Genomic DNA, 115,343 nt, shown 5'->3' on the forward strand with positions numbered 1-115,343 from the left:
GGTCAGATCGGTTTTCAAGCGCGCGGCCTGCTCAGGCGATACCGCCGCCTGCGCCAGGCTCATGCCGGCCAGGGCAAGGGCGAGGACGCAGGTGTTCAGGAATGCTGGGTTCTGCATGGCGAATCCACCTTGTTAGAATGAGGTTTTCACATAGAGCGAGACGAAGTCGCGGTCGGCCAACGACTGGCCGTAACTGAAATTGCCGTCCTCGCGCAGCCCGGCCTTGGGTGCGCCGAAGAAGTTCACGTAATTGAGGCCGACATCCCAGCGCTGCAGGTAGGTGGCTTTGAGGCCGACGCTCCAGTCGCCGGAATGGGTATTACCGAAGCCGGATTTGTTCACCGCCGATGAACGTCCATCGAGCACGATCCCCATGCCGACCGGCACGGTGAGGTCGATCCCGTCGACGATCTGGAAGTACGCCGGTTCCATCAATACTCGCAACGCCGTGGCATCCCGGGTGGTATTGGAATCCAGCGCCGCTGCGTTCTCGGTCACGCTGAGGGTGCGGTTCCAGGCCAGCTCGGCCAGGGCCGAGCCGCCATCCCAGAAAGCGGTGGGCGACAACAGGTAGATCGCCGACAGATTGACGTGCGCGGTCTTGCCTCGGGCGAACAGCGCATCGTCGCCGCCATCGGCCTGCATACCGGGGGTCACTACTTGCAGGTTGCTCACCAGCGGCGCGTTCCAGCGCACCGACGATTCACCGGCAAAGTTGAACGGACCGTAAGCGGTAGAAAAGCTGACGCCGGCGGTCTTGATGTCTTCGGCGTAGACCTGGCGATAGGAGCCGAGGATCGGCAGTCCGCTGGCCGCAGCCGCCGGACCGTCCAGGTAGGCATACAAGCCGATCGGCGCCTTGTCGTGATACTGGGCCGCGTAGAAACCCAGCTCCAGCTCTGTGCCGGCCGGCTTGAAGCGGATCTGCATACCGCCCTGCCCCGAATTGCGCGGTTTCAGGTCGCCGCCATTCACCGTGTCGTTGCCAAATACCTCACGCAGCGGACCGCTGCCGTAACCGATGGCGTCGGCGTCGCTCAGGTAGCTGCCGGCGCCGGGCAGGTTGGAACGTTCCCACTCGAACTGATAGTAGGCGCCCACCGACAGCTGCGGGTTGATCTGCAACTGCCCGGAAATCTGATTGACCGGCCGCAGGATCTCCTTGAACTGTGTGCCCGGCACGCTAAGCAACTTGACCACATCGGTCGGCCCCTGGGCATTGGCAATGCCGTTGCCGCCGTAGAACAGGCTTTCGCCGTAGATCAGGCTGTGGCGTCCAAGACGCGCCACGCCTTGGGAGTCATCCCCGAGGTCTCCGCGCAGGAACACGAAGGCATCGAGAATCTCAGCGTCGCGTCCATGCAGCTCGCGGGTTTCGCTGAGAAAATGTGGCTGCTCGCTGCTGTCGGTGTCCTGGTTGTAGATATCGTCGTACCAGGCCGCGCCGCTGACCCGCAGCCCGTAGTTTTGCCGGCTGAGGTCCATTTCGGAAAACAGGTCGAGACGGTTGGAGACCAGGCCGCGACTGAAGTTCTTGTCGCCCTGGCTCTGGATCGAGGGGTACAGGCCATTGGCGGTCGGCGCGTTGACCAGACGGCTGTCTTGTCCGTGCAGGCGCCAGGCCTGGCTGTACTTGATGGTGTTGTCCCAGCGCAGTTTCCAGTCGGAGTCACCCAGGTCCATTTGCATGGCCTCGGCCCTCTCGCCCATCACACCGCTGCTGCAAAGCGCCAGGAATAGCGCGCAATGCTTGAAACCAAAGCTGTCTTTGAGGTTATCCATGGGGTGCTCTCATTATTGTTATTGTTTGGCATGGCTTTGCCGCCACCCGCTCGGGTGGCGGCTTGGGTTCTCAGACGTAGGTGGAGGCCAATCCACCATCGACGGGCAGGTTGACGCCGTTGATCCAGCGCGACTCGTCGGCACACAGGAAGGCGATCACCGCCGCTACCTCATCGGCGTAGGCGGGACGTTTCATGCGATGGGCATCGGCCTGGGTCCGAGCCTCGCCGAGCATGCTCACGAAGTCGTCGAGGATGGGCGTGAAGACCGGCCCCGGCGCGACACAGTTCATGCGCACCGAATGTTCCAGGAACCAGGGTTGGGCCTGCAGGTAGGTCCAGACGATCAAGGCTTCCTTGAAATACTGGTAGCAGGTCTGGTCCGGCACCGGGTGATCGGCCAGCCAGGCTTGCCCGGCGGCAAACCCTTCGCTGCGCGCCAGCGCCTTGTGCTGCTCCACGCGTAGCGGCCATTCGGCGCCAAGGATCGAGGCGATATTGACGATGCTGCCGCCCGCATTGATGCGTGGCAGCAACGCCTGGCTGAAGTGGCGCAACCCGAGGTAGTTGACCCGCGCCAGCAGTTGCGGATTCGCGGTGCCCGGCACCCCGGCAATATTGCACAGGCTATCGAACCGTGCGGGTAGCTGCGGCAGCAGGCGGTCGATGTTCTCGGCGCTGCTCAGGTCACCCTGTACAAAACCGTCCAGGGTCTGGTGCGGCGCCTTGAGGTCCACGCCGATTACCTCGGCGCCGTGGGCACGCAGCAGGCTCGCCGTGGCGGCACCGATGCCCGACGAGACGCCGGTCACCAGTACAATCTTGTTGTCGAGTTTCATGTTGAGTCCTCTTGTTATTTTTATCTGCCCCGTTGAAACCGACCGGTCAGAACGGATAGGCAGGCGCCTTGTCCTTGACCGTGACCCACTGCCACTGGGTGTACTCGTCCCAGTCCGCCGGGCCGCCAACGCTGCCGCCATTGCCCGAAGCGCCGCGCCCACCGAACGGGTTGATGCACTCGTCGGCGACAGTCTGGTCGTTGATGTGCAGCATGCCGCACTGCAATCGCTCGCCAATGGCCATGGCCCGGCCCACCGAAGGTGAAATGACCGCCGCCGACAGGCCGTACTCGCTGCGATTGGCCAGCTCGATGGCTTCCTCGTCGCTGGCGAAACTGATCACGCTCGCCACCGGACCGAAGACTTCATCCTCGAAGGCACGCATGCCCGGCTTCACGCCGCTGAGCACGGTCGGTTGATAAAACAAACGGTCGTAGTTACCGCCGGTTTCCAGCCTCGCCCCGGCGCGCACGCTGTCATTGACGATGTCGTGCACGCGCTGCAACTGGCGTTGGTTGATCAACGGCCCCAGCGCGGCTTCCTCGCGGGCGGCGTTGCCGACGGTCAACGCCTGGGCTTTATCCACCAGTTTCCGGATGAGGGCCTGAGCAATCGACTCATGGGCGAGGATCAACCCGGTGGCCATGCAGATCTGCCCCTGATGCAACCAGGCGCCCCAGGCCGCGTTGCGGGCGGCGAGGTCCAGGTCGGCGTCTTCGAGGACAATCAAGGGGTTCTTGCCGCCCAGCTCCAGCGCGACTTTCTTGAGGTTGCGCCCGGCCACTTCGGCCACCTTGCGACCGGCGCCGGTGGAACCGGTGAAGGCGATCATCTTGACGTTGGGATCACGGCACAGCGCTTCCCCGGCGTCGGCCGCACCGGGCAATACCTGCAACAAGCCCTTGGGCAGGCCCGCGGCTTCGAAGAGACGGGCAATCAGAAAACCGCCACTGACCGGCGTTTGTGGATCCGGCTTGAGCACCACCGCATTGCCCGCCGCCAGGGCCGGCGCCACGGAGCGCATCGACAACACCAGCGGGAAGTTGAACGGCGAGATCACTCCGATCACACCATGGGGCAAGCGCCGCGCATAAGACAGGCGCCCTGCCTCGCTGGGCAGCACCACGCCATGGGCCTGAGACAGCATGCCGGCGGCCTGATGCAACAGCACGATCGCCTCGCGCACCTCGTGCTGGCCCTTGAACAAGGCCGCGCCGGTTTCCCGTGCGACGTACAGCGCCAGTTCTGCGAAGGAGCGTTCGGCGACGTCAGCCGCCTTGCGAAAGATCGCCGCCCGTTCCCGTGGACCGAGGGCGGCCCAGGCCGGTTGCGCCAGGGCCGCATCGCGACTGGCCTTGGCGATATCGGCAGCATCGGCCGAAGCACTGCGCATCAGCGCCTCACCGGTGGCCGGCTCGATGATAGTCAGCAACGGGCCCGAGGCAGGCACCCAATTCCCGTTGAAGACACATTCGGACGCGATCACCTGGGCTAGCAGGTGGTTTTCGGATGCAGACATTTAAAGCTCCCGGCTCTTTGTTGTTGTCATCGTTTGCCACGCCTTGCCGACGCTGGCGCAAACGCCGTAGGAGTGGCTGAGCAAGCCGTGTGCCGAATTCACCCGCGGTCCTGCACAAACTTGGCGCAAGGCTCTGGATCAAGGCTCCCCGGCTGGCAAAGGGCAACGTGGCTGGCGTCGAACCAGCCGCTGGCCGATCGCCACTTGTTCATTTGATAAAGTTATGCTTAATAACTATCTAGCCAGGTGTTCATTTCGACTACCACCATCAGGGGCAATAACAATGAATAATCCCCACTGTCCGCTGCCGGAGCGGATCGCTGCCGAGCCTTTTCGTCCACGCGGCGATAGCAAGGAACTGAGCGACAGCAGCTCGCCAACCCCGGCAGAACTGACCAACTGCCTGTTTTTCTCCCCCGACGACGGGCGTATCTGGCTCAACGACCAACGCATGTTGTTGCTGCACAGTTCGTCCTTCGGCGCGTTGCGTCGGGAAATCATCGAGCGCCAGGGGCTGGAGCAGGCCCGGGGCATGCTCACCCGCACCGGCTATTGCTCCGGCGCCCGCGACGCCCGGCTGATTCGTGAACGCTGGCCCCACGCCGACGCGGCCGCGGTGTTTCGCGCAGGCACGCACCTGCATACCCTCGAAGGCATGACCAAGGTCGAGCCGCTGCATTTCAAGTTCGATGCGGAATCGGGGTTTTACGAGGGGGAGTTTCTCTGGCATCACTCCTGCGAAGCCGACGAACATATCGCCGCCTATGGCACCGGGCAGGATCCGGTGTGCTGGACAGAGCTGGGGTACGCGATCGGCTTCGTCAGCGGGTTGTTCGGGCAACTGGTGGTCTTTCGCGAAGTGGAATGCCGGGGCATGGGGCATGAGCGCTGTCGTGTCGTCGGCAAGACCGCCGAGCAATGGGGCGATATCGAGCGCGACCTGAGCTACCTCAATGCCTCGCAACCGGCTGCGCCTTTACCGTCCGGCGCCAGGCCCGATCCCATGACTGCCAGCGACCCGCTGCCTGACAGCGAACAACCGCTGATTGGCGCCAGTGCGGCGTTCAACGCGGCGACGCTGGCTCTGCAGCGGGTCGCCCTGACACCGGCCACTGTGCTGGTCACCGGCGAGTCTGGCGTGGGCAAGGAAATGTTCGCCCGTCAGTTGCACCAACTGAGCCGGCGCCGCCAAGGGCCGTTCATCGCCCTCAACTGCGCGGCAATACCGGACAACCTGATCGAAGCCGAACTGTTCGGCGTAGAGCGTGGTGCCTATACCGGCGCCACCCATTCACGCCCCGGCCGTTTCGAGCGGGCCGATGGCGGTACGTTGTTCCTCGATGAAATCACCTGCCTGAGCCTGGCCGGCCAAGGCAAGCTTTTGCGCGCGTTGCAGGAACGGGAAATCGAGCGGGTCGGTGGCGGCCATGCCATCAAGGTCGACGTGCGAGTGGTCGCGGCGACCAACCTCGATCTGCGCAAAGCCGTGGCGCAAGGCGAGTTTCGCGAAGACCTGTTCTATCGGCTCAATGTCTACCCCATCGCCCTCCCGCCCCTGCGCGATCGCCGCGATGACATACCGTTGCTGATCAATGCCTTCCTCAAGCGCTTCTGCCGGGAATACGGCCGTACACCGGTGGGCCTGACCATGCGCGCCTTGAAGATGCTGCTGCGCTACGACTTCCCTGGCAACGTGCGGGAACTGCAGAACCTCATCGAACGCGGCTTGATTGCCAGCGAAGAAGGCCAGGCCATTGACCTGATGCATCTGTTTCGTGACGAGCGATTGCCGGCGGATGCGTATTCGGTGGACGGCAATGGCGGGCTCACGTCATTGCCGCCGGCCGCGAGCGAAGGCGCGGCGAAGGCGCCGTTGTTGCCGTCCCTCAGTCAATGGGACGCGGACTTCTCCATCGACGGCCTGGAGTCGCGCCTGATCAACGAAGCCCTGCAACTGAACAGCGGCAACCTGGCGGCGGCAGCCAGGTCGCTGGGCTTGAGCCGGGCGCAGTTCGCCTATCGGTTGAAGAAACACCAACGCAATATCGACGAGTAAACACAGAACCCGTGGGAGCGAGCCTGCTCGCGAAGACCTCGGCCACCATAAACCCCGTGGCGAGGGAGCTTGCTCCCGCTGGCCTGCGCAGCAGGCCCCTGCATTTCTTCAGGCAGACCGCAGTAGCCTATTTACGACTGCTGCGCAGCCGAGCGGGAGCAAGCTCCCTCGCCACGGGGGGCTGCGTCCGCTTAATCCGTCGTACTCGCCGTCAGCACACCCAGGGTCCGGCGCTCGGGATTCCAGATGCTCAGGCACCACACCCCCCACCACTCCAGGCCATCATCGAAATAGTCGCTCCAGGGATCCCGGGCGGGATCGGGCTCGTCGCTGGCTAATCCGTTGAAGTTGAAGTTTTCGACCCAGTCCAGCACCACCACGCCGCTATCCGGCACAAGCCCCAGCAAATCGAGCCACTCTTTGAACAACGCCTGGGGCGTGTCGTTGATGAAGCGGGTGCTGTAGGGCGGCTCGCAAAACGCGTCGTACAAGGCATAGGCTTGCGGGTTGCGTTCAGTCTTTCCCGTGCGCATGAGCCGAATGACCTGGTCCTGACCCAGCGCCTTGGGAACGGCCTTGCTCAGGTCCCAGCGCATGCTCGGTGGGGCGATATCGGCATAGCGCGGATCAAGGCGCAGTTGGCGATCACGCTCAAGCCATTGCGCCTCGATGTACTGGAACAGCCGGTCCACGACCTGGCGGTGCAGCGACTGATCGACGATTGCATCCGCCTCGGGAGCAAGTACCAGGAATTCGAAAGCACAACCGGCCGCCTCCATTCGCTGGCGCAACGCTTCACTGGCTGCCTGCTCGACAATACTCAAAATGCTGGCTCCGCTAACCTTTCACGCACACGACCTGACGCAGCGTATGCAGCACTTCGACAAGTTCACGTTGTGCATGCATTACCTTGTCTATGTCTTTGTATGCCATCGGAATTTCATCAATCACCGCAGCGTCTTTCCGGCATTCCACATGGGCGGTCGCGCGGACCTGATCCTCGACGCTGAAACGCCTTTTCGCCTCGGTCCGGCTCATGACCCGGCCGGCACCGTGGCTACACGAACAAAACGATTGCTCGTTGCCCAGGCCGCGCACGATAAAACTCCTGGCGCCCATTGAACCGGGGATGATACCCAACTCGCCTTTCCTGGCCGACACCGCGCCCTTGCGTGTTACCAGTACGTCGTGTTCGAAGTGTCGCTCTTTCTGCACATAGTTGTGATGACAATTCACCGCTTCCAGCGCCACTTCGAACGGTTTGCCGATGACCTGCCGGGCGGCGCGTATCACCGCGTCCATCATCAAAGCCCGATTCTGCCGGGCGAAATCCTGGGCCCAGCCCACCGCTTCGACATAATCGTCGAAATGCCGGCTGCCCTCCTCGAAGTAGGCCAGGTCACGGTCCGGCAGATTGGCGAGGTGCTGGCGCATGTCGGCCTGGGCCAACTGGATGAACAGATTGCCGATGGCATTGCCCACGCCCCGGGAGCCGCTGTGCAACATGAACCAGACCCGGTTGGCCTCATCCAGGCACACTTCGATGAAATGATTACCGCTGCCCAGCGTACCCAGATGCTGCCGGTTGTTGGTCCGGGCCAGCTTCGGGTATTTGTCGGTAATCGCCTTGAAGCGCGCGGCCAGCGCGACCCACGCCTGGTCAGCCTCGCGTGGGACATTGCTCCAGGCGCCCTTGTCGCGTCCGCCATGGCTGAGACTGCGCCCATGGGGCACGGCTTTTTCGATAGCGCTGCGCAGGGCCTGGAGGCTGTCCGGCAAATCGGCGGCATCGAGCGAAGTGCGCGCGGCGATCATGCCGCAACCAATATCCACCCCCACCGCCGCCGGAATGATCGCGCCTACGGTGGGGATGACACTGCCGATGGTCGAGCCCTTGCCCAGGTGCACATCAGGCATCACCGCCAGGTGTTTGAAAATGAATGGCATTTTTGCCGTGTTCAGCAATTGCTGGCGAGCTTCGGCCTCCACCGGCACGCCCTGGGTCCAGAGTTTGATGGGCTTGCCGTTGGCGACTTCCAGCAGTTCGTAGGTTTTCTCGTGCATGGTCGCGGTTCTGTTCAATGACGAGCCGCGCTTGATTGCCGGCTCACAATTTCGACACTGGGCATGAACGCAGATTCAGCGAGGATTTGTCGAATGCGGTTGCGTGTCTGGATGTGGCGAGCCGGAAATAAGACGATGAAAATGGACCTATTCGCCTGAAAATTGATCCCACTACGTGAGGAGCGTCCCGAACGGTACCAAACGGTGCCGTCCCTGGGATTTCAAAAGAGCGTGAATACCGTTGCCCCAGCGGGGCAAAAATTGCGCATCATAGGCGCCGTCCGCTCAAGGGAGATTTACATGCGTGCGATTTTTTCCGTCATGCGTCTTGCCGCGCTGTCGCTGGGGCTGACGTTCGCCGTCAGTGCGGTAGCCACCGAAGAGACGAAACTGGTCGAGTCCATCAACCTCTACCGCAGCCAGTCCCAGAGCTGCGCCGGCCAGGCGTCCCTGGAGCTGCCGCCGCTGGCGATGGATTCGCGGTTGATCCTGTCGGCCAATGGCATCGGCGATCTGCAACAGGCGTTGGCCCGGGCGGCCTATCCGATGGTCAACGTGCAAGCGATCAGCCTGTCCGGGCCGCGCGACGCGCAAGCGGCGATGAAGGCCGTGCAGGAAAGTTTCTGCCAGGTCGTGCTGGACCCGCAGTTCATTGACGTCGGTGTCAGCCGACTGGACCGCGAATGGCGCATCGTCCTGGCTCGCCCGCTGTTGTCGGCGCGACTGGGCGATTGGCAAGCCGAGGGCCAGAAACTGCTCAAACTCATCAACAGCGCCCGCGCGCAACCGCGCCGCTGCGGCACCGAGGCCTACACCGCGACCACTCCGCTGGCCTGGAACGCCACCCTGGCCCTGGCGGCGGTAAATCACACGCGCGCCATGGCCAACAACAACTTTTTCGACCACAAGGACCGCGATGGCCGCACGCCCGGCGACCGCGCCGAACTGGCCGGCTACCTGGGCCAGGCCATCGGCGAAAACATCGCCGCCGGGCAAGACACGGCTTTGAAAGTGGTGGACGGCTGGCTGGCCAGCCCCGGGCATTGCGCCAACCTGATGAACCCGCAATTTCGCGAACTGGGAGCCGGGTATGCGGTGGACCCGAAAAGTGATGCGGGGATCTACTGGACGGCGATGTTCGGTACTCAATGACCGGTGCTGACCGGGCTTGCGCCTTCGCGAGCAGGCTCGCTCCCACAAAGGGTCCGGGTGAACGAAGAACCCGCGTGCGCCGCAATCAATGTGGGAGCGAGCCTGCTCGCGAAGGCGGCAGACGGCCCCACATCAAGCGCCCGCCTCACCCCCCCGCAAAACCCGCCGCACATGTCCCATGAACTGGCTCAACGACGGCGATTGTGCCACCGGCTTGCGCTGCAACAGCCCGATCGAACGCTTGGCCGGCTGATCGATTGGGGTTACAGCGCACTGTTCGCCGATGTTGAACACCGCTGTGCAACTGGCCGGCAACAAAGAGAATCCCAGCCCTTCACGGACCAGCGCCGTGGCCGTGCTCATATGTGCCACCTCCCAGGCTGGGATTGCATCCACGTTCAAATAGCGCAGCGCCGCGTCAGCCAAAGGCCGGATGCTCGTGTCAGGCGTCAGGGCAATGTAGGGCTGGTGCGTCCACTCATCCTGGCCGTCACCCTGCGAGCGCTTGTGGCTCAGCAGTACCAGATTGTCATCCAACAGGCGCTCGAAGCTCAGTCCGGACAGGTCGTCAGGCAGCGAACTGATGCCGGCGTCTACCTCGCCGCGCTGTACCCAGCCGAGGATCTCTCCGGCGCGGCCATCCAGCAGGCTCACCGTCACACCGGGGTTTTCACGCTGGAAAGCAGCCATGGCGATCGGCAGAAACGACGCGGCAGCCGTGGGCAAGGCCGCGAGCCGAAGCGTGCCGCGACTCAGGCTCAAGGTGTCGCGAGCATCGCGCACGGCATCGTCCATGTCCCGCAGCATGCGCCTGGCCTGGGGCAGGAAATGCTCGCCGGCTGGCGTCAACTCGACGCTGCGGGTATTACGCGCAAGCAGCTGCAACCCCATGCTCTCTTCCAGTTTGCGGATGCTGTAGCTCAGCGCCGGTTGTGACAGATGCAGCTGTTCCGCGGTGCGGGTGAAGCTTGAAGTCTCGGCGATGAGGATGAAGGCTCGAAGCTGTCGGAAAGAAACGTTCATGACCGGCTCATAAAATTACTGGATCAATTGATTCTATCTTTAAAATTCACAGATTAATTCTGTCTCTCCACTATGGGGCCACCCTTCAGTGGAACACGAACATGACAAAAACAATTCTCGTCGGGTGTGGCGCAGGTTTTGCCAATGATCGGCCCGACGCCGCGCTACGCCTGGCCCAGGACCTGGCGCAACGCAGCGGCCAGCGCTACATCATGCTGGAGCTGCTGGCTGAACGGACCCTCGCCGAGGCGCAATTGCGCAAGCGCCTCGATCCACGGTCGGGCTACTCCGCGCGCCTCTTCGACTTCCTCGAACCCATGCTGGACATTTGCATCGAAGCCGGCATTGCGATCATCACCAACGGCGGCGCAGCCAACCCCAGGGCCGCCGCGCAACGGTTGCGCGACGAATTGGCCGGCCGTTTCCCGGCGCTGAAAATCGCCTGCGTACTGGGCGACGACCTGCTCGAAGAAACGCCTCCGCGCTATGAACAATGGCTGTCGTCGAGTACCGATGAACAGCCTGTTTCGGTGAACGTCTACACCGGGGCCGACGGCATCGCCTTGGCACTGGCCGAGGGCGCTGGCATCGTGCTGTGCGGCCGGGTTGCGGATCCGTCCCTGGCGGTAGGCGCGATCCGCCATGGGTTGGGTTGGAAGGCCGATGATTGGCAAAAAATGGCCGTCGCGACCGCCGCCGGACACCTGCTGGAATGCTGCGCCCAGGTCACTGGCGGCTATTTCGCCCATCCCGGAGTGAAGGACATCCCGGATCCGGCCAACCTCGGCTGCCCGATCGCCGAAATTCACCAGGACGGCCGCTTGATCATCGGCAAGACGCGCAACAGCGGCGGACGAGTCAGCGAGCAGACCGTCAAGGAGCAATTGCTTTACGAAGTCCATGACCCGCGACGTTATCTGACGCCGGACGTCGTGCTGGATCTGGGCGCGGCCCACGTACAGGACCTGGGAAACGACCGGGTGGAAGTCACTGGCGTGATCGGCCATCCGCGCCCAGACACCCTCAAGGGCCTGGCGGGGATGCGCGGACTCTGGTTCGGCGAGGCCGAGATTTCCTATGCAGGCCCCGGTGCCGTGGCGCGTGCCGCCCTGGCGCGCGACATCCTGCTGCAGCGTTTCGATCGTTTGGCGCCTGGTGTACAGCCCTGGATCGACCTGTCGGGAATCGCCAGCCTGTTCAACGACCAGGGTGGCCGTTATCTGCAAGAACAACTGGCCCAGGCGCCTTTGCTGGAGGACGTGCGGGTGCGTATCGGCCTGACCCACACCGACCGATCGCTGCTCGAAACCCTCTTGGCAGAAGTCGAGTCGCTCTACACCAACGGACCGGCTGGCGGCGGTGGCGTCCGGCGCCACCTCGCGGAAGCCGTTACCACCCGCAGCTTCCTGCTGCCGCGTGATGAAATCCATACAGCTCTGGAGTGGTACTGATGAGCCTGGTAACCCTCGCCGACTTCGCCCACGCCCGTGCCGGCGATAAAGGCAACATCCTCAGCATCGCGGTATTTCCCCACGACCCGGCCCATTATCCCTGGCTGCTCCGGGTGCTGACCTGCGAGCGCGTCGCCGAGCAGTTCGCGACGCGCCAGCCCTCCAAGGTGCATCGCTATGAACTGCCGAACCTGAAGGCGTTGAACTTTGTGCTCGAGGACGCCCTGGAAGGCGGGGTGAATCGAAGCTGCGGTCTCGACCGCCATGGGAAAAGCCTGAGCTACCTGCTCCTGGCCGTGCGCCTGCCGGGACCGGAAGACTGACCGACTCGCCGCCTGCAACACCATCCGACAACAATAAAAAGAGAGGCTGCAACATGATTACAACCCTGGGTTTCCTGATGATGCTTGCCATTATCGGGCTGATATTGCTGCGCCGGATCAGTCCGGTGGTGGCGTTCACCACCCTTCCCGTGGTCGTCTGCCTGCTCGCCGGCTTCAACCTCGCGCAGATCGGCGAGTTCATCAAGGCCGGCCTGGTCACCGTCGCGCCGACCGCCGCGCTGTTTCTGTTTGCCATCCTGTTCTTCGGCATCATGCGCGACCGTGGGCTGTTCGATCCTCTGGTCAACCTGTTGATCCGCAGCACGGGCGGCAAGCCCCTGGCGGTGGCGCTGGTTACCGTTCTGGTGACTTCAGTGGTGCATCTGGACGGCGTCGGCGCCGCGACGTTCCTGTTGACGATCCCGGCACTGCTGCCCTTGTACAAGCGCCTGAACATGAGCCCGACGATGCTGTTGTGCCTGGTGGGTACCACGGCCGGGGTCATCAACATGGTGCCCTGGGGCGGGACGACTGCGCGGGCCGCTGCCGTGTCGGGGCTCGATGCCACCGAGCTGTGGCTGGGGTTGCTGCCGGTGCAGATGGTGGGCCTGGTGTGCATGCTCGGGGTGGCGACGATACTGGGGTCGCGCGCCCAGCGGCGCCAACCGATGTCGCTGGGCGCGGCCGCGACGCGTGACATGGACGACCTGCAAATGCAAAGCCGCGAATTCAGTCTGTCTCCCCGGCAGCTGCGCTACTGGCTGAATGTGGCCCTGACCGGCGGCATTCTGCTGTGCCTGTTTACCGGTATCTTTCCGCTGTACGCCTGTTTCATGGTCGGATTGGGCATCGCCCTGCCCTTGAACTTCCCATCCCTCGACGCCCAGGCCGAACGCCTCAAGGCCCACGCGTCCGATGCGTTGCAGATGGTTCTGGTGATGATGGCCGCCGCCGTGCTGCTGGGCGTGCTCTCCGGAGCGAAGATGTCAGACGGCATGGCCTTGGCGCTGATCGACATCCTGCCCGCCGGTGCTGCCCAATACCTGCATGTGATTGTCGGGTTTTTCGGCGTCCCCCTTGGAATGATCTTCTCGCCGGACGCCTACTATTTCGCCCTGCTGCCAGTGATCAAGGACGTCGCCATCGCCGCTGGCGTTCCTCTCGAAGCGGTGGCCAGGGCCATGCTGATCGGTGAGAACACCGGCTTCTCCATCAGCCCGGTGGTACCCAGCGTGTATCTGGCCCTGGCACTGTCCGGCGTAGAGTTGCGCAAGCACATGGCCTACACGTTTTTCTGGGCCTGGGGCGTCAGCCTGGTAATGCTCGCCTTTGCCGTGGCAACCGGGGCTGTTCAAGTGTGAAACTCAAGGGTGGGCTTGGAAGATCAGCGACCGATGTACCCCGGAGCCCGCCCTCACCCCATCGCCAACGGCCAGCGCGACCGAGCCGAACGGCATGGCCGCATCGCCGCAGGCAAATATGCCCGGCACGCTGGTTTCCCGGGTCATCGCGTCGCTTTGGATGAACGCGCCAAGCGGACCCTCTTCAAACGCGCAGCCCAGGGCTGCCGCGAGTGGACTGGCAACCCGCGTACGCGGCAAGACGAACAGGCCGTCGATGGCGACCACCCGACCGTTGGCCAATACCACGTCGGCCCGCTCGCCTTCGATACGCGCCACTCGCTCGGTCACCACGGTGACGCCACGCTGATCGAGGCTCGCTTGTTGCTCCGGATCAAGCGCCAGCACGCCATTGGTGAAGAACGTCGTCGGCCCCCAGTCGGGCAGCATCTGGGCGTGGTGCAGTGACATCGGCGAGGTTGCGAGAACGCCGATCGGCCCTTGGTCCAACTCGTAGCCGTGGCAATACGGGCAATGGAAAACGCTTTTGCCCCAGCGCTCAGTCAGCCCGTGCACGTCGGGCAAGTCATCAATCACGCCTGTGGCCAGCAACAGCCGGCGAGAACGGTAACGCAGGCCGTTTGCGGTCTCGACAATAAAAGCTTCGGCATCCCTGCTGGCTTGGGTCGCGGTGTCGCGAACCCATTCAACCGTCGGGTACGCCATGAGCTGAACATGGGCGTCGCCGGCTATATCGCCTGGGGCACGACCGTCCTGCCCGAGAAAACCATGGGATGTCGCGGCGAAGCGGTTGCGACGCTCACCCGCGTCGATCACCAGCACCTTGCGCCTGGCGCGGGCCAGTTGCAGACCCGCGGACATACCGGCATAGCTGCCGCCTGTAATGATGACGTCGTATTCCATGGGCGATCTCCAAGAGTGGTTTCGATGGGTACGGCAAGTCTCGACACATCGTAAGTTTCTTGAAAAGCCACTGTCAACAGTCTCGTAACTTTTGCGATTACGGGTAATACTCACCCCCGTCCCAGTCATGGAATCTGTCAGCCCGATGAGAAACGACACACGCCTGTCCCGCATGCTCCATGTATTGATCCACATGGAGCGCCACCAGCAATCCGCCACCTCCGACACCCTCGCGCAGATGCTCGGCACCAACCCGGTGGTCGTGCGCCGGACCATGGCATTGCTCAAGGAACAGGGTTACGTCACGTCGGAAAAAGGCCATCGAGGTGGTTGGGCCCTGGCTAAGCCGCTCTCGGAGATGACGCTGCTGGATATTCATCAAGCGTTGGGCAGCACATCGATCTTTGCGCTTGGCCTGTCGACCGACCACCCGCAATGCCTGGTGGAACAAGCGGTGAATGCGGCGCTGACGGACGCCTTCGACGAGGCCCAGGCGTTGCTGCTCAAGCGTCTGGGCAGCATTACCCTGGCGCAGTTGGCCGAGGATTTTGATGCGCGGTTTCGGGGCGCCCACGAGGTCGAGCCTCACCACTGATCCCTGTGGGAGCGAGCCTGCTCGCGAAGACGGCAGCACATTCGGCATTTAAGCAAACTGACACAACGCTTTCGCGAGCAGGCGCTCCCACAGGGGGGGCGAGCCTGCAAATGAAAACGCCGCTCAATGAGCGGCGTTTTTGTACCTCACCAGACAGCGTCCGGTTTACAGCGCCATGTCGGCCGCTGGGTTGGCCTCGCGAGGAGCAGCCGGTTGGGCCGGTGCTACCGCGGTGCCTGGCTTGCCGATAGCCGGTGGCGGGTCCAGTTGCAGGACTTCGCTGGTGTAGGCCCATTCCTGTGCGACACGCTCAGGATTGTCGTTCAGCTTGGTGCCGTAGCTCGGTACGATCTGGCGCAGTTTTTCCTGCCAGGCCGGGGTGGCTACCTTGTCCTTGAAGACCTTCTCAAGCACGCTCAGCATGATCGGTGCAGCGGTCGAGGCGCCTGGCGAGGCACCCAGCAGACCGGCGATGCTGCCGTCCTGGGAAGCGACGACTTCGGTACCGAGTTTCAGCACGCCGCCCTTCTCTTCGTCACGCTTGATGATCTGCACGCGCTGGCCGGCTTGCCACAGGCGCCAGTCTTCCTGCTTGGCGTCCGGGAAGTATTCCTTCAGCGCGTTGAAGCGGTCCTCATCCGACAGCATCAGTTGGCCGGCAAGGTATTCAACCAGTGGGTACTGTTCGATACCGACCTTGGTCATCGGCCACACGTTGTGGGTCGTGGTGCTGGTCAGCAGGTCGAAGTACGAACCGTTCTTCAGGAACTTGGTGGAGAACGTGGCGAATGGGCCAAACAGGATCACGCGCTTGCCGTCGAGCACACGGGTGTCCAGGTGCGGAACCGACATCGGTGGCGCGCCAACCGAAGCCTTGCCGTATGCCTTGGCCAGGTGCATCTGGGCGACGGTCGGGTTTTCGGTTACCAGGAACGAACCGCCCACCGGGAAACCGGCGTATTCACGGGCTTCCGGAATGTCCGACATCTGCAGCAGGTGCAGCGCGCCGCCACCGGCACCGATGAACACGAACTTGGCGTCGGTCTCGGTTTCGGTACCGTCTTTCAGGTTCTTGTACGAAACGCGCCAGGAGCCATCCTCGTTGCGAGTGATGTTTTCCACTTCGCTGGACAGCTTGAGCGAGAAGTTCGGCTTGGTTTGCAGGTGGGCAGCGAACTGGCGGGTGATTTCGCCGAAGTTCACGTCAGTACCCAGCGGGCTCCAGGTGGCCGCGACTTTCTGGCTCGGGTCACGCCCTTGCATCATCAGCGGAACCCACTTGCTGATCTGCGCAGGGTCTTCGGAATACTGCATGCCGGCGAACAGCGGGCTGGCCTGGAGAGCGTCGTAGCGCTTCTTCAGGAATGCGATGTTCTCGTCACCCCACAGGAAACTCATGTGCGGTGTGGAGTTGATGAACGAGCGCGGGTTCTTCAGCACGCCGTTCTTGACCTGCCAGGACCAGAACTGACGGGAAATCTGGAAGGCTTCGTTGATTTCGATAGCCTTGGAGATGTCGACCTTGCCGTTCTTGTCTTCCGGCGTGTAGTTCAACTCGGCCAGGGCGGAGTGCCCGGTACCGGCGTTGTTCCAGCCATTGGAGCTCTCTTCGGCAACACCGTCCAGGCGCTCGACCATTTCCATGGTCCAGCCCGGCTCCAGCTCATTGAGCCAGACGCCGAGGGTCGAACTCATGATGCCGCCGCCAATGAGCAAGACATCCACTTTTTTCGGCTCGGCGGCGTGCGTGGTCGCAAGACCCATCGCCATCGCCAGGCCCAGCAGCGCCGTATGTGTTTTCTTCAACATGTGTGTATCCCTAGGGTGGAACGCCATTCCGTCCCCCAATCCTGTTCGAGCAGGGTCCGCACCCATGCCGGCATGGCCAGCGGGCGGGGATCGATGGACTGGAGGAAGGACCTACAGGGGCCGAGCAATATCGGCCTCACATTTATGTCTCTCCGGCGCTGACTTCTTGTAGGTCTTGGCTTCAGCTGGGTGAGGGACACTGCAAAACGGTCTGGATCGGGCCTGCCAAGGCCGTGCCCGATTGTCGCAGCGGGGGGAGTTTACAGAAGGAAATAAGCAGACCGAAGCGCATTTTTGCATTCAAGGTAAAAACGCCGACCAAATGACGGCGTTTTAATGGCTCGGTTGCGCGCCGTGGATACGCGCTCCGCCCCGAAATCAGAGGTACTTGAGGATCGCGATGTCGCGCCGACGTTGTTTCAACGCTGCGAACCAACGCGTTGGAAAAAACAGGACGACGCTCAACAACACGCTCCACAACCAGACCATCGGCAAGTGATCGAAGCCGAAATAAGCGCCCTGATTGGTGCCCCAGATAAACACTGCCACCAGATACATGGCCTTCAGCACGTACAGGTGCAGCAGGTAGAAGAACATCGGCGCGCCGCCATAGATGGCCAGAATCGCGATGCTGCCCTTCTCCTGGGCTTTTTCGAAAAGCGCCAGCAGGATCAGGCCCACCGCCAGCGTCGGCATCAGGAACATCAGCGACGGCGGGTACTTCGTCGCGCTCATGAAACTCATGAAGGTGCGCAGTGCATCTCCGGTCTGGACCCAGGGTTTGTCACCGTAGACGTTGAGATAACGGATAAACACGAACGCCACCAGCAAGCCGATGCCGACCTTGAGCAGGCGCCGCACTCGCGTGGCCGCTTCGATGTCCTTGCCGAACCATGGCCCGATCGCCCAACCCAGCAGGATCACGCCGATCCATGGCAACACCGGGTAGGTGGTGCGTGCCCGGGTGAACTCGGTGATCTCGATGAACGACCGCTGATGAAGAATCGACCACGGCACAAAAAACGGCGAGTCCGGCCCCAGCACCACACCATCCAACAGGTTATGCCCGGCAACGATGGCCACGCCCAGCACGATCAGCCAGCTGCGTTTGAAGTGCAGCAACGCCGCCAGGGCGATCATGCAGATGCCGATGCACCAGATGACCTGCAGCCACAGAGTCTTCGGCGGAAACTCGGCGTTCCAGGCGAAACAGACGAACGTGAGCTCCAGGAACACCAGGAACAAACCACGCTTGAGCAGGAACACCGAAGTCTCGCTGGCGGTGTGTTTCTGGCTGTAGAGCCAGGCCGACAAACCGGTAAGGAAGATGAACACCGGCGCACAGAGCGTGCTGAGCAAGCGAGTGAAAAACAGGTCCGGGGTCACGCTCAATGCATCGATCGGGTCAGTGACCTGGCGGTGCAGCAGGAACGTTTCGCGGACGTGGTCGACCAGCATCAGCAACATGACAAAACCCCGCAAGGCATCGATGGCGAGCAGGCGCGTCGCGGTTGTTGCGGTACTGGAAGCGAGGGTTGGAGCGATGACAGCGGACGGGCTTGTCGCGCTTGGGGATAGGCTCATGGCGATACTCAGGAGTCGGGGGCTTTGCAGGATCAGGAATGAGAATTCCTGCCAAAAGAAAGAGGATAACATAACACAAAGTGTTGTTATCCATTCCGATGCCTTTGTGGGAGCGAGCTTGCTCGCGATGGCGGTGGGTCAGCCGGAACATGTTTGCCTGACACTCCGCTATCGCGAGCAAGCTCGCTCCCACAGGTTTAATTGAAGACCGACTACCCCAACAACTGGCTCAACACCGCCCGCAACTTGCCCGGCTTTACCGGTTTGTTGAGCAGCGGCGCATTCAGCTTGCGCAAGGCACGGCGGCACTGGTCGCTGCGGTCGGCAGTGATGATCACAGCGGGGATCGCTTGCTGGAAATGTTCGCGCAGGTGCTTGACCACCTCGCAGCCGACCACCCCATGGTCGAGGTGAAAATCCGCCAGGATCAGCTCCGGTGCGCGGCCTTGAAGCACATCGAAGGCGCCCGCTTCGTCGGTGGCGGTCAGCACTTCGCACCCCCACTGCCCGAGCAGTGCCGCCATGCTCTGCAAAATGCTCAGCTCATTGTCGATGACCAGTAACCGGCGCCCAGGCAACGGGTTTCCGGCGACGGCCTGAGCAGGCGCGTGGGTCAGGGGCAGTGGCTTTTCGGCAGACAATGGCACCTCGATGCTGAACACCGAGCCGCGTCCCGGTCGCGAACGCACCCGCACCCGGTAGCCGAGGATATGAGCGATACGCTCGACGATCGCCAGCCCCAGGCCGACGCCCTTGCGGTCCGCCGCGCGGCCGACATCCAGTTGGTTGAACTCGAGGAAAATCGATTCCAGGCAATCGTCGGCAATGCCCCTGCCCGTGTCCCAGACCTCCAGGCTCAAGCGCCCTCCCCGTCGCCGCGCCGCCAGGAGGATGCCGCCCTGGTCGGTGTAGCGACAGGCGTTGCTCAGCAGATTGCGCAGGATGCGGGTCATCAACCGCAGGTCGGTCAGCACCGCTTCATCGGCGAATCGCACGCGCAATTCCAGGCCCGCGGCGCCGGCCACCGATTGGAATTCCGACACCAGCGGCGCGAGCAGCTCATCCAGCCGATACGGCGCCGGGTCGGGTTTTACGGCGGCCTGGTCGAGCCGGGAAATATCCAGCAGGTCGGTGAGCAGGTCCTCGGCGCCTTCGAGCGCCTGGTGCGTGCGTTCCACCAGCAAATGCTCGGCTGCAGGCATCTGGCGTTCACGCAATGTAGCAATCAGCAACCGAGCGGCGTTGAGCGGTTGCAGCAGATCGTGGCTGGCGGCGGCCAGGTATTTGTCCTTGCTGCGGTTCGCGGCCTGGGCGGCGTCCCGGGCATCGCGCAGCTGTTGCTCGACCAACTCGCGCTGGGCGATCTGCTGTTGCAGGTTGTGGTTGGCCTCCAGCAACGCATCGGTGCGCTCCGCTACCCGTTGCTCCAGTTGGTCGTTGAGTTGCTGCAGATGCCGGCGGGCCTGTTCCAGTTCGGCGAGACGCGCCGCCAGCTCCGGGTAATGGCTCTTGCGCGTCGAATGATTGCCCAATCCCAGCAGCCCGGCGAGAGCCTTTTGCTGTTCGTCAGAGGGCTTCGCCATAGACGACCTCGACATCCCGCTGGCTCGACTCCCGTGGATTGGTAAGGATGCACGGGTCATGCATGGCGTGTTGCGACAGGAATGGAATGTCCGAGGTACTCACCCCATGCAAGCCGAGGGTTTCGTGGAAACCGATGGTGTGCTTGAGGGCAATCAGGTGTTCCACCAGCCGCGTGCGGATCTGTCGATGGTTGAGCCCGCGACAATCGATGCCCAGGGTTTCGGCAATCACCTTGAAACGCTCCGGCGCCGAGTTGTAGTTGAACGCCACCACATGCTCCACCAGCACTGCGTTGCACAAGCCATGGGGCAGGTCGAGGAAGCCACCGAGGCTGTGGGACATGGCATGCACCGCGCCGAGGATCGCGTTGGAAAACGCCAGCCCGGCCTGCATGCTGCCGAGCATGATTTTCTCGCGCAGGGCGACGTCGGCCGGGTTGGCGATCATCTGTACCAAGTGGGTGTTGATCAGGCGCATCGCCTCCAGCGCGTGAGGATCGGTCAACGGCCCGTGGCCGGTGGAGACGAACGCCTCGATGGCATGCACCAGCGCGTCGATACCGGTACAGGCCGAGAGGAACGGGTCCATGCTCAGGGTCGTCTCCGGATCGATCAACGACACATCCGGCACCGCCGCCTTGCTGACGATGGAAAACTTCATGCGCTCCTGCTGGTTCGAGATGATCACGAACTGCGACACATCGGCCGAGGTGCCGGCCGTGGTCGGGATCAGGATCAGCGGCGGGCTGGGTATCTGCAGGGTGTCGACGCCTTCGAATTCGAGGATGCTGCGACCGTGGGCGACGACGATGCCGATCGCCTTGCCACAGTCCATCGGGCTGCCACCACCGACCGCGACGATCACGTCGCAGTGGTTTTCACGGTACGTCTCGGCGCCGAGCATGACTTCCTCGACCCGTGGGTTGGGCGAAACGTCGCTGTAGATGCAGTAATCGATGCCCAGGGCTTGCAGGCTGGCTTCGACATCACCGACCCAACCGGCGGCGATAACCCCGGGGTCAGTGACCACCAGCACCTTGCGGGCGCCAAAGGTCTTGGCGTAGTTGCCGACATTGTGCCGGCAGCCGGCACCGAACATGATTTCAGGAGAAACGAACTTGCGCAGCGGGCTGAGGCTCATTTTTTCAGGGGGGCTCATCGGTAAGCCTATTGTTATTGTCGGGGGTACCTTGAGCCTAAAGCATCGCGCCGTGAATGCAATCCGACCAATGGGTAGCCCGGCCCGAACGCGTCGGGCCGGGCCGGCACTCATCGGTTGGCGAAGTACATCGTCACTTCAAAGCCGATACGCAGGTCGGTATACGCGGGTTTAGTCCACATGGGTCTTTCCTCTTCTTGTACCGGGCGATTCCGGCAGGTTCATTAATGCACGGGGGCGGCCTGGGGCCGAATGCTACTTTCGAAGGAGTGCACGGGGTGCGTTGGTATTAGCAACAGCGATTACCGTGGCGAGGGAGCTTGCTCCCGCTGGGCTGCGCAGCAGCCCCAAAAATAGCCGCTACACAGTCAATGCTTTGCCTTGAAGAAGGGGGCCGCTTCCGCGGCCCAGCGGGAGCAAGCTCCCTCGCCACAGGGCTCAGTCAATGGATGCGGCGAGGATCAGAAGAACCCCAACGGATTGACGTCATAGCTCACCAGCAGGTTCTTGGTCTGCTGATAATGGTCGAGCATCATCTTGTGCGTCTCACGCCCGACGCCGGACTTCTTGTAGCCACCAAACGCCGCATGCGCCGGGTACAGGTGGTAGCAGTTGGTCCAGACGCGTCCAGCCTTGATTGCCCGGCCCATGCGGTAGGCGCGGTTGATGTCGCGAGTCCAGAGGCCGGCGCCGAGGCCGAACTCGGTGTCGTTGGCGATGGCCAGGGCTTCGGCTTCGTCCTTGAAGGTGGTCACGCCCACCACCGGCCCGAAGATTTCTTCCTGGAACACGCGCATCTTGTTGTGGCCCTTGAGCAGGGTCGGCTGGATGTAATAGCCGCTCGACAGGTCGCCTTCAAGGCGTTCCGCCGCGCCACCGGTGAGCAATTCGGCGCCCTCTTCCCGGGCGATGTCCAGGTACGAAAGGATCTTGTCGTACTGCTGCTCGGACGCCTGGGCGCCGACCATGGTCTCGGTGTCCAGCGGGTTGCCGCGCTTGATCTGCTGGATCTTCTTCAGCACCACTTGCATGAATTCGTCGTAGATCGACTCCTGGACCAGCGCCCGGGATGGGCAGGTGCAGACTTCACCCTGGTTGAAGAACGCCAGCACCAGGCCTTCGGCAGCTTTTTCGATGAACGCCGGTTCGGCCTGCATGATGTCTTCGAAGAAGATGTTCGGCGACTTGCCGCCCAGTTCCACGGTGGACGGGATGATGTTTTCGGCGGCGCATTTCATGATGTGCGAGCCGACCGGGGTGGAACCGGTGAAGGCGATCTTGGCGATGCGTTTGCTGGTAGCCAGGGCTTCACCGGCTTCGCGGCCGAAGCCGTGGACGATGTTCAGGACGCCGGCTGGCAGCAGGTCGGCGATCAGCTCGGCGAACACGGTGATCGACAGCGGCGTCTGCTCCGCCGGCTTGAGCACGATGCAGTTGCCGGCCGCCAGGGCCGGGGCGAGTTTCCAGGCGGCCATCAACAACGGGAAGTTCCACGGGATGATCTGCCCGACTACGCCCAGCGGTTCATGGAAATGGTAGGCCGTGGTCAGTTCGTTGATTTCGGCGGCCCCACCCTCCTGGGCGCGGATGCAGCCGGCGAAATAACGGAAATGGTCAGCCGCGAGCGGTACGTCGGCATTGAGGGTTTCGCGCACGGCCTTGCCGTTGTCCCAGGTCTCGCTCACGGCAAGGAGCTCCAGGTTCTGCTCGATACGGTCGGCGATTTTCAACAGCACCAGGGAGCGATCCTGGACCGAGGTTTTGCCCCAGGCGTCGGCAGCGGCATGGGCGGCGTCGAGGGCCTTGTCGATGTCGGCGGCGCTGGAGCGCGGAAACTCGCCGATGACTTCGCCGTTGACCGGCGACGTGTTGGTGAAGTACTCAGCGTGGACCGGCGGAACGAATTCGCCGCCGATGAAATTGCCATAGCGCGGCTTGAAGGAAACGACGGCGCCTGGGGTTCCGGGTTGTGCGTAAATCATGATGGGCCTCTGCCTGGTCGATGCCTGTCGCGGGACAGGCGATAGGCCGATGGTAGAGAGCCCCGCGCGATGGACGAATGCGTCATTGGCAGGGGGCGCTCTCGTTATTTGGTCGTAGGTAATGCCGCGACTTACCGATAGATGGTGTTTTGTGTGGGAGCGAGCTTGCTCGCGATGAGGCCGGCACATTCAGCATTGATGTTGACTGATCGGCCGCCATCGCGAGCAAGCTCGCTCCCACAGGTTTTGCATTTACAGGGGATACAAATTCAGCTCAGCGCTTGGCCACCAGCTCTTTCGGCAACTTGAACGTCCAGAGCATGCCGCCCTGGTTGAAGTCCTTCACGCGCTTGGCCACTTCGCCGCCCCACAGCGGTACCGCGCCGCCCCAGCCGGAGACCACCGAGACGTACTGCTCGCCGTCCATCTCCCAGGTAATCGGCGAGCCGAGCACGCCGGAACCGGTCTGGAACTCCCAGACTTTTTCCCCGGTCTTCGCGTTGAAGGCTTGCAGGAAACCTTCAGGCGTACCGGTGAATACCAGGTTGCCCTTGGTGGTCAGCACCCCGCCCCACAGCGGCGCGAAGTTCTTGTGGCGCCAGACTTCCTTGCCGGTCTTCGGGTCGATGGCCCGCAGCACGCCGATGTAATCCTCGTTCAGTGGCTTGATGGTGAACCCGGCCCCGAGGAACGCCGCGCCTTTCTTGTAGGCGATGCCCTCGTTCCAGATGTCCATGCCCCACTCGTTGGACGGCACGTAGAACAGACCGGTGTCCTGGTTATAGGCCATCGGCATCCAGTTCTTCGCGCCGAGGAACGCCGGGGCGACGAACACCGAACTGCCCTTGGCTTCGCTGCCCGGTGCGCCCGGGCGGCTGGTGTCTACGTAGATCGGGCGCCCGTCCTTGTCCAGGCCCGAGGCCCAGGTGATCTTGTCGACGAACGGGAAACCACGGATGAACTTGCCATTGGTGCGGTCGAGCACGTAGAAGAAACCGTTACGATCGGCCGTCGCTGCCGCCTTGATGTCCTTGCCACCGTCTTTGTAGTTGAACGAGATCAACTCATTGACGCCGTCGTAGTCCCAACCATCATGTGGCGTGCTCTGGAAGTGCCACTTGATGGTGCCGTCGTCCGGGTTCAGCGCCAGGCGCGACGAGGAATAGAGGTTGTCGCCAGGGCGCAGGTGGGAGTTCCACGGTGCCGGGTTGCCGGTACCGAACAATAGGAGGTTGGTTTCCGGATCGTAGTAACCGCCCAGCCAAGGCGCGGCACCGCCGGTTTTCCACAGATCGCCGGGCCAGGTCTTGCCGGCCTCGCCGCCGGAAATACCATTCTCCACGGCCTTGCCGTCCTTGTAGACGTAGCCCATGTGGCCTTCCACGGTCGGCCGCGTCCAGAGCAGTTCGCCGTTTTTCGGGTCGAAGGCGCTGATCTGCCCAACTACGCCAAACTCGCCGCCCGCCACGCCGGTGATGAGCTTGCCATTGACGACCATGGGCGCGGCGCTGATGGAATAACCTTCCTTGTGGTCAGCGACTTTTTTGCTCCACACCACCTTGCCGGTGTCCTTGTTCAAGGCCACCAGCTTGGCGTCCAGCGTGCCGAAGAACACCAGGTCGCCATACAGCGCCACGCCACGGTTAATCACGTCGCAGCAGGGACGGATGTCGTCGGGCAGGCGCGCATCGTATTGCCAGAGTTTCTTGCCGGTACGTGCGTCCACCGCGAACACCCGCGAATAGGAGCCGGTGAGGTACATCACCCCGTCCTTGATCATGGGCTGGGCCTGCTGGCCGCGCTGCTTTTCGCCGCCGAACGAAAACGCCCAGACCGGCCGAAGGTCCTTGACGTTATTCACATTGAGCGTGTCGAGCGGGCTATAGCGCTGGCCCTGCACACCGAGGCCGTTGGTCACGACTTGCTGCGGATTTTTCGGGTCCTGGAGAATTTCCTGGTCGGTCACGGCGGCCAAGGCCGAGCCGGACAGCAGCATGGCACTGAGCAGCAGGCTCACGGCGAAGGATTGGCGACGTGCGGGATGAGTCATGACGGCTACCTCTGCGGTTATTGTTATACCCGGGAAATTTTCCCGGTCTGCCACAGATTCTTGGGCTCGGCGCCGTCGCCAACAATTGCCCGCAATGTTGAGTTTTCTAGTTCCTTGGTACATGTCCCCCGTGGGAGGGAGCTTGCTCCCGCTGGGGCGCGCAGCGGCCCTAAGATAGCCGGTCAACATTGATAACCAGGGTGACAACAGAAGGGCTGCTGCGCAGCCCAGCGGGAGCAAGCTCCCTCGCCACGGGGATCAGTGATCAGTCAGGGTTTTGGGTATCCACCCGCCTCATCGCCGTCCGCTCATAACGCGGGTAAAGATGGCTGACGCTGCGAATCAACTCATACCGGCTCAGGCTGATCGCGGCGAAGCGCTCGGGGATGGGGCTGCGGATCATCTCGGCCATGTCGTCGCCCCGGGCCGCGCCGTCGCGCATCAGTTGGTCGAGCCAGCCGAGGTAGTCGCGCATCTGCGCGAATGGCCGGGCATCCGCCGCCAGCGGACCATGTCCGGGCACGATCTGCTTCCATGGCAGGCCCTGCAAGGTGTCCAGGTCCTTGAGCCATATCTCCAGGCCGGGGCTGTTCGGGGTGGTCAGCGCTCGCTCATAAAACACCAGGTCGCCGGCGAACAGCACGCCCGTGGTTTCATCAAGGATCGCCAGGTCCGCCCCGGTATGCCCGGCCAGCGCCAGCAAGCGCAACGAATGCTCACCCACCTGCAGCGTGCCGGGGCTCAACGCCTGCGTCGGCAGCACCACCTCGGTGCCGCGCATCCAGTCGCCCACCAGCCGGTACATGTTTTCCGCCATCGCGTCGCCCTGCTGTCGCAGCAGATCGGTGGTGCCGGGCAGCGCCCCGATGGGCACATCGCTGAAGGCCTGGTTGCCCAACACATGGTCAGGGTGATGATGAGTCAGCAGCACCTGAGCCACCGGCTTGTCAGTCGTTGCGGCGATGGCCTGGCGCAGCGCCTCGCCGTAGCGCTTCGACGGTCCGGTGTCGATGACCACCACGCCGGCCTCGGTGACGATGAACGCTGTATTGACGACATTGCCGCCGTTGACCTTGGCAAAATTATCCGTGCTGCCTTCCAGCAGCCATGTGCCCTCGGCGATCTGCCGTGGCTTGAGCGAATATTCGGTGGTGGACCAGGCCGGCAGGCACAGCCCAAGACAGATCAGCATCAACCAGCGCATGGCGTGCTCCTTGTGGTCAGGGAATGGCTGCGTCGAACTCGTTGCCGCTGGTGTCGCGCAGCAACAGGCGGGTCTGTCCCGGGCCCTGGATGTCGAAGCCCAGGGAGGGGTTTTCGCTGACCGCCGGAAACAGCTCCAGGCGCGCCAACAGCTTGCCGTCGGCATCCAGCAGCCGAGCCTGGTTGATGAAAAACTCCGGGATGCCGCTGACCAGGCCGTTGTCCATGGGGTGGGCAACCTGCAGACGCAGGCGACTCGAATCGCCCCGCGGGTAGCGACCGCCCAGCATTTCGCCCAAGTGCTCCTCCCAACCCGGTTGGGTGCGCACGACGCTGGGCGCGGTGCAGCCGCCACCCGCCGCGTCGATCAGCGTCGAACCGACGTGCCACAGCCCGTCGCGGGTCTGCACCGCCGCACGCAATGGAGTGGCTTGCTCGATGCGAATACGGATCGACAGCCAGGGCAGCACCCGTTCCGTGGGCTGGAAGTCGACAATCTTCGGCAGCGGGTTCAGTTCGGCCCAGGCCAATATACGCACGACGTCGCCGGTAAAGGCGCGGGCGTCGATTTCCAGCGGCACCTGGCGCGCGTCTTCGGCAAACGGTGGCGCCAGCAGCCGGACTCGCTCGTCGAACACGAACGGCGCGTCCGCCAGCAGTTGCTTGTGATAGAAAGCCCACATCACGGAAGGCACCGGGTCCTTTCCCGGCTCGATCGCGCTCGCCATCAACGGCAGGCAACACCACAGCAGGCCCCACGCTCGCCAGTTCATCGCTGCGCTCCTATTGATACATGTCCGGCACTTCGTAGCGCAGGCCATAGCGGGCATACACGGCCTTGAGGCTGCCGTCGCGGATCAACGCTTCCAAGGCTTCCTCCACCGCATAGGCCAGTTGCCGGTTGCTTTCGTGCACGGCCATGCCGATTTCCCAGCGCTGCTTGCCCATGTTCGGATAGGCGTTCTCTGCCAGGACCAATTGCGGATCAGCCGTCCGGTGCACTTGCCAGTCGATTTCCCCGCGCATCGCCATGACCGCATCGACCTCCCCGGCCTGCATGGCGCCGAAGGCCTTGGCAACGCTGGGATAATGGCGAGTCTTGGCACTGAGCATGCCGTTGAACACGGACGTCAGGTAGAACGACGGCACGCTGTCGACTTCAACGCCAATGGGGTGTTGCTGGAACACCGCAACGCTGCCCACCGAGTCCAGTCGACGCCGGTCGTACGCCAGTTGCCAGCATTCCTGCTGATACGGACCGAACATCACGACCTGGGCGTTCTCCAGCTCGCCAACGTCGTTGCGCCTTTGTACATAGTCATGGTCATAAGGCACTCGCATCATCAGATCGGCCAGTTGTCGATCGTGCAGCGGACTGCTGCGCCAGATGTAGTCGCGCAAGTCGTCGTCGAGCTTTTCGCCGGGCGGTGCCCAGAGCAATTTCAGCCGTACGCCCAGGGCCTTGGCCAGGGCCTGCGCCAGCTCCACGTCAACGCCCCGCGGCTGGCCCTGGTCTTCAAAGCTGTAGGGAGCGAAGTCCTTGTAGACCGCGACCTTCAATTCACCGGCGGCAATCATCTGGTCATAGCTGCGCACCTGCGCCTGCACCGCCTGGCCACACAACAGCAGGCTGCACATCACCCACGCGAACAGGCGCATGACAATCACTCCTCGACGTGCACGCTGTCCAGGTAGGTACGCACCGCCCACAGCGCTTCCTGGCTCAGGTAATCGGCCATTTTCGGCATATACACCCGGCCATCGCGCACCGCGCCATGGCGCACGCGTTCGACAAACCATTCATCGCCAGCCTCGGCGGCGTCGAGCATGCGCAAGTCCGGGGCGATACCGCCGGACTTGGCCTCAAGGCCATGGCAGGCCGCGCAGTTCTGGTTGTAGGCCGAGGCGCCGATCTCCACGGCTTTTTCGCGTTCGGGAGAATTGCGATACGGGTTCTGTGCCGCCCAGCCGTCGGCATCCAACGGCAGGTTGGTGTCCTTGATCGGCGTCAGCCCTTGGGTTTCCACTGCCTGGGGCACTACGTTGCCATGGGCCCATGCCGAGCCTGCGCCAGTCAGCCCTATCAGCAATGCGCTAGCGATGATGGCGTTGCGTTTTGTTGTCATTGTTATGCCCTCGAAATTGCACGCAAGACCTCTTCACAGAGGCCGTGCCGTCATCTTAGGAAGCGCCCGCCGCCGGCCGAATGCTGCTTTGGTGGCCGGGGTCTAGTTCCTTGGTAGCGGGCCATACGACGCAAGTCGCAAAGACAGGCGCTTTGGGAAGTCTTCCCGGCAAGGGCGGGACTTTTTCCGTATCGGACAAAGCTTGCGAGACCGACCCTAGTCAGGCCAAAACCTCACTGGGAAATCCCACCATGACAATAAAAACGCTACCTGCCCTCTCCTCCCTGAGCGTTGCCTTGCTGCTCGCCGGCGGCCTGTCCCTGGGTCCGCAGGCGCACGCCGCCGTGACCTGGGAAGACATTGCCAACGATCACCTGACGACGAAGGACGTGCTGCAATACGGCATGGGCACCAACGCCCAGCGCTGGAGTCCGCTGGCCCAGGTCAACGACAAGAACGTGTTCAAGCTCACCCCGGCCTGGTCCTACTCGTTCGGCGACGAAAAACAGCGCGGCCAGGAATCCCAGGCGATCGTCAGCGACGGCGTGGTGTATGTCACCGGATCCTATTCCCGGGTGTTCGCCCTCGACGCCCGGACCGGCAAACGCCTGTGGACCTACAACCACCGCCTGCCGGACAACATCCGGCCCTGCTGCGATGTGGTGAACCGTGGCGCGGCCATTTATGGCGACAAGATCTACTTCGGGACTCTGGACGCACGGGTGGTTGCCCTGGACAAGAACACCGGCAAGGTGGTCTGGAACAAGAAATTCGGCGACCACGCCGGCGGCTACACCATGACCGGCGCCCCAGTGCTGATCAAGGACAAGACCAGCGGCAAGGTCCTGCTGATCCACGGCAGCTCCGGCGACGAGTTCGGTGTCGTCGGGCAATTGTTCGCCCGCGACCCGGACACCGGTGAAGAGGTCTGGATGCGGCCGTTTGTCGAAGGCCACATGGGCCGCCTCAACGGCAAGGACAGCACGCCGACCGGCGACGTCAAGGCGCCCTCCTGGCCTGACGACAAAACCACCGAGACCGGTAAGGTCGAGGCCTGGAGCCACGGTGGCGGCGCGCCTTGGCAGAGCGCCAGTTTCGACCCCGAGACCAACACCATCATCGTCGGCGCGGGCAACCCCGGCCCGTGGAACACCTGGGCGCGCACCGCCAAGGACGGCAACCCGCATGACTACGACAGCCTCTACACCTCGGGCCAGGTGGGAGTCGATCCAAGCACTGGCGAAGTGAAGTGGTTCTACCAGCACACGCCCAACGATGCCTGGGACTTCTCCGGCAACAACGAGCTGGTGCTGTTCGACTACAAGGACAAGGACGGCAAACAGGTGAAGGCCACCGCCCACGCCGACCGCAACGGTTTTTTCTACGTGGTGGATCGCAACAACGGCAAGCTGCAGAACGCTTTCCCCTTCGTCGACAACATCACCTGGGCCAGCCACATCGACCTGAAGACCGGTCGGCCCGTGGAAAACCCCGGCCAGCGTCCGGCCAAGCCGTTGCCAGGCGAAACCAAGGGCAAACCTGTGGAGGTCTCGCCGCCGTTCCTCGGCGGCAAGAACTGGAACCCCATGGCGTACAGCCAGGACACCGGGCTGTTCTATGTGCCCGGCAACCAGTGGAAGGAGGAGTATTGGACCGAGGAGGTCAGCTACAAAAAAGGCTCGGCCTACCTGGGCATGGGTTTTCGCATCAAGCGCATGTACGACGATCACGTCGGCAGCCTGCGGGCGATGAACCCCACCACCGGCAAGGTGGTGTGGGAACACAAGGAGCCGCTGCCGTTGTGGGCCGGTGTGCTGGCAACCAAGGGCAACCTGGTGTTCACCGGCACCGGTGACGGCTTCTTCAAGGCCTTCGACGCGAAAACCGGCAAGGAGCTATGGAAGTTCCAGACCGGCAGCGGCATCGTCTCCCCGCCCATCACCTGGGAACAGGACGGCGAGCAGTACATCGGCGTGACCGTCGGTTATGGCGGCGCCGTGCCGTTGTGGGGCGGCGACATGGCCGAACTGACCAAACCGGTGGCTCAGGGCGGGTCGTTCTGGGTGTTCAAGATTCCGAGTTGGGATAAAGCGACGGCGCAGAAATAACCCTGACCCAACCTGAGCCCTGCCCCCACCACAACCCCTGTGGGAGCGAGCTTGCTCGCGATGGCGGTCGTTCAGTCGATATTTTCGTTGACTGACACTGCGCTATCGCGAGCAAGCTCGCTCCCACACTTGCCCGAGTGTAGGCCATGAAACCACTGCCCTTACTGCTTCTGCTCCTCGCCGCCGGTGCCAACGCCGACGACACCCCTCTGACCATCAACGGCTGCCTCATCGCCGAATCCAGCCAATGCCCCGGCGCCAACCTGCGGGGCGCCAACCTGGCGAGCCAGGACCTGCGCAAGATGAATCTCGCCGGCGCCGACTTGCGCGATGCCGACCTGCGTCATGCGCGGCTCGACCTGGCCAACCTTGAAAAGGCGCAGCTCCAGGGCGCCAACCTGAACCGTGCCAGCCTGCAACAGAGCAACCTGCGCCTGGCGAATTTCAGCGGCGCCACGCTCAAGGCAATCCAGGGCTGGGGGCTGTTCGCCCAGGGCGCACAGTTCCAGCGGGCCGACCTGAGCGGTGCCTACCTACAGTTCGCCCGTTTGTCCGGGGCTCGCTTGCACGAGGCCAACCTGCAAGCCGCCGACCTGGAGATGGCCTGGCTGAGCAAGGCCGACCTCAAGGGCGCCGACCTGCGCGATGCCAACCTGCAAGAGGTCAAGCTCGCTGAAAGCAACCTGGAACAGGCCAACCTGAGTGGCTCGCGCCAGCATTACGGGAATTTCCAGGATGCGAATATGCAGGACTGCATCGGTTGCCCCACAAGTTGGGATCACTGAGACCGTGGCGAGGGAGCTTGCTCCCGCTGGGGTGCGAAGCGCCCCCAAAACCAGACACCTCGGAATGTCAGGTTCATTGAATCGAGCTTGTTGGGGCTGCTTCGCAGCCCAGCGGGAGCAAGCTCCCTCGCCACGGACCAGCATTTCACCCAGCCACGCGCACCACGCCCATATCGATTCCCAGGTGGACCAGTTCGGCATGGGAGCTGACCTGCAGCTTGCTCTTGAGCAGCGTCAGATGGTTGGACACGGTCTTGGCGCTGATGCACAGCTGTTCGGCGATGGTCCGCGCCGGGGTGCCCCTGGCGAGCATGACGAAGATCTCCAGTTCGCGTTGGGTCATCGATTGCAGGCGCGGGTCCGCATCGGGCCGGCTGCTGGCGCAGGCCAGTTGGGTCGCCAGCGCCTGCTCGATATAGGCATGGCCGGCCAGCACCCGGCGCACCGCCTCCAGCAATATTTGCGGTGCCGAGTTTTTGGTCAGGTAACCCGCTGCGCCGGCGTCCAGCGCCTGGCGCACCAATGGCAGTTCGTCGTGCATGCTGAAAAACAGCACGCGCAGTTGCGGAAAGCGTTGACGCAGGCGGCGGGTGGTTTCCAGGCCGCTGATGCCCGGCAGGCCGAAGTCCATGATCACCAGGTTCGGCACCTGTTCCTGCACCTGGCTCAACGCTTCTTCGCCCGAGGCCGCTTCGCGCACCAGCAGTTCCGGCATCAACGCTCGCAACAGGCTGGCATAACCTTGCCGAACCACAGCGTGATCGTCCACCAACAAGATGTTCATGAAGCCTCCAGGGGAATGTTCAAGGCCAGCGCCCACCCGGCGCCGGGCTGGCTGATGATGCGCAGCTCACCACCAAGGCTGCGGGCCCGTTCGGCCATCGAATGCAGGCCGACACCCGCCCGGGCCGGTTGCTGCGCGCCACGTCCGTTATCGCGCACCAGCAGGCGCAGGCGGCCGCTGCGGTGCTGCAAGCGAATCCGTACCTGATTGGCGTTGGCGTGCCGGGCGATGTTGGTCAGTGCTTCCTGCAACAGGCGATAAAGGTGGGCCTTGTCAGGCCCGGTTATCGACGGCGATGCTCCATCGACTCGCAACTGACAGGCGATCCCGTGTCTGTCCTGCCACTGCCTCGCGAGCAGCCCGATTGCCTCGCACAATGGCAGGTGCTGCAGCACCACCGGATACAAGTCGTGGACCAACGCGCGAAAGCCTTTTTGCAGGTGATCGCAGTGTTCTTCCAGTTCGTGTGCCGTCTGCTCCAAGGCTGGCGGCTGATGGATGACCAGGCGCAGCAGACAGGCCCGTGCGCGAATACCGGCCACGTATTGGCCAAGGTCATCGTGCAGCGTCTGCGCCAGGCGCGTGCGCTCCTGCTCCTGCACTGCCAGCAGTGCCCGGGTCAGCCGGGCGTTGTCCGCGCGGGTCTGGGCCAGCGCGGCGGTCATCCGATTGAAATGCTCTGCCAACTGCTGGGCTTCCGAAACGCCTTCGGTGCGCAGGCTGACCTGCAAGTCCCCGGCGGACACCTGGCGCATCGCGTGGAGCAATTCATCCAGCAAACGCACGCCCCGGCGCACCGCCCAGCGAATCACCAACAAACTGACGAAGAGTGCCATCAGGCAGACGCCGAACAGTTGCGCCAGGGAATCGAGGATCTCGTCGATCTCATCCCGTGGGTCGACAGCGATCCAAGCCCGACGCCCATCCTGCAGGACCACCATCTGCGCAGCCGGGCCGTCGGCCAACAGTTGGCGACCCAGCCAGGCCTGCAACCCGGGATCGTTCGCCGGGGCGTTCTCCCCAGGCGCCAGCCAATGCACCCGCACGTGACGCAGGCTGCCGGTAAGGCGCGATTGAAGACTGGTCGGATCACGCTCGGCGGTTTCGCGCAGGTAATGCACCACCGACTCGGCCGATTGCAGTTCGCGCTGCACATCGGCGGTGGCCTGGTGCAGCAGCAGCGTTGCGCAGGCCACGGCGACCAGGGCAAAGAACACCGTGACCCAGAGGTTGATTCGCCAGAGGGCGGACATGGCTAGCGCCCCGCCCCCTGGTCTGAACCGGCCCCGTGTGGGACACCGGCCCTCTGTGGGACACCGACATCCTGTGGGAGCGAGCTTGCTCGCGATGACGGCGGCGCATCCAACATCAAGGTCGGCTGAACCACCGCTATCGCGAGCAAGCTCGCTCCCACAGGGATGGTCTTATGCCTGTCAACCCCGATCAGGCTCAGGATCAGCAACAACGGCAACAGCAGCGTCTTGAGTATCCGCACGATCCGTCCGCTCCCTGATGAATGACGATATCGCCATCCTAAAACCCCGACGCCCGCGCCGAGCTACTACCTTGGTACTGCCCCGGCGGTACTTTCTGCATATTTCCCCGCGCTCTTGGCCTTCCTATGCTGGCGCTACCTGCAATGGAGGATGTCATGCGTCGGCTTGCACGTTTTGCCCTGGTTTATCTGCTGGCTACGACCACCGCTCAGGCCGGCGATGCCGTGGCGTTGCAAGTGCGCATCGGCTACCTGGGTTATCGCCCCGATCCCGGCCCGCTGCTGTCCAATGTGATTGCCGAACCCACCGATGCCGGGCTGCGCGGCGCCGAGCTGGCGATTGTCGACAGCAACAGCACCGGACGTTTTCTCAAGCACGACTACCGCCTCGAAAGCGCCAGCGTAGACAGCCCCGAAGCGCTGCTTCAGGCCGCCCGCGCCCAGCACGATCGGGGCCTGCGGCTGTTCGTGGTGAATGCACCCGCTACCAGCCTGCGCCAGCTCAGCGCCGCCCTGCCCGACAGCCTGCTGTTCAACGCCGGCAGCCCCGACGACAGCCTACGCACGAGCGACTGCCTGGGCAACGTGCTGCACACCCTGCCTGATCGGGCGACACTCGCCGATGCGCTGATCCAGTTCAGCGTCGTCCGCAAATGGCAGCGCGCCTTGCTGATCGTCGGCCAGACACCCGCGGACCAGGCCTACGCCGCCGCACTGCGCCGGGCCATGAAGCGTTTCGGCATGAAGATCGTCGCCGAGAAACCCTGGCAGTTCGACAACGACCAGCGCCGCAGTGCCCAGGCCGACATGCCGCTGTTCACCCAGACCGCCGAATACGACGTGGTGCTGGTGGCCGACGAGCGCGGCGATTTTGGCGAGTACGTGCCCTACCAGACGTGGTACCCGCGCCCCGTGGCCGGGACCCAGGGACTGACCCCGACCGGCTGGCACAAGACCGTCGAGACCTACGGTGCGGCGCAGTTGCAAAAACGCTTCGAAGCCTTGGCCGGGCGCTGGATGAACGACCGCGACTTCGCCGCCTGGATCGCCGTGCGCAGCATCGCCGCCGCCGTCGGCAAACTGCGTCGGGATGACCCTTTCGCCATCCGCCAACTGGCCCTCGGCGACCAACTGCCGCTCGACGGTTTCAAGGGCCGCAAGCTCAGCTATCGCCCCTGGAACGGCCAATTGCGCCAACCCATTGCGCTGGTCCAGCCACGCGCCCTGGTCAGTACCTCGCCCCAGGACGGGTTCCTGCACCCCAGCAACGAAATGGACAGCTTGGGCTACGACCGGCCCGAAGTCAGCTGCCGCTACCCCTGATCAATAACAACAACAAGGAAAACGCCATGCGCCGCTCCCTGCTTTGCCAGATCCTCGCCTTCGGCGCTGCGTTGATCGCGGCGGGCCCTGCCGTCGCCGCCATCGCCTGGGTCTCCAACGAGAAAGACAACAGCCTGAGCCTGATCGATATGCACAGCCTGGAAGTCGTCGACACCCTGCCGGTGGGCCAGCGCCCTCGGGGTCTGCTGCTGTCCCATGACAATCGCCTGCTGTACATCTGCGCCAGCGATTCGGATCGCGTCCAGGTGATGGACGTTGCCACCCGCAAGATCATCAAGGAGTTGCCCTCCGGCAAGGACCCCGAACAGTTCGCCCTGCATCCCAACGATCGCTGGCTCTATGTCTCCAACGAAGACGATGCCCTGGTCACGGTGATCGACACCGAAACCTCCGAAGTACTCGGCCAGATCGCTGTGGGCGTCGAGCCCGAAGGCATGGCCGTCAGTCCCGATGGCAAGTGGGCCGTCAACACCAGCGAGACCACCAACATGCTGCACTGGATCGACACCAGCACCCAGACATTGGCCGACAACACCCTGGTGGACCAGCGGCCGCGCTTCGTCGAATTCAACCGCGACGGTACGCAGCTCTGGGCCTCGGCCGAGATCGGCGGCACCTTGAGCATTCTCGACGTCGCCACCCGCCAGGTACTCAAGACCCTGACCTTCCAGATCAAGGGCGTGCACCCGGACAAGGTCCAACCGGTGGGCATCAAGCTCAGCGCCGACGGCAAGCTGGCATTCGTCGCCCTGGGCCCGGCCAACCATGTCGCGGTGATCGACGCGCAAACCTTCGAAGTGCTGGATTACCTGCTGGTGGGTCGACGGGTCTGGCAGTTGGCATTTACCCCGGACCAGAAGCAACTGCTGGCAACCAATGGCGTCAGCGGCGATGTCTCGGTGATCGACGTGCAGAGCCGCAAGGCGCTCAAGTCGGTGAAAGTCGGACGTTATCCGTGGGGCGTGGTGGTGACGCCATGAACGTCTTGGAGGTCAGCGACCTGAGCTTCGCCTACGGCGCGCGCGAAGCCCTGCGCCAGATCAGTTTCAGCCTGCCCGCCGGACGCTTCGCCGCGCTGCTCGGGCCCAACGGTGCCGGCAAGTCGACGCTGATTGCCTTGCTGACGCGCCTGTACGACGTGCAACGCGGCGAGATCCGGGTCGGCGGCCACTCGTTGCAGGGCGCGGCGCGACAGGCCTTGCGCCAGTTGGGGGTGGTGTTCCAGCAAAGCACCCTGGACCTGGACCTGAGCGTCGAACAGAACCTGCGTTATCACCTCGCGCTGCACGGCTTTGCCCGGCGCCAGGCCGACGTCCGGATTGAGCTCGAACTGGCTCGCCAGCACCTGACCGAACGGCGTCACGAGCGGGTGCGCAACCTCAACGGCGGGCATCGGCGCCGGGTGGAAATTGCCCGCGCGCTGCTGCATGAGCCGCGCCTGTTATTGCTCGATGAGCCGAGTGTCGGCCTCGATCCGGCCAGCCGTCGGGCCCTTGGAGAGCATATCCGCCAACTGTGCCGCGAACAGGGCATCAGCGTGCTCTGGACCACGCACCTGCTGGACGAAGTGCAGCCTCGCGATGACTTGCTGATCGTGCATCAGGGGCGGCTGGTCGCCAGCGGTCGCGCCGAGGCGGTGAGCCTGGAACATGGCGGCAGCCTCGGCTCGGCCTTCGATCGATTGACCGACTCGGGAGTGGCCGCATGAATGCGTATTGGCAATGTTTCAGCGGCATCGTGATGCGCGAATGGCTGCGCTTCGTGTTGCAACGCACGCGGTTGCTCAGTGCCCTGGTACGGCCGTTGTTATGGTTGCTGGTGTTCGCCGCCGGCTTCCGGGCCGCCCTGGGCATTGCGATCATCGCGCCCTACGACACCTACATTCCTTATGAGGTGTACATCGTGCCGGGGCTGGCCTGCATGATCCTGTTGTTCAACGGCATGCAGGGCTCACTGTCGATGGTCTATGACCGGGAAATGGGCAGCATGCGCGTACTGCTCACCAGCCCCCTGCCCCGGGCCTTCCTGTTGGCGAGCAAGTTGCTCGCGACTTCGCTGATCTCGCTGTTGCAGGTCTATGCCTTTCTCGCCATCGCCTGGTTGTATGGCGTCCAGCCTCCGGCCACGGGCCTGCTGCTGGCGCTTCCGGCGTTGCTGCTGGTGGCCTTGATGCTCAGTGCCCTCGGCTTGTTGCTGTCCAATGCGATCCGCCAGTTGGAGAACTTCGCCGGGGTGATGAACTTCGTCATCTTCCCGATGTTTTTCCTGTCTTCAGCGCTGTACCCGCTGTGGAAAATGCTCGAGGCCAGTCCGTGGTTGTACTGGCTGTGCGCGGTGAACCCGTTCACCCACGGCGTGGAGCTGGTGCGCTTCGCCCTGTATGGGCAATTCAACCTGCTGGCAATGTCGGTGTGCGTGGGTCTGAGCCTGGTGTTTGCGTTGCTGGCGGTGTGGACGTTCAATCCGCAGCATGCGGCATTACGCAAGGCGAGTTGAGCAGCCGATACGCACGACCCCTTGTGGGAGCGAGCTTGCTCGCGATAGCGACGGTTCATTCAATAACGACATTGACTGATAAACCGCTATCGCGAGCAAGCTCGCTCCCACAGGGTCTGGGTGGGTACATCCGTTGGAAATTACTACTTTAGTACCGGTTTTCCTGTCTATGGTCGCATTCACAAGACCTCGACCGTGACATGTAATGGGCGCATAACAAGAAGGATAAAACCTATGCCCCGTTTGCTCGCGATCGTCTTGCTGGGCCTGTCGCTGAATGTCGCGCAGGCCGACACCTCGCTGTTTTCCCCGCAGGGCTTTCGCATCACTCAATACCGCAGCCCGACGCCCGCCTCCGCAGACAGCGCGCAAACCGTCGACACCGAAGCCTTGCAGCGCCTGCTAAAGCAAACGCCCGCGCCAGTGCTGATCGACGTCTACCGCCGGCCCTGGGTCCAGGGCCGGTTCATCGACACCGAACCCCATGCCAACCTGCCCGGCAGCTTGTGGCTGGCCAACACCGGCGACGGCGAACTGGACGCGACCTGGCAGGACTACTTCACGTTTTACCTGCGCAAAGCCACCGCCGGCCAGGCCGATCAACCGCTGGTCTTTTACTGCCGCTCCGATTGCTGGTTGAGCTGGAACGCGGTAAAACGCGCCGCCGCCTTGGGCTATAAACATCTGTATTGGTACCGCGACGGCCTGGATGCCTGGGAGGCGGCCAACCTGCCCCTGCAAGCGGCCCGCCCCGAACCCTTGCCCTGAATGGCCGAGAGCCGTGCAACTGCCCCAACACGACAATAACGAGGTGAATGGCCATGTATAAAATCCTGATAGCCGACGATCACCCACTGTTTCGCGAAGCCATCCACAACGTCATCAGCGACGGTTTCGCCGGGAGCGAGGTGATGGAAACCGCTGACCTGGACAGCGCCCTGGCGCTGACTCGCGAACACGATGACCTCGACCTGATCCTGCTCGACCTGAACATGCCCGGCATGCACGGCCTCAATGGCCTGATCAACTTGCGCAACGAGGCACCGACCATCCCGGTGGTGATCGTGTCCGCCGAGCAGGACAAGCAGATCGTCCTGCAGGCCATCACCTATGGCGCGGTGGGTTTCATCACCAAGTCGTCGCCGCGCGCGCAGATGACCGACGCCATCGAGCAGATCCTCAATGGCAACGTGTACCTGCCGCCAGACATCATCCGCACCCAGAAGAGCCCGACGGGCCGGCGCCTGAACGAGACCCCGGCGTTCCCGCCGGAACTGCTCCAGGCCCTGACCCGCAAGCAACTGCTGGTGCTCGAACGCATGACCAAAGGCGAGTCGAACAAGCAGATCGCCTACACGCTGGACATCGCCGAAACCACGGTCAAGGCCCACGTCTCGGCGATCCTGCGCAAGCTCAACGTGCATAACCGGGTGCAGGCGATTCTCAGTGCGGGGGATATCGATTTCGGGGCTTACCTGCGGCGTTGAACCGCGGCCTGGAGAAGATCGCCCGTGGCGAGGGAGCTTGCTCCCGCTGGGCAGCGCAGCGGCCCCAAACCCAGGGAACGCGGTGTGTCAGTCTGGTTGAGTTGAATGGATGGGGGCTGCTGCGCAGCCCAGCGGGAGCAAGCTCCCTCGCCACAAAAAGCGGTTCTTCTCAACGGCTGGTTGCCTGGCCCAACAAATGACTCATCGCAATCTTCAGCTTCATCGGCCGCACCGGCTTATGCATCAGCGTGTGCCCGCGCTCGCGGATCTGCTGCTTGAGTTCGTTGCTGTAGTTGGCCGTGATCATCATGGCCGGGATCGGTGAGGTGCGGCAGGCGTTGATCCGGGCCACCGCGTCCATGCCATTCTGATCGTGGTCCAGGTGATAGTCGGCAATCAGCAAATCCGCCTCGGCGCGGTAATTGTCCACCTGGCGTGCCAGGTCCTGTTCCGACAGTGCAGTCACCACGCGGCAGCCCCAACCTTCGAGCAAGGTGCGCATGCCGGCACAGATCGCCGCGTCGTTGTCCAGCACCCAGACCCGCGCGCCACGCAGGCGTTCGAGCATCGGCTCGCTCATATCCAGGCACGCCAGCGGCTTGGGTGCGGTAGCGCTGAGCGGCACCTCGATGGCGAACACCGAGCCCTGGCCCGGCCAGGAGCGGACCTTGATCGGATGCCCGAGAATCCCGGCGATCTTCTCGACGATCGCCAATCCCAGGCCGAGTCCGCGATCCTGGTCAGGGCGCTGGACGTCCCCACGCTTGAACTCCTGGAAGATTTCCTCCAGCCGATCCTGGGCAATGCCGATACCGGAATCCCAGACTTCGATCGAGACACGGTTACCGTGACGCCGGCAACCCAGGACCACCCGCCCGCTGGGAGTGTAGCGAATGGCGTTGCTCAACAGGTTGCGCAAGATCCGCGCCAGCAACTGAATGTCGCTGCGCACCAGCACCGAACAAGGCACGAAGCGCAACGCCAGGCCCTCGCTACGCGCAACCTGAAGGTATTCGGCGGCCAGGGTGTCGAGCAGCTCACTGAGGGCGAACGGCGCCACATCGGCCTTGATCACCCCGGCATCCAGCTTGGAAATATCGACCAGGGTGCCCAACAGGTTTTCCACGTCCTGCAGCGAATTGCTGACGTTGCGCACCAGTTGGGCGTTCGCCACCGGTTCGCGGCGTTCGAGCAAGGCGCTGGTGAACAGCCGCGCCGCGTTCAACGGTTGCAGCAGGTCATGGCTGACCGCGGCGAGAAATTTAGTTTTCGACAGGTTGGCCCGCTCGGCCTCGCGCTTGGCTTCGCGCAGGCGCAGCTCGACCCGGCTGCGCTCGTCGATCTCGCGTAACAGCTGGTCGTTGAGCGTGGTCAGCTCGACCGTGCGCTCCTGCACGCGCTGCTCCAGGTTCTGGTAGGCCTGATGCAGGGCCTCGGCGGTGCGGCGACGTTCGGTGATGTCGCGGATCAGCACGAAGATGCCCACCACCTCGCCATTGGCCAGCCGATTGGGCACGTAGGAGCGCAGCATGTAGCGCTCCTGGTTGTTGATGTTGGTCTCGGCGAATTCAAAGGTCACGCTCTCCCCGGCCAACGCTCGGGCCACGTAGGCTTCCAGGCGCTGGTAATGCTGCTCGCTGTGGGCTTCGCGCAGGCTTTGGCCGAGCATCACGCCCCGCGGCCAGCAATACCACTGCTCATAGACCTTGTTGGTGAATTCGTAGACCAGGTCGGCGTTGAGGTAGGCGATCAGTGCCGGTACGTGATCTGTGATCAAGCGGATCCAGCGCTCGCTTTCGCTCAGTGCCTCGGCATGCTGGTAGCGCTCGGTAATGTCAGTGAAGGTATTGACGTAGCCGCCGGTCGGCAGCGGATGAGTCCGGATCTCCAGGACCCGGCCATCGGACAGGCGCTGTTCGCACTCCTGGATCAACCGGCCATTGCCGTCGCGACTGGCCGGCGTCAGCAGTTGCAGCTCACTGTCGGCGATCACCTCGTTGAATGGCCGATGAGCCGCCACCGGCGCCAGGCCGCTGAGCTCCAGGAAGCGCCGGTTCCACAATTCCAGTACGCCCTGGGCATTGACCATCGCTACGCCCTGGGACAGGTTGTCCACCGCGCGCTGCAGCAAGTGGGATTTCTGCGCGATGGCTTGCTCACGGCGTACGGTTTCGCTGAGTTTGACGTCAGTGATATCGGTAAACAGGAACACCCGCCCGCCCTCCTGGGTCGGCCGTTCGCTGACCTGCAGCCAGCGGCCGTTCTGTAATCGGTACAGCACCGGCTCATCGGGCTGGCCGCGGGTTTCTTCGCTGAACAGGCCATTGGCGGTCATCAGGCGCTTGACCTCGCCCAGGCGCATCCCCGCGATGATCCGCACCCGGCTGTGGGCCCAGAACGCCTTGAAACGGCTGTTGAAGAGGACAATGCGTTGCTGTTCGTCGAACAGCACGAACGCATCGGAAATGCTCTCGATCGCATCGATCAGATGGCGATGGGCGGTTTCCGCGCGCAGCCGGGCTTCGCCCAGCAGATGGTTGCCGGCCTTGAGCTCGGCCATCGCCTGGTTCAAGGCGTCGGTGCGCTCGCGGACCTGTTCGGCCAGCACCACCGAATGCTGGAACGCTGCGTACGGGTCGCTGCCACGGGTCACGCCGGATTCGACTCGCTCGATCAGCGCCGCGTTGATGCGCCGCAGCTTGTGGTTGTCGTGTTGCAGGGCAGCGATCTGTGCCTGCAGTTCAGCGATGACCGGGGACGCGATGACGGGCAATGGCAACTCCGGTGAAGGTCTGGTTGATGTGCATGCCATTGAACTGTTCTCCATAGGTGTTGAACCCCATCACCCTTTGTTCGCGCAGGAACTGGCCGATCTGCTCCAGGCCAGCGCTGTCTTCCAGCTCAAGGCGCCTGAGGAAGCAGTCGCAGCCGATGGTCAATAACAGGTCCCCCAGGCGCTCCTGCAAGCCGTCAAACAACGCTTGCAGGTTATGCAGCAGAGGCCCCGGGCGCATGGCCGTGAGCACGATGCCGTTCTCTACGGCGCAATAAAAACTCAGGCTCAGGTCCGAGTGGACTTGCTGGATCGCCCGCACGTAGTACTGATCGTTGATGCGCACGGCCAGTGGGTGGGCGGCAATGATCCGGTAATCCAGCGCGCTGACCGGCACACCGATATGCCGGGCGTATTCTTCGGCGGCGGGTTCGGCATTGAGCTCGTAGACCCGCCGCGAGGCGCTGTCGGCGCCGGTCACCACCAGCTTCTCCTGGCGAGGCAGGATGTGATGGGTGGTGAACACCTCGAACTCCAGCCAGGTATTGATCAGCACCACCACGGCGGCGCCGCTGTGGAACTGGCCTTCAAAGTAGACGTGGGTGTGGGTCAGGTAATTGTCATCGCCGGCCGAGCCACCGAAATGCGGGATGTCGCCCAAGGCTGCGCTCAACGCGGCCAGTACCATTTCCTCGCGACTGGACAGGCCGTCGAGCAAGGTCAAGGCAAAACTGTGGCCCTTGATCGGCGCCAGAACGTTACTGCGACAGCCACCGGCCAGTCGCTCGACCATCTGCTGGGCGTCGATCAGGCTGAAGTGCTCCATCTCGCCGATCAGCTCGGCGGCAATGGAAAAATGCCGATGATCGAACCCCACCGCCGTCACGCAGTTGCGACCGTAGCCCTGCGGGGTGATTTCCCCGGCGCTGGTGCAACCGACCAGGCGAATCCCGCCGAAACTGCGTGACAGCGCCTGGCCCAGGGCCGGCAAGTTGTATTCGGCGGAACAGAAAAACAGCACGAAACCCAGGTACGGGTGCAACAGCTGTCGCGCCAATTCCTGGGCCACTTGCTCGACGTCCGTTGCCTGGGACATGGCGCTGACCACACCTTCGCTCTGGGCCTGCTGCATCTGCGCCTCCGACGGTGCGTGATAGAGCCCTGAGTGTACGAACCCGCGCCCGGCGGACGAATGCTACTTGGGTAGCGGGTGGACACTTCCATGGGAGGAGAACCGAGGATTTGTTCGCAACCGTGGTGAGGGAGCTTGCTCCCGCTGGGCTGCGCAGCAGCCACTTGAACTGGCATTGAGGTATATCAGGCTCATTCAGTCAGATTTTTGGGGCCGCTTCGCACCCCAGCGGGAGCAAGCTCCCTCGCCACGCCGGTGCGGCCTTACCAGGTCAGCACAGCCCCCACCGCGAAGGTGTCGGTGTCTTCGTTCTGCGCGTTGGTGTCGTGGCCGTTGATTTCGAACTGGTTGTATTCGGCGACGAGCTTGAGGTTGTCGTTGATGTCATGAAACAGCGCGACACCGCGAGTCTCGTAGTCGGCGCCACTGCCGACCACTCCGTTGCCGTCGTCCTCGGTCTTGCCGTAGGACAGCGCCAGGCGATTCTTGCCGAGCTTGTAGGAACCCTGCAGCAGATATCCCTTGCTATCGACATTGCGCAGCGTGGCCTCGCCGGCGTTATTGGTGAAAAACGGGTTGATGCCCTTGGCCTGGAACCCGGAGCCGGTGAGCGAGAGCCCGCCCATCTTCGCTTGCACGCCATAACCCAGGCCTTTTGAGGTGACCGATTCGACACGGGTATCGGTGTTATCCGAGGTCTGGTAGCTGCCGTTCAGCCAGCTGTAGATCTTCGCGCCGCCGAGATCGAACTGATAGGTGACCTCGCTCTCGGTACGCGGGTTTTCCTGGTAGGCCTTGCCGGTGGCGCTGCTGTCGTTGGTGTCCACCGGGTCCATGATGCCCACCGCCACACGCAACCCGTCCATCACCGGAGTACGGTAGGTGATCTGCGAAGTCGGGAACGGGTATGGGTAGCCGCTGCCGATATTGCCGAACGACACCCCGCCGCCGTCCACCAGGCCGAGGGTGTCGCTGACCTGGCCGTAACCGGCGAGCAACTCATCAAGCAGGATGTTGGATCGAGCAAACAGGCCGAAGTCCTTGCCGATCAGCACCTCGCCCCACTCCGGATTGGCGACGGTGCCGTAGAACTGCCGCACGTCGATGACGGTGTCGGTGCCGTTGGTTTCGCTGTCATTGATGGTCACCCAGAACGAGGCGCGGGCGCCGAGCTTGAGGTCATCGACCTGCTTGCCCATGTTGAAGCCCAGGTAGTTGGGCAAAAAGCCCATCTTGACCCGCGACTGGCGCCGGTCGAACTGCTCCCCGGCCCGGTCCACGTCGCTGTTGACGTAGAAAGCGTTGATGTAGCCATCGGTGGAGAAAGTGGTCTGGTCCTTGTCGTACAACATGATTTCGGCTTGCGCCCAGGGCGTCAGGCCCAGGCTCGACAGGCCGGCGATGACCGCAGGCAAAAAACGCAGGCAGGTATTCTTATTGTTGTGCATGGCGCGCTCCGCAACAGGGGACGGGATGTCGGAGGCGATTATCGAAAGGCAACCGGGCGGGTCATACGCTGCCTTGGAGGGGATTACCGGCTGCTTTGGCAGCGCCGGCACGGCGCGGCAGTTTGGGTGTAAGACGGCGAGGCTGGCGGGCGCGGTACTTTGGGTGGGGGCCAGCGGTATTGCCCGAGAAGGCAACAGCAGGCCCTGTGGGAGCGAGCTTGCTCGCGATGGCGCCGGATCATCAACATAGATGTCGGTTGATACACCGCTATCGCGAGCAAGCTCGCTCCCACAGGTTTCTCACCATGTTGCTCTTGTGGCGAGGGAGCTTGCTCCCGCTGGCCTGCGCAGCAGGCCCATGGGCTTCGGATCAGAACCGCGGTTTGACCGTGGTCCAGTCCGGCCGATAACGCCGCATCTGCCGCACATCGTCGCGCTGGCGAATGCCGCAACTGAGGAACTGCTCATGCAGCTTGCCCAGTTGATCGCGGTCCAGCTCCAGGCCAAGGCCCGGCGCCCGGGTGATCTTCACGCAGCCGTCGACAAACGCCACCTTGCCGCCCTTGATCACTTCTTCATCCGGTTCCTGCCAGGGGTAATGGGTATCGCAGGCGTAATCCAGGTTCGGCACCGAAGCCGCCACGTGGGCCATGGCCATGAGGCTGATGCCCAGGTGCGAGTTGGAGTGCATCGACACGCCCAGACCAAAGGTCTCGCACATCTTCGCGAGCAACTGGGTATCGCGCAGCCCGCCCCAGTAATGGTGGTCGGCCAGGACAATCTGCACGCTGTCCTGCGCCACGCTGCGGCGGAACTCGTCGAAGTCGGTGACCACCATGTTGGTCGCCAGCGGCAGGCCCGTGCGCTTGTGCAGCGCGGCCATCCCTTCGAGCCCGGGCGTGGGGTCCTCGTAATATTGCAGGTCATCACCGAGCAGCTCGGCCATGCGGATAGAGGTCTCCAGCGACCAGTTGCCATTGGGATCGATGCGCAGCGGCAATCCCGGAAAAGCCTGTTTCAAGGCCTTGATGCAGGCCACTTCATGCTCCGGCTCCAATGCCCCGGCCTTGAGCTTGATGCTCTTGAAACCGTACTCCTCGATCATCCGTCGGGCCTGGGCGACGATCTGCTGCTCATTCAGCGCTTCGCCCCAACTGTCTGCGGGATACGGTGAGTCGATATGCTCGGCGTACTTGAAAAACAGGTAGGCGCTGAACGGCACTTCGTCGCGGATCGCACCGCCCAGCAAATCCACCAGCGGCACATTCAGGTAATGCGCCTGCAAGTCCAGGCAAGCGACTTCGAAAGCGGAATAGGCATTGCTCACTGCCTTGCTCGCATGGGAGCCCGGCGCCAGTTCCGCCCCGGCGACGCTCGCCGGTTTGTGGGCAGCCACGGTGGCCTGGACGATAGCGCGCAACTGGTTGAGATTGAACGGATCGAGGCCGATCAACTGGCTCTGTACCTGCTGCTGGATCGCCAGGGCCGGCGCATCGCCGTAGCTCTCGCCGAGGCCGATGTAACCGTTGTCGCTTTCGATCTCGATGATCGAGCGCAGCGCGAACGGCTCATGAATGCCGCTGGCGTTGAGCAGAGGTGGATCGCGAAAAGCGATGGGGGTCACGGTAACGCGTTTGATCTTCATGCAGCGGCTCCCGATGGGCCAGGTTTCAGGGCTTGAGAATTGTTCAGCAGGTCAGCTTCGACCGGGTTTTCAGGCTGGCCGGACAGCGCGCCAGGTTTGCCGCGCCCCGGTTGGGTCCGGGCGAAAAAGATCACCACGGCGGCAACCAGCGAGGTGATCGCCAACCCATACAGGCCGCCTTCGATGGAACCGGTGGTCTGCTCCAGGAATCCGAAGGCCGTCGGGGCGACGAAGCCGCCGAGGTTGCCGATGGAATTGATCAAGGCAATCACCGCCGCCGCGATGCGGGCGTCGAGATAGCCTTGGGGGATCGGCCAGAACAGCGCCGAGGCGGCCTTGAAGCCGATGGCCGCGAAACAGATGGCGACGAAGGCAAAGATCGGCCCGCCGGTGGTGGACATGAACATGCCGAACGCGGCGATCACCAGCGTCACCGCGACCCAGGCCTGCTGGAACTTCCACTTGCCGGCCAGGGCGGCAAAGCCATACATCGCGACGATGGAGATGATCCACGGAATCGAGTTGAGCAAGCCGACCTGGAAATCCCCCAGGTTGCCCATCTTCTTGATCATGCTCGGCAGCCAGAACGTGGCGCCATAAATGGTCAGGGCAATGGAAAAATAGATGAAGCAGAACAGCGCGATCTGCCGGTCGGCGAGCAATTTGAACATTGAAGGCTTGATGACCTGGGCGGCTTCCCGCGCCCGCTGCTCTTCGGCGATGGCGGCGATCAACACGGTTTTTTCTTCAGCCGTCAGCCATTTGGCCTGGCTGGGGTGCGATTGCAGCCAGAACCAGACAAACCCGCACAGCACGATGGACGCGCCGCCTTCGATCAGGAACATCCATTGCCAGCCATGCAGGCCCAGCCCGCTGATGTGCAGCAAGGCGCCGGATACCGGCCCGGAAATCACCGAGGCGATTGCCGAACCGCTGAGGAAGATCGCCATCGCCTTGCCGCGCTCGTTGGCCGGCAACCATTGGGTGAAGTAATAGATGATGCCGGGGAAGAAGCCCGCCTCCGCCGCGCCCAGAATGAAGCGCAACACATAAAAACTGGTTTCGCCACGCACGAACGCCATGGCCATGGCCGCCGCGCCCCAGGTGAACATGATGCGCGTCAGCCAAGCCCGGGCGCCGTAGCGCTGCAAGAGCATGTTGGACGGCACCTCGAACAGCGCGTAGCCGATGAAGAACAGCCCGGCACCGAGGCCATAGGCTGCAGCGCCAATGCCCAGGTCGGTTTCCAGGTGGCTGCGGACGAAGCCGATGTTGACGCGGTCGATGTAGTTGACGATGAACATCACCACCACCAACGGCAGGACGTGACGTTTGACCTTGGCCGCGGCGGTGGCCAGGGTCGAGTCCGATACGTGATTCAAGGGTGCCTCCCAATCTTGTTTTTGTGGGGCTTTCTGCTTTTGCGAGGAGCGGATTGATGATGGACGCGAGGGATTGTTCCCGTCTAATCTAACTTGGCACTTGATTGATACCAGGATTGAATCAATGTTTGAACTGGCCCAACTGCGCTGCTTCACCACAGTGGCAACCGAACTGAATTTCCGCCGGGCCGCCGAACGCTTGAACATGACCCAGCCGCCCTTGAGTCGACAGATCCAGTTGCTGGAGCATCACCTCGGCGTCGAGCTGTTTACCCGCAGCACCCGCAGCGTCGCCCTCACCGCAGCCGGCCGGGCATTTTTCATCGAAGCGCAGAACCTGCTGCAACAGGCGCAACAAGCCGCCGAGGCCGCCAAGCGTTTTGCCCAGGGCGATATCGGCTCGGTCACCATCAGCTTCGTCGGAAGCGCGGTGTATGAATTCCTGCCCAAAGTCATTGCCGAGGCGCGGCTCAAGCAGCCACAGGTCAAGATCGTTCTCGCGGAGATGAACACCTACCAACAGCACGAAGCCTTGCGCGCCCGGCGCATCGACCTCGGCATCGTTCGTTCGCCGTTGCTGGAAACCGGCTACGCCACCGAATGCCTGGTACGCGAGCCGTTCGTCCTGGCCGTGCCGGCCGGCCATCCGCTGGCCAGCGCCGAGTCTGTCAGCGTGCAGGATCTGGACGGACAACCGTTCCTCATGTACTCCCACTCCGCCTACCCACCCTTCAACGAACTGCTCACCGGCATGCTGCGCTCGGCCCGCGTCGCCCCACAGTTCGTGCAATGGCTCGGTTCATCGCTGACCATCCTGGCACTGGTCAACGCCGGCATGGGCGTGGCGCTGGTGCCCCGGTGCGCGACCAGCGTGGTGTTCAAGCGGGTGGTGTTTCGCGAGATCGACCTGGGCGAAGGCGTGCAGAGCGAACTGCATCTGGTTTGGCGGGAGGATAACGACAATCCGGCGTTCACGATGCTGTTGGAGGGGATTCGCGGGGCGGTTCGGGAGGGGTTGTGAGGACGGAGCCAGATGCTCGCGCTATCGGCTGACTCCGCAATAGGAGCATGAACTCGAAAAGCGGCTCAGACCTTACGGTTAAGCGCATCGGCCATGGTTTCAATCTCCTGTCGCATCCACAACTTTTGCAACCAACCGGAGGGTATACCCTGTATTCCATAAAAGGCACCGGCCACTTGCCCGACAATGGCTGCGGTGGTGTCAGCGTCGTCGCCCAGGTTCGTTGCTGCCAGTACTGCATCAGCGAAATTGTCCGTGTGAGAAAAACACCACAGCGCCGCTTCCAAGGAAGCTACCGAATAGCCAGTGCCCGCCACTTCACTACGGGCCTTTCGCTGATACGTTCCTTGGGCGACCGCGATTACTTTGGCCTCGGTCAGTTGTTCGGACGATATACGCAACACGTCCGTCTTTGAATCACCGCTCAACGCGTTGCCGATAATATCGGCCAACACCTGGCAGCACTCCACCGCCTCGCTTGCCCCATGAGTCGTCCGTGAACTCATCGCGGCGAATTCGTGCATACGGTTGCGATCCGGATAAAAGAACAGCACAACCGGTGCCAGGCGCATAAGCGAGCCATTGCCAGCCGTCTGTGGATCGGTGTTACCCGCGAATGGGTCGCCATGAGCTTGATAGCGCTCCAGTGCGTCGCGAACGGTCATGCCGATGTCGAAACAAGCACCAGTGGAACTCAGGTAACCCCAGTGCCACCAATTAAGGTACCGACCCATCTGGTCAGCTGCATCAAAACCACCCTTTTGCAACAGACTTTCCGCGAGACATAAAGCCATGGAGGTGTCATCGGTCCATTGGCCTGGCTGGAGGTTGAAGGGGCCGCCACCGACCATGTCGGCTACAGGTGGAAAGGAATTCCGTGGCTTGAACTCAACAGTAGTGCCAACGGCGTCGCCACACGCCAAGCCCAGCAGGCATCCGCGATAGCGGTCCAAAAGTGTCAGGGCCATTCTGATTCCTTCCATTTTAGTTTCATTCGCGTCCAAGCAGCGACAGTCGCCGAAATAATAACGGCTGGGCGCGTCCAAGTAACCTGACTGCAACCTTCTCTATCAATTTACGACGCACTGCGAGTTGGCTATTCCCGCCACGCCACGCCACGTTGTACGATGACCGACGAGAGCTCACGCCTCGTTCCTGCATACCTACAACAACAAGGAAATTCTCATGAAAAAAGCGCTATCGGTCATCGGCTTCCTGTGCCTGTTCAGCGGCTACGCCGCAGCCGCCCCCGCCTCGGCTGAAAAAGAGGTTGCCGAAGCGGTCGACCACCTGACCCAGGCCATGCTGCACAAGGACATTCCCCAGCTTCAGGCGCTCGCCGCCGAGAACCTGACTTACGGCCATTCCAGCGGCAACATCCAGGACAAGAAAGCCTTCATCGCCGACATCGAAACCGGCAAAAGCGCGTTCAAGACCCTGGAGATGAAGAATCAGAAAATCACCCTGTCAGGCGATGTGGCCCTGGTGCGCAATCATTTTTCCGCGCAAGCACTCAAGGGCACCGAAGTGATCCCGACGGAAATCGAGAACTTCCAGATCTGGCAGAAGCAGAATGGGAAGTGGCTGCTGATCGGGCGTCAGGCGTTTCGGTTCTGATCGCGGGTAGCGTTATTTGAGGTAATGGTGATCCATCGTGGCGAGGGAGCTTGCTCCCGCTCGGTTGCGAAGCAGCCGCAAAAAAGGGGCCGCTGCGCCCGAAGCGTCGGACCGGCCCAGCGGGAGCAAGCTCCCTCGCCACGGGGAATCCAGCCAGGCCGGGGGGGTGCTTTCAACCCTCGGCCCATTGCTGCCGATACCCCAACAGAAAATCCACAAACGCCCGCACCCGTTGCGGCACGTAACGGCCGTGGGGGTACAGCAAGGTGAACGGGCGCGAGCGTCCCGCGAACGGCGCCAGCACTTCCACCAGTTGCCCGTCCGCCAATTCCTTTTCCACGATGAATCTGTAGGTCTGGAACAATCCCGCGCCATGCCTGGCCAGCGTTACGCCGCCCAGCACATCATCGGAACAGCAATACCCGCCCTGCCCGAACACCTCCTTCTCCTTGCCCTCGACATTGAACAGCCAGGAGATACGCCGCCCGCTGCTGGGCAGTTCGAACTGGATGCATTCGTGTAAGTCGAGGTCTTCCAGGGTGAGCGGCGTGCCGGCCCGTTGCAGGTACTCCGGGGACGCAACCACCACCAACCCGGCGTCTTCCAGCAATCGGGCGATCATTGAAGAATCCGGCTGGGCGCGTACCCGTATCGCCAGGTCATAACCTTCGGCAACGAAGTCAATGTTGCGGTTGCTCAGATGAACATCCACGCTGACCTGCGGGTACAACGCGCGGAATGTCGGCAGCAGCGGCAGGATGCGATGATGACCATAAGTCGTGGGCACGCTGATGCGCAGTTGCCCGGACGGCACCGTTTGCGCGCCCATCACTTCCTGTTGCGCCTCGACCAGTTGCGTCAACGCCTGGCGACATTGCTCAAAAAAGGTCCGGCCGGCATCGGTCAGCCGGATGCTTCGGGTGGTACGCACGAACAGCCGCGAACCCAGGCGCTCCTCCAGGCGAAAGATTGACCGGCTCACCGCCGCCGGAGTCACCCCGGCCACCTGGGCGGCCGCCGTGAAGCTGCCCGCCTCGGCCGCCAGGCAGAACAATTCGATGCTGCCCAACTGCAAATCTTCGAAATGCCGCTTCATGATTCATTACACCGCGTATCAACAGAAGATTCCCGATGCCTGTTTATCAGCCCGTGACGTATAAATACAGTGGTCATCGATTGCGCGGCATCTGCTGCGCACGTTCCTCAACTGGAGTGCATCATGCCTTTCGTCAATGTTCGTATCACCCGCGACGGCGTTACCCGCGAGCAGAAAGCCCAGGTCATCAGCGAAATCACCGAGACCCTGCAGCGCGTGCTGGGCAAGGACCCGCACCTGACCCATATCGTGATCGAGGAAGTCGACACCGATAATTGGGGTTACGCGGGCATGACGACAACCGAGTATCGAAGCAAGCCCAAGGAATGACCCTTCATCCCTGACGAGCCCGGTCCGATTGACCGGGCTTTTTTCTGCCCACCATCCCGCGACCTCTGTGGGAGCGAGCTTGCTCGCGATGGCGGCGGGTCAGACAGTTCAAATGTGACTGATGGGCCGCTATCGCGAGCAGGCTCGCTCCCACAGGGAAAGTTGCGCCAATCGCAGCCATTGATTACACCAAGTATCAACTCAAGTACCAGAACCCCCATTTATCAAATTCGAGCGCATCAATAACCTGATCTCAACCCCGCCAACCCAGGCGCAGCGGTTCTAACCCAACGGGATCAGGAGTCAACATCATGAGCAATCGGAAAACCATCATCATCACCGGCGCGTCCAGCGGCATCGGCCTTGGCCTGGTCAAGGCGTTCCTCGCTCGCGGCTATAACGTGGTGGGCAATGCCCGCTCGCAATCGGGCCTGGATGACGCGGCCGGCCAGCTCGGTCACCCGGCGAGCTTCATCGGCGTGGTCGGTGACATTGCCGCCCCGGCAACCTCTACCGCCCTCGTCGGCAAAGCCATCGAGGCGTTCGGCGCGGTGGACGGGCTGGTGAACAACGCCGGGTTCTTCCTGCCCAAACCCTTCATCGAATACAGCCCCCAAGACCTCGAATCGCTGTTGGACACCAACCTCAAGGGGCTCGTCTACGCCAGCCAGGCTGCTGCCGCGCACATGATCAGTCGCCGCCAGGGTTTCATCATCAACATCTCCGCCTCGGTGGCCCTGCAACCGAACATCCAGGTGCCGGCAGCGCTGCCAGTGCTGATCAAGGGCGGTGTCAACCAGATGACCCGTGCCCTGGCGCTCGAACTGTCGCCGCACAACATCAAGGTCAACGCGGTAGCGCCCGGCATCATCGACACGCCGATGCATGACCCGGCCAATCGTGACTTCCTCAACAACCTGGCCCCGGCCGGTCGGGTAGGCACCATCGACGAGATTGCCGAAGCGGTCCTGTACCTGGCGGGTGCCGATTTCACCACTGGCGCGATCCTGCCGGTGGACGGTGGGATGAGCACCGGCAAGTGGTAAAAAACAAAACCCCGAAGGCGAAACCTTCGGGGTTTTTCGTGCAGCTTGGCCTGGTCGCTACAGCGTGTAGGAAATACCTGCCTGCACGGTGCGCGGCGCGCCCGGATAGGCGTACACACCACCAAACGCGCCCTCCTCGTAATCCGCATCGAACAGGTTCTTGAGGTCGAGGTTGAGGCGAATGCGCTCGTTGACCTTGTAGTAGCCGAGCAGGTCAACCACCGTGTAATCGTCCATGGTGAAGGTGGTGGCCGCGGTGTTGCCAGCCCGCTCGTCGACGTACCTGGCGCCCAGGCCAAGGCCCAGTCCCTTGAGGCCGCCGTCCTGGAACTCGTAGACGTTCAACAGGCTGACGGAGTTCTTCGGCACGTTGAGCAAGCGCGTCCCCGTGGGGATGCTGACGTCCTTGGTCACTTCGGCATCCACGTAGGCGTAGCCGCCAATCACGCGCCACTCCGGCGTCAGGTTGCCCGCCACGTTCAGGTCGAAACCACGGCTGCGCACCTCGCCGGCCGCCACGCTGAAGGTCGAATCCAGCGGATCGGGTGTCAGCACGTTGCGTTTTTCGATCTGGTATATCGCCGCATCGACGCTCAACTGACGATCCAGCGCCTCCCATTTGATGCCCATTTCGTAAGACTTGCCTTCCTCCGGCTTGAACCCGCCCCCTTCGCGGCTGGCGCCGTTGTTGGGTTTGAACGAACGGGCGGTGTTGGCATAGACGGCGACCGTGTCGGTCAGGTCATAGATCACGCCCAGGCGTGGGGTGACGGCGTTGTCGGTGACGTCCCAGTTGCGGCTGCCGGGACGCGCCTGGGGAACGAAGGTTTCGTACTCATGCTCGAACCGCTCGAAACGCGCACCGGCCAGCACCTTGAGACGCTCGGTCAACGCCACCTGGTCCTGGATGAAAAAGCCAAAGGTCTTGAGGTTTTCCTGGTCATTGGTGGGCGTACGGGTCAATGCCGGGCGCGGCTGCCCATACACCGGATCGAAGATGTCGATCGGATACGCACCGGCACCGGCAGCAGAGCGCTGGATGATCGACTTATAGTCGTAGTCTTCATACTCGACGCCGGTCAACAGCGTGTGCTCGAACCCGCCGGAGGAGAAATGCCCGGTGAGATTGAGCTGGGTATCGCGGTCGGTCCATTCCAGTTTGCGATAGTTGAAGTTGCGCCCCAGGGTCCGCCCGTCGGCGCCGATGCCGTTGGCTTCGACGGCGTTTCCCTGCAACGTGCCGTCGAGCCACTGAGTGCCACCGGCGAGGGTCCAGTCGTCGTTGAGCATGTGCTCGAAACGCACCTGCAGCATGCTGTTGTCGTTGTGCAGCTTGCCGGCGTCTTTCTCACCGAAGAAGGTATCGCGGGACGCCGTGCCGCGCTGGCCGGGATAATGGGTCAAGCCACGGTCCAGCGGATGATTGTTGCGCATGAAATCGCCTTCGAACGTCAGGCGCGTGGTGTCGTTGACCTGCCAGGTGACCACCGGGGCGATGCCATAACGCTCGGTCTCGACGTGATCGCGAAACGTATCGCCGCCCTCGCCGATCACGTTCAGGCGATAAGCCAGGCGCCCTTCTTCATCCAGCGGCCCCGACGCATCCAGGGTGCCGCGACGCATGCCTTGGTCACTGACCTGGCTGCCCAGGGTCACCGTGCGCTCGGCCAGCGGTTGCTTGGACACGATATTGAACGTGCCACCCGGGTCGCCACGGCCATACAGCATCGTCGCCGGGCCGCGCAGTACCTCCAGCCGCTCGATGGTGTTGGCATCCGGCATGTTCGGATACCCGCGGTTGATCGGGAAACCATTGCGGTAGAACTCGCCCGTGGTAAAGCCGCGCACCGTAAAGGTGGTCAGGCCCTGGCCGCCGAAGTTGTTGGCCCTGCCGACGCCACCGGCATAATCAAGGGCATCCTGAAGACGCGTGGCGCTGAGGTCCTCCACCACATCGCGGGATACGACGGAGATCGATTGTGGGGTTTCATGAATCGCGGTGTCGGTACGCGTGGCACTGGCCGAACGGGTCGCGTGGTAGCCCTTCACCGGCCCCTGCGCGGTCTCGAAGTCCGAGGTGCCGACGATATCGGTGGCTTGCAGCTCCAAAGGCGCCCTGTCCGTCGTGCCGGGTTCTTCTGCCCAGGTGGAAATGGAATAAGCCTGGAGCACACACAGAGAAACGAGTATCCGACGCATCGACACACAATCCTAACGAAAGAACGCCAGCCTGGAGGCCGGCAGGAATAGGTCGCGAAAGATACAGCAACTCATTCCTATTTGATATCTATTCCCATTAGCACTGACGTCCCAACAGTCGACTCCCGCTCAATCTCGCGGAAAAAAGCCTGGGCACGAGCATCCTGGGTATACGCCACGTTCAGGCGCAACCAGTCACTGCCCTCCCCGTTCGGCAGGAACGTCGACCCCTGGGACAACTGCACTTGCAATTGCTCGGCGATCCTTTGCACGCGCGCCGCCGGCACATGCCGAGGCCGCGCCCAGATGAACAGGCCACCCGAGGGCTCGGCAAACACTTCCCAAAGGGCCGGCTCAAGCTGGCGCAACGTGCTTGCCATCTGCTTGTTCAAACGCAGGCGCAAGCGCTGGATCAACTTGCGATAAGCGCCGTTGGCCAACAGCGTCGCCACGACGTTTTCCGCCAGCAATGAACAGCCGATGCCGGTCACCATCTTGATTTCAGCCAGGCGGTTGATGATTTCCGGCTGGGCCACTACGTAGCCGACGCGCAATGAACTGGACAACGTCTTGGAAAAACTCGCCAGGTAGATCACCCGGTCCAGGGCATCGAGGGAAGCCAGGCGTGAGGTCGGACCGTTCTGGAAGTCGGCGTAGATGTCGTCCTCGATAATGCGGAAGTCATGCAGCGTCGCCAGTTGCAGCAGGCGATAAGCAACGCTCGGCGCCAGGCTGGTGCCGGTGGGGTTCTGGTACATGCTGTTGACGAAGAAGTACTTCGGCTCATGCGCGCCGAGCAAGCGCTCCAGGCTCGCGACGTCCGGGCCCTGCGCGGTCCTCGGAACTGCCAGAGTCTTGACCCCGTGCAGCTTCAGCAGGTTGAACAGGTTGTAGTAACCGGGGCTTTCCACCAGTACCAGGTCGCCGGGTTTGAGCAACGTGCGCACCAGCAGGTCGAGGCCATGACTGGCGCCCTGGGTCGTGATGATTTGCGCCTGATCGACGTGAATATCGATCAGGCCCAGGCGCTTCTGGATCTGCAGGCGCAGAGGAGCGGAACCCAGCGGGGTGCTGTAGTTGAACAACGCGTGACTGTCGCAGCGCACCACTTGGCGGATCGCCTGGCCCAGATCGCTGTCGTCGCGCCAGGCGTCCGGCAGCCAGCCGCACCCCAGCTTGAGTTGGGTCGATGGATTATCGAACAGTTTCCAGGCAACAGCCTCCTCGGCTTCCGGGGCCAACGCTTCGGGGCGGCGTTGCGCCACGAAAAACCCTGACCCATGCCGGGATTCCAGTACACCGCTGGCGACCAGTTGGTCGTAGGCCTTGATCACGCTCGACAGGCTCAAGCCATTTTCCGTCGCCAGTTGGCGGATCGAAGGCATGCGGGCGCCAGGGCGAATGCCGTGGGCATTGATCCAGTCGCTGACGCTGGCGACGAGTTGCCGGACCAGGGACCCCGTAGCGTTGCGATTGATGTTCAGGTCCATGACACGGGCTCTCTCCAAGTGTTCTTGAATTTCGCGCAAACAGTTAAACATAAAAGGCGTCCGTCTGTTCCTTGTTTGCCTGCGGGACGGCCGCGATAGTTCGCCGAGACTCCGCACCCTCAAGGAACGCTCTTGAACGCATCGCAACGACACTCATGGGGCCTGGCATTCGGACTGTGCCTGATCACCCTGGCGGTCAATCTCCAGGCGCCGCTGTACACCACCTATGCGCAGCTTTCCGGCTACGGAGCCGGTGCCACGGCGGTGGCGTTCTCCGGTTATGTGCTGGGGGTGTTGCCGGTGCTGGTGGCCTTCGGCGGCTTGGCCGACCGGGTGGGCCGAAAACCGTTGATTATCGCGGCGCTTGCCCTGTCGATGCTGGCGACGCTGGTCACCGTGCTCTGGCCCAACCTGATCGCCCTGGGTGTGGCGCGCCTGATGATGGGCGTCGGGACCGGGCTGGCCTCGGCGACCGCGACCGCCTACATGACGGAACTGCTGGCAACCGCCGACAGCCGTTCACCGGCCAACCGGGTCACGGCGAGCACCTCCCTGGGTTTTGGCCTGGGCGCGGCGCTGACCAGCCTGTTTCTTTTCGCCTGTCCCAGCGTTACCCCTGGCAGTTTCTGGCTGCAGTTGGTGCTGGCTGGCCTGGCGCTGATCGTGGTCTGGCGGCTGCCCGACCCCGCGGTGCGAATCGAGCAGGCGCCGCTGCTGCGCCTGCCGCTGTTTCCCGCCGGGAGCCTGCCCTACAGCTTTTCCATGCTGCTGGCCTGGGCCACTTCCGGGCTGGTGATCGCGATCCTGCCGTCGGTGCTCGCCAGCCACGATTTGCAGCGTTGGTCGGGATTGTCGACGTTTACTGTCATCAGCTGCGGCCTGCTCTTCCAGCCCTGGGTGCGACGCATGCATCCGGCCAGAGCTACCGGCTTGGGCTTGTTGGTCTTGCCGTTGAGCTATGCATTGCTCGCCTGGGGCGCGAGCATCGGCTCCCTGGCCGCGGTGCTGTTCGGGGCCCTGGGCGCCAGCAGTGCGTGCTATGGATTTTTGTATCTCGGCGGGTTGTCGGCAGTGACCGCCATGGCCGGTGCGCAGAAAGCCCGGGTCAGCGCCGGTTTTTTCCTGTTCGCCTACGTCGGGTTCAGCATCCCGGTGGTGGTGACCGGGTTGCTGGCCGATCGTTTCGGCGCTGACATGGCGCTGCTGGTGTTCGGCCTGGCACTGCTGGCGGGCGCAGCGGTCACCGCTTTGCTGATCGTTCGCAGCGAAGCTTTCATCGCCCAGCCATCCTATGGCTGACCTCGCCACACCAGCGCTCGACATCGCCGCAGGCAAAGTCGTATACCATATCCCCAACTCAGCCCGAACGACTCGCCGCCGTGACATTATCCAAGTTCAACCTGCCCGACCTGGGCAATACCCCTTCCACCTCGGAAATCATCACCCGTCACCTGCGCGATGCCATTGTGGCCGGGCACTTTGCCGAAGACGAGCCGATCCGCCAGGACGACATCGCCCGGCAGTTCAATGTCAGTAAGATCCCCGTGCGCGAGGCGCTCAAGCGCCTGGAGGCCGAAGGCCTGGTGATGTTCCAGCGCAACCGCGGGGCGATGGTCACGCGGATTTCCGAAGCGGAACTGGCGCAGATGTTCGAGGTGCGGATGCTGCTCGAGGACAAGGTCCTGCGCCTGGCCATTCCCAACATGACCGAAGCGACCTTTACCCGCGCCGACAGCATCTGTCGCGAGTTCATCGGCGAAGATGACGTCGGCCGCTGGGCCGAGCTCAACTGGCAACTGCACGCCTGCCTCTACGAACCGGCGCAACGGCCGTTCATGGTCGGGCTGATCCGCTCGGTCCACGACAAGCTGGAACGTTATCTGCGCATGCAGATGAGCCTGTCGGCGGGCAAGGAGCGCGCCGACCACGAGCACCGGGAAATACTCGACGCCTGCCGGGCCGGTGATGTCGAACGCGCGGTGAAGCTGCTGGACGAACACATCGCCGGAGTCTGCCAGACACTGTTCGAATTCCTGCCGTCGAGCCGATGATGCCTTCGCACTGTGCCGATTTCGTCACGAGCGACAGATAAAACCCTCAAGCCGCCAACCCTCGGCGCGGGCCACGCTTGCGTTCACTCACCTGAACGGACGTGGCGCCATGAAACGCATCACTGTGATCGACTCCCACACCGGCGGCGAACCGACCCGATTGGTCACCGCCGGTTTCCCTGACCTGGGCCAGGGCAGCATGGCCGAGCGCAGGCAGCGCCTGGCCGAACAGCATGATGCCTGGCGCACCGCGTGCGTGCTGGAACCCAGGGGCAGCGATGTGCTGGTGGGCGCCCTGCTGTGTGAACCGGTGGACCCGACGGCCTGTGCCGGAGTGATCTTTTTCAACAACAGCGGTTACCTGGGCATGTGCGGCCACGGCACCATCGGCCTGGTGGCGTCATTGGCGCACCTGGGCCGGATCGGCCCCGGCGTGCATAACATCGAGACGCCGGTGGGCACGGTGCAGGCCACTCTGCACGAGGATCGTTCTGTCAGCGTGCGCAACGTGCCGGCCTACCGTTATCGCCAGGCGTTGCGCCTGGAAGTGCCCGGCATCGGTCCGGTGGTGGGCGACGTGGCCTGGGGCGGCAATTGGTTTTTCCTGATCGCCGACCACGGCCAGCGGGTGGCGGGCGACAATCTCGATGCCTTGACCGCCTACACGTTCGCGGTCCAGCAGGCTCTGGAACAGCAGGGCTTTCGGGGCGAGGACGGCGGGCTGATCGATCACATCGAACTGTTCGCCGATGATCCCGATGCCGACAGTCGCAACTTCGTGCTCTGCCCCGGCAAGGCCTATGACCGCTCCCCTTGCGGCACCGGCACTAGCGCCAAACTGGCGTGCCTGGCCGCCGACGGCAAGTTGCAACCGGGACAGATCTGGCGTCAGGCCAGTGTCATCGGCAGTGAATTCGAAGGCTCGTACGAGCGTTCAGGCGAGCGCATCGTCCCGACCATCCGCGGCCGCGCCTACATCAGCGCCGAAACTACGTTGACCATCGATCCGGACGACCCGTTCGCCTGGGGCATTCGTCCGTGAGCGAGGGTCCTGTCGCCGATGTCATCGTCATTGGCGCCGGCATCATCGGCGCGGCCTGCGCCCGGACCTTGGCCCTGCGTGGCTTGCGGGTGCTGGTGCTGGACGCCGGCTGGCACGGCGCCACGGCGGCGGGCATGGGGCATCTGCTGGTGCTCGACGACAACCCGGCGGAGCTGGCCCTGAGCCAATATTCCCTGCGGCGATGGCGCGAGTTGGCCCCCGCCTTGCCTGAGGGCTGCGCCTGGCGCAATAACGGCACACTGTGGCTGGCCGCCAACGCCGAAGAAATGGCCGTGGCCCACGACAAGTACCTGAATCTGATGGCCCACGGCGAAGCCTGCGAACTGCTTGGCCGGGCCGCTTTGCAGCAGCGCGAACCGGAACTGCGGACGGGACTGGAAGGCGGGCTGCTGATCAAGGGCGACGGCATTCTCTATGCGCCCGCCGCCGCCCGCTGGATGCTCGATCACGACAACATTCGCCAGCAACGTGCCGAGGTCAGCGAAGTGGACGGCCTCCGCGTACGACTCAGTGACGGTCATTGGCTGAGTGCCGAAGCGGTGGTGCTCGCCAACGGCATCCAGGCCACCGACTTGTGTCCGGAGCTGCCGATCGAACCCAAGAAAGGCCACCTGTTGATCACCGATCGCTACCCCGCCACTGTCACCCACACCCTGGTCGAACTGGGTTATGTCACCAGCGCCCACAACGCCAGCGGGCCATCGGTGGCCTGTAACATCCAGCCGCGCCCGACCGGACAACTGTTCATTGGCGCCTCTCGGCAATTTGGCAACATCGATCCGCAGGTCGAGGGCTGGATGCTGGCGAAAATGCTCAAGCGCGCCGTCGACTACATGCCTGGCCTGGCGCATCTCAACGGCATCCGCGCCTGGACCGGTTTTCGCGCGGCGAGCCCCGACGGCCTGCCGCTGGTGGGCCAGCATCCGCAACGCAAGGGCCTGTGGCTGGCGGTGGGTCACGAAGGACTCGGCGTCACCACCGCGCCGGCGACGGCCGACCTGCTGGTCGCGCAACTGTTCAACGAAACCGCGCCGCTGGCCCCACAACCTTATCTGCCGCAACGTTTCCTGGGAGAACCTGCCCATGCCTGAAGCCCTGAACCTCTCTCCCGTGGCGAGGGAGCTTGCTCCTGCTGGACTGCGCAGCGGTCCCAACACGTTGCTAGCAGGTTACCCAGGCACACCGCGTGTACTGGTTTTGCGGCGGCTGCGCCACCGAGCGGGAGCAAGCTCCCTCGCCACGGTGGGTTGCTCCAGGCTCTATCTGGCTGAAGGGTAAGAGACCATGCCTGAACTCTTCATTGATGGACGTAAATTCTCGATCGCTGAAGGCACCACCGTCGCCGCGGCTTTGGCCCTGGGCTCCGACGGCTGCAGCCGAACCTCGGTGACCGGCCAGCGACGCGCGCCCCTGTGCGGCATGGGCATCTGCCAGGAGTGCCGGGTGCTGATCGACAGCCGCCGGCGCCTGGCCTGCCAGACGCTGTGCCGTGATGGCATGCAAGTGGACACCCGGGCATGAATGAATCCACTGACATTCTGATCATCGGTGCAGGCCCTGCCGGAATGGCGGCGGCGCTGGCGGCGTCCAGCAGCGGCGCGCGCATTGTGCTGCTCGACGACAACCCGGTCCCCGGCGGACAGATCTGGCGCGACGGCTCCCAGGCCAACCTGCCCAAGCAGGCACGGCGCTTGCGGGAACGGGTGCGCGCTTGCACCAATGTGTCCTGGCGCATGGGCGCCCGAGTGATCGCCAGCGCCGCCGATAAAACCCTGCTGGTAGAAGACGCCGAGCAGGGTTGGCTGATCGCCTATGACCGCTTGATCCTGTGCACCGGAGCCCGTGAACTGCTGCTGCCCTTCCCTGGCTGGACGCTGCCCGGTGTCACCGGCGCCGGCGGCTTGCAGGCGTTGATCAAGGGCGGCCTGCCGGTGCGTGGCGAACGTTTGGTGATCGCCGGCAGCGGGCCGCTGTTACTTGCGAGTGCGGCCACGGCGAAACATCACGGGGCGCAACTGCTGCGAATCGCCGAGCAAGCCAACCGCGCCGCCGTGGCGGGTTTCGCCGCGAGTCTGCCGCGCTGGCCGGGCAAATTGTTGCAGGCGCTCAGCCTGTTCGATTCTCACTACCGCACCGACGCCTACGTGCTGGAGGCCTTGGGAACGGACAAGCTCGAAGGTGTGCGTCTGCTGCAACACGGCAAAACCGTTGAACTGGCCTGCGACCGGTTGGCCTGTGGCTTCGGCCTTATTCCCAATACCCAGCTGGGCCAGGCTTTAGGCTGCGGCCTTGATGGACAAGCGCTTGCGGTCGATGCCTGGCAAGCCACCACTCGCGTTGATCATTACGCCGCAGGTGAATGCACCGGTTTCGGCGGTAGCGAACTGGCCCTGGTGGAGGGCGCCATCGCTGGCCACGCCGCCGTCGGCGATACCCTCGCCGCCGAGCGTCTGTGGCCTGGTCGTGCACGCTGGCAAGGTTTTGCCCGGGCCTTGAGCACTGCCTTTGCCCTTGATGCCCATTTGAAGAACCTGCCCCAACGCGACACCTTGGTCTGCCGTTGTGAAGACGTGGCCTATGGTGAGCTGAGCGATTTTGAGAACTGGCGTGAGGCGAAACTGGCGAGTCGTTGCGGCATGGGGGCGTGTCAGGGCCGGGTCTGTGGTGCGGCGCTGGAGCATCTGCTTGGCTGGACGCCGCCTGCTCCTCGCCCGCCTTTCAGTCCGGCGCGGATAGAAACGTTGCTGAGGTTGGAAGATATCCCGTTCAATTGAGAACGGCCCTGTGCTTGAAAAAAAAGAATTCCACGCCCGTGCCAAGGTCTGTAGAGCATCAACGGCAAGAGGAAGAAATGCGTGGATTATCTGGGATGGGTCCAATGGCCCGCGATGGCGGTAACGGTATTGGCCGCGTGGCTGATCGGCTCACGCCAACCCCGCCGGCGGGTCGCTGGGTTCAGTTGTTTTATCGTCAGTAACATTCTCTGGGTCGTGTGGGGTCTGCACACCGATGCCTATGCGCTGATCGTCCTGCAGTTCTGCCTGTGTGCGATGAACCTGCGCGGCTTCAAGAAAAATACCCAGTAGCTGCGCAAGTCGCTTCGGTGGCCAGGGAGGGGAGCTTGCTCCCGCTGGGTTGCGCAGCGACCCCAAGACGGTTTATTTCATCGTCTGCCCAATCACCTGCACCAGATCAATCTGCTTGAACGGCTTGGTCAGCCGTGGCAACTGCGTGGCGAAGCCTTCCAGGCGCTCGGCGTAGCCAGTCGCCAGGATGATCGGCAGCGTCGGCTGACGGTCGCGCAGCAGTTTCGCCAACTGCGCACCGTCCATCTGGGGCATGGCCATGTCGGTGATCACCAGGTCGATATCCGGGTTGCGCTCATACAACTCCAGCGCCTGGGGGCCCGACAGCGCGCAAAGCACCCGGTGGCCCAGGTCTTCGATCAGCAACCGCGTGCTGGTCATCACCAGGCTGTCATCGTCGACTACCAATACCAGCAGCGCGTGGACAGGTGGCGTAGCTGTCTCTACTGCGGGCGGCTTGTCCGTGGTCGACTCATCAGCCACCGGCAACCACAGCTCGGCGGTGGTACCTACGCCTTTTTCGCTCTTGAGGATCAGCCGTCCGCCCAGTTGCTCGGCCAGACCATGCACCATGGACAGTCCCAGGCCGGTGCCCTTGCCCACGCCCTTGGTAGTGAAAAAAGGATCCACGGCCGAGGCCAGCGTCATTTCGTCCATGCCATCACCTTCGTCGGTGAGCGAAAGGCAAATGTATCGCTCGTTGCCCAACGGCCTTCCTGGACCACCGGCCTGGCTACCCAGCCGCTCCTGCGCCTCGATCAATATCCTGCCGCCCTGGGGCATGGCATCCCGGGCATTGGTCGCCAGGTTGAGGATCGCCAGTTCGAGCTGGTTGACGTCGGCCAGCACCGGCGACAACGCCTCGGCAAATCGGGTCTGGATATGAATCGACGGGCCCATCGAACTTTGCAGCAGGCCGCTGATGCCTTGCACCAGCGTCGCCAGCTCCACTGGTTCGGAGCTGAGCTTCTGCCGACGGGCGAACGCCAGCATGCGCTGGGTCAGGGAAACACCGCGAAGCGCCCCCTGCACGGCGTTGTCCAGCAGTTGGGTGAGTTTTGGTTCGCTGGGCATGCGCTTTCGCATGATTTCCAGGTTGCCGAGGATCACTGTCAGCAGATTGTTGAAATCGTGGGCGATGCCGCCGGTAAGCTGGCCGATCGCTTGCAGTTTCTGCGCTTGAAACAGTGCCTCGCGAGCCTGCTCCAAGGCCTGTTGCGCCTGCGTGGCATCGGTAATGTCGCGGGTGATCTTGGCAAAGCCCAGGAGTGTGCCGGTATCGCTGCGAATCGCATCGATAACCACATGAGCCATGAAGCGCGTGCCATCCCTGCGCACGCGCCAACCCTTCTTTTCAAAACGGCCGACGCTGGCGGCGATGCTCAGGGCCCGCTGCGGCTCCCCGGCCTCCCGGTCTTCGGGGGTGTAGAACATCGAGAAGTGCTGGCCGATCGCTTGGGCCGGCAGGTAGCCCTTGATCCGCTGCGCACCCTGGTTCCAGTTGGTCACCTGCCCGTCCGGATCAAGCATGTAGATGGCGTAGTCGGTGACGCTTTGCACCAGCAGGCGAAACTGTTGCTCGCTCTGCTTGAGGGTTTCCTCGGCCATCTTGCGATCGGTCAGGTCCCGGGTGATCTTGGCGAAACCGAGCAGTTCGCCGCTCTGGCTGTCGATGATCGGGTCGATGACCACATGGGACCAGAACAGCGTGCCGTCCTTGCGCACCCGCCAGCCTTCGCCTTCGAAACGCCCCTCGCGCACGGCCGTATCGAGGGCCGATTGCGGCAGCCCGGCGGCACGGTCCTGATCGGTGTAGAACCGGGAAAAGTGCTGGCCGAGGATCTCGGATTCCTCGTAGCCCTTGAAGCGTCGAGCGCCAGAGTTCCAGCTGGTGATGATGCCGGACGGGTCGGTCATGTAAATGGCGTAGTCGACCACGGCATCGATAAGCAGCCGGAAGCGCTGCTCTTCGTTGATGCGGGTAGTCTTTGGGTTGTTCTCAAGCATGTTGGCCGAGGGATCAGGGGATTTGTGCGGAGTATGGAACAACTGCAGCCCGAGTAAAAACCTGATTTATGTGGGGCTATAGAATACTTGTGGGAGCGAGCTTGCTCGCGATCTCGGTGGATCAGTCTATGAAGATGCAACCTGTTCCGACGCCATCGCGAGCAAGCTCGCTCCCACATTGGATTGGGGTTGCTCCTGCCTGACGGTCCACCACTGCGGCAATAATCGCTGCACCTTGGCCTCGCCAAAGCGGTCGTCGATCAGCATCACCACTCCGCGATCCTGCTGGGTGCGGATGACCCGGCCAGCGGCCTGCACGACTTTTTGCAGGCCGGGATACAGGTAGGTGTAGTCATAGCCGTCGCCAAAGATCGTCGCCATGCGCTGCTTGATCTGTTCATTGACCGGGTTGAACTGCGCCAGCCCGAGGGTGGCGATGAACGCTCCGATCAGCCGCGAGCCCGGCAGGTCGATGCCCTCGCCGAACGCGCCGCCCAACACCGCGAAGCCAATGCCCTGGCTGTGCTCCATGAAGCGTTCGAGGAACGCCTGCCGCGGCGCCTCGCCCATTCCGCGCGATTGCGTCCAGGTCGCAATGTGCGGATGTCGCTCGGCCAACAACCCGGCCACCTGTTGCAAGTAATCGAAGCTGCTGAAGAACGCCAGGTAGTTGCCGGGACGCTCGGAGAACTGGCGAGCCATCAGCGCGACGATCGGCTCAAGGGAGCCCTGGCGATGGGCGAAGCGGGTGGAGATCCGGCTGACCACCTGGACATCCAACTGTTCGGCCTGGAACGGCGATTCGACATCGATCCATACCGTGTCCGCGGGTGTCCCCAGCAAATCGGCGTAATAGCGCCGCGGGCTCAGGGTCGCGGAGAACAGTACGCTGCTGCGCGACGCCGTGAACCTGGGTCGCAGGAAACCGGCCGGCACCACGTTGCGCAGGCACAGCGTCGACAGGCTGCGCTGGCGGCCGGATTCGCGCTTGTGAATATCGAACAGGAAATGCTCATCGAATGCCTCCGCCACGCGAGCGAACTGCAACGCATCGAAATAAAACGCTTGCAGCTGACTGTCCAGCCCTTGGGGATGGTCATTGAGGTAATCGCCGATGGCGCTGGTGCACGTTCCCAGTGCCTGAAGCAGTTTCTCCGGTGGTTTTTCATGCGCCTGGTAGGCGGCAATTTGCGGCTCGTGCAAGGCGTTCCACTGACGGCTGACCTTGCGCAACGCTTTCTTCAAAGGCTCCGGCGCCGTTTTCAGCACCGTCGCCAGCGCAAGCTGGTCCAGGCTCGCGCTGTACATCAGGCGCCCTCGCTCCACCAGGTTGTGGGCTTCGTCCACCAGGGTCGCGACCGTCCAGCCATTGGCCTGGGCGAGGCCGAAGAGCAAGGCGCTGAAATCGAAGTAGTAGTTGTAGTCCGCCACCACCACGTCGGCCCAACGGGCCATTTCCTGGCTCAGGTAGTACGGACAGACTTCATGGCTCAAGGCGATATCGCGCAACGCCGCCTGGTCGAGCAGCGTGACCTGGCTCGCCGCTGCCCGGGCCAGCGGCAGGCGATCATAAAACCCCCGGGCCAGCGGGCATGATTCGCCGTGGCAGGCTTTGTCCGGATGCTCGCAGGCCTTGTCCCGCGCGATCATTTCCAATACCCGCAGCGGCATCGCCGGGGCGTTGTTGGTGATCAGCCGGGCCGCATCCAGGGCCAGCCTGCGTCCGGGGGTTTTTGCCGTGAGAAAGAACACCTTGTCCAGACGCTGCGGCGCCAAGGCCTTGAACATGGGGAACAAGGTGCCGACGGTCTTGCCGATGCCAGTGGGCGCCTGGGCCATCAGGCAGCGCCCGGTGCTGACCGCCTTGAACACCGATTCAGCCAGGTGACGTTGCCCCGGCCGAAAGCCGGCGTGGGGAAACGTCAGCGCCTGGGCGCCCAGGTTACGCGCCTGGCGATGGCGCATTTCCTGTTCGGCCCACGCCAGGAACCGAGCACACTGCTGCTCGAAGAACGCCTGGAGCTGCGAGGCTTCGCAGCTTTGGGTCAGGCAGGTCTCCTTTTCACTGACGATGTCGAAGTAGACCAAGGCAACGTCTATGCGCGGCAACTGCAACTTGTCGCACAGCAGCCAGCCATAGATTTTCGCCTGGGCCCAATGCAATTGGCGGTGGTTGTCCGGTTGCTTGCTCAGGTCGCCCCGATAGGTCTTCACTTCCTCCAGACGATTGCGGGCCGGGTCGTAGCCGTCGGCCCGCCCCTTGACCTTCAAGGTCTGGTAGACGCCTTCCAGGCCGACTTCGGCCTGATAGCCCTCCTGGCGCCGCGCTGCCACGGTACGGTGGCCGACGATACCTTCCAGGGCGGTGGGTGACGGCGTGAAACGCAGGTCGAGATCGCCGACCTTCGCGGTGAACTCGCATAACGCCCGCACGGCAATGCTGTAGCCCGGCATCTCGGTCACGCGCCCTGCTCCGCCCATTGCACATAACAGACGGCGACGGGCATCCGGTGTTCGTGGCAGAACTCCAGCCAGCGCAGTTGGTTATCCTGCAGGCGATCGCCGGGGCCTTTTACTTCGATCATGCGGTAGGTCTTGTGCTGCGGCCAGAACTGGATCAGGTCGGGCATGCCGGCGCGGTTGGCCTTGATGTCCAGCAGCAGACGGCCGAACCAGCGCTTGAGATGTTCGGCCGGCAGACAGTCAAGCGCCTGGTCCAGCAGGTCTTCGGACAGTGCGCCCCAGAACACGAACGGTGACTGCACGCCCCATTTTTCCGCGTAACGTTGACGGATGGTCTGCCGATAGCGCCCGTCGTCCAGCTCGGCAAAACAGGCCGCGAACAGTTCGGCGCGACGGTCATGGAAATCTTCGTTCAGCAGGTCCACCGGGCCGCGCTGGAACGGGTGGAAAAAAGCCCCCGGCAGCGGCGCGAAAATCGCCGGCCAGCACAACAGGCCGAACAGCGAATTGACCAGGCTGTTCTCGACGTAATGCACCGGGGCGGCTTCGTCATGCAGATGAGCCTGGACGTAATATTCCACCGACAACGTCGGGTCGACACGCGGCAGATGCAAGTCCAGTCGTTCGACCTCCCTGGCCACGGCGCGGGCCACCGGCGGGCCGCCGAGTTTGCGCCGCAGTCGGGGCACGATCCGGAGCAAGGCCTGGCGCTCGGCAGCGCTTTGTGGTGCCTGGGCCGCGGCTTCAGCCAGTTCGAGGGCCAGGGCATGTTCGCCGATGCGCTCCAGCACACGGATCATTCGCAGTCGCGCGCCGGGGTAGGTACAACCGCGATAAAGACTCAGGGCCTGGGCAAAATCACCGATGCGTTCGCAATGCTGGCCGAGCTGGAACAACAGCTTGCCCCGGCGCCGCTCAAGCCAGGGATTGTCCAGTTCCAGGGCATTGACCCGGGCGATGATCGGTTCGAGCGGTTCGCCGGCGTCGAAGCGTTGCTGGCATTCATGCAGGAAGACACAGGCATCGATGTCCTCGCGGCTGCGCAGCCCCCGGGACTCGGCGCTGAACTCAACGGCTTCATAGACAAAGATACCCAGGTCCGCCAGCACGAACTCCGACCAGTCCTGATAGAGATTGCCGAAGAACATCAACCGCAAACGGTCGCACAGCCCCATCACCGTGAGGCTGTACAGCCGCTCTTCGAGTTGCGGGCACCAGGCGCGAAACGGCTGCGGCTGGCCGTCCTGATCACTCAGGGTGTGCAGCCATTCGGATTTGCGTGCCTTGGGTTGCTCGATCAGATGCCCCAGGCACAGAAGTATTTCCGGCTTGAGCAGCATATCGAACAGTTCGACAAGGCTCAGGCACGCCTGCTCTTCGACCCAGCCCAGCGCCAACAACGGCGCCACGGCGTCGGCGATGTCGCCAATTTCCGCATAGCGCAGCTTGGTGTGACGAAAGTGCAGGCCCTTGCGCATCACCATCCGCACCAGCAAGCCTTGGGCCGGACGCGGCAAAGCGATGAAATCATCGATAAACCGCTGCTCTTCGATACTCAATACGTCTGCATAGCGTTGCGTCAACCAGGCGAGGACCCGCTGGAAGTTGTTCAGGTAATAAAAGGGGTCGTCAAGGGGATTGGCTGTCACGGAAAAAAGCGCCACGCATGCTGAAACACTGGTTATGCGTACAGATATCAGCTACTCGCGGCCCAGGCAACTGCAAAAGATGAGCGGTCGCCTATATTTAAAGGAGAAATCCTTCCCTGTGCGATGAACTTTCCTACAACAAGCGAGACCAATGGCGGTTAACTCAGTGATGGCCCGGTCGAATCAGCCGGGCTGCGTCCTTTCGAAAGAGGTTATGGATATGAACATCAGGTTTCTGGGCCTGCCCTTGGTCGTCACCGCGCTGCTGGCGCTGGCCGGCTGCGCCTCGCCGACCGTGGTGACCTTGCAGAACGGTACCCAGTATTTGACCGAGGACACGCCGAACACCCGCACCGCCGATGGCTTCTACGAATTCGAAGACATTTCTGGCCGCAAAGTCCGGGTCCGCGCCGATGAAGTGGCGACGATTCGCAAGGAAGACTGAACCGTTTCCTCCAGGCTTATTGCCCCCCAGGTTTTTTGCGCGCGTATTGATCCGCGCAAACCTCTCTCATGCAACCTCTTAACCAGCGATGCACCGGATCGGCATCCATACGCGGGTGCCAGAGCATCGCGATAGTGAACCCGGGCAGCGCAAACGGCAGCGCGAAACTGTGCATGCCGGTGCGCAAGCGGGTGGTGTAGCGCTCCGGCACGCTGGCGATGAGGTCGCTGGACCGGGCGAGCCCCAGCGCAGCGGAAAAGCCCGGGACGCTGGTGATGATTTCACGGGACAGACCCAATGCCCCCAATGCCTGATCCATCGGTCCATGATCGAGGTCGTGCAGGGACACGCCGATGTGCGCGCCCATCCCATAGTCGGCAGCGCTCACCTCGATCTGGCTCAGCGGATGCCCCGGGCGAACCACGCCGATGAGGCGGTCTCGAAACAACGCCTGCGTGCGCAACTCCGGACGGGTGCGCTCATCCACCACGGCGGTTTCCAGATCCACACTGCCCTCGCGCAGCGCGGTGCTGTCCTTATCGGCCTTGTCGACGAAACACAGCCGAACCCCTGGCGCCTGTTCGCTGACTCGGGCAATCAGCTCCAGCGCGAAATTCTCCACGAAGCCTTGGCGGGTACGCAGCGTGAAGGTTCGGATCACTCGACGCAGATCCGGCGCCTGCTCCGGGCGCAGCGCGGCCTGGGCGTCCTGGACCAGTTGACTGACCTGCTCGCGCAACGCCAGCGCGCGCGGAGTTGGCACCAGACCCCGCCCGGCCCGCACCAGCAACGGGTCGCCAGTGGCCTGGCGCAACCGCGCCAATGCCCGGCTCATGGCCGAAGGACTGAGGCGCAGCCGGCGCGCCGCACCAGCCACGCTGCCTTCGGACAGCAGCACATCCAGGGTGAGGAGCAAATTCAAATCGGGTGCGGACATTGACGGGACTCGATCACAGGTGGCGTTGTGTGCAGCTATAACATGCAACCGCTGCGTCTTCCGCCATGTTATGCCTCGGCGTACCGTTCTGACAGCTGCGCCGAAGGAGCCGCAGACAGAGAGGACACGATGAAACCCGTTACTGCAGATCACCTGTCAACAAATGCCGACAATCCACCGCAGCGCAAGGCACATGGAGCCCTGGCCAGCCTTGCACTGGCAACGCTGCTCGCATCCCTGGGCGCCAGCGTCGCCAGCGTCGGCTTGCCGGTGCTGGCCCAGGCATTCGATGCGTCCTTCCAACTGGTCCAGTGGGTGGTCCTCGCCTATCTGCTGGCGATCACCACGCTGATCGTCAGCCTCGGACGCTTGGGCGACCTGATCGGGCGCCGCAAGCTGCTGCTGGCGGGCATCGCGCTGTTCACGCTGGCTTCGGCCCTGTGTGGCCTGGCGCCGTCGTTGTGGCTGCTGATCGCTTCCAGGGCCCTGCAAGGCGTGGGCGCGGCCATCATGATGACGTTGACCCTGGCCCTCGTCGGCGAAACGGTCGACAAAGCCAGGACCGGCAGCGCCATGGGTCTGCTCGCCACGCTGTCAGCGGTCGGCACCGCCCTCGGGCCGTCCCTTGGCGGCATATTGATCAGCGGGTTCGGCTGGCAGGCGTTGTTTCTGATCAACGTTCCTCTCGGGTTACTGACGCTGTTGCTGGCCTGGCGCTTTTTGCCTGCCGGATACCCGGCGCAAAAGACCGGGCGCGTGGGTTTCGATGGCCTGGGCACGCTCCTGCTGGCTTTCACACTGGGCGCTTATGCCCTGGCCATGACACTCGGACGTGGGAGCTTTGGCGCACTGAATATCGGCCTGTTGCTGGCGGCGGTCCTGAGCGGCGGATGGTTCGTCCGGACGCAGAAACGACTCGCGTCGCCGCTGATCCCGCTGCCGATGTTTCGCGACCGCCTGCTCGTCTCGGGCCTGGCTACAAGCGCGCTGGTCGCCGCGATCATGATGGCGACCCTGCTGGTCGGCCCGTTCTATCTCGCCATCGCCCTCGGGTTGCCTCCGACAACGGTGGGCCTGGTGTTGGCGGCAGGGCCGTGTGTCGCCGCCCTCGCCGGCATGCCCGCCGGGCGGCTGACGGACCGTTTCGGCGTGCGCCTCATGCGTCTTGTCGGGCTGACGACCCTGATGTTCGGCTGTCTGCTGCTGTCGCTGGTTCCTCCCGCCTTGGGCATAGCCGGTTATGCCGCGGCCATTGTAGTCACGACACTTGGCTATGCGATGTTCCAGACGGCCAACAATACATCGGTCATGGCCGAGCTCCCCGCCCATCAGCGGGGGGCCATTGCCGGCTTGCTCAACTTGTCGCGCAACCTGGGATTCCTTACTGGCGCATCGGTGCTAGGTGCAGTCTTCGCCAGCGCTTTGCCGACGAACGGTATCGGCGCTACAACACCCGAAACTGCGGCCCACGGCTTGCACGTCACCTTCGCCATTGCCCTCGCAATGGCGGGCCTGGCACTGCTGATTGCGCTGAAATACCGCGATCCAGAGCCGTCGTCCCAACGGCAATAAACCTCATGCAACCGATGATGGCATTCTGAACATTCCCGATTAAGTCATGATCCAGATCAAAAAAACTGAACCAATCGCCAAACGGACTGAAAAAATCCACATCAGCTTCATTTTCCGGTGCTATTTTAATTCTCACTGGTAGGGCCATGATGGCTCTTCCTTCCTGACATGAGCAAACGGAAGCGCTTGATGAAGAAGGCGGGCTACAGATGAATAAAGGATCTTTCAGCAAGGTTACGTTCCCCAACGCCTGCCAATTGATGCGCTGGCATTTCCATCCCATGGGCTTCGAGGCCAGCATGGATGCGCCGGGCAGCATGGTGGCCCGGTTGTTCGACCGTGCCAGCGGCGAAACCATGATCGCGATTGCAGGCATCCCCTGCGCCACCGTGATGAACGCGCCTGATGTGGAGCGAATCATCGAAGCGGTGGAAGCCGAGCTTGAAGCCTTCGTACCGCCGGTTGGCTTGCGACGATTTGCTTCCTGAACAAAAAAGCCCACATTCACTGATGCGGTTCACTCAAGGCAATCGACAAACCCGTGGCGAGGGAGCTTGCTCCCGCTGGGCTGCAAAGCGGCCCCAAACCTGCCAATGCGGAGTATCAGGCACACCGCACCCGTAGGTTTACGACTGCTCCGCAGCCGAGCGGGAGCAAGCTCCCTCGCCACGGGCTTTTTTGTGATTATCGACTGTGACACGTATCAGCCGCGCGCACGGCGATGATCGACAAAGAATGGCTTGCCCGCCGCGACACGGTCCGAGGCTCTGGGCGCGTTGGCGGCTTGACTGTCCTGGCCGTCCACATACCAGTAGCAATGTTGCACCGCCCGCGTGATCCCCACGTAGGCCAGGCGCAAAATCTCATCTTTTTGCGCCGTGTCGTACGGTTCGGTGTCGCCGTCCTGGCCCAGCCCGGCCATCCGGTAGACCTGGTTCTTGTACGGCGAACTGGTCAGATGCTGGCAGTCACCCAGAAGGAATACCGCATCCGCCTCAAGGCCTTTCGCGCTGTGATAAGTCATTTGCCTGAAGCGTCTCATTGGCATCGGCAAGCTAGAATCAACATTAACTATTGGCTGAATATGCTTTTCTAACAATGACTTGTCGCTACTTCTTCGATACAGCATCAAGATCGAATCACCCTTCCGGTAATGCTCATCAAGCCGCCGCGCCAACCCTTCGTCATCCCGATCCAGCACATTGACCGGACTTGGCGTTCGTGGCACGCCGCTGGCCTTGGCTTTTTTGCCAGGCATGGCCGCCGCCGCGCGCACGACATGCTCGGCGGCGTCGATGATGTATTGATGGCTGCGGTAGTTTTCGGTGAGCATCACCCGCGTGCTGGCCGGGGACGGGAATTGCTTGTTGAAGGCCATGAAGAAACTCGGCGAACTGCCCCGCCAGCCATAGATCGATTGCCAGTCGTCACCCACGCACAACAGCGAAGAACGCTGGGCGGCGCGCCCCACGTGCAGGGCGGTACCGCGCCTGCGCACTTCGCGCAGGCTCGCTCGGAGCCAGGAGACGATCTGCGGCGAAACGTCCTGGAACTCGTCGATCATCAAGTGGGCCATCGGCCGCAACAGCGCGTCATCGAGCAGCTTGAAGTTTTCCTCTGAATGCTCGCTGAACAGCGCAAACATGCGGTTGTAGGTCATGACCGGCGGCGACTGGTCGAGCAGATGATCCTCGAAAGCGCGCCAGAAGCGGCTCAACGCTTCGAAGAAATACCGATCGGGATCGTCATGGGAGAAACTCATCTGGCCCACGGCATCAGGGACATCCAGGCCGAGATTCTCGATGAACCCTGCCGCCGCGACAAAACAGTCCAGCAAAGGGGCGGAGCCCAGCTCTCCCTTGACCTTGTAATCGAACCCCGGCCCGGCACTGGCATCCCCGGCCAACGAGGCCAATACGCGCCTGGATTCCTCATAACTGTCGAGCCATATCAATGGCTTACGACAGAAAGCTTGAAACAGGGTCCGCTTTACAGCCCATTCCGCGCGCAGGCTCAGCTTGGCGCCGGGCCGGCTGAGCTGAGAATCTTCACGTGGATCGAAACCCAGCATTACCCAGGCGTCCAGCGAAGGAACGTAACCGTGGCAATGAAACCTGGAACCATTGACTTCGAAGGCCTGGCGTTTCGGCTCGATCCCCTTGATTGGCCAGGCGCCCGCCTTGAACCAGAGATCCTCGATCGCGTCGCACAGTGCTTCGTCGCGCTGGGCCGCCAGTTCAGTCACGGCTATCCGCTTCTGCACATCCGGGTGATCGCGCTCCAGCGTCTTGAGCTGCAAGGCGTGCCGGGAAAGCGGCTTGATCAGCTCGCGGAAACGCTCGTCACGCTTGTAGAGGCTGTGATAACAGGTGTTGAGGTGCTGGCGCTGGACCTCGTTGATGCGCAAGTCGAATGGGCTGGCCAAGGCGCCATCGTCACTTGGCCCGGCGCGAAGGCTCAGCGCCTCGAAGGCCTGGAGCCGTTCGAATCCAGGCAGGCTGCGCACCATGGGCAGGATTCGTGAGTGGAACGTGCGCACCAGCTCGCGTGCCTGCGCCAGGCTGATCGTACGCCCCCAAAGCGCAAACATGTCGATGAGCTTCTGCATAAAGTCCTTGCGCGATTCGCGAGTAAACGTGACCACGGTCATCGAATCCAGCTCGAACCCCAAGTAATGACAGAGCAGCACGATGCGCAGTACCAGCGTTGTGGACTTGCCTGCGCCTGCCCCCGCGACGACCGACGTCGCCGGGGTGTCGCTGAAAATCATCTTCCACTGCGCGCTGCTGGGTTGCGCATGCGCCGGTAGCAGGCGCGCGACGTCGGCCTTGATGCGCTTCTTCAGTTCGGCGGTAAGCGGCAGGCGCCAGTCATCGAACAACAGATCGTCGACCTTGGGCCCCGGATGCTCGGTGCTGCGCCAATCCCTGATCAGCAGGACCTGACGCCCCTCTTCCAGGCCTTCGGCCTTGCCTTCCTTGAAACCATAATCAAAACCCGCGGTGTGCCCGCTACGAAAGCCATCGGCCTGGCCATGCAACCAGGACGCCCGATGCTGGGCGCGCAGGCGCGTCAGGCCATGACCAAAAAATCGCGCAGCCAGGCGCTTGAGCCAGGGCATCTGGGCCAGTGGCAGGAGTTCGGGAGGAAGATCGGGAGTGTGTTGCGACACGCTGAAGGACTCCGGTGTTCAGAACCATGAGGGCTATGGTGTCTGGATTTGCAGCCGGATTCCAGCCAAAAGCTTTGCTGTCAGCTATTTAGACGATGAAATGAAAGTGACATGGCAGGTTGGCATTGCGCTATTTCAGGGGACTAGGCCCTTCGCGAGCAGGCTCGCTCCCACAGTCAGATTACCTGTGGGAGCGAGCCTGCTCGCGAAAGGACTCGATCACTGCCCGGAAATCGCGCCATCCACGAGCGCCTGGGCCTCGACCACCAGCTGTTTCAGGTGCTCGTCGCCAATAAAGCTTTCGGCGTAGATCTTGTAGATGTCCTCGGTGCCGGACGGACGCGCGGCAAACCAGCCATTTTCGGTCATGACTTTCAGGCCCCCGATGGCCTGGTCGTTACCCGGGGCGTGGCTGAGGATGCTCTGGATCGTTTCGCCCGCCAGTTCAGTGGACTGGACCTGATCCGGCGACAGCTTGCTCAGCAGCGCTTTCTGCTGCGGGCTGGCCTTGGCATCGACACGTACCGAGAACGGCTCGCCCAGCTCGTCCGTCAGGGCGCGATAGGCCTGGCTTGGGTCGCGACCGGTGCGAGCCGTCATTTCGGCGGCCAACAAGGCCGGGATCAGCCCATCCTTGTCGGTGCTCCATACGCCGCCATCCTTGCGCAGGAACGAGGCTCCGGCGCTTTCTTCACCGCCAAAGCCAAGGGAACCATCGAACAGGCCGTCGGCGAACCACTTGAAGCCCACCGGCACCTCATAGAGGCGGCGGCCCAGGCGCTTGGCCACGCGGTCGATCAGGCCGCTGCTGACCACTGTCTTGCCGACCGCCGCATCGGCACGCCATTGCGGCCGATTCTGGAACAGATAATCGATGGAGACCGCCAGGTAATTGTTCGGCGCCAGCAAGCCGCCACTCGGCGTCACGATGCCGTGGCGGTCATGGTCCGGGTCGCAGGCGAAGGCCACGTCGAAGCGCTCCTTCAAACCGATCAACCCTTGCATGGCGTGGCTGGAGGACGGGTCCATGCGGATCTGCCCGTCCCAATCGACCGTCATGAAGCGGAAGGTGGAATCCACCTGGGTGTTGACCACTTCCAGGTCCAGTCGATAGTGCTCGGCGATGGCGGGCCAGTAGCGCACGCCAGCGCCGCCCAGCGGGTCTACGCCCAGGCGCAGCCCTGCACCACGGATCGCGTCGAAATCGATGACGTTGCCGAGGTCTGCCACGTAGGTATTGAGGTAATCGTGACGGTGAGTAGTTTCCGCCTTGAGTGCCTGTTCGTAGCTGATGCGCTTGACGCCGGCCAACTGGTTGGCCAACAGCTCGTTGGCCTTGGCTTCAATCCATTTGGTGATATGGGTATCGGCCGGACCGCCATTGGTGGGGTTGTATTTGTAGCCGCCACTTTGTGGCGGATTGTGCGACGGCGTAATGACGATGCCGTCAGCCAGCCCAGTGGTCCGGCCACGGTTGTAGCACAGGATGGCGTGGGAAATCGCTGGCGTCGGGGTGTACTCGTCACCCTCGGCGATCATCACGGTCACGCCATTGGCGGCCAGCACTTCCAACGCGCTGGCTCCCGCCGGAGTCGACAGTGCATGTGTGTCGATACCGACAAACAGCGGTCCGTCGATGCCCTGGGCTTCACGGTACAGGCAGATCGCCTGACTGATGGCCAGTACGTGCCATTCGTTGAACCCCAGATCGAACGAACTGCCACGATGCCCGGAAGTGCCGAACGCGACGCGCTGGGTCGCAATCGAGGCGTCGGGCCGGCCGGTGTAATACGCCGTCACCAGTCGCGGGATATCGATCAACAACTCTGCCGGCGCCGGCTTGCCCGCAAATGGACTGACTGTCATGCAAAACCTCGGAATGGAGTGGCTCGGAAAAATGAAGGCAGTTTACTGACAGTTCGACCATCACGCGACGGGTTCGATCCATCGCCCCGCGATCAGAATTGTTCGAGCCTCAAGGCCTCGGCCAGTGCGCAGAAGGCCGCTTCCCGGCCGCCCACGCCGTCGAGAGCATGAGCCAACCGAAAATGCTGGTCATATCGTCCTTGGGTGCTGAACAGCTCTCCCGGCGCGATGACGATTCGCCGGGCGAGCAGCCGTTGGAAAACCCGCCGCAGATCGACCTGGCGTGAAGAGCGTACCCAGATTGTTGCGCCGCCCTCGGGCTCCTCCCATTCCAGGCAGTTTCCGACTCGCTCGCGCAACAGTTGCGTCGCCGACGCGGCGCTTTCACGTAGGAGGCGTCGCAATACCAGTAGATGCTGGTCGATCCGGCCATTGTTGTATAAACGCGCAATCGCTTTCTGGCGAATCGGCGAAAGACGAAATGCGCGCAACAGGAAATGACGCTGCAACATCAGCGTCAGCTGACGCGACAGCACATAACCGTAGGGCGCCTCGGCCCCTATGGTTGTCTCGAAGGTGGAATACACGATCAGCCGGTCCGGGTCGAGCCACTCTCGAAAAGGCAACGCGCCGGGCTCGAATACCAACTCCGTATGGCTGTCGTTCTCCAGTACCCACGTGCCGTACTGTTCCAGCAGACGCGCCAGTGCTCGCCGGTCGGCTGCACTTTTCAACCTGCCCCTGGGCATGCTCAACACCGAAGACACCACCATCAGGCATACCGTTTCATTCGCCAGCAACCGCTCCAACTGTTCAATATCGATTTCCCCCTCGGCCAGCAAGGGCAGCTCGATGACGCGGATATCGGCCGCTTGCAACAAACGCAGGACGGTCCATTCGCAGGGCGACTCCACGAGCACCGTATTGCCCTTGAGTGCCAGCACTGCAATCAGGATTTCCAGAACGCCGCGCAAGTCAGCGCCGATATAGACGTCATCGGCACTCCAGCATCGCGACGGTGAAGAGGTGTAGCGTGCCGCCAGTGCGGTACGCAACTCCTGCTCTCCCCAGGGCTGCAGCGGATGTTGTGAAGCGCGCGGGTACTGGCGCAGGAGCTCGCGTTCAAGCAACAGAAGCGGACTGTCGAGCGGCTGCAACGAAGCCGGTTCATCACCGCTGAGCACCAGCATGCCTGGGCGACGCGCGTTGACGTACAGGGTCTCCAGCAAATCATCGCCATCGCCAAGAGTGGAAACGCTGACCATCGGCAATGCGTAGTATCCGGACTTGGCAATCGAATAGACCCGCCCTTCCTTTTCCAGCAGGGAATAAGCGTACTGGATGGTGGATATGGAGACATTGAGGCGCTCCGCCAGCTGCCGCAATGACGGCAGACGCACCCGAGCATCAGCGCCCAGCTCATTGATCAGGTTCGTCAGGTACCGATAAACCGCCTGGTAGGTGAAGTCTGTTTCACGGTGGCCCTTCATGAGACTGGGCCGCCGAACCGAACCTTCACCAACCGGGCCCGGGCGATCGCGACAAAATACGTCAAACCCCGTCCCTCAGCGCCGCGCTGCACGTTCGCCGGGATCATCGGCGCCCTGCCCGCCCTGGTCCGTATCAGCGCGCTCCATGGCCGTTTGCGGGTCCGCCCGGATGATCTCCGGCTCCGGCGTGGTGATTCGGGCCCGGTACAACTTGCACAGCATCGTAACGGGCAGGCCACTGACATCGACCATCCAATGCGCCACCTGATCCGTGACCGGGCCGCCCCGCAACGCCCTGTGCAGATCGGGCATGCCCACCAGCATGCCGGGATGACAGCACCGCAGGAAATGCTCCAGGCCGGCGCCCTTTTCAACGAAGGGCGCAAACAGCATGCACACCAGTTGCGTTTCGTTCAGATTCAGATTTTTTTCCGTTTCCAGGGCGATCACGGTTCGACGCTCGGGAATCTCCGACGGTGAACCCAACAGCCCCTGGACCTGCTGGCAGACGGGCTCCGGCATACGCTTGCGGTGCATGACCATGATCATGCGTTGCACATAATCGGTGTAGCCAGCCGCATAGCCGCGTTCCTGCTGATGACAGGCCTGCAAGCCACATAGGTGGGCCGAGAGGTACGGGCTCAGGTATTCATGCTCAAGCGATGGCGCAACCAGCTCATCGGAGCTGACGCCGAGGAATTCGCTGAACAACGCCCAGTTGCTTTCCTCCAGCCGCTCGGTGATCAGATCATCAATACGGATGTGCCCCACTTGCCGGCAGGCCTCCAGCCGCCCTTCGGGTTGCCAGACACCCAGGTGCTCCTGGCCATAAAAACGCCGGAACAGGTCACTGCCCAGGAAATCGAGTTGGGCAAACAGGCCGTCGAATCCACCCACGGGCTCAAACACCAGACCGATCTTGCGGGTCGCCCGGCGCAACCCGGACAGGAACTGCTTTTGCTGGCGTGGCGTGTCGCAACTGACCCATGAATCCACGCCCGCATCCCAGCGAGCCATGTTCTTGTAGAACTCCGCCATCGCCAGGTAGCCTTCGTCGCCCACGCCCAGGAGGCTGTCGGAGGAACGCAGGTGCCCAAGCATCAGCATGTCAGTGCGATTGGCCTCGCGCCCTTGCGCCGATAACGGCTTGGAGCGATCAAACGGCACCACCTCTCGATTGTCCGCCATCAGTAGCTCCACCCGTGGGTCGTCGTAGAGAAACAGAGCGCTGTAGCAACAGTGGATATTCTCCAGGGTGGCCTGGGTCATCTCGCCCAGGCGTGGCGTGGCGACGCGCAGGTCGAAAGTCGTCGGATGCCGGCCAGCAATGCTCAACTGCGCGGCGCGCAGGGCCGTCAGCGCATAGAACCCCTCCCGACTGCCATTCTGGGCCACCAGCACCCGATAGGTGCCGATTCGATCAATACCGCCAGCGGCGACGATCAATCGCTGGACCAGAAGCTGCAGTGCGGTCCGTTCCGCACGGGAATAAAATTCCAACAAGCGTTGCAATACCTGTTGATATACGTAAGTCATTGCCTGCTGATGAATTGCACTCATAACTTTTACCTAAAATCCGTTTATCGACGCCGCACCCACACCACTTTGTTGCTCGACGCGCCAGTCGGGTGAATGCCTTTGCCATTTATTAAGAGTATTGACGATACACTTTGCTTTCGCGCGATGTAATTAATCTACACATGTATGAATCGTGCCCCCTGCTTTTCTCTTTTCGCCAAAAGCACCCGTATTCATTGGTCTTCGCCCACCTACCAAACCGTCCTAGGAGATTTCTTACAGCGTCCCACAGACAATGGAGACAGAAAACAAGGAATATGCCGAGCGACGCTTTACCTCTTGCCAAGATAATCTTCTTCAAGGCAGCAGGCGACCCAGGGCAAACAACACCCCGGACACTTTAAATAGGAACAAGAAACAGCAGACGGCCGCGCAGACGAGTGCTGCGCAGCAATTCCTCCTTGAGTTCGAAAGTCAGTATTCAATTATCAAGACTTGAGTAATGATTAAAAGATACAGATTGGCGGCAAAAACCAGTTCAGTTGCTTTTTGCAAGATGCCGCCTTTCGACAGACGAGAGTAAACAGGGTCGTTGATTCGTGCGCAGTTATGCGCAGGCCTGCTGAAGGACAGACACACAGAACGGTCAAAAAGACTGGCCAGGGCGGCCGAAAACAGCGCAAGAGTCGAAACGATGACTCTTGCGCAAGAGAGGAAATCAGGCGGGGTCGATTACCTGGAGGGCAACGCGTTCACGGCAAGGGCATTCGCCCATGTACCGATGGGCCTCGACGAACTCGGAGAACGGAAACACCCGAGTCTTGAGGGGCAACAGGACACGGTCGGCGGTCAATTGGTTGATATCACGCAACGCCCGTTGCAACGCGACCTGGTCCTGGAGAATGCCCAGCTCCGGCTTGCCGGTGAAATTGCCGATGCAGTGGACAAAGAACTGGATGTTCTTCTGGAACGCCGCGCAGGCTGGAAACGGTGTCTGGTTGCCGCCCTGCAAGCCATACAGCACCAGGCTGCCACGGGGCGCCAGGACATCGCCGAGCAGCGACATCTGCGGCCCGCCCAAGCCGTCGAACACCACATCGACGCCACGGCTGTCGGTGAGCTTGTTGATTTGCATCAACAAGTCCTGCTCTTCGGTGACGATGACTTTTTCGGCGCCCAGCGACAGCAGGTATTCACGCTCTTCAGCCGTCTTGGTGGCGGCGATCACCCGCACGCCCAACGCCTTGCCAAGTTGCACGAAGGAAGGACCGGCGCAATGGCTGGCATCGGTCACCAGCGCAAATTGCCCGGGCTTGACCCTTGCCAGGTCCATGTAGGCGAAATAGGCGATCAGCAGCGGCGTGTAATGAACCGCGGCTTCGATCGGGCTGAGCACGTCGGGATAGCGGGTCAAAGCGGTGCGCGGCAGGACGATGACCTCACCGTACACCGGATAATCGTTCGGGCTCTCGGCGGGGAAGCTGGCGACTTTGTCGCCCACGGCCAAGTCATCGACCCCGTCGCCGACGGCTGTCACCACGCCGGCCATTTCATGGCCCAGGCCTGAAGGCAGGCGCGCCTGGGACGATGCCAGGTTCTGGCGCCACAGGGTGTCGTACCAACTGATGCCGATCGCTTCGACGCGGACCTGCACTTCTCCTGGCGCAGGAAGAGCCGCCGCATGCTCTTCGCATTTGAGCACCTCGGCACCACCAAACTTGTGAAAACGGATCGTGCGGGACATCGCAAACCTCGTCAAAGTAACCTCTAATGCCATGAACTCTATCCGGGCTTTGTAGCCAAGACCATCAGTGGCTATTAATAGTCGACATGCCTGTCATTGATTCCGCAGCAAGAAAACTGAACCGGCCCTGTAGGACCCCGCCCTGAAAAATGCAATTAGCCGGTGCAGAGTACCAGCCTTTCCCCGTAAGATTCATGCCGGCCATTGTTCCCATATGGCCGCCCACGTCAAGCTTGCCGAATCTGCCAGGACCCCAGATGAATCGTAATGACCTGCGTCGTGTCGACCTGAACCTGTTGATCGTGTTCGAAACATTGATGCATGAGCGCAGTGTGACCCGCGCCGCCGAGAAATTGTTCCTCGGCCAACCGGCCATCAGCGCCGCGCTGTCGCGCCTGCGCAGCCTGTTCGACGATCCGCTGTTCGTGCGCACCGGGCGCAGCATGGAGCCCACCGCGCGGGCGGTGGAAATCTTCGCCCTGCTCTCTCCGGCCCTGGATTCGATTTCCACGGCGGTCAGCCGGGCGGCGGAATTCGATCCTGCCACCAGCACCTCGGTCTTTCGCATCGGCCTGTCGGACGACGCCGAGTTCGCCCTGCTGCCGATGCTGCTCAAGCGCCTGCGGGCCGAAGCGCCAGGCATCGTGCTGGTGGTGCGCCGGGTCAATTACATCCTGATGCCGGGCTTGCTGGCCTCTGGCGAAATCTCCATCGGCGTCAGCTACACCGACGACCTGCCGGCCAACGCCAAGCGCAAGGTCTTGCGGCGCAGCTCGCCGAAAGTGCTGCGCGCCGACACCGCGCCGGGACGTCTGACCCTGGACGAATTCTGCGCCCGCCCCCATGCGTTGGTGTCCTTTGCCGGCGACTTGAGCGGGTTCATTGATGAAGAGTTGGAAAAGCTCGACCGCAAGCGCCATGTGGTATTGGCCGTACCGCAGTTCAACGGCCTGAGCACGCTGTTGTCAGGCACCGACATCATCGCCACCGTGCCCGACTACACCGCCGAAGCACTGACCGCCGCTGGCGGCGTGCGCGCTGAAGACCCACCGATCCCGGTGCGCAGCTTCGAACTGCACATGGCCTGGCGCGGCTCCCAGGACAACGACCCGGGCGAACGCTGGTTGAGATCGCGGATTCAGATGTTTTTTGGGGACCCTGAGAGTCTTTAGACGTCGTCTGGCAGGCTGTTCGGCTGATCATTTCTGCCTTTTCATAGGCCATGGAGATCTATCCACTTCCAGAGGATGAGACACCTGGGGGCAAATCTGGGGGCATGCTTTGGGGGGGTTGAAAAGGATGCCCCCCAGCCCAAGCTCCAGCAGCCCCCTGTCGAAGAATTGCCCGGTAGATGGGCGCCCCCTACAAGACAGCCCTGGGTAGCGACAAACGTAATGACACGTTCCGCATCGGCGTGGACGGCAAGTTCTGAGCTGCTTGCCGTAAAGGCCTGACCGCGCCTTCACCGGTGCCTTTAAAGCGTTCCCTAGAAGGGGGACGGATTTATTGCTTGCTAGAGAAATCCGTCCCCTTTCTACATCCGCCGCGGCCTACCAGGAAGGCAAAAATACTGTTCGCAACGAACTACAAGCTGGCAACATGCGAGCCTGAATAACTTGATGATGGATGCATCCAGGCACATGTTCGATATCACCGATGAAGATATTGGCCGGCTCAACGACAAAGATTTGCGCAGCCTGGTGGGTTTGCTGTGTGGGGCTGAGCTGAGGGCCGGCGGATTATCGACGGCCTTTGTGCGTTGGGGCGGCGATCAGAACAGCCCGGACGGTGGTCTCGACGTCGTGATTGAAATCCCTCTCGCCAATCCGGTGCAAGGCTTCATCCCGCGTAATCGCACGGGTATTCAGGTCAAGAAATCCAATATGGCCGCTGCGTCAATCACGAGCGAAATGCGCCCGAAGGGTCAACTGCGCCCGGTCATCGCCGATCTGGCGAAAAACAACGGCGCCTACATCATCCTCAGCGGTGCAGCATCCACCACCGACTCTGCCCTGAAGGAACGGCTCGCCGCAATGTCCGCTGCCCTGCATGACTGTGCGGATGCCGAAAAGTTGTCGCTGCAATTCTACGACAGCAGTCACATCGCTACATGGGTACGCGCTCACCCCGGCATGGCCACCTGGGTACGCGAGAAAATCGGCAGACCGTTGAAAGGCTGGCGATCCTGCTATCCCGAGTCCTGGGTCAACGGCAAGCGCACATACTACGTGCCCGAGGAGCATGTCCAACTGCACAAGAGCGACCACGGTCGCACGCTATCCACGGTGTCGGTCATCAATGAAATACGTAATCGGTTGTCCGGGCCTGGGCGGGCCGTACGCCTGCTCGGGCTCTCCGGCGTGGGCAAGACCCGCCTGGTCCAAGCCTTGTTCGACAAAGACGTCGGTGTGAATAGCCTGGCACCTGCCGTTGCCATGTATACCGACCAAAGCAATGCTCCCGATCCACACCCCGTGGAACTGGCGACTCGCCTCCAGGCGGAAAAACGCCCAGCGATTCTCATCGTAGACAATTGCCCCGCCGAGCTCCATCAACAATTGGCCGACTTTGTCAGCGCTACAGACAGCACGCTCAGTGTCATCACGGTGGAACACGACATCCGCGATGGCGATACCGAGGCCCAGGATTACTTTTTATTAAACCCTGCGCATCCCAGTGTGATTGCGACACTGGTGGCGGAACATAATCCGCAACTCTCCGACACCAATATCCAAAGGATCTGCGAGTTCGCCGGGGGCAATGCGCGCATCGCACTGATGCTTGCCACGAAAACCGGTCATATCGCCTCGTTCGACAATGATCACCTGCTGCGCAAAATCGTGTTGCAGAAAGAAAACGATTCTAACGAGCTGCTGACCGTAGCCAAGGTCTGCTCACTGGTTTACTCATTCAACGGTGACGATGCCGGGGACCACGCACACCCTTGCGAGATCCCAATGCTAGCGAGGCTGGGAGATATGCGGGTGCGCACGTTCCGCGCCAATCTTGCCAAGTTGCAGCGCCGCAGCATCATCCAACAGCGCGGTCGCTGGAGAGCATTGCTGCCACAAGCCATCGCCAATCGACTCGCCGCCCAGGCCTTGGAGGAGATATCGATGCAAGAACTCCTTACGCACCTGGCGAACAACCAGACACCTCGTCTTGCAAGATCATTTGCACGTCGCTTGGGTTTTCTGGATGGCAATCAGACCGCCAAAGCCATTGCGAATCAATGGCTGAGCCCCGGCGGGCTGCTCGCCGACCCCGCAACGCTTGGCACAGAGCAGATCGACATGCTGTTCAGTGTGGCGCCCCTGGATCGCACGCGCACGTTCGTACTTATCGAAAAGGCCACGCGGTCGAAAGACTCTTCGCTGCTTAAAAGAAAGCATGACCTGAGTCTGCTTCTGCACTTCCTCGCGCGTGAGGCGCAGGACTTCGAAAAAACGCTCACCTTGCTGGTCAAACTGCTGGAGGGGGACAATTCCAACGCTGAAAAAAATAGCGTCGAGGACGTCATAAGCTCGCTGTTTTCCATGGCCTGGTCGGGCACCCGGGCCACGGTCTCGGCCCGACTGCAGGTCGTCGGCAAACTGATCAATGGCGCGTACGCACACGAGCGGCAAGCAGGTTATCTGGCGTTGAAAAGCATGCTGGAAACCCGCTATTTCAAAGTGATCGGCAGCTACTTTGGCGGCGGGTCGCTGTACGACGCAGGCTTTGCGCCGCAAAGCGTCGAAGAGGTTGAGCAATGGCTCTCCACCGTCCTGGAGTTCGCGACCCCCATTGCGCTCTCTAACAACGACCAGGGCTTTGCAGTACGCAACGTCATCGCAGAGCAATCACATAACCTTTGGCTGATCGAGCCGGTGTCGGCAGAACTGGACACCCTTTACCGCAACATCGCCGCATCCGGTTACTGGCCTGAGGGCTCGCGCGCCGTGCGCAAAACCCTGGGTGAAACTGACGAGCGCTTTAATCCGAAGGTGTTGGCCCAGCTCAGCGCGCTGGACGTTTCGCTGTCTCCACAGCACCTGACGGATCGCGTGATGCAGATAATTGAGTACCAGAGCGTCAGTAGCGGTGCATTGGAGCACATGGACGCAACCGCAAAACAGCGCTACTTCGACACGCTCAAGGCCACGGCCAAAGAGCTCCTGGGCGAGCCCGAAACATTGGACACGCTGCTGCCGACGCTGGTCAATGATAAGCAGGGGGGCGAACTGTTTGGCGCCGCGTTGGCCGCGCAGGCACCCGAGCCACTGGTGCTCTGGAGAAAGGTACTGGACAGCTTTGCACCTGAACCCTCGAACCTGCGCTTCATCCTCGACTTTATTCAGGCAACGCAAGAAACAGATGAGGCGCTGGCGGATACCTTGATTGATGCACTGCCTCACTACCCACAGCTCAATGATCAGCTACCCATCATCTACGGCTGTATCGGGATGAATGCTCGCACAATGCCGCGCCTTCACGCTGCCCTTGCCAGCACCCCGATCAAGGCGTTTGGGTTCTTCGGCCATAGCACGTTCTACGCGCAGATCGACTTCATTGAACTGGAGCGTTTCATTCATACCCTCCATGAGCTGCCGGGTGGGGCTCGTGTCGCGCTGAAGCTTGTCTCGCAGCGCATGTTGACGAATGCTGCCACGGAAGGTGCGCGCTGGGCACCGACTATCCGGGCGATTTTGGAGGTGTATCTGTTCCCCCAAGACAAAGGCTCCAGAATGCCCGGAAACATTGGCGAGCTGGTAGCTATTGCCTTGAAAGGTGCTGAAGGCGCAGTGATTGCCCAGCGATTGAGTGGTGCGTTTGTTGTTCATCCGAGCGTTCGCAACGTCAACGTTTACGCCTATGGCGACCTGCTTGAAGGACTGCTGCAGGTACAGCCCGCCACCGTACTGGACAGGCTTTGCTGCACAGACCCCGAGACCACGTTGATAGCCCAAGACTTCTTGCACCATTTCAGGTCGGTAGAAAGGGATGTTTTCATGCGGGCACCTCTGGCCGCACTGCTGGCTTGGTGCAATACGCAATCCCTTACTCGCTGTCCGCTGCTCGCCAGCATGATCAATCCCTTGCGCAAAACGCCACCGAACGAAACCTTCGAGTGGAGCGAACTGGCCACCCAACTGCTCGCCATCGCGCCGGCCCCAGACGAGGTACTGGATGAATTACTCGATGCTCTAGATGTGCTCTACGTTTCTCATAATCGCAGAGAGAGTTCGGAGGTGAAGCTGAAACTGCTTAAGCAGTTGGATTGCGCGCGGATCTCATCACCTGCAAGGTACAACCAGACAATCAACGACATCAGCAACGCATTAGCTTGCGCGGAAGATGAAGAGCCTTTTGCCAGAGGGTTTGAGTAAGGCGTTTCATAACCGCTCGATTCCTACGGGCCCACTGGCATCGAGTAGTCCAAATATCGGGTCAGGCCGATAGCATGAGCCCATTGACGATATTGACAGGTCCTGTTTAAAAGTCGGCATCGCGGGCTATCCATGCGGGGACATTACAGATGAAGATCACTTGGCAACTCTGCTTGACGTACGATGAGGCGAAAGATCGCCATCGCGTCATTTACCTTCACGAATGGGACGATAAGCCATTCTACTGGGGAAAAGCACACAACAGCTTTTTCGGCGGCGGTAAACGCCAGATTGGCGACCTCCATGCAACCGGTAGGTACAACTCGGGCTATCGGCACTGGATCGAAGGGTGTCTCAGGCATGGAGCGAAACTCTATGTCGGACAACTAAGCGATCTCGCTTTGACAAATATCAATGAAGTAGAAAATTACCTTATCCATGAATACGGGCACGAAATGAATATCCGCGTGCGTATGCCACCCGTGCCTCTAGACATTGAGCACCTGGGCGACGTTCCTGCCTCGATCGCACAGAGGCGAACGAAGGATACGGAGATCACCTGCGGATCTCGTGATTTAGCGTGAAGCTGTAGAAGAATCAGCATGGAAATCTCAGAACATCAGCAACAGCTTCTTAGGATTACTCGTCACGAAGCGGCCCACTTGTCGTAGCTGAAGCGATGGGATTCGCGGGGCAGCGCATCTCGATTCATTATCAGGATATTGACCGCTACCACGGAAAAGCAGATCACGACCTGACCGAACGTTGTGGCTCCTTGGATGAGGTGAAGCAGTACGCAATCCGGCGAACGATTACGCTAATGGCCGGGGCCATTGGTGAGGCGCTAGATTCGGAGGGACGAATCGACAGTACAGAGGCTGACCGAATCTTCGAAGGTGCAGACACTGGTGTCTGGCAGCGATAGGTCCACGTCACACGCATTTATCCATCTGATCCACCACATCAGCGAGCCTGAATCAGCCTCCCCTGCCGACATAAAAAATCAGCTATGGAAGCAAGCCGTGGCTGTGACTTACATGCACGCAAATGTCGTGGAGGGGATCGCGCAAGCCCTCATAGCCACTATGGTCCTCAAGCCCGACGGCCTTCACATGGAGTTGACCAACCAACAAATCGAAATTCTGTTAGGTCAGAGCATCCCCAGGATGGACAGTCAACTGGAAGCGCTCTGCAAGGAAATTAACGGCCTGACGAAGCAGATGGATGACACGCTTCGGCCTGTGCTCTAACAAAGCGTCAGTGGCGTGGGGGGGCCCCAGGATTGAGATCGCGTCCGCTATGAAATAGGCGGACACCATCGCCCCTCAATAGGAGGGTTGGAGTGCTCTAGGCCGAAGGAGCAGTCACTCTTTGAAGACGCTTATCAGACCATCAATCACCGGGATGAAACTTTCGGCGTGGGGGGATGGCATACCTACGCTCTCTGGCCACTCTGAGAGATGTTGAGCAAAGATGAATTTACGTTTTGCTGGATCACTGTCTGTGGCTTCGGCGCGTTTTAGGGCTTCGAGCAAGCCCAACCTCTTCTCCATCACCAGCTGTAGCAATTTTTCAAGCTCTTCGATCGTGAGGAAGAACATGCGCTGCACCGGTATCTGGAGGCTCTCGGAGTAGGCAGCGTAAATCTCGCTCAACTCTTCCTGTCCTACAGCACTAGCCAAGCTGACACCGTTTCCGATGTATAGCTCCTTGTAGGTCACCACAATCAGATACGTTTCAGGCCTCGCTCTGATGATTAGGTCAGCGTCCCCGAGAGCAAAAAGCCTTTCGTTGACGGCGTGGGCCTGCTCAACAGCCTTGAGCAAGGAAGTCGAGGTCGCCCCCCGCACTACCTCTCGCAAATGAGCAGCTTTACCACGAGGAGCCATTTCGACAGCTTTGGCCTCAATGTAAATGTTGGCATCTCCATCTACGACCAGGAAATCAACCAGCTTACCCTTCTCTACTAGTTTTTTCTCTAGAGCCTTTTCATCACGGTACACCAGACCTGTGGTGGCGATCATACCACCGATATATGCCTCAAAACGTCTTCCAAAGTTGAGCCTAAACTTCTCACTATCTGTTTTTTTCAACGTATCAAAAACGAAGTGATCGAGATTTTTCGCAAGCAATTGAGGATAGACACAGCAATAATAATCCATACTCTTTAGCAGCGGGAATCTGAGAAAAGGAGTTTCCTCGATAAACTCACTAATTCGACGCATCTTTGAATCTTGATTGCGCAACGTATCGGGCAATTCAGAAATAGGAATCGATATGGCTTTCAAAAAAGCATCAACATGCTTCGAATCGATCTCGTGCTCGATGGGTGAAAAGTAATCTCGTCGAAAGAGTGGGAGGCAGCCATCTTCCATAAAACGGCTTAAAAGCCCCAATGACAGCCGTATGAATGAGGATATCGGCAACCCCACTGCTTTGACGAAAGCTCTCTGAAAAAAATGCTCTTCGTTTACATTGAGAAACAACTGATTTTGGCGAGCGATAGCATCCAAATTGATTTTGTTCTGATATAAAAATTGCTGCGCAGCGAGCGCTCGAAAGAAGAGCGTCAGATCTTCATACTGGCTGGGTTTTCGGCCATCCCAAGACAGCCTATAGATTTTATTGATTAGCTCATCAAATTCTTGATCGCTTATTCGAGGACGACCACTTTGGGAGACCTGATCATCCACAAACACCCATTTCAGCAATACCAGATGAATCCACGGCTGCTTCCTTATCTGGTTGATTTGCTCTATTTCCTCGCGGTAGAGCAAGCCCATGGAAGCTGACAGGACGCTGACGGGCTCATACTTTCTGAATTTATTCCTGATTGGTTTGAGCTGCGCATAAAACTGCTCATCCGTAATAGACTTAGTGCTACTAGGACGCTGGACTTTAGGCGTACCCTGGTCCCCAATAACTGTATCCAGGATCGAGTGCTTTATATTCATTAAATGTCCTCTGTGATGCAAACAAACTCAAGCACGCCTTAAGGCTGTGAGGTTAACGGCAGGGGCCTCATGGCTGTCGTCAACCGAGTCCAGACGAAGATCCAGAAGATAGTGATAAATATGGACAGCCGAGCCGTTCACCGGCCGCGTCTCCCGGTATCCTCTCAAATGAGGACGGTCTTTATCAAGCGTGAGGGTGCCCCGACTGTCGAACCCAGCATAAATGGTTTCATTGACCCACCGCTCGTATTCCGAGTACAAACACCGGAAGTTGCCGGTCGAGTAAACGACAATGGCAATGGAGGTAACCCCCAGCGAGTTGTATCCTGCGATCTTGTTGAGATGGTCTTCGGCCGTCTTGCGTTCGAAACGGCGCAGGCGGAAGGTCTCGACAATGGAAATGCAATTCGTGCCTACGTAAATGCCACCATCAATTTCCCCTACCCGTTTTTTCGAGGCAGAACTGCCCACCCTCGCTTGGTCTTTCACCGTCTAGCTCAAATAATCCAAGCGATGGCCCAACAGCGAAGTCAACCAGTCATTGATCATGTTTTCCTGGTCTATCGACATTGGTGCGTCACCGTCCGTGGGGTGGTACAAGGTGTTCTTTCGTGTCAGAAGCTTCTGGGCCACTCCGTACATATTGTTTGCAAGGAAAGCTTCCAACTATCGCCCTGCTCTGCCTGACCAAACACCAGGCTTTGCTCGTGCGGTGGAAATGCGCAGATTTCCTGCCACATGACCCTCGCCTGCGTGTGGTTGGGCTTGATGTACAAGTCAATCACATAAGGAGAACGCTTCAAGCGCAAGGCGTTGTTCTTCCTGAGATCCCTTTCCAGCGCTTCGAATGCCTGCTTCTGCCCGGCAGTAATTCGACATGCAGCTTTTCGACCTCATGCAAATGCGCCAGTGCCTCATCCACCTGCCCTTGTTCTTGAAGATACACGCAACGGACATGCACGAGCTCGCAAGACAGTAGAAAGCGCTCCGGCACATCACGCCAGACATAATCGAACTCTTGCCGCTGCTTGCATTCCAACAGAAGCTCCAGTGCCTCCTCGAAATCCAAGGCCCCTGCGTCCTGCGACTCAACAGCACGATAGACCTCGCGCCACTGCACATAGCGTTGCCAGCTCTCGCTGCCTACCTTGCTCGCCCCCTCCTTTTCTGCGAGGGCACGACTCGCCTTGAGCCTTCCCGTCGCATAGGAGATCTGCCGCTGCGCCTTTAGTAGGGCATCGAACAGGTTGAACGCACGCTGGGCATCGATACTTAAATAACAGTTCGCCATTAATTGCCGGGCATACCGAGAGACATCATCACTTGCCTGCGTGGCGTCGTCGAGGAACGCGTCCAGCCTGGCAATCCGTTTCTTATCGTTGAGGGTCGCGTCGTCTGGGGAGGCGTACATCAACTGGATAACAATTGCCGGGATCGCGAAAGGCCCGGTGTCCAGCGGATCGATCGCTGGGGGAATCTGTCTGGCAAAGCCATGCAGTCCCATAGCCTGATCCCCGTGCTACGCCGCATTTTCAAAGAGGCAGGATTGTCTGCGCAGCTGTATAGCAGCCACTCGATGCGGCGAGGTTTTGCGACTTGGGCCTCTGCGAACGGCTGGGATATCAAGGGGCTGATGAGCTATGTGGGCTGGAAGGACATGAGGTCGGCGTTGCGCTACATTGATGCTAGCGTGTCGTTCAGCGGAATTGCTTTGCGTGTGGCCCAGCAAGCGCCCTCCATTGAGGGTAAGAAGATTTCCGGCGATCACTCAGGCATTGATTGACGCTATCAGGCTGACTCTGCACGTTGTTTTAGATATTCGTGAAAGCAGGCATTCAGATGGATAGAGCGCTCGAACAAATATCCGCAGGTTCGCGAATCTGATCGACCCCCCATTGCTATCAGATTGTTCAGGTCACTAGCACCTAAACAGGTGAAAGTTGCCCTATCGCGAACGATCGCCCGCGATAGGGCATTGTTGATTAGCTAACTTGACCTCCTCCAGAACCACCAGGAGTCGTACCGCCCACCCCTAGCAACTGATCCACATAGCCTCTTTGACTAATGCTAAGCTTAATTTCGCCACTAGTCGGCACACCAAATACGGCCATAGCTTCAACTAAACTATCGACCTGGCTGGCTTCAAAAAAACTGGACTGCGAAGCGCTCACAGATATACCGTCTAAGCGAGAGCTTACATCGGAATACCAATTCTTCACTGTCATTTCAGCATCAGAGTCGAGAAGGGTAATCACTAAGTTATCATCTGACCGAGATAGCCAAAGCTGACTAAGTTCACCTTCCACTTCTAATATGTCGAAATCAGAATCATTAGAATGATTGTCAATTACGTCACGACCAGAATTTTTATCCATTGCATATTTATCGCTTCCATCGCCTCCTATCAAATAATCATTTCCATATCCGCCATAAATTACGTCATCACCAGCACCACCAATTAATAGGTCGTCACCTGAGCTTCCCGTTATGTATGATGAGTCTCCAGATTCGTCTGAGATAGTAGAGAAATTATTAACGTCCGGCTCATCCGAATAGACCGGAGAGACATAGCCAGTAGTCATTGGGATATTCAGGTGTGCTCGAATATCTTCAGCCGACAGATTGCCGTCATCCAATCGGAACTGGTTTACCATATTATCTCCGCCATCTAGCCAGTTCAAAAAGGTGACCTGATCTCCATTGCCACCCCACGAAACCTTCAAATCATTAGTATCGGCTTGAACGCTTTGCAAAAAACCTGCGATGGTTAATCCTTGGAAAACCGCCGCATCATTACCGCCTCCTTGATTGTCAACTACGTCTTGTCCATGTCCATTTGAGAAATGGTAAAGATCATCTCCTCTCCCGCCAATAAGGAAGTCGTTTCCTACGCCGCCAGTTAGTGAATCATTTCCCCAGCCCCCTTCAAGCCTATCAACCCCGGCGCCGCCATCCAAGGTGTCATCACCGTTGAAGCCTTGAAGAAGATCATTTGCGTCAGTGCCAGAAAGAATACCGTCTCTTGCGACCTCATCAACAACTTTATTATAAAAACTGTCAACTGGAGGTGCGACATTAAGAACTTGGTGCACCTCAACACTTGTAATAGTCTGTCCGTAAGAGTCCGAAAGGCTCTCTATCTGATGTTTAGTGTCCAAAAAATAATTCTGGAAAACTACATTGCCACCATAGCTAGACGAGAAATCTAAAATAAGGTCGTTTTCTGATCTAGACATACTTTGCTTGATTTCTTCAAGGCTTGCCCCATTCATAACCGAAAACGAGTCAACACCATCATCATCTCTGATAATTACACTTCCACCCATATAACTATAGGTGTCGTTGCCAGAGCCGCCGTCCAGCATAGAGAAACCTTCGGTGATGCTTAACTGATCCGCACCACCACCGCCATATAGGTAATTATTGCCCGACCATCCATCCTGATAATCGCTAATAAAATTATCATGGATATTAACGGGCAAAGGGCTGAGTAGTAACTCAATTTCCTCAGAGGAAATTGACGAGCCAGTAGCGCCTGCTTCTATAAAATCTACAACAGCCTCCGCTGATCCAAATTGATTTTTGATTCGGAGTTGAGTGCGGAGATCGCCACTAGACAATACCAGCAGGTCATTGCCATCGCGATGGTATGACAGCTCGCTTAAATCCCAGGAATTTTTTATAACCACACCATCATAGCCGTTGATATTTGAATCTATTACATCGCTGCCCTCAAAATCATAAATATAACGGTCATTACCGTCCCCGCCATCCAGAACATCATCACCACGCCCACCTTGGATTATGTCGTCGCCGTCGGCCCCTCTCAGAATGTCAGATCCACTTCCGCCAATTAGCGTATCTGAACTAAATCCACCTACAAGAGTATCGTTGCCTTCCCAGCCTCGCAGCTCGCCATTACCTTTTATAGTGTCGTTTCCAATACCACCGCTAATTGCAACGTGAGGCGACACAATCGAATCGATAGTGTCAATAATAATGTCTTGAACGTCGGTAGGGTTGGGCGTTAATCCTAGATGACTCACTAAGTCGGAGAAAGAAATCTGAGTACCATCGGAAAGCCTAAAATATTCCACTCCATCCCCGTTTGCTCCATCCTCATGAGGAATGATAATGTTTAGATTTTTATCTTCTCCCCATGACAGATTCAAAGTATTGAAGAGCTGCAGACTCGTCAGACCGACTCCATCCTTCCATTGCTTTATTGTCTCTCGATCAATATTTTTTCCGCCTATGAATCTATAATCTACCCCTTCAGCAACCACCGTTCCCCATGATCCCACAAGATCTGAAAGAGAAACGCCGTCTGGTAACACAACGATATCAGAAGCTCCGCCGGTAGGGTCTACATATGTCCAAGAAGTGAAAGGCGGTACCTCGCTAGTCTGATAAATGGGGATAGAGAAATCATTAATCAGATCCGAACCTGTATCAGAGTCAACAACATATGTATCCGAACCATCCCCGCCTTCCAGTATATTCCGCCCCGTTCCTCCTGCCAGTAGATCGTCCCCCCAATAACCTCTGAGCGTGTCGTTGCCGCCGCCTCCTGAAATGGCTACCCCTTGGTGCAAGCCATGCATGATACGCGTAGGATCATCGACTGATGTAACTAAATCATCGCCAAGCCCGCCATGAAAAATATTTGCGTCCGTAATATATAAAGATCCGCCTGCATCACTTCCATTTACGATCAAGTGTTGCGTATCACTTACCGTATTAGTGTATATAAAGTCCTTATAGACGCGATCAGTACTTGTCGCATCTGGGTAAACATAGAACCCAATCAACTCGCCGCCGCTATCAAACCTTTCTACAATGATATCATTGAGATTATATGAAAACCCACTTCCCTCGCGAGCGGAATAAAACACAGGCGCACCTAATTGTCCGGCACTTGAAAGATTCGCCGCAGCTACAATGCGAGTTTCCTGATCCACAGTCGTACTTTCAATAACATTGCTAGTAATAACGCCTTGTATATTTGAATCACGAACCCAATATGGTGTCTCTGATACATCACCCTCTACAAATTTATGACTGACTATGAAGGTGTCACTTGTATATTGGTAAGCATAGTTGTAAGTGTAGTTATGGCGAAGCGTGCCATCAGACTCCAAGGAATAGCCTGAATCCAGCAACTGTAAAGAAAGTGCGCTTAACACCCTAGACTTGAAAGCTTGCTCGTAGTATTCATATCCAGCTGTATCGGTACTGCCAGACTGGGAGATATACTCATTCAGCGAGACAGTTTGATCTGATACTGTGACATCCCATTTCCCAATATTGTTATAATAATCTTTAACGGTTAATGAGTCGTCTAAGTTAGCATTCTCTATAATCAAGTCATCTCCATCCCTAGAGTACACTAGATTTTTAGGATCGACCGAGCTATCAATCTTAATCGTGTTGCGATCAGAGGCTTCATCGACAACAATGTCGTGCTTCATCCCGAGCTGAAAGATATAGGTATCATGCCCAGTCCCGCCTGCTAGGTTATCGTCCCCACGTCCGCCGAGCAGATAATCATCACCATCACTTCCATTGAGAGTATCATCGCCATCGCCACCGTAAAGCTTGTCGTCTCCCGCCCCTCCATCTAAATGGTCATCCCCTTGCCCACCATATAGAGAGTCGTTTCCTGCTTCACCGTAGATCAGGTCGTTTTGATAGCCAGCTTCTATTTTGTCATTTCCTCCGCCACCGTAAACCTCATCTACTCCTACGCTTCCATAGACCCTATCGTCATTATCTGTCCCAAACAAGATCCCGCCAGATGTATCATTTTGTATTAGATCCATGCCTGGGAGGCTGGCCATAACTTCCTTCAATGACAGCTCCGACCCATCTTGGAACGTAAAAGACGAAATGGCTCCCGTTATCCCCCCCACAATAATTATGCTACCGCCTGAGTATACAGCCTTTAAAGCGATATCCCCGCTCCCAACGTACACAGAGGAAAACGTTACTGAGTCGCGAGCAATGCCCTGTCCAAACTCAATAACGTTTGAAGACCGAACACCCAAGGCATCGGACTTAGCGTCAATAATTATGTCATTCCCATCATCCGCATTAAAATAATAAGTATCGTTACCATCTCCGCCGGAAAGCGAGTCATCCCCGGACTGACCGAAAATCGAATCATCTCCCGCCCCAGAGTTAAGTGTATCATTACCGCCCCCGCCTACCGCAGTCCCATAACTGTCCGCAGAGTTCAGCACTAAAGAATCTTTAACAAGCAACATCATTTCAGAGAAAGACAGGCTAATATCAGAAAACTCAAATACCGAGTGATATAATTTCTGGTAGTTTTGAAAGTAAATTGTGTCAGTACCGAAAGCTAACGACAAAAGCCCGGAGGAAGCCTGCTGAGCAGCGACGCTATATTGGGAAAAAGAATTCCCGAATACAAAGATATTGCTGCCTCCCTCGTCGCGCACGACATCTACTCCATCTCCATTGTTGAAGGCGTAAACATCGCCTCCCAAGCCTGCGCCTAAAACGTCGTTTCCTAGCCCGCCTTCGATATAGTTATCTCCAGCTCCGCCATTTATTTCATCGCTTCCTGATCCGCCATAAATTACATCGTCGCCTCCCATTGCATCTATTATGTCGTTCCCACTTCCCCCGTCGATAAAATCGTTACCATGCAGAGCAATATTTATATTCTTGCCATCGTCGCCAGCAAGAATGTCATCACCCTCGCCGCCAAAAATCGTATCTGAGCCCAATCCACCATGTACGGTGTCATCACCCCTGCCAGCATCAATGAAATCGTCACCAGCAAGATTGATGCTCACATTGTCGCCATCACCGAATACTGTGTCATTATCATCGCCTGCCATAATAGTATCGGAGCCACCAGCTCCAATTATGAAGTCCGAGCCGCTGCCTCCATCAATGATGTCGTCTCCTTGCGATAATTGGGATTCAAAATCCCCATATAGAAGGTCATCCCCTGCGCCCCCAGATATCACATCATCAGCGCCGCCACCGTAAATCCTATCAGCCCCTGCGCCGCCTTCAATGTGGTCGCTGCCATGGTATTGCTCCTCTAGTGAGCCATCGCCTCCATCACCGTGGATCGTGTCATCACCAGTCCCGCCAAGTAAGACGTCGTTCCCGCCGTAACCATAAATGTAATCGTTCCCCTCACCACCATCTATAAAGTCATTACCGTGTTGATTTCCGGGCACGTATTTTATATCGTTATCCCCAACCAACAGGTCAGTCCCCGCTCCTCCATAGATTATATCGTTGCCAGCGTCCCCGCTAATTAGATCGTCACCATCCTCCCCCTCCAAAAGATCCTTACCCTTGCCGCCGGAGATGAAATCATTTCCGTATCCCCCGTTAATGATATCGTCGCCTCCGTCTATAGACTGTGAGTAACTCGCTCCCTCTACAATCAAAGTGCCAGACTTCTCGTTGCGCTCTGTATGAAAGCCCCACTGATCCGTCGTCCTGCTTTTTTCTGCATCGCCTAGAAGAGCATCATCACCAGCGCCACCTGTAAGCAAATCATCACCTTGTCCACCTAGCAGTAGGTCATTATTGGTGCTACCAATAACATGATCATTGCCATCCCCTGCGTCTAGCCAGTCGCCTCGAAGTCCTGCTGAATGTTCAATAGCGCTCGCATCGGTTGAACTTTGCTTTTGGTCTCCATAAAGAAGATCGTTACCGGCATACGCAAATGCGATATCACTCCCCTCACCACCGATAACTGTGTCAATTCCGCTCCCGCCAAAAATTTTGTCCTCTCCGCGCCCCCCATCAAGGTAGTCGTTCCCACCGCGGCTCATACCTATATAGTCATCTCCCCCATGACCATAGATAACGTCGTCATTGACGGAATCATTTAGAAAATCTTCGCGATCAAGCTCTACTATATTAGGGTTAACAACGACATTTCCAATGCTATCGTATTCATACTGAACGCCAGCAGTATTAGGATCTACATCAACAGGTGCCAAATCACCGACAATCGTTGCCAAACTAGCGACAGAAACTTCAGGCTCTTGAAATTCCTCAAGAACGATGCCCAGGTGCCCCGTTAAATAATTGTCAATAACGAGGTAATCATCGTCACCATAATATATTGTCAACGCTTGACCTGAGTTACCGGCAGAAAGCACGTATCGGATCCCTCTCACTTCATCTAGCCAAGTATTCTCTGCGATCGCTTTTGCACTCGTTCCGGTCACTGCTGACCCGTTTATAATTATTGCCCCTTGTGCATCGAGATCACTGATGCGATCATGACCATCGCCGCTACTAAACCGATAAATGTCAGCTCCGTGCCCGCCCTCTAATATGTCATTCCCAGTGCCGCCGGAAATATCATCTGACTCAAGCATGCCGTATATATTGTCGGCACCACTAGAGCCGAAAAGTTTATCTTCACCCTCGCCGCCCTCAATATAATCATTGCCGCCGAGACCATCGATAATATCGTTACCTAACCCGCCGTATAGATGATCACCTTTTGTTCCCCCGCTGAAATTACTACCCAATCCAGATGCGAAGATGACCAGTGGGTTTCCTGTTCCTGTGGCCATTGGAGCCTGTTGGCCTGTTTCAATATCCAAGTAGGAGAATTGCTGAATTGTATTCCCATTGAAGTATTCGTTAGAGTTTCTACTGAGAATACGGGCGAACATAGCCTCCCTATCAGCCAGCCATTGAGAGGTTATCGAACCGACTCCCGTAGATTGATCGTAAAGCTCTAACCCTCTCCCCGGAAATCCGTCGCTTCGCTCCACTACAACTGCACTGAAAAACTTAAGAGAATTACGAATCGCGATGCCGACTGGGCCGTCTTCGGCAGCTTGGCTTTTCCAGTCACCATACTCAGCCAATGGTTTGACGGTCAGGCTATTAGCCTCTTTTGCGGAAATGGAACTGAAGAACTCGTAAGCAGAAGCAATAAAGTCGGTGGAGGCCACATCCGAGACGCTTCCTGTGTATGCACGTTTAAGCATATCCAGGAATGGTTCAACGCCATAACTCTGAATAATATTAACTGTGTTTTCTAATGGCGTGCCTTTTACGAGATTTTGAACGAACGGTAGATAATTTCCGGTGTCGATCATTACGCGGAACTGCTTCGCACTGATATTCCACACTAGATCTAGTCTTCGCAACAGCCAATCTTCACCGAACTCCGCAATGCCTCCTTTGACCGCTGCCCCCCAAGACTCAATTGCAAATAATACGTTCTTATAATCGTCCATCGTGTTTGCGACGGCCTGAGAGGGGCTAGCAGGGTCGCCGGATGTGACAAGCCTCCACGTCTCATACGGCGCAACGCCACCCAACCAACTGAAAGCCAGCGTCCCAGACCACGCCGAGTTCGCTGTAACAGCCGTGTCAGTGGGCGACAAAGCATCGCTGAATAGAACCTGTTGAACAGCGGTGGCATCTAGCGTCGCAATTTGCGTAATTGAGGGTACAGTCCATGGAGCAAGATCTCCGCTTGCGTCGCCCAGGAGCAAGCCGTTCACCACGTTTGCAGCCACCTGATTAGATGCGCCCTGGAGTTCACCTTCAGAAAATTCCCGACCTAATCTTAGCTCTCCTTGAGTTAAAGTGTAGTCTCTGATTAATGTAGAATAAGGCCCCGTACCACCGTTAGCTTCTATTGCAACAGAGAACCACAATCTTGCACTTTTCAAATCGCTGATCGTATTGTCGTCATAGCCGGACGTGTCGCTAAGCTTCTCAGAGATTACATCGTAGATAACTTGATATACATCGGCACAGTTCGCTTCAGGATTTCCCTGAACGGCTGTATAGGGTAAAGGTCTCCCTGCTTGAAAAAGCAGCCCTGAACTCACTGACACAGCCTCTAAAATTCTATTCTTTTCAAACTCAGAAAATACGTAACTCATATGCACCCCTATTTTATTGCGTTAGAAAGATAGTTTTCTATGTGTGGCATTGCTTGTGCAGCTTCGTTTAACTGATAAATATTCAATGTCAGCCGCCCTCCCCCAGCACGGAAACGGAAAGAGGGAAATTCTAGTACGCAATAACTTCTATTATTTGAAAAATCAATGGTGCTTAGTTCGGAAGAATTCATTTCGCTCATCTGATCAATTTTTGTCTCGCTGGGTCGACTGACGCTTTTTGACCTTAAACCGTGGCATTCAAATATTCTTTGCGCTGTGCCACTCGTTGTCTTTTCCTCATACTCAAGGATATGCAAAGCGTCGCGATTCGATGCGCTAGGAGGGGGCTGATTTAAATGAATACTAAATCCTGGATAATTGATAAGATTTACAATTACACTGTTTCTATACGCTTGCGGCTCGCTTTGGGCTGACTTCTTCAAGCAAGTCGCCAAGTCGCTGCACCCCCTATCATCTCCAAGCGCAAGTTGCACGGTAAAATAACTAGGTTCTTCTGGCCTTATACTCACCTTGAGGCCATCTGGATATGCTTTCTCTCCATCCCATACGATTGCTCCTTCTAAATATTGCAAGTAACACTTACCTTTATCTCGACCTAAAATAGCATGCAACTTTCCAAGGGCATCCTTTCTAATGCTTAGTCCGGATTTGAGCGGCCATTCGTCAAGCCCTGCCAGTTCGTCGTAACAATTTTTTTCTTTTTTAACGTCGGCCGAATGAACATTGCTCACGGAAAAGAAACTGGCAGCTATTAACATTTTTATCAAAAAAATTCTCACCTGAGAGAGCATGACAAAAACCTCAATTATAATTTTTTAAATACTAACGCGCGAGTGCGCTATAAAAAAAGCGATAGTCAATCACCTTTATCCGATGCACTACAGGACTTAGCAAAGCATATTTACCTGCAGGCCGCCTTCTCATTTCTATAAGTATTTTTCGTCAAAATTAAACCTCGTTATAATTGGAGTTGTTTGCTTCAGGCTGAAGATAAAGCAGGTCAGCACCCATAATTTGTTCGCGCCCGTCGACAAAGCTGGCAGTACGCCGTTGCAAACTTGATTCCGGGGCGTCGCAAAAATGAAAATCATGCTCACTGGCACGTTCCATATTGTATTCATGCCTGCCCCTGTTAGTAGTATAGCAGCGAGTCCGCAATTGACATAAAACAGCAAGCGGAAGTAACCAAATGCTCTAGCTGGAAGTAAACAGTGCAGTAACCCAGCATTTCAATTCCACAGATGCCCTAACACTTACCCGCATGCACTTCTTATCGCCAAGAGCGTCCACGCTCAACGCTCTCGAAAGCTTTCACTCGTCTTAATTTGCAACGGACTTAAAAAATACTCAATGATCCGACGCCGATCAGTTTTTACTTCTGCTGTCACCACCATGCCTGGCAACAGTTTTATATTCTGCCCCTTGACCGTCAAATAATCCGTGTCCAGATGAATCTTAGCGCTGTATATCAAGCCACGTTTTTCATCCTCAATGGCATCATTAGAAACGCTGATGACCTGGCCGGTGACAGCTCCATATTTAGTGAACGTAAAAGTCTCTACTTTGACTGTTACCAGTTGCCCGGGGTGGACAAATCCAACATCTTTATTTTCCAGCATAGCCTCGACTTCAACTGGTTGCCCCGTCGGCACAATTGTCAGCAGCGGCTGCGCGGGGGTCACTACTCCACCCACCGTATGTGTATTCAACTGCTGCACAGTTCCATCTACTGGAGCCTCCAGCGTCTTCAGACCGTCCTCGTACTCAGCCTTGGCATAGTCCTGTTCTAACGACGCGACTTTCTGATCCGCCTGTTGTAGTAAATCCAGCATCGCTCGTAGCGTCTGCGCTACCAAGCCCGCCCGCCGTCGTTCTGCCTCCTGTCTCGCTGCCGAGGACTGAAGTATGCTGGCTTGCTGTACGCTCAACTGCCGTTCGATGTCTAGTCGCGCCTGTTCCTTTTCCAAATAGGCGTGGCGGGCGATGTACTGTTTTTCCAGTAAGCGTCGGTAGTCATCCGCCAGTTTGGCTACGATGGGAAGCGTTTTATGAAGACTCGCTACTTGGCCCCGGGCCGATTGAACGTCGGCTTGGCGCTGAGCGATTTCGGCATCAATAGTATCTACATTGCTACGGTATTCCCGATACTGGCCCTGAAGCCAGCGCTCGGCAGCCATAATGTATTTGGGGTCGGCATTCTCGATAATGCCGGTTAACGGCCCAGGCGCCCGTTGGTGTTCTATTGCATCGATCATGGCAGCCGCTCGCGCACTATCAACGCGTGCGGCCCATAGATCGCTTGTTACTCGACTGACATCAGCCTCAGCGGCAGTTGAATCCAACTCCAATAGCAATTCGCCCGCCTTGACCGTTTGACCATCGCGCACATGTATAGCCTTCACCACTGCCGTTTCGCTGGACTGAATAATCTTGCTCTTACCACTTGGGATAATTTTGCCTGTAGCTGTCGCAACGACATCGATCTTGCCGACACATGCCCAAACTAACGTGATGGCGGAGAAAGCCATAATTGCCCACATGAGCACCCGAGGCGCCGGGTGAGACGGTCGCTCCTGCAATTCAATGGAGGCGGGAAGGAACTGAATTTCATGAGCGAGACGCCTCGGCGCATCCATCTCGCGACGGGCTTTCCAGGATTGCCTCCAAACTTGACGGTACCGCTGCAACAAGCTAGCTGCTTCTGCCTTAGACATTGCTGGCCCCTTGCTGCAAACGATGCAGCCGTGAGTAATGCCCCGCCTGATGAGTCAAAAGTTCTGCGTGAGAGCCTTGCTCGACTATCTGACCTCGTTCAACCACTACGATGCGGTTGGCATCGCGTACAGCCGAGAGACGGTGAGCAATGATGACCACGGTACGGCCTCTACAGATGTCCTTCATATTCTGCTGCACTACCCGCTCGGACTCGTAGTCCAGTGCGCTAGTGGCTTCGTCGAAGATCAGGATCCTGGGATTCCCCATCAAAGCGCGAGCAATGGCGATCCGCTGACGCTGACCTCCGGACAACGATGCGCCGTGCTCGCCCACGACGGTGTCATATCCTTCAGGGAGTTCCAAAATGAAGTCATGGGCACCAGCAAGTTTGGCAACCTGAATGACCTTCTCTAACGGCACACCGGGATCGGCCAGAGCAATATTTTCTCGGATACTGCGAGCAAAGAGCATATTGTCCTGTAGCACCACGCCAATCTGCCGGCGTAATGAAGATACATCTGCCAGTGCCAAGTCCATCCCATCCACCAATACGCGACCGCGTTCCGGAACATAAAGTCGCTGGAGCAATCGAGTCAGAGTGCTCTTTCCAGACCCTGAACGCCCGACGATACCTATCACCTCTCCTGCATTAACGCTTAAGCTGACGCCGCGTAAGATCTCTGCTCCATCTGGGCGATAGCGAAAATGCACCTGGTCGAATTCAATGCGTCCACGGATCGGCGGCAATGAACCGCGCGTCGCCTGCGCAATCTCAGTGCGAGTGTTAAGAATATCTCCCAAACGCTGCACTGAAACGCCGGTTTGCTGAAAATTAGTCCATAACTGCGCCAAGCGCATGATTGGCTGCGCTACTCGACCAGCTAACATATTAAATGCAATCAGTTGACCCACTGACAACTGACCATCAATCACCAGCCGTGCCCCCATCCATAAGGTCGCCACGGTGACTAATTTGCCAATTAACGACACGCTTTCATTGGCAAGAGTCGATAATGTTTGGGTCTTGAAGCCGGCCGCCACATAACCGGCCAATTGATTGTCCCACTTACGGATAGCTTGCGGTTCGACAGCCATAGACTTTAGCGTATCGATCCCGTTTACCGTCTCGACCAAAAAAGCCTGATTTTCAGCGCCCCGAGCAAAGCTCTCATTCAGCCGTGCCCGCAATATCGGTGTAATAAGCACCGACACTAAGATATACAACGGAAGCGACAGTACAACTATCAATGTTAACCAGCCACTGTAATAAAACATAACCGCTAGAAAAACTACCGAGAATAATACGTCGAGCACCAGCGTAATCGCATTACCCGTTAGGAAGTTACGAATATTTTCCAGTTCCCGTACTCGCGCCACCGAGTCCCCTACCCGCCGTGCTTGAAAATAGGCAAGCGGAAGGGTAACCAGATGACGAAATAACTTAGAGCCCAACTCGACATCAATACGGCTGGCGGTGTGTGCAAACACATAGCTGCGTAAACCCGTTAGGCCGGATTCGAATAGCATCACTATAGCCAAGCCAACCGCGATGACATCCAACGTCGTTAGACCGTGGTGCACAAGCACCTTATCCATTACCACTTGGAAAAATAGTGGCGTGACCAGTGAGAATATCTGCAGCGCGAACGACACAAGCATGACTTCCCCGAGCAATTTTCGGTACTTAATAATGGCTGGAATGAACCATGTAAAGTCGAACCGAGAAGGCTCTCCTGATGTACTCGCCTCGGAGCGAATCAGTAAAAGCTGCCCTTTCCAGCGAGATTGCAGTGCGTCAAACGTGATAACTTCTGGCCGCTGTTTTGCCGGATCATGGATCAGGACATTGTCTTGATCTATGCGCGCAATAATAAAGTATTTTCCATCTACATCCGTGGCTACAGCGGGCAGCGGCGTCCGAGTAAGGCGTTCAATAGTTGTTTTTACGTCTTTAGCTTTTAGACCTAGCTTTCGGGCAGCCAAAAGAATATCTGATTGCCCGAATGGGCGGTCAACGCTTCCGAACTCATGAGCAAGCTGATCAGCGGAGGCTGCTACTTGGTGAAATCGGGCGAGCATGACAAGACACGCCAAACCGGTGTCCAGCATCGTTTTTTCTTCCGGCATCTCACCACCTGTTTCTGCTTTGGCCATTATTCAAAACTCATCATGCAGAGTGAAATCCGCGAACAGTTATGGCCTAAAAGCCACAGCTAACTAATTATTCTCAATACGTCTAACCTTTCTTTTCCAGGCGCGCGCTGAATTTAACGCCATCCGCTCAAATTCCTGGAGGAAGAAAGTCTCGAGAGGGCACATAATCGTTCCTCAGGTGAACAGCAAGCTGCTGCAAGTCGTCGACGCTTAGGATCCCCGCGGCCTGCTTTAATCTAAGTGTGTCAACAATATAATCATATCGTGCGTTGTTGTAGTCGCGCACGACAGTGTATAGTTGTTTCTGCGCGTTTAGCACATCAGCAATATTGCGCGAACCAATATCCACTCCCACTTGATTAGCCTCTACTGATTTTCGAGCAGAAGTGATTCCCTGTCGACGGGCCTTAATTTGCGCAATGTCAGTGTTAATTCCTCGAAATGCATTACGAGTATTTAATACAACTTCGCGGCGGCGGTCTTCTTTTTCATCCTGTCGCTGTAGAAGCCGCTCGACAGATTCCTTCAATTTAGAGTTAGTCATGCCGCCGGAATAGATCGGAATGTTTAACTCGATCCCAATGGTACTTTCCGCAACGTTGTCTCGATACCCGTTACGCCCAAAATCTGTAGGATTGCTATAACCAAAACTGTCGTTATCCCCCTTACGGTATGAGGCGACCGCGTCGATCGTAGGTAAGTGTCCCGCCCTGTACTGCTTAAGCGTTTGCTCAGCCGCATACTCCGCTTTTTCATCAGCTTGAAGTTGGAGATTTTGACGCAGAGCCGTGTCTACCCATGACTGAGCTTCGTTAGGGATTGGCGATTCAACGGGCAGTTGATGACCCATTCCAGCTATAGATCGATAGGATTGATTAGTCAACCGGCTCAATGCTTCATACGCATCGTCGACCTTTCGCTGTAACAATTGCCGGTTCGCCTGCGCATTGTCATAGGCCGCTTGAGCGTCATAGACGTCCGTAATACTAGAGGCGCCATCTTCTAGCCGACCTTGGGCTTGGTCGCGCTGATAGAGCAGTGCGGCTTCTTCGGCCTCACCGGCTGCAAGAGCGTCAAGTTGACGCAATGTTTCAAAGTATGCTTCCGCAGCAGTAAGCGCTAATGTCTGGACTTTTACTGAAAGCTCCAGTTCGGCTTGCGCAACATTGGATTGTGCCGCCTTTAATTGAAACCAGCGATCAATACGAAAAAGTGGTTGGCTTAGGTTGGCACGAAAGGTGGTTCCGCTACGCGCACGACTGAGAGAGGGTTCGTCGCGCTCCAGACGCTTCGCTTCCGTAGTTGCGCCCGCAGTCAAACTTGGCAGGAGTCCGGAACGGGCCTGGGGTACAGCCTCGCGCTGGGCAGCGTAGGCGTGCCGCGCTGCGGACAACTCAGCATCGTTTTTAAAGGCGGACTGGTACACGCCCAGTAGATCGGCATGTTCGGCAGAAGGGGCACCAAAAGAAAAAGCAAACGGGCTAAATATACCGACAAAAAAGCATACGCATCGGTGATTTAATAACTGCATAAATGTCTTCCAAGCTGACGGCGTCTTATCGATTAATTCGGCCATACAATTGAGATCTTTAATTTTTTGGACGATAGGTAAGCCGTTCAAGCACAGCATAAGCAACGAGACAAAGTCTTTACAATCAAGCGACTGGACTGTTTATGTGGCAATAAGCCTGCATCGTTATCTCTTTCAGTTATATAGTGAATAGCTTTTTAATCTAGATAAATAAATCTGACGCTTATCCTGTTCTTAAACAGGATTGCGGCGGCAAAGAAATGGAGGCTGGGCTAAGCTCGCAATCTCGTTGATAAGGAGGCAAGTCGGCGTCTTGTTTCCAATGAGAGCAACGGATATTGACGCCTACTTAGTTCTGAAGGCTCAGGTATCCAAAGTCGACCAATGAGCCTTTTCACCGCACGCACTGCGCTGCCCCGGGCAAGGTGCGCATCTAGTGTCAGCCTTTGAACCGGACGTTTCACGAAGACGTTCAGCTCTACTATTGATCGGGTTCTGGCGTGGCTTTCGAAGCGATGAGCTCGCTCGGCTGACAGTTGAAAACACAAAGGCTGAGGCTGGCTCGGGCATTACCTTCTACTTGCCGTACACAAAGGTGGATCGTGATCACCGCGGGGGCACGTTTCACACACTGCCACTCAAGGAACTTTGCCCTGTCGAGTCATACATCAACTGGATAACCGTGGCCGGGATCAGTAATGGCCCAGTGTTCCGGAAAATTGATCGTTTGGGGAACCTATCGGATGAGGGCTTTAAGGCCACAAGCTTGATCCCTTTGCTGCGGCGTATCCTGGAGAAAGCCGGTATTCCTGCAGAGGGTTACAGCAGTCACTCCATGCGACGTGGATTCGCGACCTGAGCGTCAGCTAGTGGTTGGGACATCAAGGATGTTGATGACATGCGTCGGCTGGAAGGATATGAAGTCGGCGTTGCGGTATGTGGAAGCTCGGAGTTCGTTCGGCAGCCTAGCCTGCAGTCACAACCCTGACGATCGATGAGGCAAAGCGTCGCCGATGCCTGATCCAAGCGACGCATTCATTATAACTTGGCCGCCCCTGGCAAGGCTCACGCCCAATGAGGCCTGCATATCTATAGCAGGCCTCGGGGCGGGAGTGAGCTACTCACCAATATGTTGAAGCACTACTTCAATCTTTTCCTGCGACCAGAGCATCGTCCTGCCATTTTCTCTTGAAGCGTTGAGTATCTGCCCTGAGTTCATCTGGTTTACCCGACGCATGACGCTCGCGACCGTGGCTTGGTGCACCTTGGTTGCAATGTCAAGATCGTGAGCCTTGAGTTGCTCGCTCGTGAAAAAGTGAAGATCTAGGTTCTGTGTCATCGCAGGCCCTCCTCAGTCATTACGGATTGGAACGCCACCTACGTTACTCCGTCTACTTCGACCTTCAACGCCCTGGCCAACAGATGGCAGGGCAAGCGGACAGGTGGTTGACGACGTTGAGATATTCGAGTCTCAGCCGTTGCTCGCGATCACCGCGCCCTGCCCTTTATGCATCAGGGCTCCAATACGGAATGAGGGATTGCCCTGGACGATCCAGCACAATAGCTACGCTTTGCTGTGCCCGGGTAACCGCCACGTAGAATGTCGCAGCAGGGCCAGGATCAAGCGACTTGCCACGCTGCAGAAAGGTTGTGATTGGGCCTGTTGCGATGATCAGCACGCGTTCGTAGGTTGCGCCTTTGGCGACCTTGAAGTTGATGTAGTTCAGGTCGGACGTAGTGCCTGACCTTACGTTCGAACGCGCTGAACGATACGAGCAACACGCTGCTAAAAAAGTCTGGGGCAATGATTGCCCGCTGTTGGCCCCAAAACTGAACCTGATGGATCGTATCCGCACCAGTGTGGCCATCATGGATAGCTTTGATGATGCCATTCAAAATAGTGGTTTTACCGATGCCATTCCGTCCGATTAGCGCATGGACGAATGGGGGCAAAATTGGGGGCAAACAGAAGTGTTATCGACCTAAAAATATTGTCCTAGAGCCCAGTCATAATGTTTTTTGGCGACCCTGAGAGTCTTTAGGCGACGTCTGGCACCCTGTTTATCTGGCCATTTCTGCCTTTCCACAAACCATGGAGCTCCATGCACTTCCAGTGGATTGCTACATTGGGGGCATATTTGAGGGCATGCTTTGGATGGTTTGAAAAGGATGCCCCTGTATTCCGATACTAGTAACCGAGCAAACGTCTAGCTGGCGCTATCTATCGAACTATATGGCGAGGTTCGTCTGCCGTTTGGCTCCAATCGTCACACCCTAATCTCTGCCATGTGGGATCTACAACCACTAAGGCGGGACTTAGCAGCACGCTCGAACTTCCTTATCCAGAAGAGCTTCCATAGGCCAAACGTATCACCCCCTGGCTCTCAACTGGTTGACCAACGCTTCCACCAGCGGATTCGGACGCAGCGTATTCCAGGCCACGGCAGTCGTGACGACATTGAGTTTCTGGCTCAGCGGGCGCAATACCACGTTGCTGGGCGCCAGTTTCTTCAGCGACGCCGGTACCAACGCAATACCCTGGCCACAACTGACGAACGCGATTTGCGATGCCACCGAACGGACTTCGTGCAGGACCCGTGGAGAAAATCCGCTGGCGCGGCAGGTGGCAATCAGACTGTCGAAATACACCGGGCTGACCTTGCGAGAAAACATCACTAACGGTTCGGTAGCCAGGCTGGCCAGGCTTATTCGCTTGCGTGATGCCAATGGATGATCGACGGGCAGCGCGACCATCAGGCGATCTTCCGTTAATGGAAATGATTGGATCGACGCGCCAAAGTCACCGTCGAGGCGAGCAAAGGCCAGATCGATGTCTCCCGCTTCCAGCGCCGGAATCGCCTCGACGCTGTCAATTTCCCGAACGGATACGGTGAGCTGCGGATACTGGGTTTTCAGTTGCTCGATCACGCCAGGCAGAACATCGAACATCGCCGTGGAAATCGCGCCAATGGTCAGCATTCCGGACTGCCCCGCCACCGCCTCTTCCACCGCGAGCTCCAAACGCTGCAGTTGGTCGGCAAATTTGCGCACGGCTGGCAGAATCGCAGCGCCGACCGGGGTCAACCTGGCACCACGGCGCGAACGTTCGAACAGAGTGACTTTGAGTGCTTGTTCAAGGATCTGGATTTGCTCGCTCAACGGTGGCTGCGACATGCCAAGGCGTTTGGCGGCGCGGCCGAAATTCTGTTCCTCGGCCACCGCCAGAAACAACCACAGATGACGAATCAGGCGAAAGTTAATCATGGGGTTCCATAGGTTCAACGTATGTAATACATCCGTGATTCGTAATATACCTATCAAATCCCCTCGCTGACACTGGGCTCCTCCGCTATCAAGGGGCTCCTCCATGAATCAAGCTCATTTACTCCAACGCCTGGCATTGCTGGACACCAACACCGTGTCCGATGCACTCGATTTCCTCGGTTTGCCGGGCGCCACCGTCGGGCTGCGTCCGCTCTGGAACTGCCCGAAGATCGTCGGCCGCGCCAGTACCGTGCTGCTGGCGGCAAAGACCGACAGCGCCCCGACGGTGCACCTGATCACGCCGGTTATCGAACGGATCGACAGCGATGATCGGGTGCTGGTGATCGCCGGCGGGCTCGACGGCGTGTCCTGCTGGGGCGACATCCTCGCCAACGCAGCGGTGGGCAAGCAGATACGCGGCACGGTGATCGATGGCTACAGCCGTGACATCGACGGCAGCGCGACGATTGGGTACCCGGTGTATGGCCGGGGCGTGACCATGGTCAGCGCGCGCAATCGGGTCATCCAGATCGATTCGGCCGTGACCCTCGACATCGCCGGCGCGCCTGTCAGCGAGGACGACTTCGTCATCGCCGACAGTTGCGGGACTGTCTTCGTGCCCCAGGCCCATATCGAAAAAGTGCTCGACCTGGGCGAACGCATCGCCCACCGGCAGGGCGGTATGGTCGAGGCCGTCCGCGGTGGCCGCTCGGTCGCCGAGGTCATGCATGACAGCCAGTTCGAAGCCATTCAGGTAGAGCACGCACGATGAATGTCACAAACGAGGCAGTCGACGTGAACATCGATATCCAACGCTTGAATCCACGCCTGGCGAGTGCCCAGCCTTCGGCGACCTACCGCATCATGGACCGGGTGGCGGAACGCCGGGCACAAGGCGCGAACATTATTTCCCTGTGCGCCGGCGAACCGGATTTCGATACGCCAGGGCACATTCGCGAAGCGGCGATCAAGGCAATTGAGCAAGGCCACACGCGCTACACCCAGGTGGCCGGCGTGCGCTCATTGCGCGAAGCGGTGGCCGCCAAGTTTCGCCGCGAAAATGGCTTGGACGTTGACTGGCAAGACACCCTGGTCTGCAACGGCGGCAAGCAGGTGATCTACAACGCGCTGGCCGCAACGCTGGACGAGGGCGATCAAGTCATCGTGCCGGCGCCCTATTGGGTCAGTTATCCCGAAATGGTTCAGTTGTGCGGTGGCGAGCCGCGGATCGTGACGTGCCACGCCGACAGCGGCTTCAAGCTGACGCCTGCGGCATTGGCCGAGGCGATCACGCCAAAGACGCGATGGCTGCTCCTCAATTCACCGTCCAACCCGACCGGGGCCGTGTACAGCCGCGACGAGTTGCTCGCCTTGGCGCAAGTGCTACTGGCCCATCCCCACGTACTGATACTTGCGGATGACATCTATGAGCACCTGATCTTCGACGATCAGGTCTTCCATACGCTGGCAGCGGTGGAACCGCGACTGGCCCCGCGAACCCTGACCATGAACGGCGTTTCCAAAGCCTACGCCATGACCGGCTGGCGCATCGGTTTTGCCACCGGGCCGCGCTGGCTGCTGCAAGCCATGGAGAAGCTTCAGGGCCAGCAAACCTCGGGGGCCTGCTCCATTTCCCAGCAAGCGGCACTGGCCGCGCTGAGCGGCCCGAAGGATTTCATTCAGCAAAGCCGCGCCGCGTTCCAGGGGCGTCGCGACATGATGGTCGCGCTGCTCAATGCCACGCCGGGCCTGGAATGCGCCAGCCCTGGCGGCGCGTTTTATGCGTTCGCCTCCTGCGCCGGCCTGATGGGTCGCACCTCGCCTGCAGGACGGCGGTTGCTCACCGATGAGGACGTCGCCCACGCCTTGCTCGATGAAGCGAACGTGGCGGTGGTCCATGGCAGCGCGTTCGGCCTCGGCCCTTATCTTCGCATCGCCTACGCCTTGGATGATGCTTCCTTGCACCAGGCGTGCGAGGCAATCCGGCGTTTTTGCGAGGCCTTGCGCTGACCGGGCCGGACGAACAGACTCGGCGGATCGGCATCGAATCACTTCCTACCGGGTCTGACTGCGCATGATTACCTTCAAACAACTGGAAGCCATTTATTGGATCGTCGAACTGGGCAATTTCGAGTCGGCGGCCATGAAGCTGAACATGTCCCAGTCGGCCATCTCCAAGCGTATCCAGGAACTGGAAGAAGTGTTCGACATGCCCATCTTCGACCGTTCCAGGCGCAGCGCCCGACTCACCGAGAAGGGCGCCGAGCTGTTCGAGGAAGCGTCGCAGATCCTGCGTCAGCGCGACTTTCTGCTTGAGCGCATCAGCGCAAAGGAAGTGCTGGTCAGGCGCTTTCGTATTGGCGTGACCGAATTGACCGCCATCACCTGGTTGCCGGCGCTGATCGAAGCCATTCGCAGCGCCTACCCGAAAGTGGTGCTGGAACCTTCGGTGGAGCTCAGCACTGAACTGGTGGCCAAGCTGGAGAACGATCAGCTCGACTTGATTATCGTGCCCGACATTTTCGCCGACGCGCGCTTCGTCAGCACGCCGCTCAGCTCGGTTGAAAACGCCTGGATGTGTGCGCCCTCGCTGCACCAGGGCGGCGCCAGCGTGAACATGCAGACCCTGTCGTCGTACACCGTGCTCACCCAAGGCGGCAGCTCCGGCACGGGATTGATCTACGATCGCTGGCTCGCCCAGAACGACGTGCGCCTGAACCGCACCCTCAAGAGCAACTACCTGATCGCCCAGTTGGGCCTGACCCTCTCCGGCGTCGGCATCAGCTATTTGCCGCGCCAATGCCTCTCGCCGCTGGTCGATCAGGGACGGTTGCAGGTGATCGAAACCGAGCCCGGGTTGCCGCCGATCCACTACATCGCCGCACACCGTGCCGACCGGCTCCAGGGCCTGAGCGTCGAGGTCGCGCGTCTGGCCGCCGAGCTCTGTGATTTCAGCAAGATGGTCTGGTAATCCCGCACCCGAAAGGAGAAAAAAAGTGATGGGATTGCATAGATAAATATCGCTAATCCTGGCCAACGACCTTTCTTAAGATGCGCTTATCGCCCGCCAGGGTTATTCGTAAGTGAGGTCGCCATGTCATTGCCCGGTTCACGCATCCATCCATCTCCGCCCCAGGCTCCGGGCTCCTTGCTGGACGCATTCCGATCGGTTGTCACGCCCCATATCAGCGACAACCTGGGACGCCACATCGGCGCTCGGGGCCTGACGCGCTACAACCTCACCGGCAAGCTGGTGGGCACCGCGCTCACGGTGAAAACCCGCCCTGGCGACAACCTGTACATCTACAAGGCATTAACCCTGATCGAACCGGGCCATGTGCTGGTGATCGACGCCCAGGGAGACGACACCAACGCCGTGATCGGTGAGCTGATCAAGCTCTACGCGCAACAACGTGGCTGTGTCGGTTTCGTCGTCGACGGCGCCATCCGCGACGTCGCCAGCTTCCAGGACACCCCATGCTATGCGCGCAGCGTGGTGCATTGCGGTCCTTACAAAAGCGGCCCCGGCGAGATCAACGTGCCGGTGTCGATCGGCGGAATGATCGTCAACCCCGGCGACATCCTGGTCGGCGACGAAGACGGCCTGGTGGTGTTTTCTCCAGACGTCGCCGAGGAGCTCCTGCGCAAGGCCCACGAACACGACGCCCATGAACAGGAAGTCAAAGCCGAAATCGCCACCGGGGCGATTGATCAGTCCTGGCTGGACAGGGTGCTGGAAAAAGCCGGGCTGGCGAACTGACGCCCGGTTTACCGGTGCGCTGGCGATGCCCCCAGCCGCACCAAGAACCGCTTGACCAGACAACCGATAAAAACAAGGTCCGCTTCCATGTCCATGCCCGAAGTCTTGAAGCCTGCGGTGCGCAGCAGATACCGCTGGGTCGTTGCCGCGCTGATTTTCCTGATCTACACCGTTGCCGCCGCCGACCGCGCCAACCTCGGCGTGGCGCTGCCTTTCATCCGTAAAGAATTCGAGATGAGCAACGCCGAAGCGGGCGGCCTGATGAGCCTGTTCCTGCTGGCTTATGCCATGGCACAGATTCCTTCCGGTTTCGCCTTCGGACGGTTTGGCGTCAGCAAGATTCTCCCAGGCGCGATGATCCTGACCTCGGTGATGACCGGTCTGGTCGGCACCGCTGGTTCGTTGCTGGCGTTGAAACTGTATCGCCTGGGCCTCGGCCTGGCTGAAGGTCCATTGCCGATCAGCATGACGACCACCATCAACAACTGGTTCCCACCACGGGAAAAAGGCACGGCGTCGGGCATCTTCCTGTCTGCCGTCAAATTCGGCCCGGTGATCGTGCCGCCACTTTGCGCAGTGATCATCTCCGTCTGGGGCTGGCGAGAGATCTTCTACTTCTTCGCCATACCGGGCATCGTCCTCGCCGTGGTCTGGTATTTCATGGTGGCGGACCATCCGTCCCGCAGTCGCTTCGTCAACGAAGCCGAACTCAACTACATCGCCGACGACAAACCCGTTGCCCAGGCCGCCGAGGCCGTGCGGCCACCGGAACCGCCGGCGTGGGTCAAAAAACTCGATCGGTTCATTCGCACCCGTGATGTGGTTGCCCTTGAAACCAACCGGCAGGTGTTCAAGTCGTGGAATATCTGGGGCTGCGCCACCAGCTATTGTTTCCAGCTCGGTGTCTCTAGCGTGCTACTGGCCTGGATTCCGACCTACTTGATGACCGTCAAACAGTTCTCGATCATGAACATGGGACTGGTGTCGGCCGCACCGTGGGTAGGCGCCGTGCTAGGCAACCTGCTCGGAGGCCTCTGCTCGGACCGGTTGATGGGCGGTCGGCGCAAACCCGGCATGCTCCTGTCAGCGCTGGGCACCTCGGTCATGATGTACTTGCTGATCAACTCCCCCGCCGAGCCCCTGCCCTATGGGCTGCTGCTGATGCTGACCGGCGTGGTCCTCAGCCTCGGGTTTTCCTCCTACATGGTTTACCCGATGGGGCTTACCACCAAGAAAACGTTCCCCATTTCCAACGCCGTGGTGAACATGATCGGGCAACTGGGCGCGGCCGCGACGCCGTTCATTACCGGCCTGTTGCTAGACAACTATGGTTGGAACTATGTGTTCGCCTGGTTGGCGATCGGCTCGTTCATCAGCTTCATCATCCTGCTGACCATCGCCGAGCCAAGGCCCGCCGCCGCCCGTGCCGATTGACGCATCCAACCACCCGTGCGCAGCGCCTTGAGCTGCGCTGATTTGAAGAACAAGAGGAATTATTTATGTCTCCCGAAGACCAGGAACTGGTTGCCCTGTTTGAAGGCCTGGATACGCCCGGTGTGTCCGACGCCCTGGATAAACTCGATCTGCCCGGACAATGTCTCGGGATCATGCCGCTGGATAACTACCGTCAGGTGGTGATCGGCCCGGCATTCACCGTGCGCTACGTCAGCGCCAGTAGCCCGCCGGGAACGGTCGGCGACTTCATCGAGGATGTTGCCGAAGGCGATGTCGTGGTCATCGACAACGACGGGCGCACCGACTGCACGGTCTGGGGCGACATCATGACCCAATATGCCGGCAGTAAACGCATCGCCGCGACGGTGATCGATGGCGTGTGCCGGGACGTCAGCAAGGCGTTGGGCGACGGGTATCCGGTCTTCAGCAAAGGCCGGTTCATGCGCACAGGCAAGGATCGGGTCGAAGTCGCCTCGGTCAATCAGCCGGTCTCCATCGGCCAGGCCCGGGTCTGCGCCAGGGACATCGTAGTCGCCGACGCCAACGGCGTGGTGGTCGTTCCCCGAGAAAGGGCCCGTGAAGTGGCCGCCTGCGCCCGCTCGATCGAAGAAGTGGAATCGCGTATTCGTGCCTTGCTCGCTGAAGGCAAATCTCTTAAGGACGCCAGAACAGCACTGAATTACCACACCTTGCAGCGCAAATCCTGACCCTGCCCGGACGTCTTCCCCTTTGCCCTCACGGCCTGCCCACGACAGTGCAGTGTGAGGGCTTTTTATATTGCCGCCATATGACTCAATCTCGGAAAAAACGCAGAGCCTCCAGGGCATCAGCCAGGCGTGGTGACCAACAACAAAGAGTCTCTGCGTTAAACCTAACCTAGTTCACGGCTGAGTTGCTCACGA

91 protein-coding genes (2 of these 91 only partly in view) are annotated in these 115,343 nt (G+C 59.7%); 40 read left to right on the forward strand and 51 right to left on the reverse strand.

What is annotated here, in order from left to right:
* The 4 genes from J3P91_RS14815 to J3P91_RS14830 form a co-directional block, all read right to left on the reverse strand.
* On the reverse strand, positions 1–117 hold the 5' portion of the coding sequence (locus J3P91_RS14815; RefSeq protein ID WP_434600859.1) for a DUF1329 domain-containing protein. It extends 1,245 nt beyond the left edge of the window; the window shows 117 of its 1,362 coding nt (coding positions 1–117); the start codon lies at positions 115–117; its stop codon lies beyond the left edge, outside the window.
* A gap of 15 nt (positions 118–132) precedes the next feature.
* Entirely contained in the window at positions 133–1,782 is a 1,650-nt protein-coding gene (locus J3P91_RS14820; protein WP_434600860.1) for a DUF1302 domain-containing protein, read from the reverse strand.
* A gap of 70 nt (positions 1,783–1,852) precedes the next feature.
* Positions 1,853–2,620, reverse strand: coding sequence for a coniferyl-alcohol dehydrogenase (locus J3P91_RS14825; protein WP_434574049.1), 768 nt, complete (start codon positions 2,618–2,620; stop codon positions 1,853–1,855).
* Between the two features lie 46 nt (positions 2,621–2,666).
* Positions 2,667–4,139: a benzaldehyde dehydrogenase gene (locus tag J3P91_RS14830; RefSeq protein WP_434600861.1), complete on the reverse strand. Its 1,473-nt coding sequence runs from the start codon at positions 4,137–4,139 to the stop codon at positions 2,667–2,669.
* Positions 4,140–4,422: 283 nt separating this feature from the next.
* Here J3P91_RS14830 and J3P91_RS14835 point away from each other — a divergent pair, with 283 nt between their 5' ends.
* Positions 4,423–6,195 (forward strand): sigma 54-interacting transcriptional regulator, encoded by a 1,773-nt coding sequence (locus J3P91_RS14835; RefSeq protein ID WP_434600862.1) that lies wholly within the window; start codon positions 4,423–4,425, stop codon positions 6,193–6,195.
* A 191-nt stretch (positions 6,196–6,386) separates the two neighbouring features.
* Here J3P91_RS14835 and J3P91_RS14840 read toward each other — a convergent pair whose 3' ends face one another.
* Together J3P91_RS14840 and J3P91_RS14845 are read right to left on the reverse strand one after the other, a co-directional pair.
* Complete coding sequence (locus J3P91_RS14840; protein ID WP_434600863.1) at positions 6,387–7,019, reverse strand: hypothetical protein; 633 nt, start codon at positions 7,017–7,019, stop codon at positions 6,387–6,389.
* 13 nt (positions 7,020–7,032) lie between these two features.
* The gene (locus tag J3P91_RS14845; protein ID WP_434600864.1) at positions 7,033–8,259 is read right to left on the reverse strand and encodes an RtcB family protein; all 1,227 of its coding nucleotides are present in this window, start codon (positions 8,257–8,259) and stop codon (positions 7,033–7,035) included.
* A 300-nt stretch (positions 8,260–8,559) separates the two neighbouring features.
* Between J3P91_RS14845 and J3P91_RS14850 the strand changes: the two genes are divergently transcribed.
* Positions 8,560–9,411 (forward strand): CAP domain-containing protein, encoded by an 852-nt coding sequence (locus J3P91_RS14850; RefSeq protein WP_305500875.1) that lies wholly within the window; start codon positions 8,560–8,562, stop codon positions 9,409–9,411.
* 132 nt (positions 9,412–9,543) lie between these two features.
* Here the strand turns inward: J3P91_RS14850 and J3P91_RS14855 are convergent, their stop codons facing one another.
* Complete coding sequence (locus J3P91_RS14855; protein WP_434600865.1) at positions 9,544–10,434, reverse strand: LysR family transcriptional regulator; 891 nt, start codon at positions 10,432–10,434, stop codon at positions 9,544–9,546.
* Between the two features lie 101 nt (positions 10,435–10,535).
* Here J3P91_RS14855 and J3P91_RS14860 point away from each other — a divergent pair, with 101 nt between their 5' ends.
* The 3 genes from J3P91_RS14860 to J3P91_RS14870 are packed head-to-tail and all read left to right on the forward strand — an operon-like array spanning position 10,536 to position 13,569.
* Positions 10,536–11,885, forward strand: a complete 1,350-nt coding sequence (locus tag J3P91_RS14860) for an acyclic terpene utilization AtuA family protein (protein ID WP_434600866.1) — start codon at positions 10,536–10,538, stop codon at positions 11,883–11,885.
* Complete coding sequence (locus J3P91_RS14865; RefSeq protein WP_434600867.1) at positions 11,885–12,208, forward strand: AtuA-related protein; 324 nt, start codon at positions 11,885–11,887, stop codon at positions 12,206–12,208. The genes J3P91_RS14860 and J3P91_RS14865 overlap by 1 nt, the downstream gene beginning before the upstream one ends.
* Before the next feature lie 53 nt (positions 12,209–12,261).
* Positions 12,262–13,569: a CitMHS family transporter gene (locus J3P91_RS14870; protein ID WP_434574031.1), complete on the forward strand. Its 1,308-nt coding sequence runs from the start codon at positions 12,262–12,264 to the stop codon at positions 13,567–13,569.
* A gap of 3 nt (positions 13,570–13,572) precedes the next feature.
* Here J3P91_RS14870 and J3P91_RS14875 read toward each other — a convergent pair whose 3' ends face one another.
* Positions 13,573–14,472, reverse strand: a complete 900-nt coding sequence (locus J3P91_RS14875; protein ID WP_434600868.1) for an NAD(P)/FAD-dependent oxidoreductase — start codon at positions 14,470–14,472, stop codon at positions 13,573–13,575.
* Between the two features lie 145 nt (positions 14,473–14,617).
* Between J3P91_RS14875 and J3P91_RS14880 the strand changes: the two genes are divergently transcribed.
* On the forward strand, positions 14,618–15,067 hold the full coding sequence (locus J3P91_RS14880; RefSeq protein ID WP_434600869.1) for an Rrf2 family transcriptional regulator: 450 nt from the start codon (positions 14,618–14,620) through the stop codon (positions 15,065–15,067).
* Between the two features lie 165 nt (positions 15,068–15,232).
* Here J3P91_RS14880 and mqo read toward each other — a convergent pair whose 3' ends face one another.
* The 11 genes from mqo to pedF form a co-directional block, all read right to left on the reverse strand.
* Entirely contained in the window at positions 15,233–16,876 is a 1,644-nt protein-coding gene (gene mqo / locus J3P91_RS14885) for a malate dehydrogenase (quinone) (RefSeq protein WP_434574026.1), read from the reverse strand.
* 378 nt (positions 16,877–17,254) lie between these two features.
* Positions 17,255–18,460 (reverse strand): DUF1624 domain-containing protein, encoded by a 1,206-nt coding sequence (locus J3P91_RS14890; RefSeq protein WP_434600870.1) that lies wholly within the window; start codon positions 18,458–18,460, stop codon positions 17,255–17,257.
* A 212-nt stretch (positions 18,461–18,672) separates the two neighbouring features.
* Positions 18,673–20,043, reverse strand: coding sequence for an ATP-binding response regulator (locus tag J3P91_RS14895; protein WP_434600871.1), 1,371 nt, complete (start codon positions 20,041–20,043; stop codon positions 18,673–18,675).
* Entirely contained in the window at positions 20,027–21,184 is a 1,158-nt protein-coding gene (gene ercA, locus J3P91_RS14900) for an alcohol dehydrogenase-like regulatory protein ErcA (RefSeq protein WP_434605149.1), read from the reverse strand. Before ercA ends, J3P91_RS14895 begins: the two co-directional genes overlap by 17 nt.
* 128 nt (positions 21,185–21,312) lie before the next feature.
* On the reverse strand, positions 21,313–21,384 hold the full coding sequence (gene pqqA / locus J3P91_RS14905; protein ID WP_003243383.1) for a pyrroloquinoline quinone precursor peptide PqqA: 72 nt from the start codon (positions 21,382–21,384) through the stop codon (positions 21,313–21,315).
* A gap of 279 nt (positions 21,385–21,663) precedes the next feature.
* Positions 21,664–23,184 carry an acetaldehyde dehydrogenase ExaC gene (exaC, locus tag J3P91_RS14910; protein WP_434574020.1) on the reverse strand — a complete coding sequence of 507 codons (1,521 nt, stop codon included), beginning with the start codon at positions 23,182–23,184 and terminating at the stop codon, positions 21,664–21,666.
* Positions 23,185–23,458: 274 nt separating this feature from the next.
* Positions 23,459–25,234 carry a PQQ-dependent methanol/ethanol family dehydrogenase gene (locus J3P91_RS14915; protein WP_434600872.1) on the reverse strand — a complete coding sequence of 592 codons (1,776 nt, stop codon included), beginning with the start codon at positions 25,232–25,234 and terminating at the stop codon, positions 23,459–23,461.
* A 265-nt stretch (positions 25,235–25,499) separates the two neighbouring features.
* The gene (locus tag J3P91_RS14920; protein ID WP_434600873.1) at positions 25,500–26,438 is read right to left on the reverse strand and encodes a quinoprotein relay system zinc metallohydrolase 1; all 939 of its coding nucleotides are present in this window, start codon (positions 26,436–26,438) and stop codon (positions 25,500–25,502) included.
* A gap of 16 nt (positions 26,439–26,454) precedes the next feature.
* On the reverse strand, positions 26,455–27,210 hold the full coding sequence (locus J3P91_RS14925) for a quinoprotein dehydrogenase-associated SoxYZ-like carrier (protein ID WP_434600874.1): 756 nt from the start codon (positions 27,208–27,210) through the stop codon (positions 26,455–26,457).
* Positions 27,211–27,220: 10 nt separating this feature from the next.
* The gene (locus J3P91_RS14930; protein WP_434600875.1) at positions 27,221–28,096 is read right to left on the reverse strand and encodes a substrate-binding periplasmic protein; all 876 of its coding nucleotides are present in this window, start codon (positions 28,094–28,096) and stop codon (positions 27,221–27,223) included.
* 5 nt (positions 28,097–28,101) lie between these two features.
* The gene (gene pedF / locus J3P91_RS14935) at positions 28,102–28,563 is read right to left on the reverse strand and encodes a cytochrome c-550 PedF (RefSeq protein ID WP_434574013.1); all 462 of its coding nucleotides are present in this window, start codon (positions 28,561–28,563) and stop codon (positions 28,102–28,104) included.
* Positions 28,564–28,814: 251 nt separating this feature from the next.
* On the opposite strand from pedF, the gene exaA reads away from it, so the two are divergent.
* The gene (exaA, locus tag J3P91_RS14940; protein WP_434600876.1) at positions 28,815–30,671 is read left to right on the forward strand and encodes a quinoprotein ethanol dehydrogenase; all 1,857 of its coding nucleotides are present in this window, start codon (positions 28,815–28,817) and stop codon (positions 30,669–30,671) included.
* A gap of 146 nt (positions 30,672–30,817) precedes the next feature.
* The gene (locus tag J3P91_RS14945; RefSeq protein WP_434600877.1) at positions 30,818–31,456 is read left to right on the forward strand and encodes a pentapeptide repeat-containing protein; all 639 of its coding nucleotides are present in this window, start codon (positions 30,818–30,820) and stop codon (positions 31,454–31,456) included.
* A 145-nt stretch (positions 31,457–31,601) separates the two neighbouring features.
* Here the strand turns inward: J3P91_RS14945 and J3P91_RS14950 are convergent, their stop codons facing one another.
* Positions 31,602–32,240 carry a response regulator gene (locus J3P91_RS14950; RefSeq protein WP_434600878.1) on the reverse strand — a complete coding sequence of 213 codons (639 nt, stop codon included), beginning with the start codon at positions 32,238–32,240 and terminating at the stop codon, positions 31,602–31,604.
* The gene (locus tag J3P91_RS14955) at positions 32,237–33,493 is read right to left on the reverse strand and encodes a histidine kinase (protein ID WP_434600879.1); all 1,257 of its coding nucleotides are present in this window, start codon (positions 33,491–33,493) and stop codon (positions 32,237–32,239) included. The genes J3P91_RS14950 and J3P91_RS14955 overlap by 4 nt, the downstream gene beginning before the upstream one ends.
* A 398-nt stretch (positions 33,494–33,891) precedes the next feature.
* On the opposite strand from J3P91_RS14955, the gene J3P91_RS14960 reads away from it, so the two are divergent.
* The 6 genes from J3P91_RS14960 to J3P91_RS14985 all read left to right on the forward strand — a co-directional run bounded on the left by J3P91_RS14960 (position 33,892) and on the right by J3P91_RS14985 (position 39,062).
* Positions 33,892–35,058: an ABC transporter substrate-binding protein gene (locus tag J3P91_RS14960; RefSeq protein ID WP_434600880.1), complete on the forward strand. Its 1,167-nt coding sequence runs from the start codon at positions 33,892–33,894 to the stop codon at positions 35,056–35,058.
* 26 nt (positions 35,059–35,084) lie between these two features.
* On the forward strand, positions 35,085–36,059 hold the full coding sequence (locus tag J3P91_RS14965) for a YVTN family beta-propeller repeat protein (protein WP_434600881.1): 975 nt from the start codon (positions 35,085–35,087) through the stop codon (positions 36,057–36,059).
* A complete protein-coding gene (locus J3P91_RS14970; RefSeq protein ID WP_434600882.1) occupies positions 36,056–36,787 on the forward strand; it encodes an ABC transporter ATP-binding protein in 732 nt (243 codons plus the stop codon). The genes J3P91_RS14965 and J3P91_RS14970 overlap by 4 nt, the downstream gene beginning before the upstream one ends.
* Entirely contained in the window at positions 36,784–37,575 is a 792-nt protein-coding gene (locus J3P91_RS14975) for an ABC transporter permease (protein WP_434600883.1), read from the forward strand. Before J3P91_RS14970 ends, J3P91_RS14975 begins: the two co-directional genes overlap by 4 nt.
* A 234-nt stretch (positions 37,576–37,809) precedes the next feature.
* On the forward strand, positions 37,810–38,343 hold the full coding sequence (locus J3P91_RS14980; protein WP_434600884.1) for a PQQ-dependent catabolism-associated CXXCW motif protein: 534 nt from the start codon (positions 37,810–37,812) through the stop codon (positions 38,341–38,343).
* A gap of 53 nt (positions 38,344–38,396) precedes the next feature.
* The gene (locus tag J3P91_RS14985) at positions 38,397–39,062 is read left to right on the forward strand and encodes a response regulator transcription factor (RefSeq protein WP_305500841.1); all 666 of its coding nucleotides are present in this window, start codon (positions 38,397–38,399) and stop codon (positions 39,060–39,062) included.
* A 169-nt stretch (positions 39,063–39,231) separates the two neighbouring features.
* Here the strand turns inward: J3P91_RS14985 and nahK are convergent, their stop codons facing one another.
* The 5 genes from nahK to J3P91_RS15010 form a co-directional block, all read right to left on the reverse strand.
* The gene (nahK, locus tag J3P91_RS14990) at positions 39,232–41,874 is read right to left on the reverse strand and encodes a hybrid sensor histidine kinase/response regulator NahK/ErcS' (protein WP_434600885.1); all 2,643 of its coding nucleotides are present in this window, start codon (positions 41,872–41,874) and stop codon (positions 39,232–39,234) included.
* A complete protein-coding gene (gene nosP, locus J3P91_RS14995; RefSeq protein WP_434600886.1) occupies positions 41,804–42,967 on the reverse strand; it encodes a nitric oxide-sensing protein NosP in 1,164 nt (387 codons plus the stop codon). Before nosP ends, nahK begins: the two co-directional genes overlap by 71 nt.
* Positions 42,968–43,230: 263 nt before the next feature.
* Positions 43,231–44,415, reverse strand: a complete 1,185-nt coding sequence (locus tag J3P91_RS15000; protein ID WP_434600887.1) for a porin — start codon at positions 44,413–44,415, stop codon at positions 43,231–43,233.
* 370 nt (positions 44,416–44,785) lie between these two features.
* Entirely contained in the window at positions 44,786–46,060 is a 1,275-nt protein-coding gene (locus J3P91_RS15005; protein ID WP_434600888.1) for a glucarate dehydratase family protein, read from the reverse strand.
* Entirely contained in the window at positions 46,057–47,364 is a 1,308-nt protein-coding gene (locus J3P91_RS15010; RefSeq protein ID WP_434574164.1) for an MFS transporter, read from the reverse strand. The genes J3P91_RS15005 and J3P91_RS15010 overlap by 4 nt, the downstream gene beginning before the upstream one ends.
* A gap of 202 nt (positions 47,365–47,566) precedes the next feature.
* Here J3P91_RS15010 and J3P91_RS15015 point away from each other — a divergent pair, with 202 nt between their 5' ends.
* A complete protein-coding gene (locus J3P91_RS15015) occupies positions 47,567–48,463 on the forward strand; it encodes a LysR substrate-binding domain-containing protein (protein ID WP_434600889.1) in 897 nt (298 codons plus the stop codon).
* Between the two features lie 65 nt (positions 48,464–48,528).
* On the opposite strand, the gene J3P91_RS15020 is transcribed toward J3P91_RS15015, so the two are convergent.
* Entirely contained in the window at positions 48,529–49,431 is a 903-nt protein-coding gene (locus tag J3P91_RS15020; RefSeq protein WP_434600890.1) for an ADP-ribosylglycohydrolase family protein, read from the reverse strand.
* 217 nt (positions 49,432–49,648) lie between these two features.
* On the opposite strand from J3P91_RS15020, the gene J3P91_RS15025 reads away from it, so the two are divergent.
* Positions 49,649–50,080, forward strand: a complete 432-nt coding sequence (locus J3P91_RS15025; RefSeq protein ID WP_305500832.1) for a nuclear transport factor 2 family protein — start codon at positions 49,649–49,651, stop codon at positions 50,078–50,080.
* Between the two features lie 172 nt (positions 50,081–50,252).
* Here the strand turns inward: J3P91_RS15025 and J3P91_RS15030 are convergent, their stop codons facing one another.
* Positions 50,253–51,176, reverse strand: a complete 924-nt coding sequence (locus tag J3P91_RS15030; protein WP_434600891.1) for a LysR family transcriptional regulator — start codon at positions 51,174–51,176, stop codon at positions 50,253–50,255.
* A gap of 123 nt (positions 51,177–51,299) precedes the next feature.
* On the opposite strand from J3P91_RS15030, the gene J3P91_RS15035 reads away from it, so the two are divergent.
* The gene (locus J3P91_RS15035; RefSeq protein ID WP_030140737.1) at positions 51,300–51,506 is read left to right on the forward strand and encodes a tautomerase family protein; all 207 of its coding nucleotides are present in this window, start codon (positions 51,300–51,302) and stop codon (positions 51,504–51,506) included.
* 311 nt (positions 51,507–51,817) lie between these two features.
* On the forward strand, positions 51,818–52,552 hold the full coding sequence (locus tag J3P91_RS15040) for an SDR family NAD(P)-dependent oxidoreductase (protein WP_434600892.1): 735 nt from the start codon (positions 51,818–51,820) through the stop codon (positions 52,550–52,552).
* A gap of 57 nt (positions 52,553–52,609) precedes the next feature.
* Here J3P91_RS15040 and J3P91_RS15045 read toward each other — a convergent pair whose 3' ends face one another.
* Both J3P91_RS15045 and J3P91_RS15050 read right to left on the reverse strand, forming a co-directional pair.
* A complete protein-coding gene (locus tag J3P91_RS15045; protein ID WP_434600893.1) occupies positions 52,610–54,751 on the reverse strand; it encodes a TonB-dependent siderophore receptor in 2,142 nt (713 codons plus the stop codon).
* A gap of 77 nt (positions 54,752–54,828) precedes the next feature.
* Positions 54,829–56,241, reverse strand: a complete 1,413-nt coding sequence (locus J3P91_RS15050) for a PLP-dependent aminotransferase family protein (protein ID WP_434600894.1) — start codon at positions 56,239–56,241, stop codon at positions 54,829–54,831.
* Positions 56,242–56,373: 132 nt separating this feature from the next.
* Between J3P91_RS15050 and J3P91_RS15055 the strand changes: the two genes are divergently transcribed.
* From J3P91_RS15055 to J3P91_RS15085, 7 genes are all read left to right on the forward strand, one after another.
* A complete protein-coding gene (locus tag J3P91_RS15055; protein WP_434600895.1) occupies positions 56,374–57,540 on the forward strand; it encodes an MFS transporter in 1,167 nt (388 codons plus the stop codon).
* Between the two features lie 80 nt (positions 57,541–57,620).
* The gene (locus J3P91_RS15060) at positions 57,621–58,292 is read left to right on the forward strand and encodes a GntR family transcriptional regulator (protein ID WP_434600896.1); all 672 of its coding nucleotides are present in this window, start codon (positions 57,621–57,623) and stop codon (positions 58,290–58,292) included.
* Between the two features lie 109 nt (positions 58,293–58,401).
* Positions 58,402–59,334 (forward strand): 4-hydroxyproline epimerase, encoded by a 933-nt coding sequence (locus J3P91_RS15065; RefSeq protein WP_434600897.1) that lies wholly within the window; start codon positions 58,402–58,404, stop codon positions 59,332–59,334.
* Entirely contained in the window at positions 59,331–60,446 is a 1,116-nt protein-coding gene (locus J3P91_RS15070; protein ID WP_434573981.1) for an NAD(P)/FAD-dependent oxidoreductase, read from the forward strand. Before J3P91_RS15065 ends, J3P91_RS15070 begins: the two co-directional genes overlap by 4 nt.
* 193 nt (positions 60,447–60,639) lie before the next feature.
* Positions 60,640–60,876 (forward strand): 2Fe-2S iron-sulfur cluster-binding protein, encoded by a 237-nt coding sequence (locus J3P91_RS15075; protein WP_434573980.1) that lies wholly within the window; start codon positions 60,640–60,642, stop codon positions 60,874–60,876.
* Entirely contained in the window at positions 60,873–62,129 is a 1,257-nt protein-coding gene (locus J3P91_RS15080) for an FAD-dependent oxidoreductase (RefSeq protein ID WP_434600898.1), read from the forward strand. The genes J3P91_RS15075 and J3P91_RS15080 overlap by 4 nt, the downstream gene beginning before the upstream one ends.
* Before the next feature lie 81 nt (positions 62,130–62,210).
* Positions 62,211–62,441: a hypothetical protein gene (locus J3P91_RS15085; RefSeq protein ID WP_305500811.1), complete on the forward strand. Its 231-nt coding sequence runs from the start codon at positions 62,211–62,213 to the stop codon at positions 62,439–62,441.
* A 72-nt stretch (positions 62,442–62,513) separates the two neighbouring features.
* On the opposite strand, the gene J3P91_RS15090 is transcribed toward J3P91_RS15085, so the two are convergent.
* From J3P91_RS15090 to J3P91_RS15100, 3 genes are all read right to left on the reverse strand, one after another.
* Entirely contained in the window at positions 62,514–64,448 is a 1,935-nt protein-coding gene (locus J3P91_RS15090; protein ID WP_434600899.1) for a PAS domain S-box protein, read from the reverse strand.
* 126 nt (positions 64,449–64,574) lie between these two features.
* Positions 64,575–66,902, reverse strand: a complete 2,328-nt coding sequence (locus J3P91_RS15095) for an ATP-dependent DNA helicase (protein ID WP_434605151.1) — start codon at positions 66,900–66,902, stop codon at positions 64,575–64,577.
* Positions 66,903–66,907: 5 nt separating this feature from the next.
* Positions 66,908–68,560, reverse strand: a complete 1,653-nt coding sequence (locus J3P91_RS15100; RefSeq protein ID WP_434600900.1) for a VRR-NUC domain-containing protein — start codon at positions 68,558–68,560, stop codon at positions 66,908–66,910.
* 220 nt (positions 68,561–68,780) lie between these two features.
* Between J3P91_RS15100 and J3P91_RS15105 the strand changes: the two genes are divergently transcribed.
* Entirely contained in the window at positions 68,781–69,005 is a 225-nt protein-coding gene (locus tag J3P91_RS15105; protein WP_434573973.1) for a YgdI/YgdR family lipoprotein, read from the forward strand.
* Positions 69,006–69,021: 16 nt separating this feature from the next.
* Here J3P91_RS15105 and J3P91_RS15110 read toward each other — a convergent pair whose 3' ends face one another.
* On the reverse strand, positions 69,022–69,942 hold the full coding sequence (locus J3P91_RS15110; RefSeq protein WP_434600901.1) for a LysR family transcriptional regulator: 921 nt from the start codon (positions 69,940–69,942) through the stop codon (positions 69,022–69,024).
* A 129-nt stretch (positions 69,943–70,071) separates the two neighbouring features.
* On the opposite strand from J3P91_RS15110, the gene J3P91_RS15115 reads away from it, so the two are divergent.
* Both J3P91_RS15115 and J3P91_RS15120 read left to right on the forward strand, forming a co-directional pair.
* Positions 70,072–71,514 (forward strand): MFS transporter, encoded by a 1,443-nt coding sequence (locus tag J3P91_RS15115; protein WP_434600902.1) that lies wholly within the window; start codon positions 70,072–70,074, stop codon positions 71,512–71,514.
* A 209-nt stretch (positions 71,515–71,723) separates the two neighbouring features.
* A complete protein-coding gene (locus tag J3P91_RS15120) occupies positions 71,724–72,002 on the forward strand; it encodes a DUF1652 domain-containing protein (RefSeq protein ID WP_003201764.1) in 279 nt (92 codons plus the stop codon).
* 215 nt (positions 72,003–72,217) lie between these two features.
* Here the strand turns inward: J3P91_RS15120 and J3P91_RS15125 are convergent, their stop codons facing one another.
* The 5 genes from J3P91_RS15125 to J3P91_RS15145 form a co-directional block, all read right to left on the reverse strand.
* Entirely contained in the window at positions 72,218–74,686 is a 2,469-nt protein-coding gene (locus J3P91_RS15125; protein ID WP_434600903.1) for a UvrD-helicase domain-containing protein, read from the reverse strand.
* Positions 74,687–74,905: 219 nt separating this feature from the next.
* On the reverse strand, positions 74,906–76,552 hold the full coding sequence (pgm, locus tag J3P91_RS15130) for a phosphoglucomutase (alpha-D-glucose-1,6-bisphosphate-dependent) (RefSeq protein WP_434573965.1): 1,647 nt from the start codon (positions 76,550–76,552) through the stop codon (positions 74,906–74,908).
* A 92-nt stretch (positions 76,553–76,644) separates the two neighbouring features.
* Positions 76,645–78,042 (reverse strand): aminotransferase class I/II-fold pyridoxal phosphate-dependent enzyme, encoded by a 1,398-nt coding sequence (locus J3P91_RS15135; protein WP_434600904.1) that lies wholly within the window; start codon positions 78,040–78,042, stop codon positions 76,645–76,647.
* 75 nt (positions 78,043–78,117) lie between these two features.
* Positions 78,118–79,602, reverse strand: coding sequence for a hypothetical protein (locus J3P91_RS15140; RefSeq protein WP_434600905.1), 1,485 nt, complete (start codon positions 79,600–79,602; stop codon positions 78,118–78,120).
* A 676-nt stretch (positions 79,603–80,278) separates the two neighbouring features.
* On the reverse strand, positions 80,279–81,304 hold the full coding sequence (locus tag J3P91_RS15145) for a zinc-dependent alcohol dehydrogenase family protein (protein WP_434600906.1): 1,026 nt from the start codon (positions 81,302–81,304) through the stop codon (positions 80,279–80,281).
* A gap of 257 nt (positions 81,305–81,561) precedes the next feature.
* Here J3P91_RS15145 and J3P91_RS15150 point away from each other — a divergent pair, with 257 nt between their 5' ends.
* From J3P91_RS15150 to J3P91_RS15165, 4 genes are all read left to right on the forward strand, one after another.
* Positions 81,562–82,476: a LysR family transcriptional regulator gene (locus J3P91_RS15150; RefSeq protein ID WP_434600907.1), complete on the forward strand. Its 915-nt coding sequence runs from the start codon at positions 81,562–81,564 to the stop codon at positions 82,474–82,476.
* 468 nt (positions 82,477–82,944) lie between these two features.
* On the forward strand, positions 82,945–86,673 hold the full coding sequence (locus tag J3P91_RS15155) for a hypothetical protein (RefSeq protein WP_434600908.1): 3,729 nt from the start codon (positions 82,945–82,947) through the stop codon (positions 86,671–86,673).
* Positions 86,674–86,822: 149 nt separating this feature from the next.
* Positions 86,823–87,257 (forward strand): hypothetical protein, encoded by a 435-nt coding sequence (locus J3P91_RS15160; protein ID WP_434600909.1) that lies wholly within the window; start codon positions 86,823–86,825, stop codon positions 87,255–87,257.
* Between the two features lie 324 nt (positions 87,258–87,581).
* Entirely contained in the window at positions 87,582–87,923 is a 342-nt protein-coding gene (locus tag J3P91_RS15165; RefSeq protein WP_434600910.1) for a hypothetical protein, read from the forward strand.
* A 114-nt stretch (positions 87,924–88,037) separates the two neighbouring features.
* Here the strand turns inward: J3P91_RS15165 and gapS1 are convergent, their stop codons facing one another.
* The 3 genes from gapS1 to J3P91_RS15180 form a co-directional block, all read right to left on the reverse strand.
* Positions 88,038–89,627 (reverse strand): GapS1 family protein, encoded by a 1,590-nt coding sequence (gene gapS1, locus J3P91_RS15170; RefSeq protein WP_434600911.1) that lies wholly within the window; start codon positions 89,625–89,627, stop codon positions 88,038–88,040.
* A gap of 27 nt (positions 89,628–89,654) precedes the next feature.
* On the reverse strand, positions 89,655–90,116 hold the full coding sequence (locus tag J3P91_RS15175) for a hypothetical protein (RefSeq protein WP_434600912.1): 462 nt from the start codon (positions 90,114–90,116) through the stop codon (positions 89,655–89,657).
* A 310-nt stretch (positions 90,117–90,426) separates the two neighbouring features.
* Positions 90,427–91,131, reverse strand: coding sequence for a hypothetical protein (locus tag J3P91_RS15180; protein WP_434600913.1), 705 nt, complete (start codon positions 91,129–91,131; stop codon positions 90,427–90,429).
* On the opposite strand from J3P91_RS15180, the gene J3P91_RS15185 reads away from it, so the two are divergent.
* Positions 91,120–91,410: a tyrosine-type recombinase/integrase gene (locus J3P91_RS15185; RefSeq protein WP_434600914.1), complete on the forward strand. Its 291-nt coding sequence runs from the start codon at positions 91,120–91,122 to the stop codon at positions 91,408–91,410. The genes J3P91_RS15180 and J3P91_RS15185 overlap by 12 nt on opposite strands.
* A gap of 199 nt (positions 91,411–91,609) precedes the next feature.
* Here the strand turns inward: J3P91_RS15185 and J3P91_RS15190 are convergent, their stop codons facing one another.
* The 7 genes from J3P91_RS15190 to J3P91_RS15220 form a co-directional block, all read right to left on the reverse strand.
* Entirely contained in the window at positions 91,610–99,541 is a 7,932-nt protein-coding gene (locus J3P91_RS15190; RefSeq protein WP_434600915.1) for a hypothetical protein, read from the reverse strand.
* Between the two features lie 8 nt (positions 99,542–99,549).
* On the reverse strand, positions 99,550–100,353 hold the full coding sequence (locus J3P91_RS15195) for a hypothetical protein (RefSeq protein WP_434600916.1): 804 nt from the start codon (positions 100,351–100,353) through the stop codon (positions 99,550–99,552).
* Positions 100,354–100,510: 157 nt separating this feature from the next.
* Entirely contained in the window at positions 100,511–100,672 is a 162-nt protein-coding gene (locus J3P91_RS15200) for a hypothetical protein (RefSeq protein WP_434600917.1), read from the reverse strand.
* A 182-nt stretch (positions 100,673–100,854) separates the two neighbouring features.
* Positions 100,855–102,276 carry an HlyD family type I secretion periplasmic adaptor subunit gene (locus J3P91_RS15205; protein WP_434600918.1) on the reverse strand — a complete coding sequence of 474 codons (1,422 nt, stop codon included), beginning with the start codon at positions 102,274–102,276 and terminating at the stop codon, positions 100,855–100,857.
* On the reverse strand, positions 102,269–104,431 hold the full coding sequence (locus J3P91_RS15210; RefSeq protein WP_186651077.1) for a type I secretion system permease/ATPase: 2,163 nt from the start codon (positions 104,429–104,431) through the stop codon (positions 102,269–102,271). Before J3P91_RS15210 ends, J3P91_RS15205 begins: the two co-directional genes overlap by 8 nt.
* Positions 104,432–104,558: 127 nt before the next feature.
* Complete coding sequence (locus J3P91_RS15215) at positions 104,559–106,007, reverse strand: TolC family outer membrane protein (protein ID WP_434600919.1); 1,449 nt, start codon at positions 106,005–106,007, stop codon at positions 104,559–104,561.
* A 1,072-nt stretch (positions 106,008–107,079) separates the two neighbouring features.
* The gene (locus J3P91_RS15220; RefSeq protein WP_434600920.1) at positions 107,080–107,301 is read right to left on the reverse strand and encodes a hypothetical protein; all 222 of its coding nucleotides are present in this window, start codon (positions 107,299–107,301) and stop codon (positions 107,080–107,082) included.
* Positions 107,302–107,699: 398 nt separating this feature from the next.
* Here J3P91_RS15220 and J3P91_RS15225 point away from each other — a divergent pair, with 398 nt between their 5' ends.
* The gene (locus J3P91_RS15225) at positions 107,700–107,894 is read left to right on the forward strand and encodes a hypothetical protein (RefSeq protein ID WP_434600921.1); all 195 of its coding nucleotides are present in this window, start codon (positions 107,700–107,702) and stop codon (positions 107,892–107,894) included.
* A gap of 438 nt (positions 107,895–108,332) precedes the next feature.
* On the opposite strand, the gene J3P91_RS15230 is transcribed toward J3P91_RS15225, so the two are convergent.
* Positions 108,333–109,226: a LysR family transcriptional regulator gene (locus J3P91_RS15230; protein ID WP_434605153.1), complete on the reverse strand. Its 894-nt coding sequence runs from the start codon at positions 109,224–109,226 to the stop codon at positions 108,333–108,335.
* A 103-nt stretch (positions 109,227–109,329) separates the two neighbouring features.
* On the opposite strand from J3P91_RS15230, the gene J3P91_RS15235 reads away from it, so the two are divergent.
* From J3P91_RS15235 to J3P91_RS15260, 6 genes are all read left to right on the forward strand, one after another.
* Complete coding sequence (locus J3P91_RS15235) at positions 109,330–109,998, forward strand: RraA family protein (protein WP_434600922.1); 669 nt, start codon at positions 109,330–109,332, stop codon at positions 109,996–109,998.
* 23 nt (positions 109,999–110,021) lie between these two features.
* Positions 110,022–111,236: a pyridoxal phosphate-dependent aminotransferase gene (locus tag J3P91_RS15240; RefSeq protein ID WP_434605155.1), complete on the forward strand. Its 1,215-nt coding sequence runs from the start codon at positions 110,022–110,024 to the stop codon at positions 111,234–111,236.
* Between the two features lie 64 nt (positions 111,237–111,300).
* Positions 111,301–112,197 carry a LysR family transcriptional regulator gene (locus J3P91_RS15245; RefSeq protein ID WP_434600923.1) on the forward strand — a complete coding sequence of 299 codons (897 nt, stop codon included), beginning with the start codon at positions 111,301–111,303 and terminating at the stop codon, positions 112,195–112,197.
* Between the two features lie 123 nt (positions 112,198–112,320).
* Positions 112,321–112,986, forward strand: coding sequence for an RraA family protein (locus tag J3P91_RS15250; protein WP_434600924.1), 666 nt, complete (start codon positions 112,321–112,323; stop codon positions 112,984–112,986).
* A gap of 87 nt (positions 112,987–113,073) precedes the next feature.
* Positions 113,074–114,420 carry an MFS transporter gene (locus J3P91_RS15255; RefSeq protein ID WP_434600925.1) on the forward strand — a complete coding sequence of 449 codons (1,347 nt, stop codon included), beginning with the start codon at positions 113,074–113,076 and terminating at the stop codon, positions 114,418–114,420.
* A 65-nt stretch (positions 114,421–114,485) separates the two neighbouring features.
* Positions 114,486–115,148 (forward strand): RraA family protein, encoded by a 663-nt coding sequence (locus J3P91_RS15260; protein ID WP_434600926.1) that lies wholly within the window; start codon positions 114,486–114,488, stop codon positions 115,146–115,148.
* Between the two features lie 164 nt (positions 115,149–115,312).
* On the opposite strand, the gene dctA is transcribed toward J3P91_RS15260, so the two are convergent.
* Positions 115,313–115,343, reverse strand: partial view of a C4-dicarboxylate transporter DctA gene (gene dctA, locus J3P91_RS15265; RefSeq protein WP_434600927.1) — the end only. The gene runs 1,268 nt beyond the window's last position; only the last 31 of its 1,299 coding nucleotides appear in the window; its start codon lies beyond the right edge, outside the window — the gene reads right to left on this strand; the stop codon is at positions 115,313–115,315.

The sequence above is a fragment of the Pseudomonas sp. Z4-7 genome (assembly GCF_051131965.1).
Lineage (GTDB): Bacteria > Pseudomonadota > Gammaproteobacteria > Pseudomonadales > Pseudomonadaceae > Aquipseudomonas.

Bases quoted from the DNA above. Each gene is read 5' to 3' on its own strand.
- J3P91_RS14980 (WP_434600884.1), top strand. From the start codon at position 37,810: ATGCCCCGTTTGCTCGCGATCGTCTTGCTGGGCCTGTCGCTGAATGTC.
- nosP (WP_434600886.1), bottom strand. From the start codon at position 42,967: ATGCAGCAGGCCCAGAGCGAAGGTGTGGTCAGCGCCATGTCCCAGGCA.
- J3P91_RS15250 (WP_434600924.1), top strand. From the start codon at position 112,321: ATGTCATTGCCCGGTTCACGCATCCATCCATCTCCGCCCCAGGCTCCG.
- J3P91_RS15205 (WP_434600918.1), bottom strand. From the start codon at position 102,276: ATGTCTAAGGCAGAAGCAGCTAGCTTGTTGCAGCGGTACCGTCAAGTT.
- J3P91_RS14895 (WP_434600871.1), bottom strand. From the start codon at position 20,043: ATGGCGAAGCCCTCTGACGAACAGCAAAAGGCTCTCGCCGGGCTGCTG.
- J3P91_RS15260 (WP_434600926.1), top strand. From the start codon at position 114,486: ATGTCTCCCGAAGACCAGGAACTGGTTGCCCTGTTTGAAGGCCTGGAT.
- J3P91_RS15245 (WP_434600923.1), top strand. From the start codon at position 111,301: ATGATTACCTTCAAACAACTGGAAGCCATTTATTGGATCGTCGAACTG.
- J3P91_RS15220 (WP_434600920.1), bottom strand. From the start codon at position 107,301: ATGACACAGAACCTAGATCTTCACTTTTTCACGAGCGAGCAACTCAAG.
- J3P91_RS15040 (WP_434600892.1), top strand. From the start codon at position 51,818: ATGAGCAATCGGAAAACCATCATCATCACCGGCGCGTCCAGCGGCATC.
- J3P91_RS15150 (WP_434600907.1), top strand. From the start codon at position 81,562: ATGAATCGTAATGACCTGCGTCGTGTCGACCTGAACCTGTTGATCGTG.
- J3P91_RS15080 (WP_434600898.1), top strand. From the start codon at position 60,873: ATGAATGAATCCACTGACATTCTGATCATCGGTGCAGGCCCTGCCGGA.
- J3P91_RS14890 (WP_434600870.1), bottom strand. From the start codon at position 18,460: ATGAGCCTATCCCCAAGCGCGACAAGCCCGTCCGCTGTCATCGCTCCA.
- J3P91_RS14825 (WP_434574049.1), bottom strand. From the start codon at position 2,620: ATGAAACTCGACAACAAGATTGTACTGGTGACCGGCGTCTCGTCGGGC.
- J3P91_RS15235 (WP_434600922.1), top strand. From the start codon at position 109,330: ATGAATCAAGCTCATTTACTCCAACGCCTGGCATTGCTGGACACCAAC.
- exaC (WP_434574020.1), bottom strand. From the start codon at position 23,184: ATGATTTACGCACAACCCGGAACCCCAGGCGCCGTCGTTTCCTTCAAG.
- J3P91_RS14865 (WP_434600867.1), top strand. From the start codon at position 11,885: ATGAGCCTGGTAACCCTCGCCGACTTCGCCCACGCCCGTGCCGGCGAT.
- J3P91_RS14960 (WP_434600880.1), top strand. From the start codon at position 33,892: ATGCGTCGGCTTGCACGTTTTGCCCTGGTTTATCTGCTGGCTACGACC.
- J3P91_RS15190 (WP_434600915.1), bottom strand. From the start codon at position 99,541: ATGAGTTACGTATTTTCTGAGTTTGAAAAGAATAGAATTTTAGAGGCT.
- J3P91_RS14830 (WP_434600861.1), bottom strand. From the start codon at position 4,139: ATGTCTGCATCCGAAAACCACCTGCTAGCCCAGGTGATCGCGTCCGAA.
- J3P91_RS15065 (WP_434600897.1), top strand. From the start codon at position 58,402: ATGAAACGCATCACTGTGATCGACTCCCACACCGGCGGCGAACCGACC.
- J3P91_RS15090 (WP_434600899.1), bottom strand. From the start codon at position 64,448: ATGCTTGAGAACAACCCAAAGACTACCCGCATCAACGAAGAGCAGCGC.
- J3P91_RS15015 (WP_434600889.1), top strand. From the start codon at position 47,567: ATGTTTGAACTGGCCCAACTGCGCTGCTTCACCACAGTGGCAACCGAA.
- J3P91_RS15180 (WP_434600913.1), bottom strand. From the start codon at position 91,131: ATGGGACTGCATGGCTTTGCCAGACAGATTCCCCCAGCGATCGATCCG.
- J3P91_RS15210 (WP_186651077.1), bottom strand. From the start codon at position 104,431: ATGGCCAAAGCAGAAACAGGTGGTGAGATGCCGGAAGAAAAAACGATG.
- J3P91_RS15020 (WP_434600890.1), bottom strand. From the start codon at position 49,431: ATGGCCCTGACACTTTTGGACCGCTATCGCGGATGCCTGCTGGGCTTG.
- J3P91_RS14845 (WP_434600864.1), bottom strand. From the start codon at position 8,259: ATGCACGAGAAAACCTACGAACTGCTGGAAGTCGCCAACGGCAAGCCC.
- J3P91_RS15120 (WP_003201764.1), top strand. From the start codon at position 71,724: ATGAATAAAGGATCTTTCAGCAAGGTTACGTTCCCCAACGCCTGCCAA.
- pedF (WP_434574013.1), bottom strand. From the start codon at position 28,563: ATGACAACAAAACGCAACGCCATCATCGCTAGCGCATTGCTGATAGGG.
- J3P91_RS15160 (WP_434600909.1), top strand. From the start codon at position 86,823: ATGAAGATCACTTGGCAACTCTGCTTGACGTACGATGAGGCGAAAGAT.
- J3P91_RS14950 (WP_434600878.1), bottom strand. From the start codon at position 32,240: ATGAACATCTTGTTGGTGGACGATCACGCTGTGGTTCGGCAAGGTTAT.
- J3P91_RS15075 (WP_434573980.1), top strand. From the start codon at position 60,640: ATGCCTGAACTCTTCATTGATGGACGTAAATTCTCGATCGCTGAAGGC.
- J3P91_RS15155 (WP_434600908.1), top strand. From the start codon at position 82,945: ATGTTCGATATCACCGATGAAGATATTGGCCGGCTCAACGACAAAGAT.
- J3P91_RS14870 (WP_434574031.1), top strand. From the start codon at position 12,262: ATGATTACAACCCTGGGTTTCCTGATGATGCTTGCCATTATCGGGCTG.
- J3P91_RS14875 (WP_434600868.1), bottom strand. From the start codon at position 14,472: ATGGAATACGACGTCATCATTACAGGCGGCAGCTATGCCGGTATGTCC.
- J3P91_RS15195 (WP_434600916.1), bottom strand. From the start codon at position 100,353: ATGCTCTCTCAGGTGAGAATTTTTTTGATAAAAATGTTAATAGCTGCC.
- J3P91_RS15185 (WP_434600914.1), top strand. From the start codon at position 91,120: ATGCAGTCCCATAGCCTGATCCCCGTGCTACGCCGCATTTTCAAAGAG.
- J3P91_RS14915 (WP_434600872.1), bottom strand. From the start codon at position 25,234: ATGACTCATCCCGCACGTCGCCAATCCTTCGCCGTGAGCCTGCTGCTC.
- J3P91_RS14925 (WP_434600874.1), bottom strand. From the start codon at position 27,210: ATGAACTGGCGAGCGTGGGGCCTGCTGTGGTGTTGCCTGCCGTTGATG.
- J3P91_RS15050 (WP_434600894.1), bottom strand. From the start codon at position 56,241: ATGGACCTGAACATCAATCGCAACGCTACGGGGTCCCTGGTCCGGCAA.
- J3P91_RS14850 (WP_305500875.1), top strand. From the start codon at position 8,560: ATGCGTGCGATTTTTTCCGTCATGCGTCTTGCCGCGCTGTCGCTGGGG.
- J3P91_RS14860 (WP_434600866.1), top strand. From the start codon at position 10,536: ATGACAAAAACAATTCTCGTCGGGTGTGGCGCAGGTTTTGCCAATGAT.
- J3P91_RS14985 (WP_305500841.1), top strand. From the start codon at position 38,397: ATGTATAAAATCCTGATAGCCGACGATCACCCACTGTTTCGCGAAGCC.
- J3P91_RS15110 (WP_434600901.1), bottom strand. From the start codon at position 69,942: ATGTCCGCACCCGATTTGAATTTGCTCCTCACCCTGGATGTGCTGCTG.
- J3P91_RS15000 (WP_434600887.1), bottom strand. From the start codon at position 44,415: ATGCACAACAATAAGAATACCTGCCTGCGTTTTTTGCCTGCGGTCATC.
- J3P91_RS14880 (WP_434600869.1), top strand. From the start codon at position 14,618: ATGAGAAACGACACACGCCTGTCCCGCATGCTCCATGTATTGATCCAC.
- pgm (WP_434573965.1), bottom strand. From the start codon at position 76,552: ATGACAGTCAGTCCATTTGCGGGCAAGCCGGCGCCGGCAGAGTTGTTG.
- J3P91_RS15045 (WP_434600893.1), bottom strand. From the start codon at position 54,751: ATGCGTCGGATACTCGTTTCTCTGTGTGTGCTCCAGGCTTATTCCATT.
- J3P91_RS15140 (WP_434600905.1), bottom strand. From the start codon at position 79,602: ATGAGTGCAATTCATCAGCAGGCAATGACTTACGTATATCAACAGGTA.
- J3P91_RS14965 (WP_434600881.1), top strand. From the start codon at position 35,085: ATGCGCCGCTCCCTGCTTTGCCAGATCCTCGCCTTCGGCGCTGCGTTG.
- J3P91_RS15025 (WP_305500832.1), top strand. From the start codon at position 49,649: ATGAAAAAAGCGCTATCGGTCATCGGCTTCCTGTGCCTGTTCAGCGGC.
- J3P91_RS15115 (WP_434600902.1), top strand. From the start codon at position 70,072: ATGAAACCCGTTACTGCAGATCACCTGTCAACAAATGCCGACAATCCA.
- J3P91_RS14855 (WP_434600865.1), bottom strand. From the start codon at position 10,434: ATGAACGTTTCTTTCCGACAGCTTCGAGCCTTCATCCTCATCGCCGAG.
- nahK (WP_434600885.1), bottom strand. From the start codon at position 41,874: ATGGCATGCACATCAACCAGACCTTCACCGGAGTTGCCATTGCCCGTC.
- J3P91_RS14955 (WP_434600879.1), bottom strand. From the start codon at position 33,493: ATGTCCGCCCTCTGGCGAATCAACCTCTGGGTCACGGTGTTCTTTGCC.
- J3P91_RS14920 (WP_434600873.1), bottom strand. From the start codon at position 26,438: ATGCGCTGGTTGATGCTGATCTGTCTTGGGCTGTGCCTGCCGGCCTGG.
- J3P91_RS14945 (WP_434600877.1), top strand. From the start codon at position 30,818: ATGAAACCACTGCCCTTACTGCTTCTGCTCCTCGCCGCCGGTGCCAAC.
- J3P91_RS15255 (WP_434600925.1), top strand. From the start codon at position 113,074: ATGTCCATGCCCGAAGTCTTGAAGCCTGCGGTGCGCAGCAGATACCGC.
- J3P91_RS15005 (WP_434600888.1), bottom strand. From the start codon at position 46,060: ATGAAGATCAAACGCGTTACCGTGACCCCCATCGCTTTTCGCGATCCA.
- exaA (WP_434600876.1), top strand. From the start codon at position 28,815: ATGACAATAAAAACGCTACCTGCCCTCTCCTCCCTGAGCGTTGCCTTG.
- J3P91_RS15095 (WP_434605151.1), bottom strand. From the start codon at position 66,902: ATGCCGGGCTACAGCATTGCCGTGCGGGCGTTATGCGAGTTCACCGCG.
- J3P91_RS15010 (WP_434574164.1), bottom strand. From the start codon at position 47,364: ATGTTCATCGTCAACTACATCGACCGCGTCAACATCGGCTTCGTCCGC.
- ercA (WP_434605149.1), bottom strand. From the start codon at position 21,184: ATGAGCCTCAGCCCGCTGCGCAAGTTCGTTTCTCCTGAAATCATGTTC.
- J3P91_RS15145 (WP_434600906.1), bottom strand. From the start codon at position 81,304: ATGTCCCGCACGATCCGTTTTCACAAGTTTGGTGGTGCCGAGGTGCTC.
- J3P91_RS15230 (WP_434605153.1), bottom strand. From the start codon at position 109,226: ATGATTAACTTTCGCCTGATTCGTCATCTGTGGTTGTTTCTGGCGGTG.
- J3P91_RS15215 (WP_434600919.1), bottom strand. From the start codon at position 106,007: ATGGCCGAATTAATCGATAAGACGCCGTCAGCTTGGAAGACATTTATG.
- mqo (WP_434574026.1), bottom strand. From the start codon at position 16,876: ATGTTGAAGAAAACACATACGGCGCTGCTGGGCCTGGCGATGGCGATG.
- J3P91_RS14820 (WP_434600860.1), bottom strand. From the start codon at position 1,782: ATGGATAACCTCAAAGACAGCTTTGGTTTCAAGCATTGCGCGCTATTC.
- J3P91_RS15105 (WP_434573973.1), top strand. From the start codon at position 68,781: ATGAACATCAGGTTTCTGGGCCTGCCCTTGGTCGTCACCGCGCTGCTG.
- J3P91_RS14835 (WP_434600862.1), top strand. From the start codon at position 4,423: ATGAATAATCCCCACTGTCCGCTGCCGGAGCGGATCGCTGCCGAGCCT.
- J3P91_RS15135 (WP_434600904.1), bottom strand. From the start codon at position 78,042: ATGAAGGGCCACCGTGAAACAGACTTCACCTACCAGGCGGTTTATCGG.
- J3P91_RS14930 (WP_434600875.1), bottom strand. From the start codon at position 28,096: ATGCGCCTGTTCGCGTGGGTGATGTGCAGCCTGCTGTTGTGTGGCCAG.
- J3P91_RS15035 (WP_030140737.1), top strand. From the start codon at position 51,300: ATGCCTTTCGTCAATGTTCGTATCACCCGCGACGGCGTTACCCGCGAG.
- J3P91_RS15200 (WP_434600917.1), bottom strand. From the start codon at position 100,672: ATGGAACGTGCCAGTGAGCATGATTTTCATTTTTGCGACGCCCCGGAA.
- J3P91_RS15030 (WP_434600891.1), bottom strand. From the start codon at position 51,176: ATGAAGCGGCATTTCGAAGATTTGCAGTTGGGCAGCATCGAATTGTTC.
- J3P91_RS14970 (WP_434600882.1), top strand. From the start codon at position 36,056: ATGAACGTCTTGGAGGTCAGCGACCTGAGCTTCGCCTACGGCGCGCGC.
- J3P91_RS14975 (WP_434600883.1), top strand. From the start codon at position 36,784: ATGAATGCGTATTGGCAATGTTTCAGCGGCATCGTGATGCGCGAATGG.
- gapS1 (WP_434600911.1), bottom strand. From the start codon at position 89,627: ATGAATATAAAGCACTCGATCCTGGATACAGTTATTGGGGACCAGGGT.